102 protein-coding genes, 1 tRNA gene, 3 rRNA genes, 4 pseudogenes and 1 riboswitch (2 of these 111 only partly in view) are annotated in these 115,343 nt (G+C 43.7%); of the genes and pseudogenes, 21 read left to right on the forward strand and 89 right to left on the reverse strand.

All coding sequences use genetic code 11. The features are described 5' to 3' along the window. The 11 genes from V9W66_RS08200 to V9W66_RS08250 form a co-directional block, all read right to left on the reverse strand. Window positions 1–1,416, reverse strand: partial view of a thiamine pyrophosphate-binding protein gene (locus V9W66_RS08200; RefSeq protein ID WP_144095643.1) — the 5' portion only. 402 nt of this gene lie to the left of the window's left edge; 1,416 of the gene's 1,818 nt are visible here — the first part of the coding sequence; the start codon lies at window positions 1,414–1,416; its stop codon lies off the left edge, out of view. Continuing rightward, a complete protein-coding gene (locus V9W66_RS08205; protein WP_144095641.1) occupies window positions 1,409–2,563 on the reverse strand; it encodes a LicD family protein in 1,155 nt (384 codons plus the stop codon). The genes V9W66_RS08200 and V9W66_RS08205 overlap by 8 nt, the downstream gene beginning before the upstream one ends. Window positions 2,564–2,594: 31 nt before the next feature. Further along, window positions 2,595–4,874, reverse strand: coding sequence for a LicD family protein (locus tag V9W66_RS08210; RefSeq protein ID WP_144095639.1), 2,280 nt, complete (start codon window positions 4,872–4,874; stop codon window positions 2,595–2,597). Window positions 4,875–4,877: 3 nt separating this feature from the next. Further along, on the reverse strand, window positions 4,878–6,179 hold the full coding sequence (locus V9W66_RS08215; protein ID WP_144095637.1) for an adenylyltransferase/cytidyltransferase family protein: 1,302 nt from the start codon (window positions 6,177–6,179) through the stop codon (window positions 4,878–4,880). Window positions 6,180–6,186: 7 nt separating this feature from the next. After that, complete coding sequence (locus V9W66_RS08220; protein ID WP_144095635.1) at window positions 6,187–7,551, reverse strand: acyltransferase family protein; 1,365 nt, start codon at window positions 7,549–7,551, stop codon at window positions 6,187–6,189. 114 nt (window positions 7,552–7,665) lie between these two features. Beyond that, window positions 7,666–8,409: a glycosyltransferase family 2 protein gene (locus V9W66_RS08225; protein ID WP_144095633.1), complete on the reverse strand. Its 744-nt coding sequence runs from the start codon at window positions 8,407–8,409 to the stop codon at window positions 7,666–7,668. A gap of 82 nt (window positions 8,410–8,491) precedes the next feature. Next, window positions 8,492–9,868, reverse strand: coding sequence for a sugar transferase (locus tag V9W66_RS08230; protein ID WP_144095631.1), 1,377 nt, complete (start codon window positions 9,866–9,868; stop codon window positions 8,492–8,494). A gap of 211 nt (window positions 9,869–10,079) precedes the next feature. After that, a complete protein-coding gene (locus tag V9W66_RS08235; protein WP_144095629.1) occupies window positions 10,080–11,441 on the reverse strand; it encodes an ABC transporter substrate-binding protein in 1,362 nt (453 codons plus the stop codon). 143 nt (window positions 11,442–11,584) lie between these two features. Beyond that, window positions 11,585–12,502: a carbohydrate ABC transporter permease gene (locus V9W66_RS08240; RefSeq protein WP_144095628.1), complete on the reverse strand. Its 918-nt coding sequence runs from the start codon at window positions 12,500–12,502 to the stop codon at window positions 11,585–11,587. Further along, a complete protein-coding gene (locus tag V9W66_RS08245) occupies window positions 12,502–13,365 on the reverse strand; it encodes a carbohydrate ABC transporter permease (RefSeq protein ID WP_144095626.1) in 864 nt (287 codons plus the stop codon). The genes V9W66_RS08240 and V9W66_RS08245 overlap by 1 nt, the downstream gene beginning before the upstream one ends. 79 nt (window positions 13,366–13,444) lie before the next feature. Then, window positions 13,445–14,581 carry an ABC transporter ATP-binding protein gene (locus V9W66_RS08250; RefSeq protein WP_144095624.1) on the reverse strand — a complete coding sequence of 379 codons (1,137 nt, stop codon included), beginning with the start codon at window positions 14,579–14,581 and terminating at the stop codon, window positions 13,445–13,447. Window positions 14,582–15,229: 648 nt separating this feature from the next. On the opposite strand from V9W66_RS08250, the gene V9W66_RS08255 reads away from it, so the two are divergent. Next, window positions 15,230–15,823: a 50S ribosomal protein L25 gene (locus V9W66_RS08255; RefSeq protein ID WP_144095623.1), complete on the forward strand. Its 594-nt coding sequence runs from the start codon at window positions 15,230–15,232 to the stop codon at window positions 15,821–15,823. A gap of 753 nt (window positions 15,824–16,576) precedes the next feature. Here V9W66_RS08255 and V9W66_RS08260 read toward each other — a convergent pair. The 16 genes from V9W66_RS08260 to V9W66_RS08335 all read right to left on the reverse strand — a co-directional run bounded on the left by V9W66_RS08260 (window position 16,577) and on the right by V9W66_RS08335 (window position 38,887). Next, window positions 16,577–16,647: transfer RNA gene (locus V9W66_RS08260), tRNA-Trp, on the reverse strand. Between the two features lie 257 nt (window positions 16,648–16,904). Further along, window positions 16,905–19,791: ribosomal RNA gene (locus V9W66_RS08265) — 23S ribosomal RNA — on the reverse strand. A 371-nt stretch (window positions 19,792–20,162) separates the two neighbouring features. After that, window positions 20,163–20,280 (reverse strand): 5S ribosomal RNA (gene rrf, locus V9W66_RS08270). A 61-nt stretch (window positions 20,281–20,341) separates the two neighbouring features. Beyond that, window positions 20,342–21,871, reverse strand: a 16S ribosomal RNA gene (locus V9W66_RS08275). The 16S, 23S and 5S rRNA genes sit together here with 1 tRNA gene alongside, the layout of an rRNA operon. Window positions 21,872–22,427: 556 nt before the next feature. Further along, window positions 22,428–23,834 carry an APC family permease gene (locus V9W66_RS08280; protein ID WP_186290022.1) on the reverse strand — a complete coding sequence of 469 codons (1,407 nt, stop codon included), beginning with the start codon at window positions 23,832–23,834 and terminating at the stop codon, window positions 22,428–22,430. 187 nt (window positions 23,835–24,021) lie between these two features. Then, the gene (locus V9W66_RS08285; protein WP_144093605.1) at window positions 24,022–24,366 is read right to left on the reverse strand and encodes a P-II family nitrogen regulator; all 345 of its coding nucleotides are present in this window, start codon (window positions 24,364–24,366) and stop codon (window positions 24,022–24,024) included. Between the two features lie 39 nt (window positions 24,367–24,405). Then, window positions 24,406–25,776, reverse strand: coding sequence for a putrescine aminotransferase (locus V9W66_RS08290; RefSeq protein WP_144093604.1), 1,371 nt, complete (start codon window positions 25,774–25,776; stop codon window positions 24,406–24,408). 238 nt (window positions 25,777–26,014) lie between these two features. Continuing rightward, window positions 26,015–26,764, reverse strand: coding sequence for an alpha/beta hydrolase family protein (locus V9W66_RS08295; protein ID WP_015526622.1), 750 nt, complete (start codon window positions 26,762–26,764; stop codon window positions 26,015–26,017). A 138-nt stretch (window positions 26,765–26,902) separates the two neighbouring features. Next, entirely contained in the window at window positions 26,903–28,159 is a 1,257-nt protein-coding gene (locus V9W66_RS08300; protein ID WP_144093603.1) for a sugar ABC transporter substrate-binding protein, read from the reverse strand. 83 nt (window positions 28,160–28,242) lie between these two features. Next, window positions 28,243–29,268 carry an ABC transporter permease gene (locus tag V9W66_RS08305; protein ID WP_059086396.1) on the reverse strand — a complete coding sequence of 342 codons (1,026 nt, stop codon included), beginning with the start codon at window positions 29,266–29,268 and terminating at the stop codon, window positions 28,243–28,245. Beyond that, window positions 29,265–30,305, reverse strand: coding sequence for an ABC transporter permease (locus V9W66_RS08310; RefSeq protein ID WP_144093602.1), 1,041 nt, complete (start codon window positions 30,303–30,305; stop codon window positions 29,265–29,267). Before V9W66_RS08310 ends, V9W66_RS08305 begins: the two co-directional genes overlap by 4 nt. Then, window positions 30,293–31,849: a sugar ABC transporter ATP-binding protein gene (locus V9W66_RS08315; protein ID WP_144093601.1), complete on the reverse strand. Its 1,557-nt coding sequence runs from the start codon at window positions 31,847–31,849 to the stop codon at window positions 30,293–30,295. Before V9W66_RS08315 ends, V9W66_RS08310 begins: the two co-directional genes overlap by 13 nt. Window positions 31,850–32,004: 155 nt before the next feature. Beyond that, complete coding sequence (locus V9W66_RS08320; RefSeq protein ID WP_144093600.1) at window positions 32,005–33,012, reverse strand: sugar ABC transporter substrate-binding protein; 1,008 nt, start codon at window positions 33,010–33,012, stop codon at window positions 32,005–32,007. Next, entirely contained in the window at window positions 33,009–34,817 is a 1,809-nt protein-coding gene (locus V9W66_RS08325) for a cache domain-containing sensor histidine kinase (RefSeq protein WP_144093599.1), read from the reverse strand. The genes V9W66_RS08320 and V9W66_RS08325 overlap by 4 nt, the downstream gene beginning before the upstream one ends. A 3-nt stretch (window positions 34,818–34,820) precedes the next feature. Then, window positions 34,821–36,413 carry a response regulator gene (locus V9W66_RS08330; protein WP_186290021.1) on the reverse strand — a complete coding sequence of 531 codons (1,593 nt, stop codon included), beginning with the start codon at window positions 36,411–36,413 and terminating at the stop codon, window positions 34,821–34,823. Between the two features lie 170 nt (window positions 36,414–36,583). After that, entirely contained in the window at window positions 36,584–38,887 is a 2,304-nt protein-coding gene (locus V9W66_RS08335) for an extracellular solute-binding protein (RefSeq protein WP_144093597.1), read from the reverse strand. Window positions 38,888–39,106: 219 nt separating this feature from the next. On the opposite strand from V9W66_RS08335, the gene V9W66_RS08340 reads away from it, so the two are divergent. After that, window positions 39,107–40,354 carry a uroporphyrinogen decarboxylase family protein gene (locus V9W66_RS08340; RefSeq protein ID WP_144093596.1) on the forward strand — a complete coding sequence of 416 codons (1,248 nt, stop codon included), beginning with the start codon at window positions 39,107–39,109 and terminating at the stop codon, window positions 40,352–40,354. Between the two features lie 120 nt (window positions 40,355–40,474). On the opposite strand, the gene V9W66_RS08345 is transcribed toward V9W66_RS08340, so the two are convergent. From V9W66_RS08345 to V9W66_RS08360, 4 genes are all read right to left on the reverse strand, one after another. Further along, a complete protein-coding gene (locus tag V9W66_RS08345) occupies window positions 40,475–41,113 on the reverse strand; it encodes a corrinoid protein (RefSeq protein ID WP_015526633.1) in 639 nt (212 codons plus the stop codon). 146 nt (window positions 41,114–41,259) lie between these two features. Further along, on the reverse strand, window positions 41,260–42,075 hold the full coding sequence (locus V9W66_RS08350; RefSeq protein WP_144093595.1) for a methyltetrahydrofolate cobalamin methyltransferase: 816 nt from the start codon (window positions 42,073–42,075) through the stop codon (window positions 41,260–41,262). A gap of 14 nt (window positions 42,076–42,089) precedes the next feature. Further along, window positions 42,090–43,139, reverse strand: coding sequence for a uroporphyrinogen decarboxylase family protein (locus tag V9W66_RS08355; RefSeq protein WP_015526635.1), 1,050 nt, complete (start codon window positions 43,137–43,139; stop codon window positions 42,090–42,092). A gap of 34 nt (window positions 43,140–43,173) precedes the next feature. Then, window positions 43,174–43,500, reverse strand: coding sequence for an L-rhamnose mutarotase (locus V9W66_RS08360; RefSeq protein WP_243121633.1), 327 nt, complete (start codon window positions 43,498–43,500; stop codon window positions 43,174–43,176). 334 nt (window positions 43,501–43,834) lie between these two features. On the opposite strand from V9W66_RS08360, the gene V9W66_RS08365 reads away from it, so the two are divergent. Both V9W66_RS08365 and V9W66_RS08370 read left to right on the forward strand, forming a co-directional pair. Then, entirely contained in the window at window positions 43,835–44,254 is a 420-nt protein-coding gene (locus tag V9W66_RS08365; protein WP_144093594.1) for a PPC domain-containing DNA-binding protein, read from the forward strand. 268 nt (window positions 44,255–44,522) lie between these two features. Continuing rightward, window positions 44,523–45,602: an NAD(P)H-dependent flavin oxidoreductase gene (locus V9W66_RS08370; protein WP_144093593.1), complete on the forward strand. Its 1,080-nt coding sequence runs from the start codon at window positions 44,523–44,525 to the stop codon at window positions 45,600–45,602. 87 nt (window positions 45,603–45,689) lie between these two features. Here the strand turns inward: V9W66_RS08370 and queF are convergent, their stop codons facing one another. From queF to V9W66_RS08400, 6 genes are all read right to left on the reverse strand, one after another. After that, window positions 45,690–46,184 carry a preQ(1) synthase gene (queF, locus tag V9W66_RS08375; RefSeq protein ID WP_015526640.1) on the reverse strand — a complete coding sequence of 165 codons (495 nt, stop codon included), beginning with the start codon at window positions 46,182–46,184 and terminating at the stop codon, window positions 45,690–45,692. A gap of 43 nt (window positions 46,185–46,227) precedes the next feature. Continuing rightward, a complete protein-coding gene (queC, locus tag V9W66_RS08380; protein ID WP_279231311.1) occupies window positions 46,228–46,944 on the reverse strand; it encodes a 7-cyano-7-deazaguanine synthase QueC in 717 nt (238 codons plus the stop codon). 19 nt (window positions 46,945–46,963) lie between these two features. Next, complete coding sequence (gene queE, locus V9W66_RS08385) at window positions 46,964–47,632, reverse strand: putative 7-carboxy-7-deazaguanine synthase QueE (protein ID WP_144093590.1); 669 nt, start codon at window positions 47,630–47,632, stop codon at window positions 46,964–46,966. Continuing rightward, window positions 47,629–48,078, reverse strand: a complete 450-nt coding sequence (gene queD, locus V9W66_RS08390; protein WP_144093588.1) for a 6-carboxytetrahydropterin synthase QueD — start codon at window positions 48,076–48,078, stop codon at window positions 47,629–47,631. The genes queE and queD overlap by 4 nt, the downstream gene beginning before the upstream one ends. Window positions 48,079–48,416: 338 nt before the next feature. Then, window positions 48,417–50,072 carry a YecA family protein gene (locus V9W66_RS08395; protein ID WP_144093586.1) on the reverse strand — a complete coding sequence of 552 codons (1,656 nt, stop codon included), beginning with the start codon at window positions 50,070–50,072 and terminating at the stop codon, window positions 48,417–48,419. Between the two features lie 122 nt (window positions 50,073–50,194). Further along, window positions 50,195–51,718 carry a glycoside hydrolase family 32 protein gene (locus V9W66_RS08400; RefSeq protein WP_144100506.1) on the reverse strand — a complete coding sequence of 508 codons (1,524 nt, stop codon included), beginning with the start codon at window positions 51,716–51,718 and terminating at the stop codon, window positions 50,195–50,197. 291 nt (window positions 51,719–52,009) lie between these two features. On the opposite strand from V9W66_RS08400, the gene V9W66_RS08405 reads away from it, so the two are divergent. Beyond that, the gene (locus V9W66_RS08405) at window positions 52,010–53,038 is read left to right on the forward strand and encodes a LacI family DNA-binding transcriptional regulator (RefSeq protein WP_144094109.1); all 1,029 of its coding nucleotides are present in this window, start codon (window positions 52,010–52,012) and stop codon (window positions 53,036–53,038) included. A 161-nt stretch (window positions 53,039–53,199) separates the two neighbouring features. Continuing rightward, window positions 53,200–55,035, forward strand: a complete 1,836-nt coding sequence (locus tag V9W66_RS08410; RefSeq protein WP_186292811.1) for an amylosucrase — start codon at window positions 53,200–53,202, stop codon at window positions 55,033–55,035. Window positions 55,036–55,190: 155 nt separating this feature from the next. On the opposite strand, the pseudogene V9W66_RS08415 reads toward V9W66_RS08410, so the two are convergent. Next, window positions 55,191–56,345, reverse strand: a pseudogene (locus tag V9W66_RS08415) (FprA family A-type flavoprotein); the annotation flags it as partial. Window positions 56,346–56,582: 237 nt separating this feature from the next. Between V9W66_RS08415 and V9W66_RS08420 the strand changes: the two are divergent. Both V9W66_RS08420 and sstT read left to right on the forward strand, forming a co-directional pair. Then, a complete protein-coding gene (locus tag V9W66_RS08420) occupies window positions 56,583–57,938 on the forward strand; it encodes an MATE family efflux transporter (protein WP_144094416.1) in 1,356 nt (451 codons plus the stop codon). A gap of 185 nt (window positions 57,939–58,123) precedes the next feature. Then, a complete protein-coding gene (gene sstT / locus V9W66_RS08425) occupies window positions 58,124–59,332 on the forward strand; it encodes a serine/threonine transporter SstT (protein WP_144094418.1) in 1,209 nt (402 codons plus the stop codon). A 187-nt stretch (window positions 59,333–59,519) separates the two neighbouring features. Here sstT and V9W66_RS08430 read toward each other — a convergent pair whose 3' ends face one another. The 3 genes from V9W66_RS08430 to malQ all read right to left on the reverse strand — a co-directional run bounded on the left by V9W66_RS08430 (window position 59,520) and on the right by malQ (window position 63,670). After that, a complete protein-coding gene (locus tag V9W66_RS08430) occupies window positions 59,520–61,094 on the reverse strand; it encodes an IS1182 family transposase (protein WP_144094053.1) in 1,575 nt (524 codons plus the stop codon). A 161-nt stretch (window positions 61,095–61,255) separates the two neighbouring features. Continuing rightward, window positions 61,256–61,885, reverse strand: a complete 630-nt coding sequence (locus V9W66_RS08435; protein ID WP_144093958.1) for a metal-dependent hydrolase — start codon at window positions 61,883–61,885, stop codon at window positions 61,256–61,258. Window positions 61,886–62,161: 276 nt separating this feature from the next. Continuing rightward, on the reverse strand, window positions 62,162–63,670 hold the full coding sequence (malQ, locus tag V9W66_RS08440; protein ID WP_144093957.1) for a 4-alpha-glucanotransferase: 1,509 nt from the start codon (window positions 63,668–63,670) through the stop codon (window positions 62,162–62,164). 394 nt (window positions 63,671–64,064) lie between these two features. Between malQ and V9W66_RS08445 the strand changes: the two genes are divergently transcribed. Continuing rightward, window positions 64,065–65,084 (forward strand): LacI family DNA-binding transcriptional regulator, encoded by a 1,020-nt coding sequence (locus V9W66_RS08445; RefSeq protein WP_144093956.1) that lies wholly within the window; start codon window positions 64,065–64,067, stop codon window positions 65,082–65,084. 118 nt (window positions 65,085–65,202) lie between these two features. On the opposite strand, the gene V9W66_RS08450 is transcribed toward V9W66_RS08445, so the two are convergent. From V9W66_RS08450 to V9W66_RS08515, 14 genes are all read right to left on the reverse strand, one after another. Then, window positions 65,203–65,685 carry a GNAT family N-acetyltransferase gene (locus V9W66_RS08450; RefSeq protein ID WP_021650238.1) on the reverse strand — a complete coding sequence of 161 codons (483 nt, stop codon included), beginning with the start codon at window positions 65,683–65,685 and terminating at the stop codon, window positions 65,203–65,205. Between the two features lies 1 nt (window position 65,686). Then, window positions 65,687–66,997: an MATE family efflux transporter gene (locus V9W66_RS08455; RefSeq protein ID WP_144093955.1), complete on the reverse strand. Its 1,311-nt coding sequence runs from the start codon at window positions 66,995–66,997 to the stop codon at window positions 65,687–65,689. Between the two features lie 79 nt (window positions 66,998–67,076). Further along, window positions 67,077–68,093, reverse strand: coding sequence for a U32 family peptidase (locus V9W66_RS08460; RefSeq protein WP_243121683.1), 1,017 nt, complete (start codon window positions 68,091–68,093; stop codon window positions 67,077–67,079). 78 nt (window positions 68,094–68,171) lie between these two features. Beyond that, window positions 68,172–69,617, reverse strand: a complete 1,446-nt coding sequence (locus V9W66_RS08465) for a hypothetical protein (RefSeq protein ID WP_144093954.1) — start codon at window positions 69,615–69,617, stop codon at window positions 68,172–68,174. Between the two features lie 23 nt (window positions 69,618–69,640). Further along, window positions 69,641–70,516: a NifB/NifX family molybdenum-iron cluster-binding protein gene (locus V9W66_RS08470; RefSeq protein WP_118516071.1), complete on the reverse strand. Its 876-nt coding sequence runs from the start codon at window positions 70,514–70,516 to the stop codon at window positions 69,641–69,643. 72 nt (window positions 70,517–70,588) lie between these two features. After that, complete coding sequence (locus tag V9W66_RS08475) at window positions 70,589–70,744, reverse strand: hypothetical protein (RefSeq protein WP_186290051.1); 156 nt, start codon at window positions 70,742–70,744, stop codon at window positions 70,589–70,591. Between the two features lie 188 nt (window positions 70,745–70,932). Then, the gene (locus V9W66_RS08480) at window positions 70,933–71,079 is read right to left on the reverse strand and encodes a metallophosphoesterase (RefSeq protein ID WP_186290050.1); all 147 of its coding nucleotides are present in this window, start codon (window positions 71,077–71,079) and stop codon (window positions 70,933–70,935) included. Window positions 71,080–71,106: 27 nt separating this feature from the next. Next, complete coding sequence (locus V9W66_RS08485; protein WP_243121682.1) at window positions 71,107–71,556, reverse strand: Ig-like domain-containing protein; 450 nt, start codon at window positions 71,554–71,556, stop codon at window positions 71,107–71,109. 141 nt (window positions 71,557–71,697) lie between these two features. Continuing rightward, complete coding sequence (locus tag V9W66_RS08490) at window positions 71,698–72,417, reverse strand: aspartate/glutamate racemase family protein (protein ID WP_144093952.1); 720 nt, start codon at window positions 72,415–72,417, stop codon at window positions 71,698–71,700. A 3-nt stretch (window positions 72,418–72,420) separates the two neighbouring features. Continuing rightward, window positions 72,421–73,974, reverse strand: a complete 1,554-nt coding sequence (locus V9W66_RS08495; protein WP_243125571.1) for an alanine/glycine:cation symporter family protein — start codon at window positions 73,972–73,974, stop codon at window positions 72,421–72,423. Window positions 73,975–74,013: 39 nt separating this feature from the next. Next, entirely contained in the window at window positions 74,014–74,853 is an 840-nt protein-coding gene (locus V9W66_RS08500) for a polysaccharide deacetylase family protein (protein WP_144094947.1), read from the reverse strand. 2 nt (window positions 74,854–74,855) lie between these two features. Continuing rightward, entirely contained in the window at window positions 74,856–75,713 is an 858-nt protein-coding gene (locus V9W66_RS08505) for a polysaccharide deacetylase family protein (RefSeq protein WP_144094945.1), read from the reverse strand. A 188-nt stretch (window positions 75,714–75,901) separates the two neighbouring features. Then, window positions 75,902–76,621 carry a FadR/GntR family transcriptional regulator gene (locus V9W66_RS08510; protein ID WP_144094943.1) on the reverse strand — a complete coding sequence of 240 codons (720 nt, stop codon included), beginning with the start codon at window positions 76,619–76,621 and terminating at the stop codon, window positions 75,902–75,904. A 234-nt stretch (window positions 76,622–76,855) separates the two neighbouring features. Beyond that, complete coding sequence (locus tag V9W66_RS08515) at window positions 76,856–76,993, reverse strand: hypothetical protein (protein WP_186290097.1); 138 nt, start codon at window positions 76,991–76,993, stop codon at window positions 76,856–76,858. A gap of 127 nt (window positions 76,994–77,120) precedes the next feature. Here V9W66_RS08515 and V9W66_RS08520 point away from each other — a divergent pair, with 127 nt between their 5' ends. Then, window positions 77,121–77,894 carry an alpha/beta hydrolase gene (locus V9W66_RS08520; protein ID WP_144094941.1) on the forward strand — a complete coding sequence of 258 codons (774 nt, stop codon included), beginning with the start codon at window positions 77,121–77,123 and terminating at the stop codon, window positions 77,892–77,894. Between the two features lie 11 nt (window positions 77,895–77,905). Here V9W66_RS08520 and V9W66_RS08525 read toward each other — a convergent pair whose 3' ends face one another. From V9W66_RS08525 to V9W66_RS08575, 11 genes are all read right to left on the reverse strand, one after another. Beyond that, window positions 77,906–78,652: a class I SAM-dependent methyltransferase gene (locus V9W66_RS08525; RefSeq protein ID WP_059086419.1), complete on the reverse strand. Its 747-nt coding sequence runs from the start codon at window positions 78,650–78,652 to the stop codon at window positions 77,906–77,908. A 1-nt stretch (window position 78,653) separates the two neighbouring features. Continuing rightward, window positions 78,654–79,406, reverse strand: coding sequence for a class I SAM-dependent methyltransferase (locus V9W66_RS08530; protein WP_144094011.1), 753 nt, complete (start codon window positions 79,404–79,406; stop codon window positions 78,654–78,656). A gap of 4 nt (window positions 79,407–79,410) precedes the next feature. Beyond that, window positions 79,411–80,979, reverse strand: coding sequence for a nickel ABC transporter substrate-binding protein (locus V9W66_RS08535; protein ID WP_243121696.1), 1,569 nt, complete (start codon window positions 80,977–80,979; stop codon window positions 79,411–79,413). 29 nt (window positions 80,980–81,008) lie between these two features. Beyond that, entirely contained in the window at window positions 81,009–81,947 is a 939-nt protein-coding gene (locus V9W66_RS08540; protein ID WP_059086421.1) for an oligopeptide/dipeptide ABC transporter ATP-binding protein, read from the reverse strand. 9 nt (window positions 81,948–81,956) lie between these two features. Next, the gene (locus V9W66_RS08545; protein WP_144094013.1) at window positions 81,957–82,748 is read right to left on the reverse strand and encodes an ABC transporter ATP-binding protein; all 792 of its coding nucleotides are present in this window, start codon (window positions 82,746–82,748) and stop codon (window positions 81,957–81,959) included. Further along, window positions 82,729–83,592: a nickel transporter permease gene (gene nikC / locus V9W66_RS08550; protein ID WP_243121697.1), complete on the reverse strand. Its 864-nt coding sequence runs from the start codon at window positions 83,590–83,592 to the stop codon at window positions 82,729–82,731. The genes V9W66_RS08545 and nikC overlap by 20 nt, the downstream gene beginning before the upstream one ends. Before the next feature lie 15 nt (window positions 83,593–83,607). Then, window positions 83,608–84,537, reverse strand: a complete 930-nt coding sequence (locus tag V9W66_RS08555) for an ABC transporter permease (protein ID WP_144094014.1) — start codon at window positions 84,535–84,537, stop codon at window positions 83,608–83,610. A gap of 136 nt (window positions 84,538–84,673) precedes the next feature. Continuing rightward, window positions 84,674–84,847: riboswitch (cobalamin riboswitch) on the reverse strand. Window positions 84,848–84,994: 147 nt separating this feature from the next. Further along, a complete protein-coding gene (locus V9W66_RS08560; RefSeq protein WP_144094015.1) occupies window positions 84,995–86,353 on the reverse strand; it encodes an MATE family efflux transporter in 1,359 nt (452 codons plus the stop codon). 154 nt (window positions 86,354–86,507) lie between these two features. Beyond that, entirely contained in the window at window positions 86,508–87,182 is a 675-nt protein-coding gene (locus V9W66_RS08565) for an ABC-2 transporter permease (protein WP_144094016.1), read from the reverse strand. Further along, window positions 87,179–88,027 carry an ATP-binding cassette domain-containing protein gene (locus V9W66_RS08570; protein WP_144094017.1) on the reverse strand — a complete coding sequence of 283 codons (849 nt, stop codon included), beginning with the start codon at window positions 88,025–88,027 and terminating at the stop codon, window positions 87,179–87,181. Before V9W66_RS08570 ends, V9W66_RS08565 begins: the two co-directional genes overlap by 4 nt. Before the next feature lie 2 nt (window positions 88,028–88,029). After that, window positions 88,030–88,404 (reverse strand): GntR family transcriptional regulator, encoded by a 375-nt coding sequence (locus tag V9W66_RS08575; RefSeq protein WP_015526677.1) that lies wholly within the window; start codon window positions 88,402–88,404, stop codon window positions 88,030–88,032. 238 nt (window positions 88,405–88,642) lie between these two features. On the opposite strand from V9W66_RS08575, the gene V9W66_RS08580 reads away from it, so the two are divergent. Both V9W66_RS08580 and V9W66_RS08585 read left to right on the forward strand, forming a co-directional pair. Next, complete coding sequence (locus tag V9W66_RS08580; RefSeq protein ID WP_144094018.1) at window positions 88,643–89,281, forward strand: DUF3786 domain-containing protein; 639 nt, start codon at window positions 88,643–88,645, stop codon at window positions 89,279–89,281. Further along, the gene (locus V9W66_RS08585) at window positions 89,268–89,849 is read left to right on the forward strand and encodes a TetR/AcrR family transcriptional regulator (protein ID WP_144094019.1); all 582 of its coding nucleotides are present in this window, start codon (window positions 89,268–89,270) and stop codon (window positions 89,847–89,849) included. The genes V9W66_RS08580 and V9W66_RS08585 overlap by 14 nt, the downstream gene beginning before the upstream one ends. A 60-nt stretch (window positions 89,850–89,909) precedes the next feature. Here V9W66_RS08585 and V9W66_RS08590 read toward each other — a convergent pair whose 3' ends face one another. The 9 genes from V9W66_RS08590 to V9W66_RS08630 all read right to left on the reverse strand — a co-directional run bounded on the left by V9W66_RS08590 (window position 89,910) and on the right by V9W66_RS08630 (window position 95,773). Continuing rightward, window positions 89,910–90,029, reverse strand: coding sequence for a DUF6462 family protein (locus V9W66_RS08590; RefSeq protein ID WP_226844454.1), 120 nt, complete (start codon window positions 90,027–90,029; stop codon window positions 89,910–89,912). A gap of 86 nt (window positions 90,030–90,115) precedes the next feature. Then, entirely contained in the window at window positions 90,116–90,454 is a 339-nt protein-coding gene (locus V9W66_RS08595; RefSeq protein ID WP_144094020.1) for a type II toxin-antitoxin system RelE/ParE family toxin, read from the reverse strand. Next, window positions 90,451–90,759: a type II toxin-antitoxin system RelB/DinJ family antitoxin gene (locus V9W66_RS08600; protein ID WP_144094021.1), complete on the reverse strand. Its 309-nt coding sequence runs from the start codon at window positions 90,757–90,759 to the stop codon at window positions 90,451–90,453. Before V9W66_RS08600 ends, V9W66_RS08595 begins: the two co-directional genes overlap by 4 nt. A gap of 526 nt (window positions 90,760–91,285) precedes the next feature. After that, entirely contained in the window at window positions 91,286–92,662 is a 1,377-nt protein-coding gene (locus tag V9W66_RS08605; RefSeq protein WP_144094022.1) for a sensor histidine kinase, read from the reverse strand. Continuing rightward, window positions 92,650–93,312 carry a response regulator transcription factor gene (locus tag V9W66_RS08610; protein ID WP_144094023.1) on the reverse strand — a complete coding sequence of 221 codons (663 nt, stop codon included), beginning with the start codon at window positions 93,310–93,312 and terminating at the stop codon, window positions 92,650–92,652. Before V9W66_RS08610 ends, V9W66_RS08605 begins: the two co-directional genes overlap by 13 nt. Window positions 93,313–93,326: 14 nt before the next feature. Continuing rightward, window positions 93,327–94,067, reverse strand: coding sequence for a lantibiotic immunity ABC transporter MutG family permease subunit (locus tag V9W66_RS08615; protein WP_005330844.1), 741 nt, complete (start codon window positions 94,065–94,067; stop codon window positions 93,327–93,329). A 1-nt stretch (window position 94,068) separates the two neighbouring features. After that, the gene (locus tag V9W66_RS08620) at window positions 94,069–94,800 is read right to left on the reverse strand and encodes a lantibiotic immunity ABC transporter MutE/EpiE family permease subunit (RefSeq protein ID WP_144094024.1); all 732 of its coding nucleotides are present in this window, start codon (window positions 94,798–94,800) and stop codon (window positions 94,069–94,071) included. Beyond that, window positions 94,793–95,506, reverse strand: a complete 714-nt coding sequence (locus tag V9W66_RS08625; protein ID WP_005609481.1) for a lantibiotic protection ABC transporter ATP-binding protein — start codon at window positions 95,504–95,506, stop codon at window positions 94,793–94,795. Before V9W66_RS08625 ends, V9W66_RS08620 begins: the two co-directional genes overlap by 8 nt. 78 nt (window positions 95,507–95,584) lie before the next feature. Beyond that, window positions 95,585–95,773 (reverse strand): hypothetical protein, encoded by a 189-nt coding sequence (locus V9W66_RS08630; RefSeq protein ID WP_005330841.1) that lies wholly within the window; start codon window positions 95,771–95,773, stop codon window positions 95,585–95,587. Between the two features lie 265 nt (window positions 95,774–96,038). Between V9W66_RS08630 and V9W66_RS08635 the strand changes: the two genes are divergently transcribed. From V9W66_RS08635 to V9W66_RS08645, 3 genes and pseudogenes are all read left to right on the forward strand, one after another. Continuing rightward, window positions 96,039–96,224, forward strand: a complete 186-nt coding sequence (locus V9W66_RS08635) for a hypothetical protein (protein ID WP_186290056.1) — start codon at window positions 96,039–96,041, stop codon at window positions 96,222–96,224. Next, on the forward strand, window positions 96,145–96,387 hold the full coding sequence (locus V9W66_RS08640) for a hypothetical protein (protein ID WP_186290057.1): 243 nt from the start codon (window positions 96,145–96,147) through the stop codon (window positions 96,385–96,387). Before V9W66_RS08635 ends, V9W66_RS08640 begins: the two co-directional genes overlap by 80 nt. Further along, window positions 96,305–96,634 (forward strand): annotated as a pseudogene (locus tag V9W66_RS08645) (class I SAM-dependent methyltransferase); the annotation flags it as partial. The gene V9W66_RS08640 and the pseudogene V9W66_RS08645, both read left to right, overlap by 83 nt. Before the next feature lie 86 nt (window positions 96,635–96,720). Here the strand turns inward: V9W66_RS08645 and V9W66_RS08650 are convergent. Beyond that, window positions 96,721–97,197 (reverse strand): annotated as a pseudogene (locus V9W66_RS08650) (VirB4-like conjugal transfer ATPase, CD1110 family); the annotation flags it as partial. A gap of 297 nt (window positions 97,198–97,494) precedes the next feature. Here V9W66_RS08650 and V9W66_RS08655 point away from each other — a divergent pair. The 3 genes from V9W66_RS08655 (at window position 97,495) to V9W66_RS08665 (ending at window position 100,300) form a co-directional block, all read left to right on the forward strand. Beyond that, window positions 97,495–97,995 carry a DUF6431 domain-containing protein gene (locus V9W66_RS08655; RefSeq protein ID WP_186290064.1) on the forward strand — a complete coding sequence of 167 codons (501 nt, stop codon included), beginning with the start codon at window positions 97,495–97,497 and terminating at the stop codon, window positions 97,993–97,995. A gap of 74 nt (window positions 97,996–98,069) precedes the next feature. After that, a complete protein-coding gene (locus V9W66_RS08660; RefSeq protein WP_439362990.1) occupies window positions 98,070–99,482 on the forward strand; it encodes a DDE-type integrase/transposase/recombinase in 1,413 nt (470 codons plus the stop codon). Then, the gene (locus tag V9W66_RS08665) at window positions 99,482–100,300 is read left to right on the forward strand and encodes an ExeA family protein (protein WP_144094101.1); all 819 of its coding nucleotides are present in this window, start codon (window positions 99,482–99,484) and stop codon (window positions 100,298–100,300) included. Before V9W66_RS08660 ends, V9W66_RS08665 begins: the two co-directional genes overlap by 1 nt. 140 nt (window positions 100,301–100,440) lie before the next feature. Here V9W66_RS08665 and V9W66_RS08670 read toward each other — a convergent pair whose 3' ends face one another. From V9W66_RS08670 to V9W66_RS08725, 12 genes and pseudogenes are all read right to left on the reverse strand, one after another. Continuing rightward, window positions 100,441–101,346 (reverse strand): carbohydrate kinase family protein, encoded by a 906-nt coding sequence (locus V9W66_RS08670; protein ID WP_144092915.1) that lies wholly within the window; start codon window positions 101,344–101,346, stop codon window positions 100,441–100,443. Further along, window positions 101,343–102,719: a family 4 glycosyl hydrolase gene (locus tag V9W66_RS08675; protein WP_144092913.1), complete on the reverse strand. Its 1,377-nt coding sequence runs from the start codon at window positions 102,717–102,719 to the stop codon at window positions 101,343–101,345. Before V9W66_RS08675 ends, V9W66_RS08670 begins: the two co-directional genes overlap by 4 nt. A 13-nt stretch (window positions 102,720–102,732) precedes the next feature. After that, the gene (locus tag V9W66_RS08680; protein WP_138276796.1) at window positions 102,733–104,082 is read right to left on the reverse strand and encodes an L-cysteine desulfidase family protein; all 1,350 of its coding nucleotides are present in this window, start codon (window positions 104,080–104,082) and stop codon (window positions 102,733–102,735) included. Continuing rightward, window positions 104,069–105,271 (reverse strand): M20 metallopeptidase family protein, encoded by a 1,203-nt coding sequence (locus tag V9W66_RS08685; protein WP_158293308.1) that lies wholly within the window; start codon window positions 105,269–105,271, stop codon window positions 104,069–104,071. The genes V9W66_RS08680 and V9W66_RS08685 overlap by 14 nt, the downstream gene beginning before the upstream one ends. A 26-nt stretch (window positions 105,272–105,297) precedes the next feature. Then, entirely contained in the window at window positions 105,298–105,975 is a 678-nt protein-coding gene (locus V9W66_RS08690; protein WP_138276798.1) for a PIG-L family deacetylase, read from the reverse strand. 15 nt (window positions 105,976–105,990) lie between these two features. Then, entirely contained in the window at window positions 105,991–106,806 is an 816-nt protein-coding gene (locus tag V9W66_RS08695; protein ID WP_138276799.1) for a carbohydrate ABC transporter permease, read from the reverse strand. A gap of 32 nt (window positions 106,807–106,838) precedes the next feature. Next, the gene (locus V9W66_RS08700) at window positions 106,839–107,741 is read right to left on the reverse strand and encodes a carbohydrate ABC transporter permease (protein ID WP_138276800.1); all 903 of its coding nucleotides are present in this window, start codon (window positions 107,739–107,741) and stop codon (window positions 106,839–106,841) included. A 144-nt stretch (window positions 107,742–107,885) separates the two neighbouring features. Next, window positions 107,886–109,151 (reverse strand): ABC transporter substrate-binding protein, encoded by a 1,266-nt coding sequence (locus V9W66_RS08705; protein ID WP_144092911.1) that lies wholly within the window; start codon window positions 109,149–109,151, stop codon window positions 107,886–107,888. Window positions 109,152–109,195: 44 nt separating this feature from the next. Next, a complete protein-coding gene (locus V9W66_RS08710) occupies window positions 109,196–110,173 on the reverse strand; it encodes a LacI family DNA-binding transcriptional regulator (RefSeq protein ID WP_144092908.1) in 978 nt (325 codons plus the stop codon). 287 nt (window positions 110,174–110,460) lie between these two features. After that, a complete protein-coding gene (locus V9W66_RS08715) occupies window positions 110,461–110,718 on the reverse strand; it encodes a DUF6462 family protein (protein WP_243121599.1) in 258 nt (85 codons plus the stop codon). A gap of 289 nt (window positions 110,719–111,007) precedes the next feature. Continuing rightward, window positions 111,008–111,472: pseudogene (locus V9W66_RS08720) on the reverse strand (lysine--tRNA ligase); the annotation flags it as partial. 281 nt (window positions 111,473–111,753) lie between these two features. Continuing rightward, window positions 111,754–112,260, reverse strand: coding sequence for a tyrosine-type recombinase/integrase (locus tag V9W66_RS08725; protein ID WP_330575230.1), 507 nt, complete (start codon window positions 112,258–112,260; stop codon window positions 111,754–111,756). A 136-nt stretch (window positions 112,261–112,396) separates the two neighbouring features. On the opposite strand from V9W66_RS08725, the gene V9W66_RS08730 reads away from it, so the two are divergent. Genes V9W66_RS08730 through V9W66_RS08740 form a run of 3 tightly spaced genes read left to right on the forward strand, consistent with a single transcriptional unit; the run spans window position 112,397 to window position 115,030 of the window. Further along, window positions 112,397–112,918: a hypothetical protein gene (locus V9W66_RS08730; RefSeq protein ID WP_242828381.1), complete on the forward strand. Its 522-nt coding sequence runs from the start codon at window positions 112,397–112,399 to the stop codon at window positions 112,916–112,918. A gap of 52 nt (window positions 112,919–112,970) precedes the next feature. Then, the gene (locus V9W66_RS08735; RefSeq protein WP_243121639.1) at window positions 112,971–114,224 is read left to right on the forward strand and encodes a DDE-type integrase/transposase/recombinase; all 1,254 of its coding nucleotides are present in this window, start codon (window positions 112,971–112,973) and stop codon (window positions 114,222–114,224) included. A gap of 2 nt (window positions 114,225–114,226) precedes the next feature. After that, window positions 114,227–115,030 (forward strand): ExeA family protein, encoded by an 804-nt coding sequence (locus V9W66_RS08740; RefSeq protein ID WP_243125600.1) that lies wholly within the window; start codon window positions 114,227–114,229, stop codon window positions 115,028–115,030. A gap of 142 nt (window positions 115,031–115,172) precedes the next feature. On the opposite strand, the gene V9W66_RS08745 is transcribed toward V9W66_RS08740, so the two are convergent. Further along, window positions 115,173–115,343: the end of an integrase DNA-binding domain-containing protein gene (locus tag V9W66_RS08745; protein WP_207705775.1), read on the reverse strand. Its footprint extends 669 nt past the window's final position; only the last 171 of its 840 coding nucleotides appear in the window; the start codon falls outside the window, past its right edge; its stop codon occupies window positions 115,173–115,175.

Here is a 115,343-nt window from a genome sequence, read left to right on the forward strand (position 1 = left end):
TCCACAGATACATGCCACCGGCTTGCCGGTAGCATAATAAGCTCCGATAGCCGCCGGAAGTGCATATCCCATAGCACCATGTCCGCCGGAAAAAAGTGTCTTCTGCCCCTGCTGATTGTGGAAGGACTGATAGCTCCAGACCATATGCTGTCCCACATCCACAGCAACCGCTCCGGTATCGGAAAGCTGATCACTCAAATATGCGATCATGCGGTTCGGATAACGCTGCGGTGTCTCATCGTCCACTTTCCAGAGTTCCTTACGGATCTTCTGGCAGACAGCAAGCCATTCCTCATAGGAACCGATCTGTGCCTGCTGCTCTGTCAGCTTACGCACCACAGTCTCTGCGCTGACGCAAAAGCATTTCTCACCTTCTCTTCCCTCATGGATCTCTCTTTGAAGATTATAAGGATCAATATCCACACGGATGATTTCGGCATTCTTCGCAAACTCATGAACCTTAGTACCAATCTGACGGGTACACAGGGAAATTCCAAAGCAGAGCAGAAGGTCGCTTTTTACATTGGCGATCATATTTGCATACCGGTGTCCGTAGGCACCGCCGATGCACCCGAAGTTCAGAGGATCATCAAAGCTCAGTGCGGACCGGGCAAGTACGCTTGTGATCACCGGAATGTGATGGGCACGCGCCAGATCTGTGAGCATTTTTTCTGCTTCTCCGGAAGCTCCGTGACCAATCATAAATACCGGCCGTTTTGCAGTCCTGATCTTATCCAGAATATATTCTGCCGCCTCTGCTCCATCAGAAGAATCCGCCTTTGCAACTGCATCCCTGTAAAAGGCTGCCCCGTTTTCCGGATCATTTTTTCCATATACAGCTGTCTCGATCTCTTCCTCGGAAAATTCCATATCATAAGCCGGATCTTCCACCTCGCCTCTCTGCACATTCATAGGAAGATCGATAAGAACCGGCCCCTTCCGTCCTGTATTGGCGATCTGCCATGCAAGATTCAGTTCACGAACAATATTTTTCGGATCACGGACCTGCACCGCGTACTTGGTTACCGGCTTTGCCATGGAAACCATATTGATCTCCTGAAAGCCCTGCTGACGAAGGCCTGTAATACCGGAATATTCATAGGTATTCAGCTGTCCGGTGATAAAGATCACCGGAAGAGAATCGAAATACGCATCTGCCACACCGGAAAGCAGATTGGCAGCTCCCGGACCACTGGTGGCATAGGCACAGCCGCAGGCATTCTTTGCCTGAGCATAACCGCAGGCGGCAAAAGCAGCTCCCTGCTCATGATAGCTGGAATGACTTCTTGCATGGGGATTCTTCTCAATGGAATCTACCAGATGTGCGATCATGGTTCCCTGATATCCGAAGAAATCATGGATCCCTTTTTTCTGCAAAAATTCCACAACATAATCTGTAAGCTTGACCTTAGACATATTTTTTTACCTTCTCCATATACGAGACCCTTCCTGTTTTTTCCAGATACTTAAGATACAGGTCAAAAACCTCCGGATCTGTTTCAAATGCTTCTTCATATTTCAGACAGCGCTCATTCATCCTGGTATATCCTGCAAATGCTTTTTCCAGTTCCACATAATCTTCATTTTTGAAGAGATTCCGGATATAGCTGAGCTTTTTGCGATAAGCCAGTGCACAGGTATATTTTTCCCCGCAGAATTTTGCATAATCCCAGCACTGTGCAAGATATTCCCGGTAATTCATTCCAAACTGCCTGCACTTTTCCCTTTTCTTCCTGACAGAAGCAAATTTCTTCAGTTCCTTTGACTGCTGCAGAAATTCCTCGCATGGAATCAGTGTGCTGCACACCACCAGCGAGCCAGGAACATAGTTTTCCATTGACTTATTTCGATAATTTTTGCCGTAGGCCCGGGTGAGATAGCTGTCTGTGTTTCCCGGGACCATAAAGGATTCTCCTCCAAGCATTGCCTCCCCGGGATTTTCAAAAATATGCACAGGGAAATAAAGATTATGGTCAAAATACCGGAGTACATATGTTTTTGCGCCATCCTGCGGCTGCCGGAGCAGATCCCGGAATATGCTCTTTGCCAGCCAGCCTCGTCCGCAAAGGGAAAGGACTCGCACCATCCAGATACATCCCAGCTCACGCCGGTTTCGCCACTCGCCTTTTTTTCCGTAGATTCTCTTCCATCCATCTTCGCGCATACGGTTCCAGAGATATTTTCCCTTTGGGCCATATTCACACTGCAGCGGAAGGATATTGATCCCCAGTCCCGGATGTTTGTATTTTCCATACTCGTCCAGCTTATAAAACAACGTATCTTTATCTGTATAACGCAGAAAAAATCCGGGGAAACGGCTGTTATTTTCCATTGATTCCAGAGCTCTGCGCAGCTCCGGTTCTTCCTCAAAGATATTTTTAAACCGGGCCATATCACCGGTCTTCATATAAATATCATTGCTTGCCGGATTCATGGGAAAAGGGCGCTCCGTTACCGCACAGAGGGTAAGATACGGAGAAAGATAATATGTGATCTTATTTTTTCTGCATATGGTATCTATTTCTTTTAGAAGCTCCAGTACTTTCTGCTGTTCTCTGTTCAATACACTCTGCCTCGTTTCTGTTGATCTGTCATTACAGGATCCGCTTCAGAAGCTCCTGAAGCTCCTCCTGACTTTTATACTTATCCAGCCAGCTGTTCAGAAATTCTGTCACGTCTGCCTTCTTTGCGAAAAATCCGGTACACCGGCTTCCATCGTAAAGATCCTCCAGGAAGATCCTGGAAAGCTCATTTTTTATATAGGGATGCGGCTCATGATCCAATGCCAGGAAATAATTTTCGAAGGCTTCCCGGGTACGCCCCTGTTTCTTCCGGATATCTCCCAGAAGCTTGTATACCTCTCCCTGCCATTCCTTATGGACCAGAAAGCTGCGGATCTCCTCTGCCAGATATTCCATCTCGCCCTCTTCCTCACTGCACAGGATCCTGGTACGGCCCTCTGCCAGTGCTTTGGGATAGCCGAATCTCTGCCATGCACAGGTAAGTGCCTCTTTGTACACCGGCTCCTCAAGGGTTCCCTCCCTTGGAGAATTACCGATGATCCCCAGTTCTTTGCAAAGCTCTCTCACCAGCTCTTCCAGCCCCCCTTTTGTACGGACGGAAGATACCTTCGCAAGATAAAGAGCGCCTCTGATCTCCTCATCCTCCGGCATCAGTCTGCTCCAGAATTCCATCAGAGAGAGCGCTTCTGATCTTCTCTGGCTTCCGAGCAGATCCCGACAATCCCGGATTGCCTGAGACTTCTGTTTTTTCAGGAATTTATCCAGTTCCAGCTGCACAATGCCGTTACTGGTGCATTCTCTGGCTTTCAGATACTCTGCCATTGCTTCGTTCCGGAGGCCCTTTTTCCAGAGAAGATCCCCCTTATATTTCATAAAATATCCATCCTGGGGAAATATTTTCAGGCAGTAAGACAGAAATTTCTCCGCTTCCAAAGCATTCTGCGGTCCTTCCAGGCGCTCCATCACAAACCGGCATTTAAATTTCAGGAATCCCGGAGCATCCGGATATTTTCTGAGAAGATCATCCACGATCACCTCTGCTTCCTGCATTTCTTTAAATTCATAGTGGCTGGCTGCTTTTCGGAAACGTCGGATATCCTCCACTGTCTGCTCCATTTCCGGAGTAAGATGATCCATTTTTTTACGTACCTCGTACATACGGTATGCCTTGGAAACACGCTCCTGATAGATCAGTGTCAGCATGGCCACCTGAAAAGCCTCATCCTCCAGCGGGATCAGGATCGGATGATAGAACGGACGGATCCCGTTAAAATCCTCACGCCCGATAAACTCCATGCTGAGCTGTACACGGTAATACTCCTCAAAGATCTCACCAAGCACATCATATCTTCTCTCTTTCAGCAGGGTCTCCGCTGTTTTTTCGGATCTCATCAGTCGGGCAGACACATCCCGGGCTACAACACCGGCTTTGATCCTTCTTCGTCTGTCATCCTGTTTATGGTCTCCCTTTGCCATAAGAAGGCAGTAGAATTTGCGGAAAAGCATCTGTCTGCGGATACGTTTTTTGTCGATCCTTGGCGTATATTCATCCCGCACCTCCTGATAGCTGGCGCCCGGAACATCAACAGACTCATGAGATTCTCTTTCCCCATGAGGCGGTATATAGGACCATTCGTCCCCGTAATGCCAGATCAGATAATCACTGGTCCTGTGAGGGATCATAACCTTTTCGCCCTCGAAGTCCATATATTTTACAGGGAACATCATATCCTTGTCAAAAAGAAACGGGCAGCCTCCCCATCGCATGGCATAGCGGCTGCACTCCTCTTCTTTATAGGAAAACATGATCTTCTCCAGTTTCTTTAAGGTTCTGTCCTTTCCGCAGAAGGTATAACGGAAAAGCCAGTACAGATATCGCCAGGGGGAAATTTCCCATCTGGTTCCTACGACCATGCTGATATTCAGAAGTTCCGTATAGATCATCATATGATCCCGGTATTTCTCATACTCACGGTCATCATCCGGAATGGGATCCAGAGTCAGTACGTCAATGATCTCACCAGCCTTGTCGTCTCCTATGATCTGATGCTTGTGGATCGCACAGGTATCCGTACTTCCGTAGCGCGGAAAACCGTTGGTATAATTACGGTCCACTTCTGTACAATAAACCGCCCGGTTCGGCGGCATCTCGTTCTGACATATTTCTACAAATTTATCCCAGTCACTTTTGGGCATGTAAATGTCCACATCATCGTCCCATGGGATAAAGCCTTCATTTCGAAGAACACCGATCAGAGTACCTCCGGCCATTACATATCTAAGATCATGCTTTTTGCAGATCGCGTCAACCTCCCGGAAGAGCTGCAAAAGAAGCTTCTGTTTTTCTGTCATCTGTCAACCTCTTTGATTAATTATTTTCAAAAGCTCAGCCAGAGTTTCTGATTCTTCATAAAAAAATCTCGTACATTCTGTCCGTCTGTCACGGATCATGATGACCAGCTCCTGAAGCAGATAGCGAAGACCATTTCCCTCAAAATTAAAGCTGTAGCGTTTCAGGAATTCCTGACCTTCTATTTTGGCTTCAAAATATCCGGTATTCCACCAGTCACCGGGTACGGTGATACGGCCCCTGGTTCCGATGATCGAAAGCTCATTTTCCACATCCACCGTTGTTCCGATCTCAATGGTCGCCAGTGCCCGGAGATACTTCATCGTGATTATATCATAAATAAAGCAGCCGTCACTGCTCTTCACCGCATTGGTCTTCACCTCCAGGTAATCTTTACCGAGAAGCTTGATGCATGCACAAAGCGCCTGGCTGACTGTTTCGCTGAAATTTTTTCCGCCCTCAAAATCATCCTGGGAAATCGCGCATTTTACAGCTACCACATCTCCCACAAGCGCTCCATGTGTCAGCCAGACGAGCTGTGTAAACGCGCGCAGATAGACCATGGTAAGCTTCTCTACCAGAACAACCTGATGTGCCTTTGCCAGTGCAAACAGCTCTCTTATCTCTTCCGGCTCCAGAGCCATAGGCGTGTCACTGATCACATATTTATCTCGTTCCAGTGCCTTTCTGATATAATCTGCCCTGTTTTTCAGACCGGATCGGATATAAATGATATCCAGTCCTTCCAGAAACTGTTCATAATCTGTACCATAAGAGTCAAGTTCATATCTGTCACAGAATTCTCTCGCAACAAAAACGTCCTCAGAATACACACTTTCTACATGCAGTCCGCTGACATACTTGGACTCCAGCACCATTTCGTTGTCCTCTGCATCATCCGTAACAATGCCCACTCTGTAGATCATACCCTCACTTCTGAGCTTGGTACTGGAAATATTTTTGGTACGTTCCAGATAAACAACCTCACAGTAATTCTTCAGATAATCAAATTTGCCACGCCAGTCCGAACCGACTACCAGAAGGTCGATATTGTATTTTGTAATGTCATTTAGCTTCTGCCCCTGATATTCCTCTACAATGATCTCATCCGCAAAACCGGTCTTGCGGACATTTTCGATACGCTTCAGAAGGCTGTCCTGTACATTCAGCTTGCCGCGTTCGATATCATAGCTTTCACTGGTGACACCCACAACAAGATAATCCCCCAGCTCTCTGGCTCTTTTCAGAATATTGTAATGTCCCTGGTGGAACAGATCAAAGGTACCGTAAGTAATGACTTTTTTCATTATTAATTTAATCCTGCGCTTTCTCTTCTTTATTTTTCAAAAGCACTTCCATTTCCCCCTGCGGTTCTGTGATCTCTAATATGTCATCCAGGTCCTGGAGCTGCTCAAATTTCTGTGGAGCTCCGGCATCATCCATGCCGTCCTCCATCTCAAGATTCTCATCTACAAAGAAATCCTCGTCACGGATCTCTTCCTGCTCTTCTGTCTCATGTTCCAGTACAGCCGCCACATCGTCCTTCACCTTACGTGCATCCTCCTCGTCCAGAGTTGCCGCAAGCTCCTCAATGGCTTTCTTTCTTTTCAGTATGATCTCATAACGGTCATCTTCATCATATTCATCCTCAAGTCCTTCATCCTGCACCTGCTTCTCACGTTTGAACAGAATAAATGTAAGCAGGTTCAGTACCCCTCCGTAGAGGAAAGATACCGGCTTGCTTCCAAGGATCAGCACAAGCACCCAGGATACTCCGAAAAGCACCCAGACATTCAGCATCTGCGGGATGCTGAGAAGAAGCAGGCCGTTGAGTACGATCATGATCGGATAATGGAAAAAATAAATCCCCATGGTATTTCTTCCAACAAAGGTAACCGGCAGCTTCACATCCGGGATCAGTGCCAGAAGCGTCAGCACCAGCATAAAAGATACCAGATACATCAGAAGGCGGATCAGCATTCCTGTGATATCATCCATTCCCGATAACTGATACGTATGATTCCCACGGAAAATATCTATCGGGATCTCATTGGCGATCATAAAATTCGGAACTGCATACAAAAGCAGGGCTGAAACCAGGAGCAGGATCCATTTACCCTTGAATTTACGGACCACGTCTGTGTAATCACTCTTCCACAGATAGCCTGCCACAAAAAACGGAAAAAATACAACGATCCTGGAGCTTGAAAGATAGGTCGTAAATTCCGGTCTTGTTCCTGCCCACAATGCAAAAATAATGCTCAGAGGCACGATAAAACGTATCTTGCCAAGTGCTTCGATAGTCAGCCTGTAGATAAACAGTGCCAGCACATACCACATAACTGTTCCGGACGGACGGAGCAGCTCATAATCCATGCTTCTGCCGGTCCAGATATACGCATACCAGGTCAGACTGTATCCAAGAATATAAGGGATCAGCAGATTCTTCACATTCTTCAGTACATCCTGTGGCTTCTTGGAAAGATATCCGGATATAAAAATAAAAGCAGGCATGTGAAAAATGGTGATCCCATACCATACATAACGCACCACTATGTCCACCTTGACCAGCTGAAATGCAATCAGATGATTAAATACGACAAGAAAGATCAGTACTACTTTAATGTTATCGACCAGGTAAGAATACGGCACTCCCTGGTTATCCGTTCTCTGTTTCATTTGTTTCCACCTTGTAATATTTGATAAAAGTATGAATAAATAATAACATATATTTATGAATTTGGAAATAAAGAATTAATATATGTCAGAATTATTCTCCTCTTCCAGAATTTTTCAACGGTATTTCCATATCCCGTGGAGCGCATAGGAAACAAAGAAAAACAGACTCTTCAGCGGACCATATCCCACATACCGATACACCTGATAAGTCATTGCCGCAGACTTCAGCTTATTTCTGGATTTTCCCCCTTCACTGAGCCGGTATTTCAGGTAAGGTCTGTTGATCCCTGCTGCAAATCCTCCCTTTCTCAGGATCCGGAGCCAGGTAATGTAATCTTCATGGCTGTCATCATGCCCCATCGGAAACGCAAGTGCATCTTCTCTGCGCAGCAATACGGAAGAACAGTTGATGCTGTTATGCTTCAGAAGCTCCCTGTATGTGATCCGTTCCTTTACCGGAATATATTTGCCGGTAGTGCGCCCATCCGGCGTCATCAGTTCTCTTCCGGTGGAGCAGATCGCACAGCCGGTCTGTTCCATAACCTCTGTCTGGGCTTTCAGCTTGCCCTTTTCCCACCAGTCATCCGCATCCAGAAATGCGATATATTTTCCCCGGGCTTCCTTTACGCCCCGGTTTCTGGAACGGGCAGCACCCATATTCTGTTCATTTCGGATATAACGGATCTTTCCGCTGTCCATATATTTCATTACAGCAAGCTCTGTGCCGTCTGCAGAACAGTCATCAATGACCAGCACTTCTACCGGAACCTCCTGTCCCAGTACTGATTCGATCGCTTTTCCAATATATCTTTCCCCGTTATATACGGGCATCACTACGGAAACCAACGGCTTTTCCATAAAAACAACCTCCGTCCTCTCTATCCACAAAATGCGCATCAGGATGATCTGCCGCAGCCTGACACGCATTTCGTTTCGTTACTTATTTTTTGTCTTCGGAATCCTTAAGAGCGTTCTTCTGATTATCATCCACGCCCTCGGAAACTTCTTTCTGGAAAAAGATCTTTACAGTCATAAACAGAAGCTTGATATCCAGAAGGAATGAATAATTTTCAATATAAAACAGATCCAGCTTCAGCTTATCATATGGTGTGGTGTTATATTTGCCATATACCTGAGCATAACCGGTCAGTCCGGCTTTTACCTTAAGGCGATAGTGGAATTCCGGGATTTCCTGCTCATATTCCTGCATGATTACATCTCGTTCCGGACGTGGACCTACAAGAGACATATCACCCATAAACACGTTAAACAGCTGGGGAAGCTCATCCAGATGCAGGTTACGCAGAACATGTCCTACCGGTGTGATACGGGAATCGTGCTTGGACGCAAGACGTGCCCCGTTCTTCTCGGAATCCACACACATGCTTCGGAATTTCCGGATGCGGAATTCCTTTCCCTGATAGGTAAGACGATCCTGGAGATAAAATACCGGACCGCCGTCATAAGCTTTCACCGCAAGGGCAATGATCAGCATGATGGGTGAGGATACGATGATCCCAAGTCCGGAAACAATGATATCCAGAACTCTCTTGGCTGCACGCTGCTCCATGGAAAGCCCCTGATTCCTGCACATCAGAAGCGGCGTATCAAACAGATGGATCCTGCCTGTTCCAAGCAGGATGATATCGGAAATCTTCGGGCTCATATAGCAGCGGATGGAATGAGAAAAACAGTATTTCAGATACCTGTTTCGGATCTGTGACGGAAGATCCCAGATGATCACGCCTTCATAATCTTCCATCATGGCATGGATCTTCTCTTCGCCCTCACGGATATGAACCTTACCGCTGATATCGTATTTATCCTTTCGGGTGTTCATTTTGTGGATCACATCACCGGGATCACGGTCTCCGTAGATCACCAGCAGCCTTCTGGCTCCGTACAGTCCGGAGTAAATATACCTGGAGCCCCAGATCCACAGTACCGTCACAACAAGCTGGACTCCGGTCATTTCGATCACCGGTCTGGCCGACATAAACCATCTGTTGATCAGTGTGATCTGAAAATACGTCACAACATTGGTACAGAGCGTTGCCAGCGTCAGTGAATAAAATACATCAATACGCTTCAGATAGCCTACCTTCAGACCTCCGTAAAGCTTGGCAAACATCAGATAGATCAGCGCATAGATCAGGATCATTACCCAGTTACCTTTTCTCCAGAATGGCTTCAGGATCAGGTCACTGTAAAAATCATACCATACATAAGCAAAGATCGCTGCCTGTGCGATCACGATCAGACTTGCCAGACAAAATACCACAAATCTCTTATAATCTTCTCTTTTACTTCTATTCACAGATTTTTCTTCCTTCCTGAGGAGTAGATATTAACTTCATCATTATAGCCAATATATACTCTTACGTCCAGAGATTCCTCTGATTTTTCTCCTGATATTTTCCTGTCAGGATGTTTTTTTCCGTGACTATAGCAAAAATCCCCAGGAGCTTACCCGGGGATTTTGGCTGTATATATTTATTTTTCTTTTTCAGTTTCCACACCTTTTCGAATTATTCATTCACCAGGTTATACTCTTCGATGGATTTGTTGATGGAATCTGCCATGTTTTTCACAGCTGTATCCACATCCTCTTTTCCGTTGAGCATGCTCTCAATCTCGGATTCCACGGTAGCTCTTGCCTCCGGGAATACACTTAACAGAGCGCCTACATAGTCGGCGGAAGAATCATGGAGCTGGTCGATCGCTGTCTGGAACTGCGGATATTTTGCAACATTATCCTTAAATACCTGCTCGTCCTGAGCCTTTACAGTTACAGGGAAATATCCGGTCTGTGCATTCCAGTAAGCCTGAGACTCCGGAGAGATCAGGAATTTTACGAACTCCCATGTTGCACGAAGCTTTTTCGGATCATTGTTGTTCAGTGCCCAGAGAGATGCACCACCGATGGAAACACCGCCCTTGTCACTGGATTTGATCTTCGGGAAGTATGCAGTACCAACCTCAAATTTTCCGTTTACATCCTGAAGGATCTGTTTCAGGGAAGCTGTGGAGCCAAGTGTGATCGCAGATTTTCCTGCAGAGAAATCTGCAAGACCAGCATCGCCGCCTTTTCCTACGACCGGTGCGAAGCCCTTGTCGTTAAGATCCTTCCATGCTGTAAGGATATTCTTTGCAGCACCATTCTCGTCAAAAGCAACAGCTGTAGCAGCCTCTTTACGTCCGTTTCCGTTGTTTGCATACTCAAGGCCCTGCTTTCCGATAAACTGCTCGAAGAACCATCCGTAGATTCCAAGAGACATTACCTCGCCTGCGCCACCTTTGTCCAGAAGATCCTGTCCGATCTCACCGATGCCCTCCAGGCTGTCCGGAATTTCTGTGATGCCTGCTTTGTCAAACATGTCCTTGTTGTAATACATGATCGGTGTGGAAGAGTTGAACGGCATGGAGTACAGCTCATTGTCGATGGTGTAGTATGCAGCCAGGTTCGGCTCGATCTCAGATACATCGTAGCTGTCTGCGTCAATCATCTGCTGCATAGGCACGATCCATCCGGAATCGATCATGAATCTTGTTCCGATCTCATATACCTGTACAAGATCCGCACCCATGTTTCCGATCTGTGCACTTTTCAGCTTGTTCAGGGAATCATCATATTCACCCTGATACTGAGCATCTACAGTAATTCCGTATTCATTCTCATCGTTGAATTTTTTTACCAGTGTATCGATCGCCTCACCATTGACACCACCCATGGAATGCCAGAAGGTAATGGTAGTTCCGTCTACATCGGAAGCATCTGCCATTTCCACTTTTTCATCTGTGCCGGCATCTGCGGCGAATACAGTTACTCCGGAAAGAGAACCGATAGTCATTGCTGTGGTAAGGAAAGCTGCGATGATTTTTTTCTTCATAACTTTTTTCTCCTCTTGAAAAATTTTCTCTTTTTTCATTTTTTTATATAAGATGAACTGCTTGTCTTACGACTTTGCAGTATCTTTTTGCATTATTTTTTCCCTTACAGCAGGATGCTGCAGGGTTGCTGCCTGCTCCGATATCAGCCTTTGACTGCACCCGAGAACATTCCTCTGATCAGCTGTTTCTGTCCAACGATAAAAATGGAAATGGACGGAATAATGATCATAACAACGCCTGCGATCATCAGGGTGATGGACTGTGAATCCACACTGTCCAGCATACTGATACCGATCTGAACGGTTCGCATATTGTTGGAGCCTGTTACAAGCAGCGGCCACATGTACATATTCCATGCGTTGATAAAGGTATACACTGCCATAGCGCCAATAGCGGATTTTGTCAGCGGAAGCAGGATCCTTACGATAAATTTCAGATTGCTGCAGCCGTCAAGCTTTGCCGATTCATACAGTGAGATCGGGAAAGTCATGTAAAACTGGCGGAACAGGAAAATTCCCATTGCGGATGTAAGGTAAGGCACGATCAGTACCTGATAAGTATCCAGCATTCCCCAGCCTGATACCGTCAGGTAGTTGGAAATGATCGTTGCCTCTCCCGGAACCATCATGGTTGCCATCACAACCATGAAGAGAATACCTTTTCCTTTGAATTCCAGGAAAGAAAACGCAAAAGCAGCAAGAGAACAGGTAATGATCTGTCCGATGGTAATGCATCCCGCCATGATAAAGGAATTCAATATGAATCGGAGAAGTGGAACGGTGCGGAATGCATTGATAAAGTTGGAAAAGGTCGGATTCTTGGGAAAGAGATTCAACTCTGTAGTAAACAGTTCACTGGAAGGCATCAGTGCAATACTGATGGCATAAAGCAATGGAAGCAGGATCAGAACTGCAAACACCACATTTGCCGTAATACGGAGTGCTGTTCTTGTCCTTCTCTTTGCAAGAGCTTTTGCATTCATGGCTTTTTTCAGCTCCAGAAGCTCCTCTTTTGACATATTTCCCACTGCCGGGACTGCCATATTTTCCATCTGGCTCATCAGTAATTCACTCCCTTCTTCTCAATACGGAACATGATCAGTGTGATGATCATGATGATCACAAACAGGATAACCGACTGGGCTGCCGCACTTCCGAAGCGGTAGTTAAAAAACGCATCCCTGTAAATGGAATAAACAATAACATTGGTAGACTCATCAGGACCACCCTCTGTCAGGATCTTGATCTGTCCAAAGGACTGAAAGGCCTGGATGATATTTACCACCAGTGTGTAAAACATGATCGGGGAAAGTCCCGGAAGCGTCAGGCTGAAAAACTGCTGCACACTGCTGGCTCCATCCACAGAAGCTCTCTCATAAATGGTCTCATCAATATTTCCGAGTCCTGCGGAAAAATACAGAAAATTGATCCCGCTGTTCAGCCACGCAGTAAGAATGGCTACGCAGATCAGAGCCGTGTTCGGATCGTTCAGCCAGTTGATATCCAGGCCGGTAAGCTTATTCACAATACCTACTGCCGGGTGGAGCATGATCTGGAAGATCATTGCTGCAGAGCTGGATGCGATAGCCATTGGCAGCGCATAGGAAGTACTGAACACCCGGATTCCCGGAAATGCCTTGTTACAAAGCACTGCTGCGATCAGACCAAGAAGCATGCCGCCGACCACAACGATCAGCACAAAGATCAGCGTTACCTTCAGACTGTTGATAAAGGATGCTGACTGAAACAGTTCTTTATAGTTTCCCAGACCAACGTACAACTTTGCCTGTCCCATCTTGTTGGTCTTGTAAAGACTTAAATAAATTGTTTTCACAAACGGATAAAACAGAAAAATTCCAAAAATAAGCATACAAGGCACCAGATATAAGTACGGTGTGATCTTGCTTTTGCTGTTATTTTCCATAACTATTTCTCCTCCTTGCATAATCAGATTCTATCTACAGGCTGATCTGCCTGTACTCAAGCTCTTCCGTGACATAAATTCATGACACAAAAATATTTTCTTCTGTCTCCGGATCAAACACATGGGCCTTCTCCATATCAAAATACAGAGAAACCTTCTCCCCTACCTGTGTCTGATTTTCCGGACTTAAGCGGACTGCCAGGGTTTTGCCCTGCTCATCAAAATAGAGGATCACTTCCGCTCCCAGCATCTCCCGGTTTACTACAGGCTCATCTACATCTGCGCTTTCATTTTCAATACCAAGCTTTTTCGCCTCATCAAGCTCGTAGATATCCTCCGGACGGATTCCAAGGATCACGTGTCTGCCGTTATATCTGTCTGCGATCTGTTTTCCTCTGGTTCCGTCCAGATAAACCTTTTTCACAGTTTTGGCATCATCCAGAAGAAGGGCCGTGCGATTATTTTCTTCTGCTTTTACCGTACACCGGAAAAAGTTCATGGACGGAGAACCAAGGAAGCCTGCCACGAAAAGATTTACCGGATTGTCATAAATACTCTGCGGTGCTCCCACCTGCTGGATCAGACCATCCTTCATGACCACGATCTTAGTCCCAAGAGTCATGGCCTCTGTCTGGTCGTGCGTTACATAAATAATGGTGGTGTCCAGCTGTTTATGTAATTTCACAAGTTCCACACGCATCTGAGCACGGAGCTTTGCATCCAGATTGGAAAGGGGCTCATCCATGAGAAAGGCTTTCGGTTTCCGGATAATTGCACTTCCGATGGCAACTCGCTGTTTCTGACCGCCGGAAAGAGCTGCCGGCCTCCGGTCAAGAAGCTGCTCGATCTCCAGGATCTTTGCCACCTCATGGACCTTTCTGTCGATCTCATCCTTCGGAAGCTTACGGATCTTCAGGGCATATGCCATATTTCCGTAGACCGTCATGTTCGGATATAAGGCATAGTTCTGGAACACCATGGACATTCCCCTCTCCTTCGGTTCCAGATAATTGGAAAGCTCACCGTCGATCCACAGCTCACCGTCTGTGATCTCCTCCAAGCCTGCGATGATACGCAAAGTGGTGGATTTTCCACATCCGGACGGACCTACAAAGATCACAAACTCTTTATCATGTATATCAAGATTAAAATCCTTCACACCGTAATGCTCCGAATCAAATTGCTTACATACATTTCTAAGTGCAATTTCTGACATTACTTATCTCCTTTCTCTTCTCTCGCTCACATAGTTTGTAGTATAGGATTTTTCCGGCTGTTCAGATATCGTGATTGAGATAAAGCTTTGTGAATTGTATGTAAAGTTATTTCAGAAATTATATGCAATTCCGTTAAATTCTTTCTCCAGAGTAAAATTCCGGCTGCGTTATGTTGCCACCTTATTTCGCCGTCATCTCTGTCCTGCATCATATCTTCCAATTTTTATTACATTGATCACAACAGCTCTCTCCAATATGTCAGCAATATGGATATTTCCCGTCTCCTCTCATATCTGAATCAAATAAAAATAGAATATTCATATTTAATACTTGCCTCTCTTCCAGATAAATGCCAACTTTCAGGCTTTTATGATCACTTGATTTGTGCAATTTTTTATGTTGTTTTAATTTTTTCTGTAAAATCTCAAATATATGTTTTGTTTTTGTCTAATTTTACCCTTGAAGTTTTGTACATAAGTTAAACAATACAAAATATTGTTCTTAAATTTTCTAACTTTTTGTTAGCCACCTCGTCCGAGAAGTGCTATAATAATCCCAGTCAGAAAAGAAATGCAGAATTCGTGTTACTGCGAACAGCGCGAACAGCAACATTACCGGAATCCATGCATCAGGAGGAGGAATTTGACATGATCACATTGAAAGCAGAGAAAAGAAACCCGAATGTAAAAGCTAAAAAATTAAGACGTAAGGGTTACGTCACAGGAATTCTTAGTGGAAAAGAAATGAAAGAGCCTGTAGCACTTCAGTTTGACGGTGCCGAGGCAGCCAAATTCATTAAAGCAAATAAAGAAGGTACACAGGTTTACCTGGACATCGAAGGCGAGAAAGTTGATGCCCTGGTAAAGAACATTGACTATAATCCAATTGAAAAACAGCTGATGGCTCTGGATTTCCAGGCACTGGTAGCCGGTGAGAAGGTTTCCACAACAGTCGCTGTCAAACTGGAGCACACTGACATGGTTCAAGGTATCGTTGAGCAGGAAATGGAAGAGATCCACTACAAAGCAGATCCGGCCAACCTTCTTGATACCATCGTCATCGACTTCAACGGCTATCCTGCAGACGTCCGTGATATCCATGTAAAAGACCTCCCGATCCCGGAAGGCAAACAGGTTCACTTTATCACACCTGAGGATGCAGTTGTTGTTCACATTGGTGAGTATGAGGCAGCTTCGGAAGAGGATGAGGACGCTGAAGGCGCTGAAGCTGAGGCGAAGTAATTTTATAATTTTTCATATGAAATATTTCAGGGGATTGCCTGGTGGCAATCCCCTGGTTTTATTTACATAATTCTAAGAATGTTATTTCATTTGTAATTTCTTTATCTCATCCAGCGGCAACCCGGAAAAATTAGAGATATCTTCCAGTGTAAATCTGCTGTCTTTGAGCATTTTCTATGCTGTAAGCAGCGCCTGTTTCTGAAGCCCAATACTTTCACCCTCTGTAAACCCCTGTGTTCTGCCTTCTGCTCTTGCATCATCACACATTTCCTGTACAGCCTGACACATATCAACACTCCATTCTGTTTCTGGAAATCGTAGGTTTAATCCGGTTATGGAGTTGATAACTCGAGCTGCTTTGAGTTCGAGTGACTGAAAACCTGGATTTTCCAACGTAAGCTGTTGTAGCTTCCTTAGCCATTCTGTGAGATTTAGCAGATTTTTCTACCTGCCCTGCATGTTCTAATGAGTCATAGACCATATTCTTAACCGGCATTGCAAAGTTCTGTTCTGACTGATTCTCAATCCCGAGAAGAAGATAAACATTAGATTCATCTTGCATCTATGTAATCAGATATTTTATTTTCTGATTCATGTTAAGAGTAGCATGATTTTTGTGGTTTGAAAAAAATTTTATAAAAATATTAAAATATCCTCTTGCTGTTTTGATACCCTCAATGATATCTTTAGAAATTTACAAACAAAAAACGCCAAAAAGTCTTGATTTATAAGACCTTTCAGCGTTCCTAATAGCAGGGGATGAGAGAATCGAACTCCCACCAAAGGTTTTGGAGACCCCTATCATACCATTTGACCAATCCCCTATATACAAGAAAAAGTGGCTGTTGGCCACAAATTCTTTTACATTGTACTCTCAAAACTACATACATGCTTGTTGATGGTTAATCGTTTTTTGAATCAATTTTAACCTGCGTACCGATACTCCAGCGGTGGTCACTTCGCAACTATGTTGCTCAGTGTCATTTGCTTCGCAAATGTTCAGGAATCATCATGAATGCCTCTCCACAAGCAAGCTTGTTCCGATCCATTCCTGCTGTTTCCTGCTCGCTTCCTCGGCTTTTTGGTCAAGCCCTCACCCGATTAGTAACAGTCAGCTCCATGTGTTACCACACTTCCACCCCTGCCCTATCTACCTCGTCGTCTTCAAGGGGGTTTACTTCATAAGAATGGGATATCTCATCTTGAGGGGGGCTTCACGCTTAGATGCCTTCAGCGTTTATCCCTTCCGGACTTGGCTACCCGGCCATGGCTTTGGCAAGCCAACCGGTCCACCAGCGGTCCGTCCATCCCGGTCCTCTCGTACTAAGGACAGCTCCTCTCAGATATCCTGCGCCCACGCCGGATAGGGACCGAACTGTCTCACGACGTTCTGAACCCAGCTCGCGTACCGCTTTAATGGGCGAACAGCCCAACCCTTGGGACCTACTACAGCCCCAGGATGCGATGAGCCGACATCGAGGTGCCAAACCACTCCGTCGATGTGAACTCTTGGGAGTGATAAGCCTGTTATCCCCAGGGTAGCTTTTATCCGTTGAGCGATGGCATTCCCACTTAATACCACCGGATCACTAAGCCCTACTTTCGTACCTGCTCCACCCGTCGGTGTCGCAGTCAAGCTCCCTTCTGCCTTTGCACTCTTCGAATGGTTTCCGTCCATTCTGAGGGAACCTTTGGGCGCCTCCGATACCCTTTCGGAGGCGACCGCCCCAGTCAAACTCCCCGCCTGGCATTGTCCCACCGCCGGGTCACGGCGGCTGGTTAGAAGCCCAATATCACAAGGGTGGTATCCCAACAGCGGCTCCGCGGCAACTGACGTTACCGTTTCTCAGCCTCCCACCTATCCTGTACATGCAACACCGGACCCCAGTGCCAAACTGGAGTAAAGCTCCATGGGGTCTTTCCGTCCTGGCGCGGGTAGCCAGCATCTTCACTGGCACTTCAATTTCACCGGATGTATTGCCGAGACAGCGCTCAAATCATTACGCCTTTCGTGCGGGTCGGAACTTACCCGACAAGGAATTTCGCTACCTTAGGACCGTTATAGTTACGGCCGCCGTTTACTGGGGCTTAAATTCAAAGCTTCGCGTTACCGCTAACCTCTCCTCTTAACCTTCCAGCACCGGGCAGGCGTCAGCCCATATACCTCACCTTTCGGTTTCGCATAGACCTGTGTTTTTGCTAAACAGTTGCTTGAGCCTATTCTCTGCGGCCTGCTCTCGCAGGCACCCCTTCTCCCTAAGTTACGGGGCCATTTTGCCGAGTTCCTTGGCAATACTTCTTCCGCCGGCCTTAGGATTCTCTCCTCATCCACCTGTGTCGGTTTACGGTACGGGTACAATATGAACGATAGCGGCTTTTCTTGACGCATGGCTCACGGGCTTCGTTACTAAAATTCACTCCACATCACGTCTTCCCATTGCATGGCGGATTTTCCTACCATACTGGTACCTCGCTTGTACCGGGCTTTCCATTCCCGGCTCCCGCTCTCCTTACGTGTCCCCACAGTTCTGTCATACTGCAGTACAGGAATATCAACCTGTTGTCCATCGGCTACGGCTCCCGCCCTCACCTTAGGTCCCGACTCACCCAGGGCAGATCAGCTTTACCCTGGAAACCTTGGATATTCGGCCTAGAGGATTCCCACCTCTATCTCGCTACTCATTCCGGCATTCTCTCTTCCATGCAGTCCACAGCTCCTTCCGGTACTGCTTCTTCCCGCATGCAATGCTCCTCTACCAATCTTTTCAGATTCCTTAGTTTCGGTGGCGCGTTTCAGCCCCGGACATTTTCGGCGCAGGACCTCTCGACCAGTGAGCTATTACGCACTCTTTGAATGTATGGCTGCTTCTGAGCCAACATCCTGGTTGTCTTCGAAATCCCACATCCTTTTCCACTTAACGCGCACTTTGGGACCTTAACTGTAGGTCTGGGCTCTTTCCCTTTTGACCGCCCAACTTATCTCGTGCAGTCTGACTCCCGGTGATATCTACACGGCATTCGGAGTTTGATATTCTTCGGTAGGCTTTGACGCCCCCTAGGAAATTCAGTGCTCTACCTCCGCAAGACTCACACCGAGGCTAGCCCTAAAGCTATTTCGAGGAGAACCAGCTATCTCCGGGTTCGATTGGAATTTCTCCCCTATCCACACCTCATCCCCACCCTTTTCAACGGATGTGGGTTCGGTCCTCCACTACCTCTTACGGCAGCTTCAACCTGGACATGGATAGATCACCCGGTTTCGGGTCTACTCCTACTGACTCTGGCCCTCTTAAGACTTGGTTTCCCTACGGCTCCACACCTGAAGTGCTTAACCTTGCCAGTAAGCGTAACTCGCCGGACCGTTCTACAAAAAGTACGCGGTCGTGCTCATATGGCACTCCCACAGCTTGTAGACACAGGGTTTCAGGTTCTCTTTCACTCCCCTCCCGGGGTCCTTTTCACCTTTCCTTCACAGTACTATGCGCTATCGGTCACTAAGTAGTATTTAGCCTTAGGGGGTGGTCCCCCTTACTTCCCACAAGGTTCCTCGTGTCTCGTGGTACTCCGGATCCTGCTCAGTCAGCTCTGCTTTCACGTACGGGGCTTTCACCCTCTCCGGCCGGCTTTCCCAAAACCGTTCTGTTAACTTCGCTGAATCTTAAATGCAGTCCATGACCCCGGCATGCACGCACACCGGTTTAGGCTCCTCCGCGTTCGCTCGCCGCTACTTACGGAATCGATGTTTCTTTCTTTTCCTCCGGGTACTTAGATGTTTCAGTTCCCCGGGTTCCCTTCCATACGTTATGGATTGGCGTATGGATGCATGAGGTCTGCTCATGCGGGTTTCCCCATTCAGACATCTCCGGATCACGGGATATTTGCTCCTCCCCGAAGCTTTTCGCAGCTTATCACGTCTTTCATCGGCTCTTAGTGCCAAGGCATCCGCCCTGTGCCCTTATTGCTTGACCTTTTGCCTTAGCATGCAAGTGGATCTTCCTGTGGATGATCTGCTTGCCGCTTAACATCACCCTAGCGTAGGTGATGCGGTCTCTTGATTCTCGTGTCTTCCGATACTCTCGTATCTTCCGACATGTGTTTGATTACTCTGTTCAATAACAGATAAATCGATGTCTTCCTATCTTTGCGTTTGCATTAATTTCTTAATACTTTGCGTTTAAGGATATTTGATTAACTTAATCAAATTTCATGTATGCAGTTTTCAAGGTACAATGCTGACTGATGTTTTATCAGCCATTTAAAAAGAAAATATCTTTTCTTCTTAAATCACTGGTAAAACCAGCATCTATTCTCATCAGGTTTCCCTGTTCTTCTTTTTTTGATCTGGCGCCCACCTGCTCTCCCACACCGTCTCCAGTGCAGTACCATCGGCCGATTGGGTCTTAACCGTCGTGTTCGGGATGGGAACGGGTGTGTCCCCCAACCGCATCGGCACCAGAAATCTTTCAGCTTGATAGCTAAACAGTAAAACACATTTCAATTACTCTACTTTTTCCTTAGAAAGGAGGTGATCCAGCCGCACCTTCCGATACGGCTACCTTGTTACGACTTCACCCCAGTCATCGGTCCCGCCTTCGGCAGCTCCTCCCTTGCGGTTAGGTCACTGACTTCGGGCGTTACTGACTCCCATGGTGTGACGGGCGGTGTGTACAAGACCCGGGAACGTATTCACCGCGGCATTCTGATCCGCGATTACTAGCGATTCCAGCTTCGTGTAGTCGGGTTGCAGACTACAGTCCGAACTGGGACGTTATTTTTGGGATTTGCCCACCCTCGCGGGTTCGCTTCCCTTTGTTTACGCCATTGTAGCACGTGTGTAGCCCAAATCATAAGGGGCATGATGATTTGACGTCATCCCCGCCTTCCTCCAGGTTATCCCTGGCAGTCTCCCCAGAGTGCCCACCTTATATGCTGGCTACTGAGGATAGGGGTTGCGCTCGTTGCGGGACTTAACCCAACATCTCACGACACGAGCTGACGACAACCATGCACCACCTGTCTCCCCTGTCCCGAAGGAAAGGAACGGTTAAGTTCCGGTCAGGGGGATGTCAAGACTTGGTAAGGTTCTTCGCGTTGCTTCGAATTAAACCACATGCTCCACCGCTTGTGCGGGTCCCCGTCAATTCCTTTGAGTTTCATTCTTGCGAACGTACTCCCCAGGTGGAATGCTTAATGCGTTTGCGGCGGCACCGAATGACTTCGTCACCCGACACCTAGCATTCATCGTTTACCGCGTGGACTACCAGGGTATCTAATCCTGTTTGCTCCCCACGCTTTCGAGCCTCAACGTCAGTTACCGTCCAGTAAGCCGCCTTCGCCACTGGTGTTCCTCCTAATATCTACGCATTTCACCGCTACACTAGGAATTCCGCTTACCTCTCCGGCACTCAAGACGGGCAGTTTCCAATGCAGTCCCGGGGTTGAGCCCCAGCCTTTCACATCAGACTTGTCCATCCGTCTACGCTCCCTTTACACCCAGTAAATCCGGATAACGCTTGCCCCCTACGTATTACCGCGGCTGCTGGCACGTAGTTAGCCGGGGCTTCTTAGTCAGGTACCGTCAATCTCTTCCCTGCTGATAGAAGTTTACATACCGAGATACTTCTTCCTTCACGCGGCGTCGCTGCATCAGGGTTTCCCCCATTGTGCAATATTCCCCACTGCTGCCTCCCGTAGGAGTCTGGGCCGTGTCTCAGTCCCAATGTGGCCGTTCACCCTCTCAGGCCGGCTATGGATCGTCGCCTTGGTAGGCCGTTACCCTGCCAACAAGCTAATCCAACGCGGGTCCATCTTATACCACCGGAGTTTTTCACACCGAGCCATGCAGCTCTGTGCGCTTATGCGGTATTAGCAGTCATTTCTGACTGTTATCCCCCTGTATAAGGCAGGTTACCCACGCGTTACTCACCCGTCCGCCACTAGAAACCAGCTAGATCTGCCGAAGCTTCAATAAAAGGTTTCCCGTTCGACTTGCATGTGTTAAGCACGCCGCCAGCGTTCATCCTGAGCCAGGATCAAACTCTCTGATAAAATGTGTTAGCAATTCAGTGATGCTCGCATCAACTTAATTGCGACTCACACTGATTAAGCCAAAGGCTTAAGAAGTGTTTGATTCATTTACCCAAGACAACCGTTTGGCTATCTCTCGTTTTTACTGCTTTTGGTTTGTTTAAACCGTTCTTTAAATGTAAAGAAATTTTCGAGAATCGTATGTGTTTCACTGTTTAGTTATCAAGGTTTGTTGTATCTGTCTCTCAGACAGCTCGTTTATTTTATCTCATCTCTTTTTGTTTGTCAAGCACTTTTTTGAGTTTTTTCAAACATTTTTGAGTTAAGATTTTGTTGCCGCTTTGCTGACGACTTGGATACTTTATCATATCTTCTGTCTTTTGTCAACTATAATTTTTATTTTTCTGAAATCCTTTTTAATTGTTTGTTTTTTGTAAACAATTATTTGCGACAGCTCAGTTATAATACCACTGGGAGTTATGCTTGTCAACCATAAAATTCAAATTTTTTAAAATATTTCGTTTATCCCGTTTATTAAGAAAGACGCTGCCAATAAAAGCAGCGTCCTTCCACCACACTATCTCCAAATCCCCTTTCTCTTCCGAATCGTATAAAACAACTCATTCTCCATCGCCATAACCTTCTGGATCGGCACACTCTTAAACACCGGCATCTTCATCCTAGTCCTGATCCACCAGAAAGAATAAACCGCCAGAACCACAAAAGTGATCACCACAACCAGCCAGATCATATTCCGCTCCACCGGATCAGAAGAAATATTCAGGATCATATAACACGTCCCCGCAATACCAACAAGCGGAAACACCGGCCCACCAGGAACCCTGAAACTCCTCGGCACTTTCGGCATCCGCTTTCTCAGAATCAGCACATCCACATGCGCCAGCACATAAGAAATCATCCAGAACACTGAACCCACCAGGATCAGGAACGAAATAATAGAAGAAGAATCATTACTGATCAGTGCAAAAATAAAAATCGTCACACTGACAAATACAACACCAAACCAGGGAACCCCCTGCTTATTCGTCTTCGCAAAAATCCTCGGCATCATATTCATCTTCGCCATACCCTGGCAGATACTCGCCAGACCATTCACCGTAGAATTCTGCGTACTCACAACTGCAAGCGCAGCCACCAAAGTCATCCAGATCTTACCTGCACTGCCAAGAAGATTTTCTCCGTAAAGCAGATGCGGAGCCGGGGAATCCATAAGCTCCTGCCATGGCGTATAATTATGAAAACCAAACACCATGATCGACTGCACACCACAGATCAGAGCAAGACCTATGATCATACCAAGAGGAACATTCCTCTTCGCATTCTTAACACTCTTGGAAACCGGGATCACATACTCCGCCCCGATAAACAGCCAGAACGCCGTAGCTGTAGCAGAAAACAGCTTCGAAGGCTTTGTGGCCATTGTATACGGCTGCGAAACCACCTGTCCTGTCCCCAGCTTAAGCATACCGATCAGTCCCATGATGATCATGGAACCAACCAGAAGAAACGCGACCAGATCCTGGATCTTTGCAAACATATCCACACCACGAAGATTTGCGATCATGATCACAATGGTCATGATCAACGTATACGCAATACTGAGAACCGGCAACTTGATCGTCTGCGCCATCGCATAGGAAAAAATCGAAGCCTCCACACCAGAGGACAGAATATTACAGAGCAGATAACCGCCCACCATGGAGATCAACGTGGGAAAAGGCCCCAGACATGCCAGTGTATACTGCGCCAGGCCACCCGTCGTATTCGGCATAATGGCATTCAGCTCCGAAAGCGAAGCCACCGTAGTCATATTCAAAAGACACGCAATAATCATGGAAAAAATAAACACAACACCAACCGTACCTGCACCCTGCCCCAGTGAGACCAGACAGCTGGTGGCAATGACCAGCCCTACTGATATAGATACAACACTTCCCAGCCCTAATTTCTTATCTTCACTCATAATCCTAGTCACCTCCCAATAAGTCAGATGGATATTCGCGATCCGCATTCGTTTAAACGGACATCTGTATTATGTAAACTGTGAGTTATTTCAGAACAGCCATTTCAAAACAGGCAACACAGAAACAGGCGAGGTTCCGCTTTATCTGCGGACACCTCGCCTGCCATCACGATCCTCTGCTTACCCTTTACAGAGCATCTACACCTTCATCACCCGTTCTTACACGGATCACATTATCAATATCGTAGATAAAAATTTTGCCATCGCCAATATGCCCGGTATAAAGCTCATGCTTGATCACATCCACGATCTTATCAACCTGATCTTTTTTTACCACAACACTGATCTGCTGCTTCGGAAGGAGCTCCATCTCATAATTTTCATCCACCTCATACTCACGGGTACCTTTTTCAACACCACATCCAAGCACCTGCATAACAGTCATACCTCTGACACCGGCTTTACTAAGTGCAGATTTCAGGCTGGAAAATTTTGCAAGGCTTGTGATGACTTCTATTCTGCATAAACTCATCTTATAATATCATCCCTTTCGGAAAAACTCTGTTATCTTTTATACATTAAGTTCTTTCTTTGTATCAGCAAGAGCCTCGTCCATTCTGGAGATAACATCCTTGATATCCTGTTCGGAGATAACAGCTGTAGGCTCGAAACGGATGGTTTTCGCATTAACAAGAGTACCGGCTGTCATGACGCGTCTTGCAAACAGACCCTTTGCAGTCTCATAACCAAGCTCACATGTATGGAACTCAACTGCAAGCATAAGACCTGTACCACGAACCTCCTGGATAATCTCAGGATATTTTTCCGCAAGACTCTGAAGTCCGGCTTTCAGGATCTCACCTTTACTTTTGCAGACACCCGGGATATCATTTTCAAGCATATATTTGATAGTTGCGATAGCTGCTGCACAGCATACCGGGTTTCCGCCAAATGTAGGAGAGCCAAGAAGCCATGGGTTGTCGATCAGATCCTGAACCCACATCTTCGGTTTACAGATGATACCTGTGATCGGCATGATACCGCCGCCGAAAGCTTTACCATATGTCATGATATCCGGTGTAACGCCCTCTGCCTCACATCTCCACATTGTGCCGGTACGTCCCATACCTGTCTGGATTTCATCAAAGATCAGTGCCACACCTGTCTCATCACAGATTTCACGAACCTCCTGAAGATATCCTGCCGGAGGAACGATAACACCAGCCTCACCCTGGATCGGCTCAAGGATCACACCGGCAACCTTCTCTCCAACTGCCTGAAGGTTCTTGATCGCTTTTCTTACATCATCTGCAATACCATACTGCACATGCTGTACCTGCTGTACCATCGGAATATAAGGAGTACGGTATGTACTCTTACCACCCATGGAGATTGCACCCATGCTCTTGCCATGGAAAGCACCTACTGTGGAAATGAACCATCTTCCGCCGGTTGCGATACGTGCAAGCTTCAGAGCCATCTCAACGGCCTCTGCACCGCCGTTTGTGAAAAAGCAGTACTGCAGGTCGCCAGGTGTGATATCTGCAAGTGCTTTTGCAAGATATCCACGAAGCGGATCAAGAAGCTCCTGAGAATGAAGTGCCTGATGATCAAGCTGTGCTTTTACGGTTTTCAGAATCTCTGGATTTCTGTGGCCACAGGTGTAAATACCGAAGCCGCCAAGACAGTCGATAAATTTTTCTCCGTTCAGTCCATAGCAGTAAGCTCCTTCATCCTGCCACTCAAGAACTGCACCCTGCTCAGAGTCAGAAGAAACAGATTTACGGTATTTCAGCCAACCCGGGCTTACATAGTTGTCAAAATGATCGATGGTATCTGCCACCATCTGTTTTTTCTCCTCTGCCGGAATATCTTTCATATCTGTGTTGATCAGTTCGATCACTCTGTCAAGATCTTTGATTACCTGTTCGCTCTTTGCCATAATACATTCCCTCTCTTTCTGAAAATCATCCCACGATCTGCCTCTGCATCCTGCGTTCATTCTGGTAAAAAAAGGCGCATTCGCTGTCTTCCTACAACAAATGCGCCTTTGCATTTCGTTTAATTGTTTTTTGAATTGCCTATATTGTACCCTGGTCAGCCAATGTGTACAATTCTTAATTTCTGGCTGTTTATGATTAGTTTCTGGTAGACATACTTGTTTTTAAGTATATCTCTTCTCAGTTTCTCTCGAAATTATCTGCAATATACTCTACGATCGGTGCAGGATCTTCCAGACTGTGCGGATGATGGTCACAGTCCGGTTTTACGATCACTTTGATCTGGCCGCCGTTTTCCTCATAATATCTGGCCAGATTGGCACCGTTTTCCTGATAAGGCACAACACTGTCAACCGCACCCGCTACCAGCATGATTCTGATCCCCGCTTTAAGAAGCTGAGGCATTTTGTCCAGAGGATTCCCCCTGAATTCCAGGGCATTCTCATCTGTGAGATGATAAACTGCCTTACACTCTTCCCATTCTTTCGAATAACGCTCACTTGCTCCATATCCTCCCGGCCAGCTCGTCACATTCATAACCGGCGCATCCAGATACAGTGTGGAGATCGTTTCAGGATTTTTCACCGTATAATTGACAGAATAAAGACCGCCCCGGCTGAAGCCGAAAAGATCTGCTTTTTTATTAAGGCCTTCTTCCTCTGTGATATACTGATAAAACATTTCCATAAGGCTTATGGATTCCGGGCATCCGTACATGTCACTGATCATCATATATGCAATATGCCAGCCTTTCTCAAGAAGTGCTCTGTCTGCATAATCAAAAGCTCCGAAAAACTCTGCGCGCCATACCCATGGTTTTCCCGGATGCACTTCTTTCGGCATGACCAGGATACACTCATGGCCATCCAGTTTAAAATCCTTTCTCTGATATCCTTCCCATTCGGAGATCCTAACTTCTTCTGCTTTCATCCCATTACCTCCATTATTCATGCCCACACAATCCACTGCTGCATAAGCTCTTCACAATCCACAGTTTGAAAATGCCGCCTCCCACAAAGGAGACGGCATCCAGACATCCGCATCAGCAGACATGTTTATTCTTTTTTATTACCACTGGCACGGCTCAAAGTCTGCTGTGTTCTCAGAAGTAACAACGTCTGTTCTCAGATAATTTACACGGTTTACATCAATGCCGCAGAACCACTCGGAGATTGTACGAACTGCAAGACCGGCATCACCCTGGCAGGTCTGATAGGACATACCATAAAGTTTTCCGTCTTTTACAAGGTCAAGACCCTGTTTGGAGATACCAGCGGCAACGATTACGATATCGTCACGTCCTGCTGCCTCGCAAGCCTCAGCTGCACCGATAGCCTGATCAGAATCATCTGCAAGAACGATCGCATTTAATTTATCGCCATATTTTGTGATCCAGTCGGATACGACCTGTTTAACTTTGGAAGCCTCGAATCCAGGAGACTGGATATCAAGTGTCTCGATGTCCGGATATTTCTCAGCAAGCTCTGTCATAGGTCCATAGCAGCGTGCATAGTAAGGAGATCCACCTACGTTATGTGTAATATAAGCAACTCCTCCTTTGCCTTCCATCTTCTCGCCAAGCATATCGGCAAGTGTTCTCATCTGGTACCAGTCATTCGGGCCAGTGTAGGAAATGATGTAGTTCATAGCTTCTGCTTCCGGTGTTGTATTTACACAGAATGCCGGGATTCCAGCGTCTGTGATCTTCTTGAACTGCTGTGTTGCATGGTCAGCGGAAAGCGGAATCAATGCGATTGCATCCGGATGCTCGTTGATCGCCTGGTCAATGTAGCTGTCCTGATTTCCCTGATCCCAGTTTGGATCATAAACAGTTACTTCCATTCCGACTGCATCACATGCTTTCTGGAAAGCCTCTGTGTAGCAGGTTGTCCAGGCATGTGCACCATGAACGATCAGGATAATTTTTTTGCCTTCCTGTCCATCTGCCGGTGACTCCGGGAATTTTGCATCATTTGCCTCGTCCCAGTCAAGATACTCTTTGTAATGCCAGTGATTGGCATCTGTCTCTTCGTAATTGTCTTCACAGTATGCAGCATCTCCGTCTACTTCCGGAACATCGAAGCTAAGCGGCGCTTCCATCATGAGATGGTCATCTGTTGTTTTTAATGTTTTCTCTGCTTCCTGCAGTTTGTCGTAAGAATCTTTTGCAGCGTCCGGAACTTCTACTGCTTCCTCTTCTGCACTCTCATCACTTGCCTCTGCCTCAGTTGCCTGAGCGTCTGTGTTCTCCTCTGCAAATGCTACAGACCCCGTACCTAACAACATAGCACCACATAACAGAACCGCCAGTCTCTTTTTCATCATGTTTTCTTCCTCCTATACCTTATATAGTTTTTATTTTATTAAAAGCTCCCTCCGCTTTTAATTTCCCCTGTTAGTTTCGTTACTTATTTTGCACCTTTCATCTCTTTGAGATGTTCCAGATGAAGATTCGGACGACGTCCAAGGATCTTATCTTTATTGTATTTTGCAACTGTCTCATAGATCAGGCAAAGCACAAGTGCTGCACCGATAACCAGTACCTGAAGCTCTGTGGATTTACAGAGAGATTTCAGGAACGCGATCATCAGAAGAGAAATGTAGGTCCAGCCTACGCTTCCTTTACCGCCGTAGATATCTGTTCCGCCGATAACAGTTGCTGTAAATGCCATATAGAAAGGTGAGATTCCTTTTTCACCCATGGTTACATTGGCTGCGCCGGAATAGATTCCGTTCAATGCTCCGCCAAGTCCTGCTGCAAGTCCGGAAATGATAAATGCTGCTATTACAACACGGTCACTGTGGATACCTGCAAGCCATGCTGTCTCTGCATTGCCACCTACCATATGGATATTTCTTCCAAGTCTTGTGTAACGAAGAATTACAATTACCAGGATTACAAAAAGTGTTGTGATAATAAAATACGTTGAGAATGGAAGAAATGGGAGCAGCTGATTATTCAGCTTCTCATTCAGATCATAATCTCTTCCGATACTCAGCTCACTTCCGTTACAGTACACATACATGATTCCCTTGAGAACCAGCTGCATACCGATACTTGCGATAAATGCGTGGATCTTCAGCTTTGTAACAAGCAGTCCCATGATCAGGCCGTTTACAACACCCATCAGAGCACCGATGAGAATGCAGATTGCCCACGGAAGCTTCTGGTTGCTGTGAAGCCCAAGTGTAAGAAGTGCTGCAAAGGTTGACATGTACATAACTGTCATATCCATATGCCCTGCAATGAGGACGATAGTAAATCCAAGTCCCAGCCAGATAACAAGACTTCCGTTACCTGTTACTGCCCGGATATTGTAGGCTGTATAGAAATTGTCCACAAACAGTCCACAGAAAAGTACGATCGCAAGTAATAAAAATGCGCGGTTTTTGTTGATCATTGCTGCATTCAGCTTAAATTTCTTCTCCATCATGCTTTACCCAACTTTCTGTTTGAATGTGTGTTTAACCATACGATGAACAGGAATACGATACCCTGGACAAGATACTTGGTGTATGTTCCAAGACCGATCCAGGAAAGAATATTGTTAAGGATACCGTAAGCAAGAACACCACCGAAGGTTCCAACAATACTTCCTTTTCCACCGTTCAGGGAAACGCCACCCAGAAGGATCGCAGTCAGAGCATCAAAATCATAACCGGTTCCGTTTTCGTAGGAAGCACATTTTCTGAGAGCTGCATAAAAGATACCAGCTGTTGCGCTGCAGAGACCATTGATCACATATGCGATAATGATCTGTTTTGTACAGTTGATTCCTGAAAATTTCGCTACTTCATAATTGGTACCGATAATCTTCAGTTTCTGTCCGAATGCTGTTTTTGTGTGAATCACCCATGAGATCACAAACATAACCAGCATAACGATTGCCATCAGGGAGATTGCTCCGCCGATATAGGTTCTGGAAATCGCGTAAAACTTCTCAGCAGATGACTGCATGCCCTCTTTCGCGATATCCTCTGCGTAGAGCATTTTCCCCTGCCATACTACTCGTATGACACCGGATATCAAAAGATTTACCGCCAGTGTCCAGATGATGGCGTTGGCTCTCATCTTACCGATCATGAAACCATTGATCAGACCGATCAGGGCACCTGCAAGAAGTCCTGCAATAATAGATCCCACAAAGCCGAAGTTAATGCACTGTACTGCCATAACTCCGCCGAATGCCATTGTGATCGGCACAGACATATCTGTCATGTTTCCTGAATATGTAACGTAGAACAGTCCTGCACAGACCATACCGGTCAGGGCTACTGCTTCCAGAATAGACTGGATATTACTTTTTCCGAAGAACTGTCCTTTCGAAATGATCATTCCCAGAATGATAAGTCCTGCAACAATGATCCAGATGCCAAGCTGATTGAAGATCAGGCTGGCTTTGTTGATCTCTGTTTTTCTTGTATCTACCTTTGGAGCGGCAGTATTTCCATTTTTATTTACTTCTGACATGATACGAACTCTCCCTCCCCATTAGCTGCAATCAGTATTGAATTTTCCGTCATATCTTTTTTCCGGATCATTCCGATCGTATGTCCTTCACGTAAGATCACTGCTCTGTCTGCAAGTCCCACAACTTCCGGAAGGTCAGAAGAAAGAAGAATTACGGAATTGCCTTTTGATACATAATCCTTAACTACATTATGGATAACCTGCTTGGCATTAACATCAACACCTCGTGTAGGTTCATCCAGGATCAGGATATCAACACCAGCTGCCAGCCATTTGGCCATCAGCACCTTCTGCTGATTTCCACCGGAGAAGCTGTTTACCAGACGGTCTCTGTCTGCCGGATAAACGCTCATCTCATTGATCTTCTCATCAATCAGTCCGTTCAGTTTCTTCTGATTGTAGAAAATACCGTTGGAATTCCGATCAATAATACAGGAGGTCACATTATCACCAACTGTCTGGTTCAGTGCCAGACCTACAACTTTTCGATCCTCTGTCAGATATCCAAGTCCTCCGGCGATAGCTTCTCCGAAGTTCCTGAAATGTGTCTCTTTTCCATGTATATAGACTTTTCCACCATCGGCCTTATCCACACCGATCAGTGCTCTTGCGATTTCTGTTCTTCCTGCCCCGGCCAGTCCGCAGATAGCAAGTACTTCACCCTTATGAAGCTCGAAGTTTACATGATGGAAAAATCCCCAGTGTGTATAATCTTCAACCTTCAGTACAACTTCATCCTGTACCATGGATTTATGGTTCTCATAGAAATTCTTTACAGGAGTTCCTACCATCATCTCAACCAGCTTATCCGGATTCGTATCAGCTACTGCACAGGAGCCTACCAGCTTACCATCTCGCATAACTGTAACATTGTCTGCGATCTCAAAGATCTCTGCCAGGTGATGGGAAATATAAACCACTGCAAGCCCCTCTGCCTTCAGCTGACGGATGATCTTGTAAAGGCGTTCAACCTCGTCGCTGGAAAGAGCGGATGTGGGCTCATCCATAACAATAATGGATGGATTAAAGCCAAGAGTTTTCGCAATCTCGACAAGCTGTGCTTCGCACTGGCTGATCTCAGAAACATCCATAGTCGGATCAATATAATCCAGTCCTACTCTTGCAAGAAGTTTCTTTGACTCCTCAATTGCTTTCTTCTTATCTACAAAAATACCTTTCTTCGGAAGTCTTCCCACCAGAAGATTCTCATAAATGGAAATTCTTCTTGCAAGAGAAAGCTCCTGATATACCATTCCGATCCCTGCTTCCTTGGCCATTGTCGGGGAATAGAGAAGTTTCTTCTCTCCGTTAATGTAGATATCTCCTGTATAGTCATTAAACAAACCGTTCAGCATTTTCATCAGAGTTGATTTTCCCGCACCATTCTCTCCCATCAGAGCATGCACTTCACCTTTTTTCACACGGAAATCTACCTTATCAACAGCCAGTGTACCTGGAAAACGTTTTGAAACCTTCTGCATATCCAGAGCGTATGTCTGTCCCGTGCTGTTTACTCCACTGCTCATATTTATCTCCTTTCCCATGAATGACACCTCCGCCAATGTCAGTTCATCTTTCTGAGTAACAAATCCGATCATTACGAAGTATTTATTAGTATAATAAGAAAAACCGATGAAAATTGAAATTCAATTTTTTCATCGGTTTAGTCTTATTTTTCACATCAGTGACAGTCCTTTTTTTAATCCAGTGACGGTCTAAAATAAGTGTCTATATTATCTTTTGTAAGGCTTACTACCAGGTTCTTATACCACAGTCTCAGGATTTCTCCCGAAGCGGCTCTTTTTGCACAGCTCCATGCATATTCCGCTTCATATTCCGGCGGCTGGGTTACAATACCATAAAGCTTTCCACGCTTTACCGCTTCCATATGCTCTGTTTCATTTCCAATTCCTATCACCTGGATATTGTCCTGTATTCCTCTGGCCTTCAGCATATCATAAACTCCCAGTGCCATATTGCTGTCATGGCAGTAAAATACATTGATATCCGGATTCTGGGAAAGAAGTCTGGATGCTGCCAGACCTGCTTTTGCCCGGGACCAGTTGGCTTCTTCAATCCCCACAACTTCAACGTCCGGATAACTGGACAGATATTCCAGAAATGTCTGTGTTCTGTAAATCTGGGGATCTGTTCCCTGAGAACCTTCGATGATTCCCACTTTTCCTTTTTTTCCATTAAGACATTCCACCACCAGCTGACCTGCCAGATCAGCCTCTTCCGACATACTTGCCCCTACATAAGTTGTAATATATTCCGCAGATACAGTATCCACTTTCATATTCAGATTGATCACAGGGATTCCGGCGTTCTTTGCCTCGCGAAGTACATTCAGATAAGATTTCGCATTAACCGGACAAAAAATGATGGCATCAACTTTTCTCCGGATAAAATCCCTCATCTGCTCTTCCTGTTTTTTTACATTCCATTCTGCATACTGGATTTCCAGCTTATAATCCGGATCTTTCTCTGCTTCTGCAACAAGAAGATTTCCAATAGCATACTGATAACTGGCCTGACTGGATGCAAGGGTGACACCGATTATTTTTTTCTTTGTTTCCTGCTGCGTTTTTACACCGGCTGCCTCAGATCTGACTTCTGTTTTACAATGAACAGTTACTGTCGTTATTATCATCAAAATTGCCGCCGCAAAAATCAGGAGCCTTTTTTTCATATGTTTCTTATTCATATACTGCCTCCCTCATTATATGGAAGAACATAAGTCACTGTCGTTCCAACGCCTTCTTCTGATGAATAGCTCAGACCGTATTTCTTTCCAAAACGGAGCTGGATGCGTTCATTTACATTTTTGACTCCGATTCCGGAACCGCTGATATTCTCAGATTCGATCTCATCAGACAGGATTTTCCTGCATATTTCTTCCGGCATTCCGCATCCGTCATCGCTGACTTCTATGATCAGATTCTGTTCCCGCCTGTACGCCCGGATAGTGATCTTTCCTGTTCCTCGTTTCTTTTTGATGCCATGATAAATACAGTTTTCCACTATCGGCTGCAGGATCAGCTTTATCGTCCTGCACCGTTCCACACCAGGCTCTGCTGAAATTTCATATGTAAATTTATCTGCATAACGCATACTCTGAATGATCAGATAATTTTTCACATGCTCCAGCTCCCTTTCCAGAGAGATTTCTTCATTTCCCTTGTTCAGGGATATCCGGAACAGTTTTGCCAGTGCTTCTGTCATTGCCACGATATTTGAGTCATTTGTCTCTGCCATCCATATAATGGAATCCAGCGTATTGTACAGAAAATGCGGATTGATCTGTGCCTGCAGAGCCTGAAGCTCGTACTTTCGCTTATCTTCCTGTTCTTCGATCACCTGCTCTTTCAGATTCCGGATACGATCCATCATCTGATTAAATTTCATTGACAAATGTCCGATCTCATCGTCTGTAAGAATTTCCATACGCTGATCCATATTATCCGGATTAACCTGAACCATATATTTTTCCAGTTTTTTCAGAGGCTTTACCACTCCTGTAAGAATCCGGTTAAGCAGAAGCAAAGTTACTATAAGAGTAATGACCACAGCCAGGATCATTACCCCACTGATTGCCATTGTTTCTGCCATCACAGACTTGTACGGAACCATACTTACCAGAATCCATCCTGTTGTTTTCATACCGGTTCTGGTTACCAGATATTTCTCTCCTCTGTAGTTCAGCCTGAAACAGCTCTCCTTCGTTTTCCCAAGTTCTGTATTCAGCTTCTGACGGTTTTCCTTCTCATCAAAAGCGAAGCGTTCTCTTCCATTTTGCTGCTCATAAACCAGCTCGCCCTTATCATTTATAATACATATAAAATTCTCCTGTTTTTCCTGAAAAGAATTACAGATCTCCGTGATCTTATTCATATTCAGATTGATCAGGATCACACCTCGGAAGGTTCCGTTTTCATAGCTCTGGACTTCCCTGCTCAGTGAGATCACCTCATCATCTGTGTCAAAAAATGAATGTCTGTTAGGTCCTGTGATAATTGCATCCTGCGGCTTTGCCACTGCCTTCGCATACCAGTCCAGCTTGGAATAATCCAATGCGACCTTCTGATAGGTATACATAGATCTGTTCAGGAGCATTTTTTTCTTTCCAAAAATCATAATGGAGGAAATATCTGCCCTGGAAAGTAAGGTGTCACTGAATGCCTGTGAGCTCATCTCATAAGAACGCATATTTTTTCCGATTCCGCTATCCACATAATCATCTTCTTCTTTGATCACAGTTTCCAGATAATCCTGAAGATAATAATTATAATTTACATTTTTTGCAATGGAATCCACTTCCTCCAAGTAGCTGTTCAGATAGGCTTCCATATTTACCAGATTTTCTTCTTCGTACTTTCCCCGTTCATTAAATGCCCTTGAGTGAAAGACCATATAAAAAACAGTAACCATAATACACATGGTAACAATAATCAGCACCGCGGTCTGACTCAGGGCCCGGTTTTTCAGACTGCTTTTCTGTTTTTTCTTCATGGCTTACTCCTTTGCCCTGAACTCGGAAGGAGACATTCCTGTATATTTTTTGAAAGAAACACTGAAATAATGAGGATTGGAAAATCCTGTTTCATAAGCAATCTCATAGGTTTTCATATCTGTTGATCGAAGCAGCTGCATGGATTTTTCCATGCGGACATCTGTAAGATATTTTACAAAATTCGTTCCCGCTTCTTTCTTGAAGAGTCCGCTTAAATATCCTGTGCTGACAGATGCAAATTCCGCTGCTGATGTAAGGGAAATCTCCGGATTTTTATAATTTCTCATTACATAATCCTTCACCTTGTCAATAACCTGCATTCCACTGTTTGTCTGAGCAGAATTCATTTCGTCACGGATACTGCATGCAAACCGGATCAGCTCATCCTCCATCTCTCTCAGGGAACTGTATGTTTCAAATTTCTGGTATAATACAAATCCTCTGTTCCACATTTCATCCGGGATATCCTTAAGCCCGGCAAGTTCTCTCAAAAGTGCATTCATTGCCTCCATATAAATAACCTTGACATTTTTTCCGGAAAGGGAACCGTCCTTTTCATTGTCATGAAATACAGAACGTACTGCTCGTTCGATTTCTTTCGTATTGCCGATCATGATACTCTTAGTAAGATGGTGAAGTTCCTGCTGCGGATAATAGAAGGAACGCTCCAGATAATTCAGGTCTTCAATATCATAAACATTATTGCTTCCCAGTGAATATTTACACTCCAGTGCTTTCTTTGCATTGCGGTAGGCCTGGTTCAGTTCATCCAGGGTGGCTGCTGTTGTCCCCAGTGCACAGGTGGTTCTCAGCCGGATCGTGTTATAGATAGACTTCTGGATAATACAGAGGACATCATAAATAAGATCATGCGATTCTGCTTCAAGCGTACCGCAGCGAAACAAAATTACCACTCTGTCTTTTCCATCTTCAAAAACATAATGCTCTTTTCCCAGACATTCTTTCACAATATTCCGGGATGCAAAAAGATAAAGATCATAATCTGCCCCTGAAATATTTTCCATATCAAGATCCATGACTCCAATCTCATATGGTGCCTGGCTCATATCCAGCTGAAGGCTTTTTGCCCTCTCCAGATACAGCCTGAGATTACGGTCTGCAGAACAGACGATCTTGTTCAGTGTCTGTTCCTGAAGTACAGGCAGGCTCTGGCGAAGCTGATTCTTCATTGACTGGATATACTGTCTCTGGCTATTCTCTATATGAAGCTTCTCGCAGATTTCCTTCATTTCCTTATAAAGGCTTTCGGCACCGATAGGCTTCAGGATATAGTTCTTCACTCCAAGTCCAACCGATTTCTGTGCATACTGAAAATCCTCATGTCCAGTGAGGATCACAACATGGATCTGCGGAAATTCCCTTGAAAGGATCTCCGTCAGCTCCAGACCATCCATAAACGGCATCACAATATCTGTCAGCACAAGATCCACATGATTTTTCCGTATGATATCCAGTGCCTCCTGTCCATCCTCCGCAAGAAAAATCTCCGAAAATCCCAGAGATTCCCAGTCTATGATCTTTTTCACCCCATTGCGGATAAGAGGTTCATCATCAGCAATCAGAAGTGTATACATTTTCTTCCCCTCCCATCTGTACATCGATCCGTGATTATGTATAATTTCTGTCTGTTTTCGCGCTCTTTTTTTTGTTGATTATACTATATTTTCACAATAATTACAAATTTTCCCGCAATTATTCTTGTGTATATTGCATATTACAAAAAATTATTAAACGTGGTTTTTTGTCATCTTCTGAATATTTCGTGGATCGTTGGATATCCATACATGCTGAACAGGTGATCCGCCTCTTCCTGTGCTGCTTTCAGCGCCTCTTCAACAGAGGTATCTCCCTGATATGTTTTTCGCAGAGCCTGACACATGATCTTCTCAATCTGCTCTACAGGAATAATCAGGCGATTCTTTCGATACGGACTGTTTCGTCTTTTTGCATACTGAAGGCTCTCCTCAGTGCTGACCAGCCAGGGATGCAGCTTCAGAAGCTCACTGTTGCGGTACGGTGTCACAACTGTTGACGCACCATTCAGTATAGTCAGATACAGACTCGTATCACTGTTGCACAGCCAGGAAAAAAATCGGCAGACAGCTTCTCTGTGTGAGGAAAAAGGATTCAGTCCCAGATTCCATCCTACACTGGCAGGTGCTTTTCCCGGAACCATACCGGAAGCGATCCGACCGGATACATTCTCTTTCACCCGCCGGTTTATTCCATGAGCAAACTCTGAATATGTGATCAGCATAGCTGTCCTGCCTGTACAGAAATCATCTACTGTCTGAGTGATAGATCTGTTCATATCTTTCTCCGGTATGTAATCCAGCGTATGGAGAATACTCTCAAAAGCCATTCTGTTCTCCTTCGTATGAAAGGTTGGCCTATGATAATTATCCCATAGCTTTCCGCCGCAGGCCCAGAGCCTGATCAGGATCTCCGGTGCCAGTTCTTCATCGATCGCTCCCGCAAAAGAAGCTCCGTATTCTGTAGGTGACGCAGGATTCTCCTTCCTTGTAAAAAAGGCAGCCACATCATTAAATTCCTTCCATGTTCTCGGTGTCCGAAGTGATATCAGACTTCTTTTCTGGTATTCAGCCTGAAGCTCCCTGTTTTCAAACAGGTCTTTTCTGTAGAAAAGAAGCTGTGTTCCTCCGCTCACCGGGATTCCGAAATACCGTCCGTTCAACTGGCAGTTCCGGAAGCCTGACTGAAAAAACTGATCCTTTCTGAAGCTGTCACTTTCAATAAAGGAAGAAATATCTGCAAGACACATATTCTGAACCATATATTCCAGCCACGGAACATCATAGGTATAAAAGTCATAGGTCTGCGTCAGCGTAGCACAGGACTCTGAAATCATGGAAAGCAGCTGGTTCTGAGGTACACAGTGAAACTCTACCTGAATCCCGGTTTCCGCTTCAAAATGTCCGGTAAGCAGCTGTAGTGCCTGGATAGTCGGATTGTCCACTGCCAGAAAGCGGATTTTCTCTTTGCAGGATATCCGGAAACTCTGTTTCTGCTGCTTTTCTTTTTCCGGCAGACTCACAAGCCGGATATCCTTTTCCGAAAAATCAATCTCCTGTATAGTCTGCTCATACAGCCTTGGGTTATGGATATTCTGCAAAAGTATCCTGGCTGCCTGCTCCCCCAGAACAGTACTGTTTCTGGAGATTTTGATCACACCATCATTCTGATTGATGTTGATCCAGGATTCCTCAGAACAGCTGATCAGAACAATATCCTCCGGGGTTCGCAATCCGCAGTATTCCATGGCAGTCTGAATTCCATATGTGATCTCACGATTTGTTGACAGCAAAACCTCCGGCGGCTTCCTGGAAAAAATTTTCATAAAACTGCTGAATGCATCTTCTCTGGTAAAATTCGTCGCACATATCTTCTCCGGCGCCAAATCTTCTCCCTGTGTTTCCATGGCATCTCTGAATGCCCGGACATAATTCCGCTCAGAAGAAAACTCAAGAGGACCACAGACAATACTGATATCCCGGTATCCCTGTTTCAGAACCTGTTTTGTTATACTGTAAAAGGTATCGTAATGACGAAACCCTACATAATTACAGAACACGGAATCCGGTTCACGCTCAACAAAAACCGCCGGAATCTGATAATCCATAATATGGTTCTGAAAAAAAGCTGTATTACCTGGCTGTGTCGTCACGATAATAAGCCCTGCTGAATTCTGGGTAATAAATTCATCGATCTTCGTACATTCCACATCTACGGAATCATTGGAAAACGCAATATTAATGGAATATCCATGGGACTGAAGATAAGAAGATATTCCGTCAAAGAGCCCTGAGTAAAACTGGCTTCTCATTCCCGGAAGCAGCACGCTTACCATATTGCTGGCTTTTTTTTTCAGATTTCTGGCAGAATAATTCGGAATATATTTCAGCTTCTCCACAGCGTCCATTATCTTTGTATAGGTTTCCGGACGGACTGCTTTCTTTCCGCTCAGTGCGCAGGAAACGGTTGCTATGGATACACCTGCTTCCCTTGCAACGTCTTTTAATGTTATCATTTTTATGTCCCTTCAAATGCTTCTGTTTCGTCGTTTTTCTCTCTGTTTTTATCTGTTTTTCATTATATGTCCTATGAGATCCGCTTCATTCAACATAGTAAAATTCGTAGTAAAACGTTTAGATTTTTATTCCGGCAATCGTATTGAAACACACACTTTTTTTTCACATAATGTAGTTATAAGTTGAAGCAGATGAAAAACTACAGGAGGTAAATATATATGAAAATGACACCCAGAGAACGTGTAATGGCGTCTGTCAATCATCAGAATCCCGATTCCCTTCCAATGGATCTGGGAAGCAACGTAAGTGCCGGAATCAGTGGTATGGCTTACGGAAAATTAAAAGAATATCTTGGAATCACAACAGGCCACAACCGTATTTACGATGTGGTACAGCAGGTAGCTCAGCCTGAGATCCAGGTTCTTGATATCATCGGAGCTGACGTCCTTGATGTTGGCCGTGTATTTAACACAGAAGACTCCGACTGGTACGATGTAGCCTTATCAAACGGCGTTGCCGCACAGTGGCCAGACTGGTTCAGGCCGAGACATAACAAAGATGGCTCTTATGAATATTTTGACTGCGAGGGCACACTCATTGCCAAGATGCCAAACGGCGGAATGTGTTTTGACCAGCAGTACTTCCCATATAAAGAAGATTATCCGGAAAACTACAATGATCTGGATAAAGAGATGGGAAAGGTTATCTGGAGTGCTATGGTTCACAGTCCATGGGATCATTCCAACGAAAAATATTTCTGGGAAACACTTCGTGAGAGATGTCTTGTACTGAAGAACAGCACAGACCGTGCCCTGATGATCACCTGCGGATGTAACTTCTTCGAATGGGGAACTTTCCTTCGCAGAATGGAAAATTATCTCATGGATATTTATGAGGAACCGGAGCAGGTTCTTGCACTTAATGACCAGCTTCTGGAACGCCACCTGAAAAACCTGGAAAACACATGTAAGTACCTTGACGGAATCGTAGATATCGTCCGTTTCGGTGATGACCTCGGAATGAACAACAACATGTTCATGTCCCTGGAAAAATACCATACCTTATTCAAACCGTATCATACAAATATTAATGAGTATGTACATAAACACAGCAGCATGAAGACATTCCTCCACTCCTGCGGTTCCATCTTCCCGGTCATCGGAGATCTGGCAGAAGCAGGCTTCGATATCCTTAATCCGGTTCAGACATCAGCAGCCAATATGGATCCTGCCAAACTGAAACAGGAATACGGCAAAGATATCACCTTCTGGGGCGGCGGATGCAACACCAGGAAAATTCTGAACATGGGAACTGAAAAAGAGGTTTACGATTATTGCAGACGCATGATCGATATCTTCTTCCAGGATGGCGGATTCGTATTCAACCAGGAGCACAACATCCTCGGTGATGTTCCTCCTCAGAATATCATGGCTATGTATAAAGCTGTTGAGGATGCCAGAAGATAAAGTACAGACAATATGTTTCTGAAACCCCAAAAGGGATGCCGCATGAACAGAATCTCTGAATTCTGTTCCATACGGTATCCCTGATGGCATAGGTTTATCATAAGCGGTTGGATTATTCAGTTATGCTCCGATCAGCTGATTTGCCAGTGTTGCAGCACTTGCAGCATCCTCGGAATATCCGTCTGCGCCAATCTCGTCTGCGAATTCCTGAGTGATCGGTGCTCCGCCGACCATAACCTTGATATTGCTTCTGAAATCAGATTTGTTCAGTGCATCTACAGCATCACGAAGTGCAGGCATTGTTGTTGTAAGAAGAGCGGAAAGAGCGATGATCTTTGTATCCGGGTTCTCTCTGTAGCACTCGATGATCTTGTCATTGGAAACGTCAACACCAAGGTCGATAACCTCGAAGCCTGCACTCTCGATCATCATGGCAACAAGGTTTTTACCGATATCATGAAGGTCTCCTGCTACTGTTGCAATGATAAGTTTACCCTTTACGCCTGTAGCTCCGGATGCAAGATGCGGTTTCAGAACCTCAACACCTTTTTTCATGGCTCTTGCTGCTACCAGCATCTCAGGTACGAAGATCTCATTATTTTTGAACTTCTCACCTACAACAGCCATGGCATCGATCATACCTTTATTTAAGATCTCCTGTGGATCGCAGCCTTCATCAAGAGCTTCCTGCACTGCTTTTCCTACCAGTTTCGCTTTACCGATTTCTACTAATTTTGCAACTTCTTCGATTTTTGACATTGTTCTACCTCCAAATATTATGTATGTTCATTATTTGCTACGGACAGGCTGATAATTTTTCGCACTCATCTCAGCTTTTGTCGTATTTTTTATGGGATTCGTTTGCAGAGTCCTCCGCAGGCTCTGCAAACCTAAAGGGATCCTGATTATTTTTTTACAGGTCCGATAAGACCCTCTCTGTATGCCCCGATGTACTCCATACAGTAGTCATCTTCTCCAAGAAGAGCTTCTGTTGCATAGATAAGACCAAGCATGTCTCTGTTTGTCGGGTCAAGGATTCCACTGTCCAGACCGGCATTCATAGCCAGTACCATAAATCCAAGGTTGATCAGCTTACGAACCGGCAGATTGAAAGAAATATTGCTGATCGCTGCTGTAATATGAATGGACGGATACTGCTCACGAACAGAAGTGATAACTTCGATATTTGTCTCAATTCCATTCTCAGATGTACAAAGCATCTCTACCAGCGGATCAATGTGAATTCTGGATGGAGCGATTCCGTATTCTTTGGCTTTTGCCATGATCTTATCAAATACGCGAAGTCTGTCTGCTGCATTTTTCGGGATTCCGGTATCATCACTGAGAAGAGCGATAACTTCCCAGCCTTTATTTTCTTCCTGTGCCATAACAGGGAAAATCTTGTCGATCTTGTCGCCCTCGCTGGATACAGAATTGAAAAGTCCCGGACGTTTACAGAATTTATAAGCCTGGATCAGTACATCAGCACTTGGACTGTCCACAGAAATCGGAAGGTCTGTTACTTCCTGAATACAGTCGATCATCCATTTCAGTGTTTCAACTTCCTCTTCCTCCGGAACAGATGCACAGCAATCGATAAATGTTGCTCCGGCTTCTGCCTGTTTTCTTGCACGGTCCTTGATAAACTCCGCATCTCTTTTTGCAATAGCCTCTGCAACAGAAGGAATGGAACCGTTGATTTTTTCTCCGATAATGATCATATTTTTCTTCCTCCCTATTCGTAGATCTTGGTTGCTTCGTCAAACAGCGCCTTGATATTGCTTGGCGGAACGTCCGGCTGTAATCCCTCATGGCTTGGTGATACGATAAGTCCTGTCGGGAAGTAGGTACGAAGCTCTTTAACCTTTGCAGCTACCTGCTCCGGTGTTCCGTTCGGAAGAAGATCCTGTGTATCAACACCGCCGCAGAAAGAAATCTTTCCGTCGAATTTATCTTTCAGGTTTGCAGGATCCATACCTGCTGCAAGTGCCTGGATCGGATGGATAACATCAACGCCAGCCTCAATGAGAAGCGGGATAGCTTCAACAATAGATCCGCAGGAATGATATACAACCTTTACGCCATAGCTGTGTGCCAGATCAATAAGTTTCTTTGCTCCGGGAATAACGAACTCGCTGATAAGAGCCGGGCTGATCATCAGGCCTCTCTGACTTCCTACATCATCACCGATGAGGATTGCCTGTACTTTACCTTTTGTTGCCTCAAGGAAAATCTTAAGGGCTTTCAGATAAAAATCTACAATATGATCATCTACATAATGTACCATCTCAGGCTCTGCAACCATGTTCATAAGGCATGTCTGCATTCCGAATGCAGCACAGGTATCCTGGAAGTGGCAGGCCCAGAGCATACCCATAACTACTTTATCATCCGGTGCCTCATCAACAAGACGGCGGCACTCTTCCGGATCGATATAAAGCTCCGGATCCGGCCATGGGAAATTCACTGCCTCCACATCTTCAAGATCCTCACACTGTGCAAAGCATCCGTCTGCTGTCAGTGTTCTGTGCTCTGTATCTACATTGCTTCCGTTCATATACCAGTCAAATGCCGCGAAAATTGCGGAGCATGTCGGGGATTTGTACGGGATCTCTACTGCGTAGAAGTCATCTCCGCATACTTTTTTCAGTTCTTTGATATTGTCTACATGGTAGTAATCACAAAGTGCAGGAACTGCCTCCGGTGTCGGATCACCAAGCCAGCAGGCCGGTCTGTCTACCGGTTTTCTTTCTACAGTTGCGATAAATCTTTCTCTACTGTTCATGTTTCTTTTCCTCCATATCTATTGCTTTTGCTTATTAGTCAAGGTGATAAATTTCTTCCATATCTGACCAGAATTCGCCTTCTGCTCTGTCAGGAAGGGGTGACATCAGCGGTTTTACAACATCCCACCATCTTTGTGTTGCCGGATCTGCTGCCATCTTTGCCATATCTGCATCGAAATCTTCGCCTTCGTACTCAAAATATGTAAAAAGATATTCTCCTCTGCTGTAGATAGAATAATTTTTCAGACCGCATTCTTTGATCATTTCATTTACGCCCGGCATTGGATTTGCATGCCATTTTTTATATTCGGCAAGCTTTTCCGGTTTTACCTTGATCATCTGACCAAATCTTTTTTTCATACTTTCACCCTTTCCCTGCTGCTTCCAGTTTACAGTTCTTACATTCCGTTCTTTATGAAAATCATTATAAAAAAAGCCGGTAAAAATATAAATTCAATATTTTCATCGGTTTAGTCCTTTTTTTCATGTAAAAAATCTGAACATGTAAAAAATACACCTATAGCAATTCCAGAAATTAATACATTAAAAAGAAGTTGGACAGAGCATGATGCAGTAATTTCCGGAAGTGCTGTAATCTGATTAATGTAACTATTGAATAAAAACAGGAATGTATTATACTGGAATCATGTTCAGACAATGGAAAAATCAAAAAATTTACAGGGAGGTTTTTATCATGGAATACAGACGTTTTGGAAACACGATTTATCTTCGACTTGATCCGAAGGAAGAGATCCTGGAGGAGATCGGCAAGGTTGCAGAGAAAGAAAACATCCGCCTTGCACAGGTCACAGGTCTTGGCGCCATCCATGATTTCACTGCAGGCGTATACAACACAGTGACAAAGGAATACCACTCTATTCAGTTCCATGGAGCGTTTGAGATCGTATCACTTACCGGTACCGTTACCCGCAAAGACGGTGACGTTTATCTTCATCTCCATATCGCAGCCGGTGACGAGGAAGGCCATGTACACGGCGGTCATCTGAACCGTGCCATCATCAGTGCTACTGCCGAGATCCAGATTCAGGTGATCGACGGAGAAATCGGTCGTGAGTTCAGCGAAGAGATCGGACTGAATCTGTTTAAATTCTGATTTTGCCAAACGGAGTTCAGCTACAGTTTACTGCTTTACAGTTTAAGATTTCATCACACATAAAAAGGGTGAGACTACACAGCGTAATGCTGTCAGCTCACCCTTTTCTTATTCCGAAAAGCTATACTGACAACTCACCACATCTCCCTGAGCCAACCTTCCTACATATACATTGACAAATTTCTCCGTTATGATATACTTTGATAATAAAACTATTTTATACTAAAATTATTTAATGAAAGCAAATGAATGTGAGGATCTGATCGTTATGAAGAATTTTAAAATCGGTGATAAACTTACGAAATTTCCCCTGATCCAGGGTGGAATGGGCGTTGGCATCAGCCTTGGCCGTCTGGCAGGCACCGTTGCAAAGGAAGGTGGGATCGGAATCATTTCCACCGCTCAGATCGGCTACCGGGAAAAGGATTTCGACCGGAATACCGAAGAAGCCAACCAGCGGGCCATCCTGTCCGAGATGAAAAAAGCACGCAGGATTTCTCCTGACGGTATCATCGGCTACAACATCATGGTTGCGCTGAAGGAGTACGCATCTCATGTAAAAGCCGCTGTCCATGCCGGCGCTGACCTGATCATCTCCGGTGCAGGACTTCCTACAGAGCTCCCTGCTCTTGTCAGCGGAAGCAAAACAAAGATCGCCCCCATTGTCTCAACGGACAAATCTGCAAAGGTTATCCTGAAATACTGGGAAAGAAAGTACAAGCGCACTGCAGACCTTGTGGTGATCGAGGGTCCCCAGGCAGGCGGTCATCTGGGCTTCCACAGGGAAGAGCTGGAATCCTATACACCGGAAGCCTACGACAATGAGATCCGAAAGATTGTCCAGACTGTAAAAAGCTATGCCGCAAAATTCAGCACGGAAATCCCTGTAGTAGCTGCCGGCGGCATCGCCACGCACGAGGATGTAAAGCATGTCCTTGATCTTGGTGTGGACGGCGTTCAGGTCGCCACCCGTTTTATCCCAACGGAAGAATGTGACGCAGACATCCGGCTGAAAGAATCCCTGATCCACGCCGCAAAGGACGACATTGCCATTGTAAAAAGTCCGGTAGGTATGCCGGGACGTGCCATTATGAACTCCTTCATGCAGCACGTCATGGCCGGTAAAAAAATCCCGCACAGTCCCTGCCACCGCTGCCTTGCCAAATGTTCCCCCGGCGAGATCCCTTACTGCATTACAGACAAGCTGATCGCCGCCGTAAAGGGCGACGTGGAAAACGGCCTGCTGTTCTGCGGAGCAAAGGCCTATATGGCAGATAAGATCGAAACCGTGCACGATGTGATTGCTGATCTGTTTGGCACAGAATCGGAGTGCATCCGGCTGGCATAAAGATAAACCTGCGCCGCCAGGCGCACCTGAACAAAAAGCCCCTGCTTTCATTGCTTTTCGCAGTGAAAACAGGGACTTTTAGTTTTTCTACCGGTTATCGATCTTTTCCGGGTACATGTCATGCTCTGTCAGACGTTTCCAGGCAATCTCCTCCCATCTGGTTCCGGCCTTTCCGTAATTGCAGTATGGATCAATGGAAATGCCGCCTCTCGGCGTAAATTTTCCCCAGACCTCAATGTATTTCGGATCCATAAGACGGATCAGATCCTTCATAATGATGTTCACGCAATCCTCATGAAAATCTCCGTGATTGCGGAAGCTGAAAAGATACAGCTTCAGAGATTTGCTCTCCACCATTTTTTCACCGGGTACGTAGGATATCGTGATCGTCGCGAAATCCGGCTGTCCGGTAATGGGACAAAGGCTTGTAAATTCCGGGCAGTTAAATTTTACAAAGTAATCGTTGTCCGGGTGCTTGTTCAAAAATGTTTCCAGTACTTCCGGAGCATAATTGTCCGGATATTTTACTTTCTGATTTCCGAGAAGGGTGATCCCTTCTTTTTCCAGGTTTTCTCTGCTCATATTTTTTTCCTTTCTACGGTCAGACGGATATTTATGATCCGATCTATCTGTCAAGTGCCGGGTCCTTCACTCCATTGAGACGGAATGCCTCTGCTCTGTCAATACAGGTTCCGCACACACCGCAGGGCTTTTCGCCGCCTTCGTAACAGCTCCAGGTCAGTTCATAAGGAACTTTCAGCTCCAGGCCGGTTTTTACGACCTCTGCCTTTGTGCAGCTGACAAAAGGCGCCTCAACCTTCAGCTGGCCGCCGCTTCCCTGATAGATCGCCTCGTTGATCGCATTGTGAAACGCACTGCTGCAGTCCGGATATGCATTTCCGGCTGCATCATCCGCATGTGCTCCGTAATAGATCACACTGCAGTTTTTTGACAGCGCAATACTTGCTGCCGAGGAAAGAAACAATCCGTTCCGGAACGGCACATAGGTTGAAACCGGTGAGCCATCGGTTTCCTTCAGCTGCTCTGCATAGCTTTCGTGCGGGATCTCTCTGTCTGAATGCTTCAGAAGCGAACAGTCACTGTACCGGAAGATCGGCTCAAGATCCAGATAAAGATGCTCCACTCCGTAATATTCTGCTGTTTTTCTGGCAGCCTCAATTTCTTTTGTGTGCTTCTGTCCGTAAGCTACTGTTAATGCAATTACATTCTCTTTTCCATATTTGTTTACGGCAAGCCCCAGGCAGGTGGTGGAATCCACACCGCCGCTTGCAAGTACAAGTGCTTTCATAGCGTTCTCCTTTTCTGCGGTATTTCTTGTTATATTGTGATATGTTTTCCTATCATACTCCCCGTTTCTGCGGGTCCCAGATCACCTTATGAAGCTGGATCTGAAGCTTTACATCGTTGAGTTTTTTTTCCATAAGGAAATCCACGATCTCCACCGGCTGGATCCTGCCGAAAACAGGGCTGAAATAAACTGCCGTTTTTCCGACCAGCCTGTACTTTTCCAGGATTTCCAGGGCTTTTTCCATATCTCTGCGGCTGCTGACCACGAATTTCAGCGTATCCTCACTGCCCAGAAGCTCCAGATTGGAAAGGAGCATCTCTTTTTCCATGCCGCTGTCCGGTGCTTTATAATCCATGGTAAAGAACGGACGTTTTTTTAATATATGATAAGGCTTCAGATCCACACTTCCATTGGTCTCAATCTCCACCCGCCGGGATGGATCCTCCAGGATTGCCTCGATCAGCTCCTCCATGCCTTTCCGCAAAAGTGGTTCCCCTCCTGTAAGTGTCACATTTTTTACGCCTGTTTCACGGATCCAGGAAAGGATCTCTTCTTCTGTCAGCCTTTCACTCTCACACCCCGGCTCATTTGCCCAGCTGGTATCACAATAGCTGCACTGAAGATTGCAGCCCTTAAACCGGATAAAAGCGGCAAGCTCTCCTGCCCGTCTGCCCTCTCCGTTGATGCTGACAAATTTCTCTACAACCTGATAGGTACTCATAGCCATACCACCTCCGTTTCTTCTTCCGTTTCCCGGTAAGCTGCACAGTTATTTGGTGTTTCGTAAACAACAGCTCTTTTTACAGGATAGCCCTTTTCTTCCATTTTTCTGAAAAAATACTCTGAAAAATTCTCTGCTGTAGGGCGAAAGGGAACCTTCACCAGATGAAAGCCTTCTTCATCCAGTGCTTCCAGGGTTTTCGGACGTAATGTATTTTCTTCATAGATCAGCGTGTGATCCATGGAATCTGCCAGCTCCCGAAGATCCTTTTTCAGATCTCCGAAATCTACCAGCATCCCTCGCTCCTGGCCGTTTTTCTCCAGCTTCCGGCTTTCGATCTCAATCTCCACATGCCAGCGATGGCCATGGATGTTGGAACATTTGCCGGTGTAACCGGACAGAAAGTGTGCAGAATCGAAATCTGCTTCTGTTTTTAACTGATACATAAATTTTTCCTCCTTCTGGATCTGTCACACCACCCGGATATTTCCATAAATAAAAAAAGCCGGGATTCCCGGCCTTGATCCAGTTAAAGTAAAAAAGGGCAGACCCGCCACGAGTCTGCCCGGATTCTCACATCTTCTTCAGCCCTGGTTTTATTTATAGACAGGATGGTACAAACGAACTGTCTTAATATTAATTTGTATGGTATTTCCGGAGATACTGCATCAAACGATAAATCGGACCAGATCATCCGCGTTCGCTGCTCACTCATGAGCGCAGTCGCTCCGCAACGATCTATGGGAACTTTCAGCTCCGGAATTACGGTAAATTTTCTGCAGAATTATCTTCTTCCGCAGCACTTCTTATATTTCTTACCGCTTCCGCACGGACACGGATCGTTCGGGTAGATTTTTCTTGCAGATGCCGGCTGCATCGGCATTGCTGTCGGCACAAAGCTGTTCGGCATTGCAGTGTGCGGCTTGCCTGTGGCAAACGGCCATACTGCTCCTGAGATCTCATTCGGTGTGTAACCGCGGAATTCCAGCATTCTTGTGTTATTGTTTGCCTCCATGATCAGCTTTGTAAATTTCTCAAGCTGCTCATCGTTAAACTGGATCCCCTTCTGGTTCAGGTTTTCCATGATCGCTGACATTCTGCCATCCATGGAGCATTCTTTGTAAATAAAGAACAGTACCTGATCCTTCACCGCCTCGGAAACATTCATCTCATCCATCAGGAATCTGCCCAGTTTCTGATAAGAAGTAGATTTTGTCGGATACCCGTTTTCGGAATAATCCAGGATCTCATCTACAGACGGAATATAGAATTTCCGTCCGCCCTGACGTCTCTCGATATCCTTGTAGATGTTATTGACCAGTGCGGATTTCAGGATCAGCTGATCCTCCGCAAGCTCACAGATGCAGGCCTTCTCCGGAATGGTATGATACAGCTCGATGAAGCTGTCATATCCGATGTCAAAGCCTTTTCTCTGCTTAAACATCTCATATACGGTCTTTGCCGGTGCAGATACATACAGATAGCTTACCATAATAAGACAATCCTTCAGCCAGTTTACCTGGCTGCGAAGTGTCCGGAACTCCGGTGTATTGATCTGATCGTAAACAGCTGCAACCTCTGCCGGAACTTCTGCGTAATCATCACTGTAGGAAACAATGTAGCCCATATCGTTCAGCCATTCTAACGTATTCCACTCGTCATCTGCAACATGGAAGCATTTTCTCTGAACAGCTGCCTCAAAAGCCAGTACCTCCTGATCGTCTGCTACGAGGAAGCTTGCTTTCATAACCTCCGGTTTAAGAACCTCTGCGGCAACCTTTGCGGCGATCTCTTCCTGATTCATTCCCTTGCAGTGAAGTCCAAGCTCACCTGCAATGCTGAGAAGGTCTTCTTTACGATAGGACATGAGGAAATCTTTTACTGTAGGATTTCTTCTGCTGCCTGTGGCTGCCTCAGATGCTTTTGCAGCTCTGGCTGCTGCCTCTACTGCCGCTACTGTTGCAGCAATGTCTTCCGATGCTTTGGCTGTTTCCGCCTCTGTCTCAACTGCTGCAGTGCATCCCAGCTCCGGTGCCTCTGTCCAGTACGGATCATCCTCACCCTTTACTTCTTTTACAATAGAAGGAGCTTCTGCTGTTCCCTCGTCTTTCTTCTCAATGTCAACTCTGTATTCCGGAGCTTCCTTATCCGCACCATACTGACGGAAGGTAAACCATTTCTCGGAATCCATAAGCTCTGCAGTCTCTGTCTTGCCTGCATTTAATAATGTGAAATTATTCTTCGCTTCTCCGTCACCGTTCTCACGGATCTGTACTTTTTTCTGAAAAAATTCAATCTCATATAGGCTGCCTGACGGATACTGAACCAGTTTTTCAAGCATGGCTGCCATATTTGCAAATGTAACGTCAGCCGCAACAGTACAACGTCTCCATACCGGCGGTTTCGTTCCTTTTCTTGTGATTTTTAACTGATAAAACATTCCTGTGTTCCTCTCCTGTAAATATATGCCGGATCAGGAGATACGAATAACTCCTGATCCGGCGTAAGCAACTTCCCCTATGTTATACAAAAATAGAGAAATTGTCAATATTTGAGAGACTTCTACAACACAATATCATATTTCTCAACCTGGATCACAGCATTTCCGTCACTGTGAAACAGGATCTCATCTGCGTCCACTGGTGTTGGGATCACGGTAGTCGCAGTTTTACTTCCATCATTGATAAAAAGCTCTATGGAGCTTCGATCCAGGATAAAACGCAGCTTCAGATTTTGTCTGCCATCTGTGACCTGGAGCTTTCTTGTACATACAACATCACGCTGCACCCCGCTCCAGGTTCTGTCGATCTCCAGTATCTGTCCTTTTCGATCATAGGTAAAGACCGTTGTATATTCTTCATTGCGTGCAAGCTCGATCTGGAACTCATTGTACACATCCAAAACTTCCTGATTTGGATTTCCGGAGTTCCTGCTTCCATCCATGATGCCATCTGCGTTCTGCAGTTCCACAGTCAGATCGATCATTCGGCCACGGACGCCTTCAAGGCTTAAGCTCTCACCCACTTTTACATTCTCATAACAGCAACGGTTTTTCCGATAATTCTCAATTTCCCGGACCGGCTTCTGCCAGATCTTTCCGTCACGATATTCCAGTTCTCTCGGAAGAGTCATCATTCCCTGCCATCTCTGCTTTTCCTTGATCACACAGCTATCCCAGGATTTCATCCAGGCGATCATCACTCTTCTTCCATCCGGAAGAAGGGTTGTCTGCGGCGCATAAAAATCAAGTCCATAGTCCAGGCTAACCGGTGCGTCTTTTTCAAATGTATGTTTTTCGCTGTCATAATCTCCCGTAAAATACAGGGAATTATGTCCATTATGAAACTCATACCCTTTTGCCCGCATATGCTGCGGAGAACAGATCAGCACATGTTTATCCCCGAGCGGAAAGAAATCGGGGCATTCCCACATAACACCGATTTCTCCTGTGGAGTTCTCCGCAAGAATTGTTTCAAATTTCCATTCTTTCAGATCTTTACTGGAAAACAGAACTACCTGTCCAGGAATTTCTTCGCTGCGGCATCCTACGAGCATATGGTATGTTCCGTTATCTTCCCATATTTTCGGATCACGGAAATCAACTCTGCTGCATTTCTCCGGAAGCATATCCCCGGTGACTACCGGATTTTTCTCTGCCTTTACATAATCTTTTCCGTCACCCCAGGCAATGCACTGATTCTGCCGGACTTCTTCTTTTCCATCCGGCAGCTTTACTGTTGTAACTCCTGTGTAGATCAAAGCCTGTTTTCCATCCGCTTCAATAGCACTTCCGGAAAAGCATCCCTCTCGATCATATTCCTGATCCGGTGCAAGCGCTGCAGGAAGCTGCTCCCATCTGATCATATCCTCCGTCACACTATGGCCCCAGTGCATAGGACCCCAGTCACGGCTGTAAGGATGATACTGATAAAAAAGATGTACCTTTCCTTTAAAAACTGAAAATCCATTGGGATCATTGATCCAGCCCACCGGTGCAGATACATGAAAGGCCGGTTTCTCTTCCTGCGGGATATTTTTTGCTTCCTCTATTTCATAAAGACGTGCTTTTTCAAGTTTTTCACTCATACTCTGCTCTCTCTTTCTTTCGTCTTTATTTAGCAACCGGTAAAGTAACCGGTTACTTTATAATTTGATACTACTATATGACATATCTTCTGTCAACCTTTTTTGTTAATTTATTCAAGAAAAGTTACCGGTAACTTAACTGGTTATTTTTTTTATTGCTATTTAACGTCTGTATTGTTATACTTAATTACATCAATCCAATTATCCTGTACGGTCTGCAGATTTCTCTTATATGATCACATCTGCATTCCGTATCATAACTTTCTGCTGTTAAAAGGAGAATATTTTTTTATGGCTAAAAAACAGGTAACATTTGCCGATATTGCAGAATACACGGGGTTTTCCAAGACCACGATCTCCAGATATTTCAATCATCCGGATTCTCTGACTCTGGAAAATCAGGAAAAGATCGCAAAAGCCCTTGATGAGCTCGGCTACAGAAAAAACAAGCTTGCCAGAGTTCTTGCCAATGGAAAAAGCGAATTTGTAGGGATCATTGTCCCGAACCTTTATCTTCATTATTATTCCGAAATGCTGACACAGCTTCTTCGAAGTTACTCCGACTATCATTACAAATTTCTGGTTTTTGTCAGTGATGGCGGCCCGGAGAAAGAAATGCAGTATCTGGACGAGCTGATGGCTTATAAGATTGAAGGACTTATTGTTCTCAGCCATACTCTTTCCTCTGAAAAACTGGCTTCCTATAATATTCCTGTGATCGCCATTGAACGTGAAGCGGAACATATATGCAGCGTTACAACAGACAATTACATGGGCGGTATGCAGGCTACTTCTCTGCTGATACGTAATCAGTGTGATGTACTGATCCACATCAATGTCCATGTACCTGAGAATATTCCGGCTTATGACCGTATCCGTGCCTTTGAGGAAACATGCCGGGAATATCATGTTCCTTATGAACTGAACCTTAATGTTTCCGGTGATTCCTATCAGGAGCTTTTTGAACAGATGCGTGTGATCTTTCAGGATATTGACAGTAAATATTCCGGTCAGAAAAAAGGCATATTTTTATCCAATGATACTTACGCGAATATGTTTCTCAATCTGATCTTCCAGAAATATAACTGTCTGCCGGATGAATATCAGATCATCGGATTCGATGATTCACCCATTGCTGCGGAGTCCATCATTCCGATCACTACTGTTGGACAGCAGATTGATGTGATCGCACAGACTACCATGGAACTGCTTGTGGAACAGATGAACGAAATGAAGAAAAGAAAACCGGCACCGCTTCAAAAACCGATCCACAAAAAGATCACTCCGGTTCTGATACGGCGACAGACAACAGGAGACTGAAAATACTTACAACATTTTTCCATATTCCATAACAACCCGTATATTCATGTACCGGAAACTTCATGCTATAATTCTGTGGAAAAATGTCAGACAAACATTACCGCCGGGAAATATTTTACAGGTTTCCCGACATCTATAAATATCTATTCAGGGAGGAAATCATGAAAAAAGATCAGGAAATTTTTCAGGAACGTTTAAACCATCATCACGACGAGCTTCGATGGCTGTACACAGAGCTTTATCACAATGACGATATGTTTGCAGAGCTCTGCGACCAGATGTACCAGTATTTTACAGCACGCCGCCGCGCGCTCAAAAACCGCGACCTGGAAAGAGAAAAAAATCCGGACTGGTTCCGCCAGAAGGATATGCTTGGCATGATGCTCTATATTGACAATTTTGCCGGCAACATCAAGGGAGTTTCTGCCAAGCTTCCATATCTTAAGGAGTGTAATGTAAACTGTCTGCATCTGATGCCGTTCCTGGATACCCCGAAGGGCCGTTCCGACGGTGGTTACGCAGTAGCCGACTTCCGCAAAGTCCGCCCGGACCTTGGTTCCATGAAGGACCTGGCTGCCCTTGCAGATAAATGCCACAAAAACGGAATGAACCTGTGTATGGATTTTGTTATGAACCACACTTCCGAGGATCATGAGTGGGCCAAAAAAGCACGCCAGGGTGACGGCGAATATATGAGCCGTTACTTCTTCTACAACAACCGTGAGATCCCGGACGAGTACGAAAAGACCGTACCACAGGTATTCCCGACCACTGCTCCGGGGAACTTTACCTGGCTTCCGGATATCGGTCACTATGTCATGACTACCTTTTATCCGTACCAGTGGGATCTGAACTACGGCAATCCCCGTGTTTTCAATGAGATGATGTACAACTTCCTCTTCCTTGCAAACCAGGGAATGGACGTGATCCGTATCGATGCGGTTCCGTATATCTGGAAGGAACTGGGAACTCCCTGCCGTAACCTGAAGCAGGTGCATACGATCGTTCGTATGATGCGTATGATCGCCGAGATCGTCTGCCCAAGTGTTGTACTTCTGGGTGAGGTCGTTATGGAGCCGGAGAAGGTTGTTCCCTATTTCGGAACCGTAGAGAAGCCGGAATGCCATATGCTTTACAATGTAACAACCATGGCTACAACCTGGAACAGCATTGCTACTCGCGATATCCGTCTTCTGAAAAAACAGATGGACATTGTAAACAGCCTTCCGAAGCAGTACACCTTTCTGAATTATCTCCGCTGCCATGACGATATCGGCTGGGGACTTGATTTTGCCACCCTGAAAGAATGGGGCATGGATGAGCCATCTCATAAGCGTTACCTGAATGATTTCTTTACAGGAAAGCATCCGGGAAGCGACAGCCGCGGAGAGCTCTATAATGATGACCCGGTAACTCAGGATGCCCGCTTCTGCGGAACCACTGCTTCCATGTGCGGAATCGAGGCTGCTCTTTTTGAAAAAGATGACGAGAAGCTGAAAAGGGGTATCCGCGAGGATCTGATGCTTCACGCATATATGCTTACCCAGTCCGGAATCCCGATGCTTTACAGCTCCGATGAAATCGGACGTCTCAATGATTATTCCTATAAAGAGGATCCGGATAAGGCTGCAGATTCCCGCTATATCCACCGTGGTGCTTTCCAGTGGGAGCTTGCCGGAAAAAGGAACTCCAAATCCTCCGTTGAGGGACAGATCTTCCAGACTCTTAGCCGCATGGAGCAGATCCGCAGCCAGGAATCTGTTTTTGATAAGGACTGTGATGTATATACATACGATGTTCATGATGACAGCATTCTCTGCATCCTCCGCCAGAAAGGAAACGAACGTTTCATCGGAATCTTCAATTTCAGTGACAGCGAAAAAACTGCCTGGATGCAGGAGGAAGGAACCTTCCGCGATCTGATCACAGACCAGACTCTGGAGCTTAAGGACGTGGAGCTTCCGGCTTATGGATTTATGTGGTGTAAGAGGATGTAACTGTTGCTCGGTAAATAAAAAAGACGTGGACTTACGGATCAATATATTTCTTTCATTAACAACTCAGTAAATGAACGAACCTGTCGATCCGGATCCACGTCTTTTTATTATGTTATATCTTTATTTTTATAAGCTGTTCTGACATTCAGAAATTACTTGCAGAGCTCCTCTGCCATTGCATCGATCTCTGCCACATTCTCATCGCTGAGGGAGGACATGATCTTTACATTGTTCTCAAGCCATGTGATATTTTTACTCTTCTCGAACATTCCTTTCATGACTTTAGCTGCAGTCGGTGCCCAGCTTCCGTTCTCAATGAGGCCGATGGTGCGGTTCTGGTAATTACGCTCTGTCAGGTTCTCGATGAATGTACGCATAAACGGGAATGCTTCTCCGTTGTATGTAATGCTGGCCAGTACCAGCTTGCCGTAGCGGAAAGCATCCCCCACTGCCTCTGCCATGTCTTCTCTTGCAAGATCGCAGACAACAACCTTCGGGCAGCCCTTTTCCTCCAGCTTCTGTGCAAGAAGCTCTGCTGCTTTCTTTGTATGTCCGTATACAGATGTGTAGGCGATCATTACTCCTTCACTCTCTACTTTATAAGAAGACCAGATATCATATTTCTCCAGATAATGTCCAAGATTCTCGGTAAGGACCGGTCCGTGGAGCGGGCAGATAGTCTGGATATCCAGAGTTGCTGCTGCCTTGAGAAGCTTCTGTACCTGCGGGCCATATTTTCCGACGATTCCGATGTAATAACGGCGTGCTTCGCAGTCCCAGTCCTCTTCTACATCAAGAGCTCCGAATTTGCCGAAGCCGTCTGCGGAAAACAGAACCTTGTCTGTGCTGTCATATGTAACCATAACCTCCGGCCAGTGAACCATCGGTGCAAATACGAAGGTAAGGACGTGTTTTCCAAGTGTCAGGGTGTCACCGTTAGCTACAATATGTTTCTTTCCTTCCAGATCCATTCCACGGAAGAAATTCTCCATCATGGTAAAGGTCTTTGTGTTGGCAACAACAGTTGTATCCGGGTATGCTTTCATGAAATTCTCAATGTTTGCTGCATGGTCCGGCTCCATATGCTGGACTACAAGATAATCCGGTTTCGCACCATCCAGAACCTCTGCAACTTTTCCCAGCCACTCTTCTGTGAAGCCGGCATCTACAGTGTCCATAACTGCGATCTTCTCATCTTTGATCACATAGGAGTTGTAGGACATTCCGTTTGGCACTACATACTGTCCCTCAAACAGGTCTACCTGATGATCGTTTACTCCTACATAATAAATATCATTTCCGATTTTCATTGTATTGAGCTCCTCCTTAGTCTGCTGTATTTTATATTTCCAATATTTCTGAAAATACTTTCTTATTGCTCTCATTTATTATATCATTGTTCGTACTAAAATCAATGTAGAATCTATAAATAAAAACAAACCTCTGCGCCTGGTAAAAGAGCTATTTTCCCCTCTTTACAAACCTATTCCAACATAGTATTGTATACCTTGGATGAAGGAATTTTTATAATTTTTATGAGGTAAACTATGTGTGAAAATGAAAAAAAGAAAACGTCTTCCATTGAGATGACCTCCGGCTCTCTCTGGAAAAATATCCTCCTCTTCAGCCTTCCCCTGATGGGGTCCCAGGTGTTGGAGGTTTTTTTTAATTTAAGTGATGTTGCGGTTGTGGGGCGATTTGCAGATTACATGGCACTTGGAGCTGTGGGTTCCACAACTCTGCTGGTCACTTTATTTACCGGAATCCTGATCGGCATGGGCGCCGGAGTCAATGTTCGTGTAGCACACGAGCTTGGTGCCGAAAACAGAAAAGGTACCGAAGAAACGATCCATACATCTCTTCTTCTCTGTGCCATCGCAGGACTTCTGGTCTGTGTCGTCTGTCTTCTGTTTTCCGGACAGATGCTGTCCATGATGAATACGAAACCGGAGCTGATGGACCAGGCTGTTTTATATATGAAGATTTATGCTCTGGGTATGCCGGCCATGGCTGTATACAATTTCGGTAACGGCGTATTAAGTGCCCGCGGCGATACGAAGCGACCGCTGATCTATCTTTCCATTGCCGGAGTGATCAACATTCTTCTGAACCTGTTTTTCGTTATCGTCTGTCATATGGCCGCCGCAGGTGTGGCAACTGCCAGCGCGATCGCACTGTATATCTCCGCAGTGCTGGTAATGATCCACCTCCTTCGGAGAAAAGACGAATGCAGGGTATCCCTGCGTAAGCTCCGTCTTCACCCGAAGGCCTGTAAAGCAGTACTGCTTCTTGGTATTCCCACAGGTCTGCAGAACGGGATTTTTGCCATTGCAAATCTGTTCGTACAGGCCGGTGTCAACTCCTTCGATGCAGTCACGGTTTCCGGAAATGCCGCTGCCGCAAATGCAGACTCTCTGATCTACAACATCATGTTTGCTTTCTATACTGCATGCGCGAGCTTCATCGGTCAGAACTGGGGTGCCGGAAATAAAAAACGTATGCTGAAGACTTATGGGATCAGCCTTACCTATGCCTTCATCGCAGGCGCGATCCTTGGTGGACTGCTTCTTGTTTTCGGTCCGCAGTTTCTGTCACTGTTTGCCACAGAACCGGCAGTCATCGATGCCGGCATGGAGAGGATCCGGATCATGGGCTTCAGCTATGCCTTCAGCTGTTTTATGGATTGCAGTATCGCCGCTTCCCGTGGCATCGGAAAAAGTATACCACCGACCATCATCATCATTCTGGGATCCTGTGTATTCCGTGTCATCTGGTTCTATACGGTGTTCGCACACTTCCAGACCATTTCCTCACTTTATCTCCTGTATATTTTCTCATGGGGAATTACAGGCTTTGCGGAGGTTCTGTTCTTTGCTGTAAGCTTCCGGAAAATACGAGTCTGAGTTTTCTCACGTTTTATGTACATTTGTCTTTACAAGGCGGACATAATTGTATATAATTGTCCTGTTGTGCTTTTACGCGATGCAGTAATACCGGCTTAGAACGATCCGCCCTTTACACTGGATTGTTGCTTTGCGGCTCAGCATTTTTTTAGCACACTCACACAATAGGAAAGAGGAAACTAGTTATGAAAAACCTGATTCAAAAATGGAACAGCATCAACCTGATCAAGCGTATCATCTGTGGTCTGATCGTTGGTATCATTCTCGGACTTGCGATCCCTCAGGCATCTGTGATCTCCATTCTCGGTGATCTGTTCGTCGGTGCTCTTCGTGGAATTGCTCCGCTTCTGGTGTTCTTCCTGGTAATGAGCTCTCTGTGCCACATGGGAAAAGGCCAGAAAACAAACATGAAATTCGTTGTTGTACTTTATCTTCTGGGAAATATACTCTCAGCACTGGCAGCTGTGATCTCCAGCCGCCTGTTCCCGATCATGCTGACTTTTTCCGAAAATACAAATACTTCCGACGTCACTCCGCCAAGCGGTGTTGCAGAGGTCCTCAAAAACCTTCTGATGAACATTGTTTCCAACCCGGTTGACGCACTTGTCAACGCCAACTATATCGGTGTCCTTGCATGGGCCATCATCTTCGGTATCGCACTGAAGGCCGCAAGTGAAACTACCAAGACTGTCATCGAAAACATTTCCGATGCAACCTCCACAGCCGTAAGATGGATCATCAGCCTTGCTCCATTTGGTATCATGGGCCTGATCTTCACAACCATCTCCGAGCAGGGACTTGGTGTACTGTTAAGCTATGGCCGTCTGATCTGTGTACTGGTGGGAACCATGCTCTTTGTCGCACTGGTGATCAACCCGATCATTACTTTCATCTGCACACGCCAGAATCCATATCCGCTGGTTCTGCGCTGCCTGAAGGACAGTGGTATCACAGCATTCTTCACAAGAAGCTCTGCCGCCAACATTCCGGTAAACATGGAGCTGTGCAAGGATCTCGGACTTGATGAGGATACCTACTCCATCTCCATCCCTCTTGGTGCGACCATCAACATGGGTGGTGCAGCGATCACCATTTCCATCATGGCTCTGGCAGCTGCACACACACTTGGTATCAGCGTAGACTTCCCGACCGCTCTGATCCTCTGCATCCTGGCTGCTGCAAGTGCAGCTGGTGCTTCCGGAGTTGCCGGCGGTTCTCTTCTTCTGATCCCGATGGCCTGCAGCCTTTTCGGAATCCCCAATGATGTTGCCATGCAGGTAGTTGGTGTCGGTTTCATCGTAGGCGTGATCCAGGATTCCTGTGAGACAGCACTGAACTCTTCCACAGACGTACTTTACACAGCATGCGCCTGCAGGATCAGAAAGAATAAATGATCACACTTATAAACCGTCAGGCGGATATTCGTAATTGAAACAGGGGACTCCCTTGATTCGGTTAAAAGGGCGTGTGAAAAAACGAGAGTTTTTTCATGCGTCCTTTTGCTTATGGTTATGATAATAGTTATATTGCATAAAAAAGGGTATAGTTCCCCTTACCCCATAAGAATGCTATTATGAACTCCTATGCGGCAGCTGCAACTTTTTTCTGTTTGTTGTGATATTTATAAAGATTGTGTCCGATAGAAACGAGAAATACTTCAAGCAATACAGATTTTATTCCTCTTCGGACAATTCTTTTGTACCACCGGTCGTTTTTCATGATACCAAAGGTACCTTCTGCCTGAATGGATCTGTTCATCCTTAGAAGCGCTCCCTGGATACTTTCGAGATTTTCTATCACTTCCTGATGCATCGCTGTAAGTTCGCGGTTGATCCGAACAGTACGGTTTTTGTCTGTCTTTTTACATTGTTCTGCGTATGGACAGCCGAAGCAGTCTTCACACTGATACACTTCTTCCTGTCGCCCATACTTGTTCCCTTTTACGTTTTTTCGATACTGAAGATTAAAGTTTTTCCCGTTTGGGCAACGCATGATTCCGTCTTCCCCGATTGGAAAATTTACTGCACGAAATGGATCTTCATGGTATTTCTTGTCAGTAGTCTCTTTCTTGAACATGGGAAACTTCATATATTTTTCCATTCCTTGCTGCTCACAGAAGATGTAATTGTTGTAAGAACCATATCCGGCATCTGCTACTGGGTACTTTGGATAGAAGCCATATGTAGTATAAAACTTGTTCATTAATGGAATAAAACAATCCATATCTGAGCGATACTGATTTACATCAACAACAGCAATATATTCATCTGCAACACCGACCTGTACATTATAAGCTGGAAGCAACTGGTCATTTCCCATGTAGTCTGTCTTGATTCGCATAAAAGTGGCTGAATGATCTGTTTTCGAGTAGCTGTTGCGATCTTCTCCACAGATTTTGATTTTTTCCACGTATTCTTCCAACTTAGCAGCATACTCTTTGAGTTTCTCATAATGACGTTGTTGTGTAGTTTTACGATGTCCCCTGCCATGAACAAACATTGCTTCATTAATCTGCCAGACTTCTGCATACTGTTCAGCAGCTTCCTTCAGATACTCTGGTGCGTACTCACTATTGATACAAAGTTTCATACCTGTACATGAAAGTTCCTCATTGATTTCTTCAAAGAGTGTAGTGATCTTACCAAAGAGACGGTATCTGGATTTTTCGGTTGCTTTTTTCCATACCCAGGAGTATTTATTCGCATTTGCTTCAAACTTGGATCCATCAATGTATAGATGTTGAAGATCCACATGCTCTGTCTCGAAGATTTTTTTGTTTATATCTTGAAATATTTCTTCAATGGAATCAGCAAGTACTTCGTTGATGAAGTAGCCGAAAGTACGGTAAGAAGGTGCTTGATGATCCATAAGATACATGAAACGGAGATTGATTTTACACTGATCCTCCAGTTCACGCAATGATATATAGCCATTCGCCATAAATCCAAACAAAACTGTTTTCAGCATGCTGACCGGGTCATACCTGAGTCTTCCTGTATCATGTTGAGGAATATTTTTCAGATATTTCTCCAGTTCGATTTCTCCCATAAATCTATCAAAAGTCAGCACTGGATCACAGATGTCCAAATAATCTTGAATTAGCATTGGCAAAACTGCCTGTTTTGGGTTAGAATAGATTATGTTATTAATTTTCATTGCAAGTTAATTATAACAGAAAGAAAGACCTTGAGTTCATTATAAACTCTTGGTCTTTCTTTTTTGGGGGACTATTCTTTTTTCACAGCTCCTTTTTTGGCTTAATTCCTGCAATATCTGCCCCATATAAAATTATCCGTAATCGGTAAATAAAACATCCTCTACATTCGAAAAAGCTTCCAGTTCTCTCCCATCTGCACAGCCAGATATACGATCTCAAAGATCACAGCTACAGATCCAAGCTTAAAAAGCAGGGAATCCACAAAGCCTCCTGCCTTACAGAAATCCAGCGCAATGCCTCCCGGCAGCGGATACAGGATCCGTACCCGTTTCCGGTTAAAGCAGTCCAGCACCAGATGTGATACGAATCCAACCACAAAATAAAGAACCAGCTTCACGGACACCATGGATATGGCTGCACTTAAAATGGCCATAGCCATGATCGAATGCATAAATGACCGGTGCGGCTGATTTTTTCCAAAGGCGCAGACTGCAATAAAAATAATAACTCCCATGGCAACCGGCGCCATAGACTGGTTATTGCGGATCTTTTCCCAGATGGAAAAATCATAAAAATAATTCAATGCGATCTCTGCTGCCACAAGCAGTACCGCGATCAGTGTGATCCGGTCCGCATCCTTATGGGATTTGGAGGTTCCCACATCAATGTCGCTGATCAATGCTCCAAGCATTCCTGTTCCTGCCGCAAGTACCAGACCGGAAACCGTAGAGGGCTGTGTAACTGCCAGCACTGTTCCGAGTCCAACTGCCGCGTGTGTTTTTCCTGTCATAATTCTCCCCTTATTGTAAAAAATCTTCCGTTATTCAGGATTATCCACTGCTACAGATCAGACACTCTCTTCTGATCTTCTGCATATATAAATGTATCACTTTATCATTTACCGCAGATCTGAAAATACAATAAGGCAGCTGTCAGCCTTACCTTTTACTGACAGCTGCCTCCACGAAACAGCATTATATCACATAAAAAATCACGATTCTATCTAAAATCTTTCTACTTTCTTTCACGTCCCGTTTAAATGGAATATGTCTCTTGGATCTCTCTTTTAATCAGACCAGTTCATACGTCCGTAGCGAAGTGCAATACCATGGATCTCTTTCTGAAGCTTCACAGTCAGCTCCCTTTTGCGGATCCTCCACTTCCAGTTCTTTCCTACTGTGGATGGCTGGTTCATTCTGCCGCTGTTATCCAGGCCCATATAATCCTGCATAGGGATCACACAGAGCTTTGCACTGCTTCTCATAACCAGGCTGATAAAGCATTTATGCAGTTCTTTATCCGGTGTACAGTTATCACAGAGATAATCCCTGGCAAGCTTACGCTCTTTTGCCATAATGCTCTTCCACCATCCGGCGATGGTCTCATTATCATGGGTTCCTGTGTATGCCACACTGTTCTCCGGATAGTTGTGTGGAAGATAATCGTTGGCACAGCCGGAATCTCTGGAATCAAACGCAAACTCCAGGACCTTCATTCCCGGGAATCCACTGTCATGGACAAGCTGACGCACAGAATCTGTCACATAGCCAAGATCCTCCGCAATGACCTGCTTCCAGCCAAGGGCCTGCTCCACTTTGCGGAACAGATCGATCCCGGGACCTTTTTCCCAGTGACCGCCAATGGCATTTTCTGCACCGTACGGAATGGAAAAATACTCGTCAAAGCCACGGAAATGGTCGATCCTTACCACGTCATAAAGGCGGAATACGTAGCTCAGTCTGGAGATCCACCACTGATATCCTGTATTTCTGTGGTAATCCCAGCGGTACAGTGGATTTCCCCAAAGCTGTCCTGTTGCGGAAAAACCGTCCGGCGGGCATCCGGCTACCGCCACCGGCACATTCTCCTCATCCAGCTGGAAAAGTTCCGGATGAGCCCAGGTATCTGCACTGTCCATAGCTACATAGATCGGGATATCTCCGATGATCTGAATGCCTTTTTCGTTGGCATATTTTTTCAGTTTCATCCACTGCTCATAGAATTTGAACTGCATATACTGCTGGAATTCAATATCAAAATATAATTCTCTGCGATAGTAGTCCATGGCATTTGCCCAGCGAAGGCGGATATCCTCTGCCCATTTTGTCCACTCAACACCGCCGAACTGATCCTTTACTGCCATAAAAAGTGCATAGTCGGAAAGCCACCAGCTGTTTTCTGCAACAAATTTCTGATAATCCGGATTCTCGCTGATGTTGCTGTTTTCGTAAGCTTTGCGGAGAAGCTTGTAACGGCCTTTGTAGATTTTTTCATAGTCTACGCTGTCTGCTCTTCTTCCCCAGCTGACCTTATCACAGTCCTCCTTTGTAAGGACGCCTTCCTCCACCAGTGCCTTCAGGCTGATAAAATACGGATTTCCCGCAAAAGTGGAGAAGGACTGGTACGGAGAATCTCCGTAACTGGTAGGTCCCAGCGGGAGGATCTGCCAGTAGCTCTGTCCCGCTTCCTTCAGCCAGTCCACAAAATCATAGGCACTCTTTGAAAAACATCCGATGCCGTACTCTGACGGCAGGCTTGTGATCGGCATCAGAATGCCGGCTGCTCTTTTATCCATATCTTTTCTCTCCTTATGTTGAGCCCTGCATCTCAGAGCATCTTATCTATTATCCTCTCACGGATGCATATTCATATAATTTACGCAACCGTTTGCGTAAATTATACGTCCATTTTGCATGAAGTGCAATGCATTTTTGTCTTTTCTACCCTTCTTACAATTTTTACATCCTGATTTTGTGCAGTTTTTCATCATGCCAAGCAGAAATCTGTCTGCATCTCACTACCGGATTCTCTGTGCATCTGTTTTTACGCAATTTCATGCAATTTTACGTGCAATATGTTTGACAGTATCCTTGTTATGAACTACAATATCTCTATCAGACTGAGATAAAAAAGCCGGATCAGAGGCATACTTCCGCTTTGATCCGGCATATCCGTGAGGAGGCAAATTTATGGCAGTAACCATCAAAGATGTGGCAGCTCTGGCCGGGGTGTCCCCGTCCACCGTTTCCAGAACCTGCAAAAATAATCCATCTATCAGTGAAGAAACCAAGGAACGTGTACGCAGAGCCATGGCGGAGCTTGGCTATGAGCCGAATTTCCAGGCCAGCAACCTGGCAGCACAGATTTCCCGCTCCATCGGTATCATCCTGCCTCCATCCCCAAAGGAGACATACGAGAATTCCTTTTACCTTGAGACGATCCGGGGGATCAGCCACTACTGTAACGCACATCAGTATATCAGCACCATTGTTACCGGTCAGAATGAAGAAGAGATCCTTAACGCAGTACGTTCCATGTCCAGAAGCGGTAAGGTTGACGGATTTATTGTTCTTTATTCCCGTGTGAATGATCCTGTTATTGATTTTCTTTTCAGTGAAGGACTTCTCTATATCCTGATCGGAAAACCGGCACAACACACCAATCATACGATCTATATCGATAATGACAACCTTCTGGCCGGACAGGAGGCAACGGAGTATCTTTATGCTCTGGGCCACCGGAAGATCGCTTATCTGGGTGTAGATAATTCCCTGGTCTTTTCCGCAGACCGCAAAACCGGCTACATGACTGCGCTGATCAGCCACGGATTAACCGTACAGTCCGAATACTGTATAGAGGTTCCTGCCGCTTCCCAGAATGAGTTTCAGGAGCTTCGAAAGCTGCTTTTAAGTGAAGAGCGCCCTACAGCTGTGCTTGTCAGTGATGATATTCTGGCACTTTCCCTGGAGCGGATCTGTATAGAAGCAGATATCTCCATACCGGAGGATCTGTCCATTCTTTCCTTTAACAACTCACTTTTTGCCAGACTGACTTCACCACAGCTGACCTCCATTGATATTAACTCCGGGCAGCTTGGAATGGAAGCAGCCACGCAGATGATCAGTCATATCGAAAATCCGAGCCTTCCGGCCACAAAGATCATTGTACCTCATCAGCTGATCGAGAGGGACAGCTGCCGGAGGATCTGATCTGCTTTCAAACAAAAAACAGGTATCTTCTCCGCTGACTGTGTATTGACCACCACTTATCGATCTGACATTGGTGGTCGATCTACCGCCCGGCAAAAAGATACCTGTTTTTCATTTTTTATAATGCTTTCTCATAACACCAGTACATATGTCCCCAGAGTTCACACTCTCCCACGTTCTCAAAATTCAGCTTATCATAAGAACGGAGTGCTTTTACATTGTCCTTCGCAACAAGAAGATGTACAGCTTTATAGCCCCGCTTCTTCAGTTCTTCCATCACACCCTTAAGAAGTTTCCCGGCAATCCCCTGATTCTGGAATTCCTGACATACTCCCACCCGGGAGACCTCCGCTGACGGCACCATGGTTTCTGACCAGCATGTGAGACATTCCACATTTGGATCATCATCAATGGAGATCACACCTGCGATATTTCCCGCATCGTCCCGCATACAGAACAGCGCATCTCTGGAAAGATCAAATTCCACTTCTTTTTCTGAAGGATACTCCTCTGTCCACACACAATAGGGCGTCCCCAGCAATGAACGGTACAGCTTCAGAACTGTATCTGCTTCTTCTCTTTTTACACGCTCGAAATTCATTTTATATCCTTTCTCCTGAAAATATATTCTTTTTCCGCCCGGATCCCGCCAGTATCAGGATCACAGCAAATGTAATGATCTCTGAACTCAGAAAGGAACTCCACACGCCATTGATCCCAAATAATCCGGACAAGATCACCGCACTTGCAGCAATAGCGATCACACCACGCATAAGCGATCCCACGATCGCCGGAACTGCACGATCCACTGCCGAAAAATACGCCACCAGCATAATATTGATCCCCGCAAACAGGAATCCCAGGAAGTAGATCCGCAGGCCCACATGTGCATAATCCAGAAGCTGCTGGTTATTTTCACTGTTAAAAACAGCGACCAGATTGTCTGTAAAGCCCCACACCACCAGGATCGTCACCGCTTCCAGCACTGCGCAGGAAACCAGACTCCAGCGAAGCAGGCTTTTTACATGGTCACGCTGTCCTTCTCCGTAGCTTTTGCTGATAAGTGGCTGTGCACCCTGCGCCAGTCCGTTAAAAATAGACATTGCCACAAGGGAAAGATTAGCCACTACTCCGTAGGCCGCCACGCTTACATTTCCTGCGATCCCAAGAAGAAGCATGTTAAAAATGATCGTAATGATCGCTGAGGAAAGCTCTCCGACAAAGGCCGAAATCCCAAGCTGACAGCATGAGATCAGATGGCGGATGGAAGGCCGTACCCACCGGAAACCTACGTGGTTCTTTTTTCCAAGATAATGGGTTGTGCAGATCGCCATTGTGATGGCAGGGCTGATGGCTGTTGCCAGCGCCGCTCCGGCAAGCCCAAGCTTCATTGGGAACATAAAAATATAGTCAAACACAATATTGAAAAGACTTGCGGAAATCGCCCCTGCCATGGCAGTGGAGGTTCCCTGGTCATTTCTTGCAAAAGCAGTAAACGTATAATTAGCCATAAACAGCGGCGTAGTGATCAGCATGATCCTGAGATAGCTTTTTCCAAGGGCAGTCAGACCTGCATCTGCGCCAAGAAAGTGAAGAAATTTCTCCGGTGCAAGAATACCTGTGATAATAAAAGGCACACTGCACAGAACACTCCAGAAAACAGACTGCAGAAAATAGTGATCCGTATTCTCACCCTTGGCTCTGTTAATCCCGAATCGGGTGGCAGAACCGATACCGATCATTGCCCCGATAGCATATACCAATCCATACACCGGAAGGATCAGATTCAGAACTGCCAGGCCATCTGAGCCTGAATAAACTGATATAAAAAATGTATCCGCCAGAATATAAACCGATATTCCGATCATACCTGCAATGCTTTGAAAAATATATTTAAAAAACTGCCTCAGCATATATGCACCATATCCTTTCCTGATTCTGGTTTTCATCCCATTTATCATTTGATCTAACTCAAAAAAGCTTCCCTTTTTGTTACTGATAATAACATCTTCCGCTACACCCCGCCGGAAACACTGTCCGTTTTAACGTATATTTAAATTCCCTCTCATTTTCTGCAGCGTCCAGAATTTCCAACGCTTTTCGCAAATTCCGGATATCTTTTTCCATGTGATCCACATAGTTTCCCCGGCCAACCAGCTTCAGATGCGTGATCCCTGCCTGCTTCAGCTGATACAGTGCACACAGTCCACAGCCTGTCTCACCACAAAGATATCCGGATTCATCATATGCTTTCAGATCCGGTTCCTGATCCCACGCCTGCTCCTGAAGAGCCATTATTTTTTCCGGAACAGCATCACCATTCCGTACAGTTCCAAGCCAATAGGACACCCTGCAAAGATATCCCATCTCATCACAGTGAAGAGAATTACAGAATGCTCCCGTAAACTGGCACATCTCATTCAGCACAAAGGCCTCCAACTCCATTCCCGCCTCCGGTCGGATCCCGGCCTGTTTTTCCACTTCTCTCTGAGATGCAATAACAGACTGCATATCCCGGAATGTGTTTTTCCGATGAAAGATCAATCTCTTCAGAGGAAAGCGCCGGAACATCTTCAGCATTTCGCTGTTCACTTCCCCTGTCTCTCCGCTGAGATGGATCTCACAGGAAATCCCCCTGTTTTTCAGATAAACAAGAAGCGCCGGATCTGCAATGATATAGCTTCGAAATCCAATTCCCATGCACTTTTCTATGATATCTCCGATCTCCGGATACTGTTCCGGAAGATAATACAGGGAATTGAAGGTGAGATGCACCGGCTTTTTATATTTTTTCACCATCCGGGAAAGAATTTCCAGCTCACTGTATGCTCCAAGCTGAACATTACAGCAGAGAACCTCCCTGCGATTTAACGGCATTACTGTGCCGTATTTTTCCGCCCAGGAAAATGGTACATAGCCACAGAAAAATTCATCTGCTCCTGCCTGCACAAAACGTTCATATTCATCTATGGAGCCTAACCCGGCGGTTATTTTCATACCGTTATCCATGTCCTGTTCCTTTTTTCCGCAATGTATTCTTGTCAAACGGATATTCGCGATTCACCTTCGAAGCCTGCTCATCACCTGTCATATATTAACAACAATGCGATCCGGCTTTGTGCCTTTTATATTTTTCCACATTTCCGTTGACTCCGGAAGTGTTTTATCCACACCAAACAGGGAGTTATACCGCCCTGCCATGTGTAAATGTTCCGGATAAAGCAGTGCGTATTTTTCACAGAATTTCGGACAGTGCTCCACAAGCTGCTGTGTACCGCGATCTCCGGTGGTGCACAAAGCATACAATGGACAGTACTGCGAAGTGTTTGTCTGATAAAAAGGCAAATGCAGACTGTTTTTTCCCGGCGGAAGCTCCTGTGGATATCCGCAGGACTCCCATTCGTATCTGTGGATATGAAATTCTTCAGCCAGAAAATCCCGATAAAACCCCGCATTCAGGCTGTTTTGCTGAAATAATAAGGTATCACCGGATTTATATTTCATTCGCGGATCCTTTTTTCGTTTATTGAGCAATGTGCCCAGAACAGGACGCAGGCGAGATGTTTTTCCACAGAGCATTTCCACCATGGCCCAGTCATTGACTACGATTTCCACATTCACCCCATGAATACAGCACCAGTTATCCACATTTTCCAGAAGCTTTCCCACAGACGAAAGCATAAATTCCCGGATATAAGAAAATACCAGTGTGATCTCCGATCCCTCCGAATACATTTTATCCATGATAGAAAAAAGCTGCTCTTCTGTCGGAAACAGATTATGGCAGAACTGATTTCCAATATAAAATCTGTCCGGTATCCGGCCTGCAAAATAACTGTGAGTGAGATAATTCTTCTGCCAGTAAGACGCCAGAAAAGCCTGCAGCGGCTGGCACAGATATTCTTCATACAGGGAAGTGCAGTTTAATTCCAGGGCAAACTCTGCATTATCCAAAAGCCTTAATTCTTCTGCACCCATTGTATCCTGTGGATTTCCGGAAACCTTTTCATTTTCTCTGAAAAACCACCGCTTCTTCTGTTCCTCCAGACTCCTGCAGTGCATCTCATCCAGCTCCGCAGGATAACCGGTCAGTGATTTCGCCAGCTCTCCATCGTCTCCATCCAGCTTCAGACGGATATATCGGTTGTACTCTCCGGCCAGACGCCGAACCTCCTGTACATAATCCTTCTGTTCCACTCTCACAGAATATTCCCTGTAAAAATATTTTCCGGTTTTCTTTTCAACTGGCTGTTGCTCCTGCAGGCATTGCTCCTCTGCTGCACTCATCCCAAACCTCCGGATCTCCACTCTCCTGTACCCGGCTTTTTTCATATCATAAAAACAGATCAGAAACTGCTCCGGTTCCGGGCATTCCTCTGCCAGCCGAAATCGAAATCCATCTTCACCCAGCTCTGTGATCCGGATTTCTTTACTGTCCATAAAGCCGGACAGTAATCCAAATGGTATCATAGAGATTCTCATCAGGAAAGTTTCCTCCCTTCCGACAAAAAAGGAGATGCCATATGCTCCCATACAGCACCTCCCACTGCTCCTGCTTATTTCACTTCTACTAATTCAATTCTGAAATTCAGCTCTTTACCTGCCATCTCATGATTAGCATCGAAAGTAATGGTTTTTTCATCTTTTGCGTTAACTTTAACCGGGAACGGCTGACCATACTGATTGGAGAGGTATACCTGCTGTCCTACAGTAAGATCCTCTGCACCCGGAAGCTGTTCGATCTCAAGTGTAAAAATCGCATCCGGATTCGGCATACCGTAAGCTTCCTCAGGCATCAGATGAACATCTACCACCTGACCAACCTCCATGTTTGCAACTGCAGCATCAAAGCCTTTGATCATCTGGCCTGCTCCGCAGATGAATTCCAGTGGCTCGCCACGGTCATAGGAAGAATCGAACTGTGTTCCGTCGTTAAAGGTTCCTCTGTAATGTGTACGGCAGGTTTTTCCGACATTAGGACCTGTGATAGATGGCTGGGAACCGCATCCGCCGCCACAGCCTCCGCAGGAATGTCCGTCTTCATGACCGCCGCAGGAGTGTCCATCCTCATGGCTTCCGCAGGAATGTCCATCCTCATGATGGTGATGATCACAGTTCACACCTGTGGATACCAGCTCGCCCTTCAGATAAGCATCCACAGCCGCATCTACGTCACCCTGTGCTCCGGAACATAACTCAACACCAGCCTCAGCAAGTGCTGCCTGAGCGCCGCCACCGATTCCGCCACAGATCAGAACGCTGATTCCCTGATCTGCAAGAAGTCCGGCAAGTGCACCATGTCCGGTGCCATTGGAGCTGATCACTTCACTGGAAACAACCTTGTTATCTTCCACCTCGTACACCTTGAAAAACTCCGTTTTTCCAAAATGCTGGAAAATATTTCCGTTGTCGTATGTTGCTGCAATTTTCATTTGTAAAACCCTCCATTAATCAGATATATGTCTCATTAGTATAGCCCGATACCAGTATAAAAGCAAGGATAATCACCAGATCTTTTTTCCCGTTTCCATATCTACAAGATCCAGATAGATCACCCGGAACTTTTCGCCAAATTCCTGATCTCTGTGCCAGTGCCCAAAGTACCAACGGGTCAGTGAATCATATACCGTCTCATTTACATACTGCAGATAATTCTGCAATTGCCGTTCTTCCATCGCCGAGTGATATCCGCCAAGTGAAGGTATAAGATTTAACGGACAGGTATGTGTAATTACATAATCTACCTTATAGTCACAGGCCTTAAGATTTTTATTTCCGTTCTCATAATCTTCCTCAGAAGGAACCTCTTCCTTCCAGTAACTTTTGTTCAGGGTACGATATGCCCTGTCTATGGAAAAAGCTCCTCCAAAACAAAATCTCCGGCAACAAATAATGCATCTCCCTCTCGAAGCTGTCTGCTAATCATCGTTAATGCCGCAGTGTTACCATGTAGATCTCCGGTAATAAGCAATCTTCCTGACATTTCTGTTTCCATACCGTTTCACCTCCTTCCTGATGCGTCTTACATCATTCTCTCACAGGTAAGATAATCTGCGCCCCAGTTTTTATAGCAGTCTGCAATACTGGAATCCGTAAACAGCCACAACGCAACTTTAATATTTTTCGAATGTGCTTTGGCTATTATATTTCTGTAGGTACATCCATACTGGGCACTTATGTCAAATTTATATCTGGCACATTCATTCAGCGCTGCACTGGTAATCTGATCCCGGAGTATCCACTGTATGCTTACAGTTCCTGTTGTTTTTGGTGTTACAACACCACTGGATGAAACGGTTGCGATTTTCGTATTCGAAGATTTATAAAATACTGTACTTCCATGTTTTTCCGGCTTCAGCTGTGCTGTTCTTCCCTTTTTTGTTTTTATCGGGGTTGTTTTATATCCGGTAAAATCTGTGTATATGAGCTGATTATATGTATACACTTTACAGGAAATTTTTTTTTCCACCATAAACAGCAGAAATCTGAACATTCCATAAATTTATTATGCCGTAAAGATCGGTCATTTACAAGTTTCATATCTCTGTTTTATATGCAAAAAACACCTTCCGGGTCTAAGCCGGAAAGTGTTTCTGACCTGTTATTTTTCTGTTTATAATTCTACGTTACTGCTGTTTGTAAAAACCGGATAAACCGCCGGGATGTGTCTCATTCCAACTCTTACGCACAATTCCGCATATGCAACAGCCAGAAATGCCGGATCGATGATCTTCACCGGAAGTTCTTTTTCCAGTTTTTCTCCGTATCCTGCCATTCCAAGACAGCCCAGGATGATCCCGTCGGAATGATCTTCCTCCACCGCTTTTTTGCAGACCGCTTTCAGATATTTTTCCGTTACTTCCGGATTGGAGCGCAGCTCTCCGATTGGAATGTCCAGCGCCCGGACCGCTGCCATTTTTTCCCTGGCAATGCCGTTTCGCATCAGACGGCGGTAGGTTCTCGGAATATTGATACTCTCCGAAGTCAGCACCGTAAAACGGTTACAGATCATACTTGCCGCAGCCAGGCTGGTTTCTCCGGGGCCGATCACCGGAATTCTTACATTTTCACGGATGGCGTCAATCCCCACATCACTGAAACAGTAGATCACAATAGCGTCGTATCCTTCTTTTTCCGCACGGATACTCTCCTTCACCATTTCCGCTGCCGCAAAAGCTTCGTCTGTATTACAGTCCAGTTCGTCCGGACCTTTTTTGATACAGTCCACAGAAACCTCCGCATCGGAAGAAAGTGCCGCTTTCAGCATACGCTCCCTTGCATCCATGGTTTCCCGGCTCATGGCCTTGTCCGACATGATCACTTTTATTTTCATTTTTTACCTGCTTTCTTTTGCTGCTTCAACAGTCCATACATCCGATTCTACACCAATCTCGAACGCAATAAAACGCTTGCCTGGATTTTTCTTGTAATTTTCGTATGCTTTGGTAACCAGTTTTCTTCCAACCAGAAGTGTAGGGATGTTCACGAAGATCAAAATTACATTGATCAGGTCAGATACATACCACAGGTTATCCAGCTGAAGTCCGGACAGTACAGTCAGAGTTCCAAGAGGAACAAAGATCAGCGCGCCAAGGCATCTTGTAAAGTAGATAAATTTCTTATTCTTGGAAATCTTGTTTGCCGCAATCTCTGTGTAAGTCAGGTCACAGAGAAGTGTTGTAAACGCAAACAATCCAAATGCAACAACCACGATGATAAATACGATCACATCCAGGATTCCGTCACCTGGTGCCAGTTCCTTGACAGATGTCAGGAAAGTTCCGATCTTGTTGGCTTTCATCACATCCCAGTCAATGGACGGATTGTTCCAGATCGCACCTGCAGTTACCACAAAACCAGCCAGGGAACAGATCACGATCGTATCTACAAATACACCGATGGACTGAATAAATCCCTGCTCGCATGGATGATTGGCATCCGCAATAGAGGAAGCCTGTGTCGCGGTACCCATACCAGCCTCATTGGATAAAAGTCCTCGTTTCAGTCCCTGCGCCATAGCTACACCAAATGCTCCGCCGAAAATAGCGCTTGGTTTAAATGCTCCCACAAATACAGCTGCAAAAAATCCCGGTACTTTTCCAATATTCAGAACAATCAGTACCAGCACGATTAAAACATATAAACCTGCCATAACCGGTACAACCGCATCGGAAAATTTTGTTACGCTTTTAATTCCACCAAATGTGATAACTGCGATGACCACGATGATGGCAGCTGCGATCACATAATACAGCGGATCTGTTACCTGCGTTGTTTTTCCCGTTACTTCATCTGCAATGGAACTTACTGCTGTAAATACATGGAACGTATGTACCGGAATACTCAGCATGTTGTAGATCAGATACATGATACACATTGTTGCTCCGATCCATGCTTTGTTTTTCCAGATCTTCTGGATATAGAAGGTAAAACCTCCTACGTATTCGTTGCCTTTTCTCTCTTTGAAAATCTGTGCCAGTGTTGCCTCACAGAAAGAGGTTGCCATTCCCAGAAATGCGGAAACCCACATCCAGAAGATTGCTCCCGGTCCTCCAATGGTTACCGCTCCGGTTACACCGACAATATTTCCGGCTCCCACACGGCCGCCCATACTGACCAGAAAGGCCGCCAGCTGGGAAGTTCCAACTTTTGCCTGCTGTTTGGAAGTCAGAAGACGGATTCCTGTTTTAAATTCTTTTACCTGTACAAATCCAAACCGTAAAGTAAAATACAAACTTCCGCCAAGAAGAAGCAGAAATGCAATGGACAGCTGCCCTAAGATCGGAATGTTTGCGTACGCATCAATGTTTGTCGGAAAGTCCCAGAGAAAATCCGCCACCGGAACTACCTGTGCAAAAAGCTGATTTACCAGTTCAAATATATGAGCCATGAATGCTCTCCCTTCTTTTCCCGTTATATGTATGCCCTCTTACCGATCCTGACTGCTTTTCAGACAGTATTCATACATTTCCTCACCGGTTGTCCACCATACACCATCAAAAGTTTCAATATAATCCAGAAGTTCTTCCAGAAGTCCGATCCTGCCCGGTGCACCGATGGCTGCCGGATCCAGCTGCAGAACATAGCAGAGGCCATATTCATGACATCCGAAAAATTCATCTTTCCAGTTATTCAGAACTCCTGTATAATTCGCGATCCTGCCCTGTCCTGCCGGAAATGCCGGATGATAGTTGAATGCAAAATACGGAAGATCATAATTAACCCAGTGAATAGGAATCTCCAGGATCTTATCCTCTCCCAGGTCTTTCCAGTATGGTCTGTCGTCATCGCAGAGATTGCTGGAATACACCAGCCCGTTTTTCTTTGCGATCCGTAAAGTATCCAGTGTCAGCTCGCCTTCCGGGGAACGGAATCCCTTCGGTGTAACGCCACATACTTTTTCGATGGCCTGGATTCCTTTTTTGATGGCGCTTTCCTGCTCTTCTTCGGATAACAGTGCCATATGTTCATGGTGATATCCCAGCGCCGCAATTTCGTGGCCTTTTTCAACAATGGCTTTCAGCTTATCCGGATACTGCTCCGCTACCCATCCCGGAGTAAAAAATGTTGCGCGGATTCCACGTTCTTCCAGAATTTTTAAGATACGGTCCACACCTCTTGTCATTCCATACTGGCCAAGAGAAAGAGTCTTTGGCATATCTTTGCAGGTCGGATCTAACTGCAGCCAGAACAGTTCCGCATTCAGGTTGATGGTGATCATGGCGCTGCATTTTTTGTTTTCCGGCCACTTTGGTCTTTCCAGTTTCATCCTTATTTTTCCTCCTGTTCTTCTGAATGGCTTCGATACCAGTCTGAAACTTCTGTTCCGGTTGCTACCCAGACATCCTCTTTGGATGTGATCTGCTCCAGCATATGTTTCAGGATCTGGATCCTTCCAGGAGATCCGATCACCTGCGGATGGCTCATGTAGGAAATACAAAGTCCTTCTTTGTAGTGCCCGCGGAATTCTCTCATGAAATTATCTTCTACCAGACGATAACTGGAAATTCGATCCTGGCCTGCCGGCTCTGCCGGATACATATTATAGGCCATGGCCACGTAATCATCTACTTCCCATTTCGTCGGGATTTCGATAAAATCAGTTTTTTCACCGTTTATCACAGTCCGGTATGGTCTGTCATCCCCACGCATGGAGCTTGAATAGCGAAAACCTCTCTCGTACAGAAGCTGTGGTGTGATCTTTGCCCAGTCACCGGATGGTGTCCGGAATCCTGTTACTTCATGGCCAATGAGATCTTTAAAAATCCTCTGTGTTTTCTCAATGATCTCAATCTGTTCTTCTGTTGTTTTTCCCGCAAATCTCTCATGTGCGTATCCATGATGTCCGATCTCATGTCCTGCCTCTGCGATCCTCATGATCACTTCCGGATAACGCTCTGCTGTTAATCCCGGTACAAAAAATGTAGCTTTTACACCGTAACTCTCCAGCATATCCAGGATACGGTCCACGCAGCGCTTCGGTCCGTACTGGCCTACGGATAAGGATTTGATGTATTTCTCACCATTTGGAAGTCCACGGTTTCCGTTTTCCCAGGTGGTATCTCCGTCTACGTCGAAGGTAAACATTACCGCACATTTTTTACCTTCCGGCCATTTCAAATTTCCCATTGTGTATTCCTTTCTGTTCTTTCTGGATTGTGAATTATCGTCTGAATACATATTCATTCTTTTTGAATTAATATTTGTTCACTTGGTCACCCACTTGTTTATAAAGAATAGCACCCGAAGGTGCTTTTCGTCAATATTTTTTTAATTTTTGATGTTTTTTATATCTGGTTAAATGCATATTTAATCAATTATTTTTCAAAACAGATCGTATCTTCCTTCAGCATATCCATCGTAACCTGAAGATGCTCATGCATCAGCCTCTGTGCTGCCTCGGTATCCCGCCTACGGATCGCGTCGATGATCTGTCGGTGAGATTCCAGCTCCTGCTTCTCCGATGTGGCTTCCAGCACATCATAAAACTGACCGTACATCATATCCAGAATGGCATTCAGTACCAGCTCCAGGGTCTGGGTCATAAACATGCTGCCTGTTTTTTCTGCATAGAGTTTGTGCAGTTCAAATTCTCCGGTTGTAGTTCCGGTTGTTTCGTAGGTATGTTCCACTTTTTTGTAGGCTTTTTCCAGGTCATCAATATCCTCCTCAGAGGCGTTGCGGATGATAAGCTCTACGCCTTTTACTTCCAGAACCTGACGTACTTCATAAGCTTCCAGCATGGAATAGCGTTCCAGATTTTTGCTGAGACTTTCTGTGCGTTTCTCTGAACCATGGCCTGGCTGTTCTCTTAAGAATCTTCCTTTTCCCTGATAGGAAACGATCACGCCTCTGGTTTCCAGAACATGAAAAGCTTCTCGCAGAACATTCCGGCTGACTTTCAGCTGTTCGATCAGTTCTCTCTCCGGCGGAAGCTTTCCTCCTGGCTGGATATGCTTCTCGTCGATCAGCCTGTAAAGTTCTTCTACTACTTCTTCGTATAATAAAGTCCGTGCGGATTGACTTCTTAATTTCATATATTTCTCCAATCTGTTGATCTTTATGGTTTGGGAAACCTGCGGTATATTTTGCTGCCCTATAAGATTTTATTATAATTGTATTTCTTATGGTTGTGCAACAGGATTTTTGTCCCAAAAGCATCCATTTTTTCATAAAAAAACAGCTAACCCGTTTTTACAGGTTAACTGCTTTTACGCCGAAGCAAAATAATTTTCCAAAAACTCCAAACATACATATCATAAATATCAACGTCAACGTAATTTCTCTTTTTCTCCAGTCATACTTACTGGTATAAACTCTGATCTGTTTTCTATTCCAAGCTTTTCACTGAATTTCGGATCGTTTTCCATTTTTTCCAGGATCCGTATCAGCTGCAATCTTCTTGTCACATCCACACCGCCACCTCTTTCTCTCTGCCGGCCCTTGCTGTCACTCGATGAATCCAGTATAATAGAGCCATCTGTAAAAATAAACGATTTATATGTTGAAAAAACTTCATATAAGGAGAAAAATAAAATGAAATCATACGAAGAATTACTTTCCGATATTGAAGAAGATATGGAACTCATGGGTTCCTCACATATGGTTTATGCCATGGAAGAAGACAGTATTATCACCGATTACGATTACCTTCCATCTGACTCCTGCACAATCTCTATTACTTTAAGAGAACTTCAGGAAAAAATCCATCTGCAGATGCTCTATGCAAAAACCTCCGCACATATACCTGAAGCAGATAAAAATGCCCCGAAATTAGCTGTTGTTTTTCCGGGCATCGGATATACTGCCGACAAGCCGCTTCTGTACTATACCAGCCGCCTTGCCGGCAAACACGGCTACAAAATCCGCACGGTATCCTATGGCATCCTCCCGGAAAATGTCAAAGGAGATCCTGAAAAAATGAAACAGGCCTTTGACCTTGCCCTGGAACAGACAGAACGCTCCTTAGGCAGCATCGACTGGAATTCCTATGGCAGCATTCTGTTTATTTCCAAAAGCATTGGTACAGTCATCTCCTCTGCCTATGCTTCCCGACACGATCTGACTGTAAAAAGCATCCTGTTCACTCCTCTTGCAGAAACCTTTTCCTTCCCACTTGCCGGAAGCATCGCCTTCCACGGCACCGCAGATCCCTGGGCCGAAACCAATTCCATCCGGGAACTGGCAGCGCAGAAAGATGTCCCTCTCTTTCTCACCCAAAACGCCAACCATTCTCTGGAAACCGGTGATGTACTGACGGATATCTTTATTCTAAAAACCACAATGGAGCGGGTCCAGCGTTTTATTTAACGCCGGCCCGCTTATTTTTCTCCACCCACTAAAAACTGAGGTGTCAGCTTATTCAGCTCACGTTCCATGGAAGTTCTGGAAATATCACTGATGTCCTTCAGGGCAAACACTTTGGAAAAGCCGATCTCCATCATGTAATCCAGATCCCATGCCGGACGCTTTTTATCACTCATAAACAGCTTACTGCTGAGTTCTTTCCCTGTTTCCGCATCTTCATGAGCATGGATACCTCTTCCATATTTTTCCCACATGGCAGCATCATGTGCCTCGTAAATCTTTTTCTTTTCTTCATCATAAAGATGCAGATACCAGCAGGCGTCCGATACCAAAAGACGTCCGCCTTTTTTCAGTACACGCAGCCACTCCTTGTAAGCCTTCTGTGGATCGTCCAGCGTCCAGGTGATATTTCTGCAGATAACCATATCAAATGTCTCATCCGGGAAATTCAGATTGTGGCAGTCCATAGTCATCAGATCTGCGGATAAACCTGCTGCCTTTACATTTTCCTTTGCTTCATGGATCATATTTTCAGTAATATCGATCCCGGTCACATGATGTCCCTCTTTTCCCAGCATAATTTCAAAAAATCCCGGCCCGCAGCCTACGTCCAGTACTTCCAGATGTTCTTTTTCCGGCGCATACTCCAGAATCAGATTCTTCCAGTTTTCTGCTGTTTCACTTTTCAATTCTGCCTTGATCCCTTCGCTGTAAATGCCAGCTTCTCCTTCCCAGTACTCTTTGATCTTATCGTTTTGCATGTCACTTCTCCTTCTTTGTGGCTACTACAATAAATTTTTTTCCCTGATATCCGTATTTCCAGAAATCCATCGTCCATGGTCTGTTCAGCCAGCGGTTCTCTCTGATCTGGATCCTGGCAAAGCGTACCTTCTTTAATATCTGAAAGTCCGCTTCCGGACGCTTCTGCGATGTAAATGGCAGCTTTTCATAAATTCCGCTGTTTTCCTTCACGTCAGATCGATATATTTTTCTTTCTGTAACATAAATAAGAAAATCAGCAATTTTCATATAGATCTTATTTTTTAATGTGGGTTCGATGGTCCGATAGTCCCCATCAAAATAAATGATCCTTCCACCTGGTTTTAATACAGCCTTCCAGCGTCTGAAAGCTTTTTCCGGATCATATAATGTCCACACCGCATCTCTGGAAAGTATCACATCATAGCTTTGTTCCTGTTCCAATGGCAAAGTTACACCATCTTCCTCACAGATTTCCACCTGCTGATGATACTGCCGCATATTCCTTCTGGCTTTTTCTACCATTCCTGATGAACCATCAATCGCTTTTACATCATGTCCCAGACGCGCTGCTATGATGCTCATAAAACCCGGGCCGCAGCCCACTTCTAAAATACGAAGGGGCTCAGGTCCAAGAAGTCTTTTCAATTCTTTTGTCCAGTAAGATACCGTTCTTTTGTTACTCAATTGTTTTTGGATCATATCATCATAATCACCGGAATCTTCTGTCCATTTATTCTCGATCTTTTCAAACATTTTTTTACTCCACTACATCCAGTGTTGCCCAGTTAATGCCTTCATAGGCAGTCGGTGCAAGCTCTACATTGGTCAGTCTGGTATTGTTATAGATATAATCACGGTTCGGATAATACAGCGGTACTGTTACTGCCTGATCATTGATACGTGTGAGGATCTTATCGTATAATTCCGTCCGCTTTTCTTCATCCTGTGTCTTTAATACTTCTCCGAGATCTTTGTTCAGCTCCTCATCGTACCAGTTTACTGCCTTTGCTCCATCTTCCGCATAGAACATTGATTTCAGGAATCCATGAGGCATCCAGGAATCTTCATAGCTGCGGTAAATACACAGATCGTAATCTCTGGTGTTCCAGATCTCATCATAGTAAGCTGCGGATTCTTTTTCTACCAGTTCAATACCTACACCAACCTTCTCATATTCAGATTTCAGGAATTCACAAAGAGATTTCCATGAAGCATATTCTTCAGTCTGGAATACCAGTCTGAGGCTCAGTGGTTCTCCGTCTTTTTCTACAATACCATCTCCATCTGTATCCTCATATCCTGCTTCCTTTAACAGTTCCTTTGCTTTATCCGGATCATATGGATAGCCCTTGCTGTTTTCTTCTGTTACATAAGGAACTGTCGGAGACATAAGTCCGGTTGCAGGATTGCCGTAACCATCCAGCAGATCATTTACAATGCTTTCTTTATTTGTTGCATAATTCAGTGCCTGACGTACGTTTACATCCTGAAGCGCCGGTGTATCATAATTTTCGATCAGATAGTAAGAAAGTGTGGAAACCTGCTGTTCTGTCGATAAATTTTTATCTGCCTGGATAATACTGAAGCTTTCGGGTGGAATATCCTGAAGATTCAGATCTGCCTCTCCACTCTGAAGTGCCATCACTCTGGCATCACCGTCTACCACCTGTTTCAGAACTACTTTATCAATATTTGGTTTCTCACCGTAATAATTAGGATTTGGTACCAGGACAACCTCCTGACCGCTTTCATAACTGTCGATCATCCACATTCCGGTACCCACTTCCTGACAAAATTCTCCGTCTTCATCCAGTGCACTTTCACAGGTGAAACGGAATGGTCTTGGATAGCTGAATTCGATCAGCAGTGTATAGCATGGTTCTGCGAACTTAAATTCTACAGTATAATCATCTACCTTTGTAACATTTTCCAGTTTGGCTGAAAAGTTACCGGTCACATCCTGTTTCACCCATCTGTTATAATTCCACATCACATTGTCTGCATTAAACACTGTACCGTCTGAGAATTTCACATCTTTTCTTAAATGAAACGTATAGGTTGTGCCATCTTTGCTGATATCCCAGGATTCTGCCAATGCCGGTTTAATTTCTCCATTTTCTCCATAACGCACCAGTGGATCATAGATCATTTCATAAAGACGAAAGTCCGGACCACTTTTTATAGGGTCACAAAGTTCAGGAGTCAGATCAATGGATGTCATTGCCGTAACTACTTTTTCCTCTTTTGCCTGTACATTGACACCTGTCAGTAAAGTTGCCGCCACCATGCTCAATGCTATCAATTTTGCTACACGTCTTTTCTTCATTTCTTCCTCTCCTTTGTTTGTTTTATATTTTACAGCATATGACATGCCGCAAAATGTCCTGTTTCAATTTCTGTCAATTCCGGTATATGCTCTCTGCATATATTTGTACATCTTCTGCACCGGTTCTGATATGGGCAGCCCTGTTCCGGAATGGTATCTGAAAATATTTTCTTTTCCTGCGATCCGATTCTTCGCATTTTCGGTTCTTTTACCGGAATAGAATCAAACAGATCTTTTGTATAAGGATGTACGGCAGTCTCCTTTAAGCTGTCCGTATGATCGATAAACTCGACCACGCGTCCCTGATACATAATAGCCACCTCTTTGCAGAGATATGGAACGTTGGACAGATCGTGAGTGATCAGTAAATAGGTCATCTCATATTTTTCCTGCAGCTCATTTAACAGATGCAGGATCTGCTTTCGTATGGAATAATCCAGACTGGATACCGGTTCATCACAGATCACAAGCTCCGGTCTTAATACCAATGCTCTCGCAATATTAGCTCTCTGACACTGACCTCCTGAAATCTGTCCAACATAACGGTTGCGGATATCCGGATCAAGCCCCGTCTGGATCAAAGCCTCCTTTACTCGCTCTTCATACTCACCCTCTTGCAGTTTTTCATGTAATTTCAAAATTTCCAAAATATTTTCTCCAATGGTATAACCGGGATCAAATACCCCGCTGCTGCTTTGAAAGACCATCTGAAGATTCTTGCGATATGGACGAAACTGCTTTTCAGACAAATCCTGCATTTCCTGTCCCTGAAACCAGAATTTTCCATCTGTAGGTTTCTCCAGGCCGGCGATCAGCTTTCCGAATGTAGTTTTACCACTTCCACTTTCACCGATCAGAGCCATGGATGATCCTGCATGGATTTCCAGACTTACATCATCCACTGCCTTCACAATTTTTTTCTTACCATAATATTTTTTTAAATGTTCTGTCTTTAACAACGTACTCATACTTTTCCCCTATAAAACTGCATCCAGCAGTTTTTTTGTATATGAATGCTGCGGATGATAAAAGATCTCTTCGACGGTTCCGTTTTCCACTATTTCGCCGTCTTTCATGATTGAAACATCATCTGCGATCTCTGCCACCACACCCAGATCATGCGTAATAAATAACACGCCCAGATTTTCTTTCCTGGATAGCTGATAGATTTCTTCCAGGATCTGCTTCTGTACGGTTACATCCAAGGCTGTCGTCGGCTCATCTGCGATCAGATAATCCGGTTTCATGGACATGGCAATGGCGATCATAACACGTTGGCACATACCACCAGACAGTTCGTAAGGTTTTTTCTTCATCAGTTCTTCCGGATCACGCAGATTCATCATCCGCAGACTTTCCAACGCTGCTTCCCTTGCCTGTTTTTTGCTCATTCTGCGATGTTTTCTCAGTCCTTCCAGAAGCAGTTGTTCAACTGTAAAGAGCGGATCAAGAGCAGCGGTCGGATCCTGAAAGATCATTCCGATCCTGTCTCCGTATAACTGTCGCTTTTCTTTTTCTGATAACTTCAGAAGACTCTTTTCGTTCAGTGTCACATCTCCGGATATCACCTTTCCATTTCCTGCAAGCAGATTCATGATCGTCAGAGAGGTAACTGACTTGCCGCTTCCGCTTTCTCCCACCAGAGCATGGATCCTTCCGCGCTTTACTTCCAGGCTGACATCTTTTACTGCATGAACCATTCCGTGAGAGGTCTGAAACTCCACATGTAATCTTTTTACCTTTAGAACATCATTTTTGGGCTGTTCCATTCTGTATTCCCTCCCCCAGATAATTAAATGCCAGAACAATGATCATGATCAGTATGCCAGGATAAAACATCAGTCTTGGATAAGTCTGGATATAACTTTTACTGTCACTGAGCATGATCCCCCATTCCGGTGTCGGTGCCTGCACTCCAAGGCCGATAAAGGAAAAACCGGCAATTGACAGAATGATCGAACCGATTTCCATTGTTGCCAGTGCGATCACAGATGGCAGGATATTTCTCAATACATGCCGGAATATGATCCTTGCGTGGCCGCAGCCGCCGGCTTTTAGTGCGGTCATATAATTTTTATTTTTTTCCTGAAGTGTCAATGCCCGGGCAAGCCTTGCATATTCTGCCCAGGATACGACCGATAAGGACAGAATCAGATGAGCGCCGCTGGCTCCTACGGTTCCTGCAATGGCAAGTGCCACAATAAAGACCGGCATAGCCATAAATACATCAATGATCCTCATAATTATGGAATCGATTTTTCCACCTACATATCCGGCAAACAGTCCGATCGGCACCCCGACACATACGGTGATCAGAAGCACCGCAAAGCTATAGCTCAGTGAATACCGGCTGCCCCAGAGAAGTCTTGATAAAATACATCGTCCCAGCTGATCAGTACCTAAAGGATATGCCGCCGACGGATTCTTTAATTTTATCGAAACATTCACAAGCAGTGGATCATGCGGCGCCAGTACAGGTGCAAAAATAGCTGCCAATGCAAAAATTATGACCACCATCAATCCTATTTTTGTTTTCGGTGACTGGAATACCTGTTTCCAGTACAGATTCTGGATCATGCTTTTTTCTGTTTTCTGCTTTCTTCTGCTTCCCATTCTATGACTTCTCCTTTACTTTAACTGAATTCGCCGGTCAATCGCAGAATAGGCGATATCCACAAGAAAATTTAATACTACAATGCCCACAGCCAGAATAAAGATAAAGCATTGCAGCACCGGAGTGTCTTTTGAGATCACGGATTTCAATGCCAGATTTCCGATTCCCTGAATTGAAAAAATACTTTCTATCACAGCTGAGCCACAGAAAAAACCGATCACAATTGATACCAGACGTGTAAGCACAGGAATCAGAATATTTTTCAGACCATGACGCAAAATTACATTTACAGATGACAATCCCTTAGCTCTGCTGGCACGTATGTAATCCTGCTTCAGCACCTGTATCATATTGGTACGGATCAATCTCGTCATAATTCCAAAGAAACTGATATCCATGGCAAATGCCGCAAGAATCGGGATGCCTCCGGCATCTCCTCCGATCACGGAAATCACTTTTAGCTTTACTCCAAATATATAGAGCAGCATCAGACCGATCCAGAAAGACGGCATAGATACACTGAGGGACGACAAAATGCGAATGACTTTATCCAGAACTCTGTTTTCATAAATTGCCGACAAAATCCCGAGAGGGACTGATACGATCATCAACAATAAAAACGAAGTAACTGCCAGTTTAAATGTCTGTGGAAAATATCTTTTTAATTCTTCAAAAGCCGGTTTTCTTGTAGAATATGATTTTCCAAAATCGCCATGAAGTGCTTGCTCCAGCCATTTCCCGTATTGTACCAGCACCGGCTGATCCAGTCCTTCCTCATGCCGTACTTCTTCTATCTGCTCCGGTGACGGATGCTCGTATTTTTTCTCCGCCAGAGCTCTAGCCGCATCACCTGCCGATATAAAACTCAGCATGAAAATAATAAATGTAACCGCCAGCACTACCGGAATCATAAATATAAAACGCTTTGCAATTACTTTTCCCATTTTCATTTCTCCTCATTTTTCATCTGTTTATTCGGTTAAAATAAAAAAAGCTGATATGATCCAGCATCATATCAGCACAAAAAACAAACCTCTACCTCAGGCAGAGCTTATTCCTTCTGTATCCCATCCGAATCAGAATTCTTCTGTCAAAAAGGCAAGTCTCCTGACTCCAGTTCTTCCTACTTACCATCTTCCCGGATCTCTCCAGTGATATTTTGGTTTTCGTCCCTGTCACAGTAGCGGTGGCTGTTCTGGCATTTCACCAGATTCCTTATTAAGTACTTTGTACACCATTCTGACTATTCAATTTTCATAGTTGCAATGAATAAGTATCATAATATCATACTTTTCTTTTTATATAAATAGTTTTTTGTCAAATATAAAATATCTGAACATTTCATAGTGAAACCCGGATATTTTCTGCCTGTATTATTATAGATCCCTTAAGTAAATAACATTATGTATGAACGGTGACTTCTTTATATTTCCGTATAATGATCATATAACTTACGAATAATAAAACAGCTGCGCTGCTCCATGCACAGATCTCTGCATAGTATATCCCATCTTCGCCGATCAGTTTTGGCAGCAGCAGCGCAACACTGACACGCATTATAAATTCTGCAATGCCGCTGGCAAGCGGAATCAAAGTATTACCCAGGCCCTGGATAGCGGAACGATACACATACAGCAGATACAGCACCCACAAAAAGACAGCCATAATAAACAAATACTTATATGCTATATCCAATACCTGTCGGGTCTGATCCGGTTCACCGGATACAAACAGGGACAGTACATTACGTCCAAACAGTACCATCATGCCGGAAATGAAAGCCGAAGTGAGCACTGCCATATAAGTGCCGCTGCGCACGCCTTTTCGAATCCTCTGGTATTTCTTTGCACCAAGATTCTGGCCTACATAGGTTGTAATAGCATATCCATATGAAACGGCAGCCATCTCCAAAACCCCATACAGCTTGTTCGATGCCGTAAATCCCGCCACAAACAGAAAACCAAATCCATTGATCACATACTGTACCACAAGTCCTCCCACGGAGATGATCACATTCTGTACCGCAAGAGGAACCGCCAGTTCCAAAAGCCGCAAACTCATAGAGGGCTGCCTGTAAAAGTCCTTCTTTTCCAGGCGGATATCCGGGATTTTACGTAATACGATCAAACAGTACAAGGCTGAAAATCCCTGTGCGATAACGGTTGCCACTGCTGCTCCGGCTATACCCCAGCCAAAAACCGCCACAAATAACAGATCCAGTCCCACATTGATCACTGCTGCCACTGTCATTGCGATCAACGGAGATCTGCTGTTTCCAAGTGCCCGAAGGATCGCTGCAAATATATTATAAGCAGCTATGATCGGGATTCCTGCAAAGATCAGCCGCAAATATAGCATTGTCAGATCAATGACATTATCAGGTGTCTGTAAAAATAAAAGAACATAATAAACTGTACCTTCACTTACTGCGAGTACGACCACAGACAGTAATGCTGTCATGATATAGCTTTTCGCTACTGCACATTTCAGATTTTCCTTTTCCCTTGCTCCATAATACTGAGATACAAGAATAGAAAAACCCTGTGTGATACCTGTCATGATCCCCAACACCAGCCATACCAGCCAATCTCCGGCGCCTACTGCCGCCAGTGCTTCAACTCCTACCACTTGTCCGACAATCATGGTGTCTGCCATTGTATAAAACTGCTGAAAAATATTTCCAAGCATCATTGGTATGGCAAAAGTTATGATCAGTTTTCCGGGAGATCCGGCAGTCATATCTTTTTCATTGGTTCCCATAAGTGTCTCCTTTTCTTTTCATCCTTGTCCGCTATTTTACAGGGGACTCTTACGAAACACAATCCTATTTTTTCACAAAGTTTTATAATATTTTTGGTAGCTATTACATCTTTATAATCATTATTTTTAATGGATCATTTTTGCCACGCCTATCTTAAAACTCTTTCTTCTTCATAGCGCTCATACTATACTTATACGAAGCAAACCATATAAGCAGACTTAGCACAATAAGGGCAATCGCAATTTCAAAATCCCCTATTCCCCATATCATATGCAGAATAATTTCTTTTAATCCCAAGTTAGTCTTCACAAAAGATCTAATTGTATAACAAATCGCAAAAATAATTAAAATTGCGATTGGCAGCACAATTCGCCCTTTCTCTCCTTCGAACCTTATCCTGATCGCGATCATAATTCCTGCAATTGCCTGAAACACAAAAAATGTGATCAACTCCATTGCCAACATTTCCAGATCAAACACCTCTTCAGGATTTATGAGTACCATAATTCCTGCACAGATCATTCCAATGCACCATCCACATGCTGTCATGATAAAGGAAAAAATATATTTTTCTCTGACATATATTTTTTTATTTACGGGTAAAGAAAATAAATATGTGTAGCCATGGCCATTTTCATCATAACTGATCGTATTACCTGAATATATCGCCAGAACAGATGGGATATACACTGCAATGAAAGTAGCTCCCGTTTTTCCCGTAAGTATAAAAAACAATGCTACAAACACTAACACAAAAAAAAGATTACCACCTTGCCGAAAAAACAATCGAAAATCCTTTTCCAAAAGCCCTCTGATTCCTTTCATCATCTTTCGCCCCCTGTCAACATCAGGATCACCTGATCGAGTGATCCGCTCTCTACTACGATTTCCGGATAATTTTCTATATAATACTGCTTCTCGTTCGTCAGACAGGCAACTCCAAAAAACTCTTTTTTCTCTTTCAAAAGATACCTTTTATCCACTGCCTGATATTGTTCCTCACTGACCTTCAACACTGCATATTTTTCAAGAATCGTATCCATCTCTTCATGAAGTATGATCTTTCCTTTATGTATCACATAAATGTCATCACACAGATGTTCTAGGTCCGAAGAAATATGTGAGCTGATCAGGATACTTCTCTCCGGCTCTTCTTCCATATACTCTCTTAAAATATCCAGCATCCTTTCCCTCGCTCCGACATCAAGCCCTGCTGTCGGCTCATCCAGCATCAGAAATTCTGCCTGATGTGTCAATGCAATGATCAGATTCAGTTTTGCTTTCATTCCTGTTGAGTACTCTTTTATAAATTTATCCAACGGAATCTGATATTCTTCACACATCTGATGAAATTTTTCTGCTTCAAACTTTGGATATAATTTGGCAAGGACTGCCTCAACATCTTTCCCTTTCAAGTATCCACTGAATCCGGCTTCTGCCAGGACAACTCCCAGCTCTTCTTTCTCTTTTTCACTTAACTCTTCCGGTATTTTTCCCAGGATCTTTATCTCACCGGCATCATAAGAAATGAGTCCGAGCACTGCCTTGAACAAAGTACTCTTACCGGCTCCGTTCTCTCCAACCAGACCGATGATCCTTCCTTTTTCTACATTTAACGAACAGTCTAACTGAAATTCACCGTAGCTTTTCTTTACTCCTTTGATCTCCAACATAATCATTCATCCTCCATGATAAGTTCAAACAACGAACGGATCTCTTCCTCCTTCATTCCGCAGCGCCTTCCCTTCTGAATTGCTGCTTCCAGATCCGCCTCAACCTCTTTCCTGCGCTCTTCTTCCATCAGCTGTGTATTCGAAGCCGCTACATACGTTCCTTTCCCATGAACTGTGACTGTCATGCCCTCTGCTTCCAGATTGTCATATGCTTTCTTCACAGTAAGTGCACTGATCTTCAGTTCCTTTGCCATTGTTCTCACGGACGGCAATATATCATTTTCTTTTAACTCTCCGGAAATGATCTGCGCCTTGATCTGCTCCATGATCTGTTCATAAATTGGTACCATCGATGTATTATTGATTATAATCTTCATATGTTTCCTCCTGTTGTAAACAGTATATAACAGTGTAGTACTGTTGTCAACTGTTATATACTGTTTTGCAGTAGTTGACTGCCGGGATTCTGTCATCTGCCATCAGAAGGTATGGGAAGTCTTAGTCATTTACTTTTCATGATCATTAATTTTTATTTGTTACGCAAAATGTATTGACTTTATAGACCACTAGTCTATTTTGTAAATAACTACAACAAAAATATTCTTGGAGAAATATATGACGAAAGCTATCAATAATTATGATAAAACAAAAATTTCAATGGCACATGTTTTCCTGCAATATGATCAGGCTACAATGATACATAAATATTCATTAGATTACAATTCTGACTGGTTATATATTACTTTTATTAACCGTACCTATCGTATTGACCGAAAAACGGGAAGTGTTCAGTGGTCAGATAATGATTTTGAAATAGTTCATGAAGCCAATCATAATGAAGCAATGACTATTTATGATGTTTTATGTTATTCAAAGGATAGATGCCATCTGTCACATGAATTTGTAAATATAAACAGCCTTTCCTCTGTCCGAACAGGAAATCTCTCGCCGAACAGAGGATTTTTTCAGAATACCGCTGACTTTTTTAACGGAAAAACCGTTGCATTGCGTAATGCCTGTATATCACTTTCCGGAAAGGAACTGGAAAAAGGAGATGTTTCTTTTAAATTAAATCTTTTTCCTTTTTTGCCGATTATCATCCGTTTCTGGGAAGCTGATGACGAGTTCCCGGCAAGTCTTCAAATTCTTGCAGATAGGAGTACTTTAGATTACATGCATTATGAAACGCTTATGTTTGCACTTACACATCTGTTTTCCAGACTGAAGGAGGAAATGCGAATTGAAAAAGGGTGAAGAATCCAGACAACGCCTGATCGAGTGTGCTGCTGAATTATTTTGGAAAAATGGGTATTCTGCTACGGGAATCAGCGAAATTCTCAAACAAACAGACCTTCCAAAAGGATCTTTTTATTTTTATTTCAAAAGCAAGGATGACCTGGCAACAGCGGTAACGGAATACTATCAAAAAATCTTACTGGAACAATTTCAAAATAGTTCTCAGGGAAATGACTGGGAAAGTTTTATTGAAGAAATCTTTGATTTTTTATCTGAAAGGACAAATGGACAAACATTTGCAGGCTGCCCGTATGCGGTGATGGGCATGGAAACAGCACTTAGCAAGCCTGCAGTTGCATCTGTATTTATGGAAGGACTGAAAAAATTTGAGCAGATTTTTCAGGAAGTATTGTTATGCTCCGGATTGTCTCCAGATCATGCAAAAATTCTTTCTCAGCGCATGCTTTCTATCTATCAGGGATATTTTCTTCTTGGACGAATCAGCGATGATACTTCTTATTTGAAAAATGCAAAAAAAAATATGATTGAAATGTACCGGGAATACCGGGCATTTCATGGAATCTGAGAGGAACTTACATGAGTACGGTAATCCGGGCTTGTAACTGCCCAGTCGTAGTAACGGCTTTCACTCCGTATTATTCAATTTCGTCAGTCCAATGCTATAAAGCTCTGCACCCTCTTGATAACGCACAAATTTCTTTGCTATTTTCTTTGTTTTCTCTACATCTTTACGTGCATATCCCATACACCGCACCTCCCTTTTTGCATAAAAAAAGCAGCTAACCTATTTTTCATAGACTAACTGCTCGTGTTTTTGTTCCATATTCTGTTTTAATTTACTGAAACGTCTTCTGTTTGGCTTAACTGTTTATGAATATCACGTCCACCATACATAATTCGCACTACATATACTATTTCAGTTTCATCATCTGTTTTGTAAAATACCAGATAATTATCCACCGGAAAGAATCGAAGTCCTCTGCTGTACCACGGTTCTTCCTCATAGAGCCGGTTTCTGTTCGGCATAGTATCCAGCTTCCGAATTGCGGTCATAATCCGCTCTGCCTGTCCTGCAGCATTCTCCGGAGCTAACAGTTCCTCTGAAATATATCTGAAAATATTTCGCAGATCTTTCTTTGCTCCTGCTGTATACATCACTTTATATTTCATATACCAAATTCCTGTTTCATTTCTGCTTCAACTTCATCTGCTGAATACACTCTGCCAGCCTTAATATCTTCCATGCCTTTTTCTATTTCTGCATTGAACTGTTTCTTTGTCAGAGAGCCATATGCCACAGGCTCCTCATAAGCTGGAAGTTTCATCTCAAAAGGAATTCCTCTCTGGAGTACAATCTGTCTCAGAAACATTCCTACTGCATTGGACATTGGAATTCCAAGTCGATCAAGCACCTGCTCTGCCTGTTCTTTCACTTCAGGCTCAACACGTGCAAATACATTTGCTGTTCTTGCCATAGATATCGCCTCCTTTTTTTCTTCATTATATTTCATTTGATTGCAAATTGCAAGCAGTTCGCAATCTTATTTATCATTCATACGCTGGCAGGTGGCAGACGGCAGATAGGTTATCTATAAAATCTGTATTTGCTTCAATGACTCTGCCACCCATTATTCTTTTAATCGAATACTTTTTTCATGCTTTTCATTTATTTGATATCCCTGCATTATCTCAAACAAGCAACTCGCAGTTGCTGTCCTTATTATTCGCCTTTTTCGTTCACGGCTAAATGAAAAAATCATTTGATATCATAACAAAAGTTATATTATTCTCTTCTTATATGTGCATATAATCCCAACTATAATGATAGTTATGTAATAAAGAATAGTACGAGCATTTTTAATTTTATCAGCTATCATAATTCTGTATGCCTCCTTCTTCCATGAGATTACAGCAAACGTAGTAGTAATGTCTATCAAAAGGCTTTTACATATTAGATAAAAGCATGTAAAATTTCTTTTACATAGCTTAATTGCGGTCTATTTAGCTTGTTTCTTGACTACTCAGGAAAAATGTTTCTACCCTCGCCCCACCTGTATTTTCAGAATTTGAAAGTTTAATACCTCCACCATATTTTTCAGCCACAGTTTTTGCAAAAAATAGTCCCATCCCATAATGGGCTTCGCCATTTCTACTTGTGTCATCCATAAAAAACTGCTCTGTGCCATGCAATAATGCTTCTTTTGTAAATCCTGATCCGCTATCCTCCACAATGAATGTCAGCCGGCCATCCTGCTCCTTTGCGTCAATATAAATGATTCCATTTTCTTTTGTATGCTCCACTGCATTCTGAATCATATTCATTACGGCCCGGAACATTGGATCATAAGCAATCGTTACCTTTTTATCACTTTGCTGTGCCTTCCAGTTTATTTTCTGATGGCAGATTTCTGCCAGCCCAAGTGCCTGTTCCTTTATATCTGCGAAAAAATCTTCTAACCTCACCGTTGTATAGGTAACATCACTGCAATTCCATGATTTTGTGACATCTATCAACTGTTTTACATAACTTTGTATCTGAGTTGTTCCGTTTAAGACATAAGTAACATTATTTTTCTGTTCCGGTGTCAGCTCCGTTTCTGAAAGCAGCTCCGCATTTCCCCGTACAATGGTAAGGGGTGTTTTAATATCATGTGCCAAAGCGGACATCTGCCGGTTCTTTTCCTGTTCTGTTTTCCACTGCTTTTCTAAAGATTCTCGCAATGCATCTCGCATATCATCGATTGCCGATAAACAGTCATCAAACTCTTTGATACCGGAACAGGATGTCTCATATTCCAGATTTTGATCCTTTATTTGTCTGATTGCGTCTAATACAGGCTGCATCTGCTTTTTGATTCTTTTTCCAAAACGTATGGACGGAATGATGATAATCGCTACCGCTCCAATCACTGACATAATACTCATCACATTCTGTGGTCCTATAAAATGCTCCCTCAAAAAAGCTGAATGATATTGAGGCGTCAGGCGATATTGCAATACAACATATTCATTTTCCCTTACAATTACTTTATAAAAATATTTCCCGGATGCGTTTCCGTACTTTGCAACATTCCATGCTATCTGTTCGTATTGTTCTGACAGATCTCCACCTATTTTCTCTCCATTCTCTGAAAAGATTACATAATCACAAAGTGCAGGAATCATCTCAGCAGTTACTTTATCCGCACGTAAAATCGTATCATATGCTTCATTAATCTTTTGCTCTGCATAATTCGCCGGATAGATACAGCCCACACTAATCAAAAGGTACAGCAGCAGCCAAGCAACAATCACCAAACCTACTAATGATCCAAGCATGACCAGTACATATCTCATAAAAATCCAGCTGAGTGCATTGCTTCTCTTTACTCTTCCCATTTATATCCAATCCCCCAGACTGTTTTTATCGGTGTATAATCATAATCCGCAAATTTTGCTCTTATATTTTTGATATGCGTGATAATGGTACTGTCATTACTCTCACTGTCAAAACCAAAGACCTCTTCTAAAATCTGTTCTTTCGAGAAAACCTGTCCCCTGTTTTTAGCCAGGAATTCACAAATTTCGTACTCCGCTTTCGTAAGAGGAAGTTCCTTATCATCAACCAATAGTTTCTTTTGAGATATTTGAATACAGACCCTCCCCAAAACCATCCGGACAGAATGTTCCCTGTGCTCTCTTCTAAGATGTGCATGAATCCTTGCCCGAAGTTCCATCACTCCAAATGGCTTTGAAATATAATCATCTGCTCCCAACGAAAGTCCGTTCACCAGACTTTTTTCCTCCGTTTTTGCGGTAAGAAACAAAATCGGACAATCCACAAGTGCCCTGATTCTTTTGCATAATTCAAAGCCGTCAATTCCAGGCATCATAATGTCCAGTAAAATCAGGTCATAACGATGTAATTCTTCCATATTAATTTTTAGTGGATCACTTACTTTGGTAACCAGATGTCCATCCTTATTCAAAATGCTTTCTATCATTTCCAAAATTGCCGGTTCATCATCAACTGCCAGTATTTTTGCCATAGTTTCCCTCGATTCTATTCCGATATTCTGTTTCCTTCCCAGTGGTTTACCCACCAAAAATAGTATACCATACTAATCCCTGTAAATATTAAGCAACCTGGTATGAATGACAACCATTCACCTACACTAGTTTCTCCCAATACAGATTGCAGATAAGTATATGGTACTCTACCCGTCCAGCAGACAAATACATATTTCCACACATAATCTCCAAGTCCGGTAAGCATCAATGCACTAATTAGTCCTGATATAATCCCTGCTCCAATGGATACCCCTTTTCCAAACTGAAAAGCCAGAATCAGCTGCCACAGATAAAGTGGAACACTGCTTCCCCACAGCAGCAATGCTGCAAATATACATCCTTTCATGATTTCGATATCGCTTGATGCGATTCTTCCAAATCCAATTCCGAATATGATTGCTGTCAATAGGATAGAGCACAGACACAAAACCAGTAGCATCAACAGTTTCGATAAAAATGCTGCAGGTTTATCCGGTAAAGACAACAGATTTTGAAAATCACCTGCATTTTGTTCCTGTTCCATCACACTTGCTGTAAAAATTCCAATAAGTACCGGAAGTCCTGCTCCTATTGCCTGATAAAATGCAATCACTTTCATATTTTCATTCCATGGTGAAAAAAAGTAATATATTAAAAATATAACGCTGGTTATAATCGGAATCAGTAAGTGTGCCAGAATCACAGATGTTCCTTTCATCTTTCGCAAGTCTGCATTAAGAGATCTTCCAATCATCTTATTTCACCTCTCTTCTCTCAAACCATTTCAAAAACAGAACCGTTACAAAAACAAACCAGATGATTGAGAGACACATTCCCGGAACAATGACTCCCGTATCCAAAAGAGGATTCCCTGCTTCTGCGGCAAGTCCATTTGGTAAAACATGAAGCAACGGGCACATCATTCGCATAGGGATTGCAGAAACAAGTACATACCAGATTCTGGTTTGTGATATTACCACACCGCTGACGGTAATAAATAGGCAGACGAACAGGTTTACAATCATTCCAAATCGTTCACTTAAAAATAAAGCTACCGGAATCTCCCATAACTCAGAAACCGTCAGAAACAATACTGCAATCAACGCTCCTCCAACTGGAACATGTGTCGTTAGAAGAAAGCCTCCAAGCGTTGCTCCTGCAAACACAATCACATTAGAAAACAAAATCATGTACCCAATATAAATAATTTTCCCCAGCAACAATTTTCTTCTGCCTGTGGGAATAGTCATTAAATGATAGTATTTTATCTTTTTCTCCTGCGCCACAGAAAGATAACAAAATAGAGCAATCATCCCCGGCAGCAAAAGTGTATACCACCAGTTCCAAACACTTTCTGCATAAGCATTTGTCATCCCAAGAGTAAATATAAATGCCATGACAAATGTAAGAAGAGGAAATCCCCAGATAAACTTTTTTCGCATGGTTCTTTTGGCTTTTTGATGTTCTGCTTTTATAATATTAACCATGGATTTCACCTGCTTTCTGGTTTTTTCTTACCACATTCATAAACAAATCTTCAAGATTATCTCCCTGCTTTAATGCTCCTTCGTATCCTAAGATTCCACCCGAAATAATCCCGACTTTATCTGCAAGTAACTGTACCTCTGAGAGAATATGACTGGAGAGAATTACAGTGATTCCCTGTTCCGGAAAAGACCGGATCAGCTCTCGTAATTCCTCGATGCCTATTGGATCTAATCCATTCGTAGGTTCATCCAATATCAAAAGTTCCGGTTCTCCAAGCAATGCCATTGCAATGCCTAGTCTTTGCTTCATCCCCAAAGAAAACTGTCCTGCTTTCTTCTTTCCGGTGTTTGTAAGTGATACAATCTGCAAGACCTCATCAATTCTGTTTTCATCTGTACCAAGCAATAATTGTCTTACCTTCAAATTCTCTCTGGCGGAAAGATTTTCATAAATAGGCGGATTTTCAATTAACGCTCCTATTTTTGATAAATCTTTCCTATCCAAAAGTTTTCCATCAAAGTAAATCTTTCCTGCAGTTGGTTTCATCATACCGGTCAGCATTTTCAATGTGGTAGATTTACCAGCGCCATTCGGTCCAAGCAGTCCATAAATCTGTCCCTTTTCGATATTAAGTGAAACATTATTTACCGCTTTCTGTTTTCTAAAATATTTACATAGATTTTGTGTCTGTAACATCATTTCCATCTTTACTATCCTTCCTTCTATATTTCATTTCTTACTGAAATATAACCTAACAGAAAAAAATAAAGATTTGATGAAGATTTATTCCCGTATGGAATAAACCATCAATTGAATATCATTATCAGAACTCGGCTTTCCACTGAAATCAGCAAAGCTGTTACAAATACGAAGTCCTAATTTACAGAATATCTCCGTGATTTCATCCAAACTATATAACCTTATAGGATTTCCTTCTTTCATTTCAGGCTTATAAAGTGCTTCTCCATACATATAGTCTACCTGCCCATATATCAGCGTTTTTCTATCCTTCTCCCATTCAAAAGCAGATAATGTAAGTCCCTTTTCTCCTGCATCCCATAACTTGCAAGGCTGTGATTGCAGCCGATGATGGCAGAAGTATTCCGATTATGACCATGGGACCGATCTGTATTGCACCGGAGCTTAAAAGGAAGGGGTATGGAAAGATTTTACTGGATTATTCTCTGGAAAAAGCGGATTTAAACAGGCAAGCGAGTTTGGCATCCGCTATCATGGATTGCCGGAAGGCGAGGATACATCTTTCTTTCTGTGCAAAGAACTGATACCGGGATATCTTAATGGAATTACAGGAGAGTATGCACCTCCGGCAGGGTATCTGGTAAATGAAAAGGAAGCAGAGGTATTTGATAGAGAGTTCCCGTATATGGAGAAGAAAAAACTTCTGGGACAGATTTTTGAATGATGAAAAGCAGGAGGTAAATCTAGATGAAAGCAATGGAAAAAGACTAGTATCAGAAAAATTGGACGCTGGATATTCAGAATATGTCATGGGTAGAAGACACCAACAGACAAGTAGATTTTCTAATCAAGCAGTTACATTTAAAAGGAACGGAAAAAATACTTGATCTTGCATGTGGATTTGGTCGGCACTCACTGGAGTTTGCCAGACGTGGGTATGATGTTACCGGTATTGATATTACACCGGCGTACATAGATTATGCAAACGAGCAGGCAAAAAAAGAAAATTTGAATGCAAAGTTCATTTGTCAGGACATTCGCACGATCACATTTGATAAGGAATTTGATGTTGTGCTGAATATGGCGGATGGAGCAATAGGATATCTTGAAGACGATGGGGAAAATCATAAGATTTTTTCTGTCATTGCGAAAGCATTAAAAAATGGTGGAAAGCACTTTATGGATATCATGAATGGAAGCTATGCCCAAACACATTTCCCTTCCAGTGTGGCAAACTGTGCCTTTGCCTCCTCGAAATTCTTTCTCTCGATTGTGATTGTCAGGTATCTCTCCTGTTCAATCCCCTGTCTGCCCTCAATAATCTTCTCCTCGATGATGTCATTGTAGATTCTGCGGTAATTATTGAAGCCATCCTCTCTTTCTGTGATAAGAACCTTGTCACGGAGATCATCCAGGTTTTTGTTCTTATTATTAATCGTAATCTTATAGTTACAGTCCAGCGAATTTAAGAACTTGCAGTATCGCTCAAATATGCCAATCTGCTCATCCTCCGTTGCTGTCGTGTAATTGATATCCTGAAAGCGGTAGCACTTGGAATACTTATTCCTGCTTACTTCAAAAATACCGTTTTCAGCCACCGCCATAATCTCTATGGTTTCCTGAATGGATTTAGGTGTCTTATACAAAGGCTCACTCGCCTTCTTTAATAACTTAAATCCGTCTGTAAATAAGCCCATTGTCTCTAACCTCGCTTTCTTATAATGAAAGCCCGCCGGGAACTTCACCCTGCGGGCTGTGTTCCCGACCTTTCGGTCAGATTCTCTTTATCTAGTGCATTGCCTTACTTGTTGTTGACTTCTTAAATTAGCATAATGCTGATCTACTTGCTCTGGAATGATCTGTATACTGTCATTAGTTTACAGAAAGAAAAAGGTCCCAGAGCACCCTACCTGGAAAGTTGTGTACTCTGAGACCATGGTCAAAAACCATGATTATTATATCAGATTACACACTGGTCCTCAAGGAGGATATTGGTGTTTTTTGTTGAGAGCAGTGAGAACTCCCATTTATGCCCTGTCTGTCAGGGAATGCTCCGTTACAGGGATTCCCGTCCCCGCATCCGCAAAAAGGAGGGCGGAACGAAGGAACGTCTGATGATCCGCAGGTTTCGATGTCAGGACTGTCATAGCTACCACAATGAACTTCCTGACTGTCTTGTTCCCTATAAACACTACGAAGCAGAGGTGATTGCCGGTGTTCTGGATGAAGTTATCCGTCCGGATGACTTGGATTCTGAGGATTATCCGTCCTTCAACACCATGCTCCGCTGGCTTCAATGGTTTCATGAAAACCTGCAACGCATAGAGGGATACCTACGGACAGTCGGATATCAGATATTGAATCTGGGAGAGGAACTCCTGTTTACTTCCGACTTGCTGCTCAACAAGATCAGAAACAGATATCAAAACTGGCTGGAACTTATCCTCCGGCTCATTTATAACAGCGGTGGATTTTTAACGTCAATCCTCTGGTAGATCTATGCACCTGCTTTGGTTCGTTTGTCATGCGTGCAGATAGTATAGTGATCTCAAAAGGAGGTATCTATACTATGAGTACAAGTGATACATTTACAAAACAACAGTGGCAGGATCAGGAAGCACTTCACCGTTTCCAGCTGATCTCACCGCTTCTTCAGACAGGTTTGGATGATGCCAAACGCTTACAGCTGCGCAGAACGATTGCTGATGAGAATCACATTTCTGTCCGTACTCTTTACCGGTATGAAAAAGCATTCGCAGAAAAACAGTTCTCAGGTCTTAAACCAGCTGATCGTGAAAAACACCGTTCACAGAATCTTCCGAAAAATTTTGCGTTTCTTCTGGAACAGGCGATTCAGCTCCGTAAGGAAGTCCCGGAACGGTCAGTTGCTAAGATCATTTACATTCTGGAAGCGGAAGGTCTTGTAGCACCGGGTATTCTGAAAAGATCGACCCTTGAGCGGCACATATACAGGGCTGGTTATGGTCAGAAACAGATGCAGATGTACAAGGAGGCCAGAAACAGTTCTTCCAAACGTTTCTGCAAGCCCCACCGCATGATGCTGATCCAGGGTGATATTAAGTATGGTCCAAAACTTCCCATTGGGAAACATGGTGCAAAGGTACAGACCTATCTGTCCTCTGCTATTGATGACCATTCCAGATATCTGCTTTCTTCACGGTTTTACGATAATCAGGAAGAATCCATCATTGAGGATACCTTCCACCAGGCCATTTCCCGCTATGGCGCCTTTGATGCCTGTTACTTTGATAATGGAAGTCAGTACATCGCAAAACAGATCCGGTTCTCACTTGCCAGACTGGGAATCCATGTCATGCATGCCAAACCACGTTCAGGGAAAAGCAAGGGCAAGATTGAAAAGTTCCATCAGGTGGTAGATGACTTCATCCGTGAATCAAAGTTCAAAAATATCAGGACACTGGAAGAACTGAACCGTCTCTGGACAGTCTATCTGGATGAATACTATCATAAGCAAAAGCATACTGGTATCGCAGAATACTACGAAAGCCTTGGAGCTACTGTTCCGGAAGAAGGGATATCACCGCTTCAGGAATGGAACCGGGACAGCCGCCCACTGACATTCCTTGATGCAGCCGTGGTATCTGAAGCCTTTCTCCATCATGAACAGAGGAAAGTCGACAAGGGAGCCTGCATCAGTTTCCGTGGGAAGCGTTACGAAACAAAACCATCTTTGATTGGTCACACTGTAGAGATTTCTTATGATCCTGCAGCACCGGAACAGATCACCATTTCTTATCAGGGAACGGAGCCTTTTACCGCAGCTCCGCTAAAAATCGGTTCGTATTGTGACAAAAGACCGACTCTTCCTGCTTCCATGCAGGAACAGACCCCTACGACCTCCCGCTTTCTTGATGCACTGGAGGTACGTTATAAACAGAACCAACAGCAGATGGCAGATGCCATTTCCTTTGCTTCCTACCGGAAGGAGGCGGATGACTGATGTATGAAACCTTCTTTGGTATGGAACATACTCCGTTTGTACGTGATGTTCCGCCAGAAAAACTGTATGAATCCAATGCATTTCGCGAGACCCTTGGACGGTTGTCCTATGTGGCAGACCGTCAGATGTTTGCTGTCGTAACGGCTGACCCTGGATGTGGTAAATCAACATTGATCCGCAGATTCTACTCGGAACTTCCGAAAGAGGATTACATCGTTCTTTATCTGTCGGATTCAAAGCTGACACCACGATGGTTTTATAAGGGTCTGCTGGATCAGTTGGGACTTGAAGCCCGGTTTTACCGCGGTGATTCCAAACGTCAGCTTCAACAGGAGATCGAGATCATCCGGGGAGTGCAGCATAAGAAAGTCGTCTGTATCCTTGATGAAGCACATCTGATTGAGAAGGAGACTCTGGAAGAATTCCGCTTCCTGCTTAACTACAGATTTGATTCCATGAGTCCCATGGCTGTTGTGCTGGTCGGGCAGACAGAACTCTGGGAAAACAAACTAAAACTACAGCGGTATGCTGCTATCCGCCAGCGTATCGATATGTACTGTATCCTGCCACATCTGGACAGGTCTGAAACAGAACAGTATATCGCAAGCCATATGGATTACTCTGGGTGTGCCCAGGAAGTATTTACAACCAAGGCATTGGATGAAATCCATAAAGCATCGGCCGGAATTCCGCGCATGATCAATCGGATCTGTGAAAAGGCTCTTATGTATGCATTTCAAAACCAGAAACGTCTGATTGATGATTATATGATTAAGTATGTCGTGGAACATGAAATGCTCGGAACCATGACTACATAAACCTTATCGCCGCCTGTATTCAGGCGGCAGCCCTATAAGGGCTGGTGACAGAAAGTTAAGCAATCTGATGACAATTCATGTGGGCAAGTCGGTGACATCTCATGAGGTCAGTAACATTTATTTAAAAATTCTTCTCTCCATTATCTCCTATAAATATTATGAAAATAATTTAAAAGTTTCTGTTCATCTATTTCTGCAGTTAAACATCCCATTTTTGTTACCGCATACCCGCCGGTAATATTTCCAAACCGTATACAATCATCCAAACTATAACCATAATATAATCCATACATAAATCCAGCTGCAAATGCATCACCTGCACCCGTTGAATCTACATGTTTTACTGGAAGCGGTTCAACAGTATGAATCTCTCCATCCTCTTTATAAAGACATCCTTTATTTCCATTTTTTACAATTGGATATTTTAAATACTGACCCAATTTTTCCAATGCCTTTTCCGGATTTTCTTCGTCTGTTATTTTTATCGCCTCCATGGAATTCGGAATAAAATAATCCACATACGGAAAAACATCATAATACCATTCCAAACTTAACATATCATTCCATGCAGAATCCAACACGATAATACATCCTGCTTCTTTCAAAGATTTACAAAACTCTTTCTGTTCAAGAGAAAGAAAAGCAATTTTACAATCCTTATAAAATTCATAAATTTTTTTACTGTCCACCCTAAACGCTTCTTCTTTAGGTTTATAGGAAACAATACCTCTGTCCTGTTCACAGGAAACAATACAACTGAGAGTAACTGGATCTTCTTCATCCGTTGATAACATGTTAATGTACTCTATTTTTTCCTTTTCCAATTTTTTTACAAGATATTTACTAAGAGAACCATTTCCTATATAAGTTGCAAGTTTCACCGGAACACCCAACCTTGAAAGCTGAATCAGTGTTGCAACTACGCCTCCGCCAAGTTGCTTAAAGCAGCTTGGCGTATAAATCTCTTCTCCAAGCTTTGGAATTCTGTCAGCATTTCCAAAAATGATATCCACATTGGCAATTCCAAATCCACCTACGCTATTCATAATGTCCATCCTCCTGTATACTCCTTATAGACCTCCAGATATTCCCCTAACAGTTTTACTGCCAAAGAATATGAGTTTACCAGTGGATTTATCATCAATGCGTCAATAGCCTTTTCTGTATTCCGTTCCACAATCGCCTCTGCGGCCAGTCTCTCATAACATTTCACAGTACGAATCAGCTGTTTTGCACATTCTGGTAATTCATATAGACCTTTCTTTGGTGTGGCCCCATTCTTTGAAATATTACAGGATACCTCTATTATATCTGAATCTTCTAACCAATCCACAGTTCCATGATTGGGGACGCACAAAATCATCTCTCCTTTTGTACCAGTAATCTTTGCTTTCATAAATGCCAGTGCAACCCCTGCATATCCACCTTCATCTTTTGTATAAAGTTCAAATCGTGGAATGCAAGCCTCATCTCTTGCCACAGAAGTTTCCCCCTGCATATAATTACTTTCTCTCATATAAATATGTTCACTGTAGATTTCTAACATTTTATCAAAATCTCTTGCTGCATCATACTGTCCAAGTTCCTTCAACATATGATCATTGATTTTCTTAATTCTTTCTCCTCGTGTTTCCCCTATTTTCTGAATATTCCGAAGAGCTTTCTCTCTATAATAAAAATAATACAGATATTCATTCAGCATACAACCAATATGTTGTGCAAGCTTTGGTTCAAAATAACGCATATCTGTATGTTCATAAAGCCGTGAATCTTTCAAAATTTCCGAAAGTATTTCCCGTCCATCCTTCTTTACACTGGTAAAATAAGATAAATGGTTCAATCCTATAAGCTGCACCTTTAAATCAAAATATTCCAAGTCATACAAAGCTGCTACCTGTCTTAAAAATCCAGACGGTGCATCACAAATACCATACACAAACGAATATCCCTGATTTCTTAATGCCTGCGTTACAAGACCAGCTGGATTTGTAAAATTAAATACCATAACGTTTGGATTAGAATACTCACCAATCAACCTACAATAATAAATTAATGTTGGAATAGAACGAAGTGCCATAGCAAAGCCACCAACGCCTGTCGTTTCCTGCCCTATTACCCCATTCTTTAATGCTACCCGTTCATCAATAATACGGCTTTCTTCTTTTCCCGCACGAATAGTTGTAATAACAAAATCTGCCTCCATTACAGCCTCTTTCTCATTTGTTGTACAGAGATACTGAACATAAGGTGCAATTCTGGAAAATACCTCTCTCACCATAGAGCCAAACACCCGGACTCTTTCTTTATCTATATCCATAAATACAACATCTGTAATGTCAAGGTCTTCCGCATGCTGTGCCAAACATTTTGCCAACATCAAGCTTCGTGAACCACATCCACCAATAACTGTTAATTTCATAACATCATCTCCTTTAATTTCCCATCATAATTTCCAGAATTTTACTATCCATCTCTTTCATGCCATCTTTCCCAATTATGCCAACAGATTCAATAGTTTTATCCGCATTTTTTCCAACAATTCCTTCCCCACTTATAAAACGGCATTGATTTTTTGCCATTTCATAGGATAAAAGACCTGTCTCAATTGACATAGCTATTTTTGCAGCACAAGATGGCTTTGCTCCGTCACATAACATTCCTGATATCGTTGCCAATGTATTTGTGATAATGTCTTCAATTACTGATAATGGCTGTTGATCCAAATATGCAATTCCACAAACCGCAGCACATCCCGCATTAACTGCACCACAATATGCCGACAACTTTCCTATACCTCTTTTAATATAAATTGAAACCAAATTTGCAAATATCAATGCTCTATACAGCATCTCGTTACTTTTATTTTCTTTCTGGGCATAAATAGCTATAGGCACCGCAATAGTAATTCCCTGATTTCCACTGCCGCTGTTAGCAACTACCGGAAGAATACTTCCTCCCATTCTGGCATCACTTCCTGCTGCTGCGTATGCCGCTAATACGGCTGTTTTTTCTTTCTCATGCAATTTCAGGTAATTCTTCCCTACCTTCGCTCCATAATCATTTTTCATTCCTTCTTCTGCTATTCTCCCATTGTGGGTGATCTGCAATTTCATGAGATTCTCCAAATCGCCAATTTCTGTTTCATATGCAAAATTGTAAATATCTTTCAATTTCAGCTTATATTCACTGCCATTAACCTCTCCAACACATTCTCTGTATTGATATTGCCTTGTAATATCTTTCCCATCTTTTTGTACCTTTGTTATATTAAGATGATTTTTCTGAATTTCCACCAGAGAGGTATGCTCTCCTCTAATCAATTCAACTCGTACATATAGGGGCTCTTGTACTCTCGAAAGATGCACATCGTACATATTTTCTTCCGCTACAAGCTTTCGTACCATTTCAACGTCTGCCATAGTCAAAGTATTCAAAACTTCCAACTTTCGTTTCGGATTGCCTCCTACAATTCCGCAAAAAGCAGCTTCCGCTATCCCTTTAAGATTTTGAGTGTTTGGAATAACTACACTTTTCACATTTTTCAAAATATTACCACTCACATAAATCTCCATATGATTCGGAATCGCACCTAAAATCTCCTTCGCACACGCCGCTGCATAAGCAATCGTTCCCGGTTCTGTACATCCAAGGGCTACGATAATTTCATTTTTTAACAACTCTCGACAGATTTTTTCTATTCTCTCTCTACCATCCTTTAAATCTTCAAACGTTTTTTGACAATTTTTGCTGCTACCCCTATACATCCTTTCAGTATTTTTCATTTATCCTCTCAAACCCCTTTTCCGAAAATGCAGATGCCAGAATACAAAAGGCTGCAATTCCATCCAACAATATTGATTCTTCAATCTCAAAACAACTACTATGTAGTGGAAAATGCCGTTTTTCATCCTCTTTCCAACAGCCTAGTCTCAGAAACAGAGATGGACATACTGTTCCATAACATGAAAAATCTTCTCCTAGCATAGATGGTTCTCCTTCTGTTAAAATCTCCACTTCCGGAATCTCCTTTTTCAAAATCTCAGCTGCCCAGCAAGCTGCCGTTTTATTATTGATCGTTGCCGGATATCCTGAATCCATATAATAGGATCCCTCTATTTCCCAGGCATCTGCAATAGATGTGGTCAGTTTTTTCAGACGTCGAATAATCTCTTCCCGCACTTTTGTATCATAAGTTCGAATTGTTCCTTCCAGATATCCTTTTTCTGCAATAATATTATATTTTTCGCCACATCGAATCCGGCAAATGTTTACAACTGCTGTTTCCTGCGCTGATATATCATTTGCTGTAATATTTCCGATTGCATTGATCAACGCCGCCATTGCTGGAATCGGATTCCTACAAATGTGAGGGGTTGCTCCATGTCCACCTTTCCCTATTAGTTCAATAGAAAACGCATCCGGTTGTGCCATTACAGGTCCTGACATGCAGGTAATAGTACCTGCTCTTTGTGGCCATACATGAAAAGCAACTATCAAATCCGGCTTCGGAGTTTTCATTGCTCCATCTACAATCATACGGGCAGCACCACCCTGATGTTCCTCAGACGGCTGGAATAAAAATACTATATTTCCATATAGCTGCTCCCGATTTTCATGTAAAATCCGAATACAGCCAAGCAGCACTGTCATATGCGCATCATGTCCACACGCATGCATAACACCATTTTCTTCCGAGCTCCATGAAAGTCCTGTCTGTTCTTGAATTGGAAGTGCGTCCATATCTGCACGAAAAGCAATCGTATAACCAGGTTTTCCGCTTCGAATTATTGCATATACACCCGTATCAGCACATGTCCTGCATTCCACTCCCCATTGTTTCAATTGACTAAGAATCCATTCCTGTGTCTGATATTCCTGCCCGGACAACTCCGGGTGCTTATGGAGATGGGTATAATATCTTTTAATTTCTTCCTCCGCCTCTTTGGCTTTTTGGTAAAAATCAACTTTCACTCTTAATCCCTCCCCCAAAATCTTATTTACATCTTTTTGCAGTCTCTCAAAAGATCTGCAATACTATCAATGGTGATGCTATGTCCTAAATAAATTCCCTCAGCAAACTCTGTTTTTGCATCTCTTCCATATTCCTCTGATAAACTCATTGCATATGGAAGAATATTCTGAGATGTATGTGCCAGGCAAGCATTTTTCTTTATTTCTATTACGTCTGAAATGTCTACGTAGATATCTGGTCTGCGACGATTGCTTCTATTATCTGCGCCAAAATAGATCAGCGCATCATAATGCCAGTCAGTATCATCATCTGAATACTTTTTCAATCCAGCCGTAAAACAAGCCGCCCTTGTAATTCTTGATACAGCTGTATGATCCGGATGATAATCATCCTCCAAAAGTGTTAAAACAAATTTTGGAGAACACTTTCGCAAATGTGGAATCAAAGCATCCACTGCTTCCTTACAGAAATAGACGCCTGCATCCGGAAAATTTAGCATTTCAAAATAATCTAGCTTTAAAATTTCTGCAGCTTTTTTTGCCTCTGCTTCTCTTTCCCTCTGCTCCGCATAACCTCCCGCTTCCCCTCTGGTAAAAATTACAAGCCCTGTTTTTAATCCTTCTTTTTTTGCTTTTGCAAACATTCCTGCAGCACAGACTTCCAAATCATCTGGATGTGCACAAACTGCTAAAATATCAACCATAATCTATTCCCCTTACTACTGTTTTACTCCTGTGGTTGCAATTCCTTCTACGAACTGTTTCTGGAAAAAGAAAAATAGTACTATCATCGGAAGAATCGCAATAATGCCTCCCGCCATGACCTGCGGATAATAGGTTGTATGCTCTCCGATAAGCATTGCAAGACCAGCAGATAATGTCATTTTCTCCATAGAATTATTTACAATTAACGGCCACATCAAATCTTTAAATGTAGATATTGCTGTCAAAATTGCTAAAGAAGACAATGCAGGTTTTAATAACGGCAATAAAATCTTATAATAAATCTGAAAAAATCCACATCCATCTAACATAGCTGCTTCATCTAAACTTTTCGGAAGTCCTTTAAAAAATTCACATAACATAAATGTACCAAAAGCACTGAATATTTTAGGAATCCATAATGCTGTTACCGTATCTGCCAAATGTAGCTTTACCATGATCTCATAATTGGGAACTAGGAAAATCTGTCCTGGAACCATCAGTAATGCCAAAAGGACGATAAAAATTACATCCCTTCCCGGAAAATTCAATCTGGCAAACGCATATGCAGCCATAGAACATATCAGTAACTCAATCACAATTGTAAAAATCAAGACCAAAAATGTATTGATGTAAAAACTAAGAAACGGAAACTTGGCTACAATCTCCTGGTAGCTTTCCACTGTAAAAATTTTCGGAAAAATTGTTGGTGGTATCTGAATACTTTCTTCATAGGATTTGAAAGATGTCAAAATCATCCATATAAATGGACATACTGTCACAGCAGCACATAGAACAAGTAACAGATATACCTGCCACTTTCTTTTTTTCATTATATAATCTCCTTTCTACGTCCTGATCCTCATTAATCATCATAAAATACCAATTTCTTCTGACAGATCATCTGAATTGCTGTAATCACTAAAATCAGAAAAAACAGCACCAGACTGATTGCTGCACCATATCCCTTATGAAATTTTACAAAAGATTGTTCAAAAAAATATGTAACCAGCGATCTGGATGCTGCAGTTCCACTGCTTCCCTGTGGAATCATCAGATAAATAAAATCAAAAATCTGGAATACATTAATAACAGTTGTTACACATACAAAAAATATAGATGGCGATAACAGCGGTAATGTAATCTTAAAAAAACGCTGAATCCCATTCGCTCCATCAATTTCAGCAGCCTCCTTGTAACACACCGGAATCCCCTGTAATCCGGCTAACAATACAATTACTTGATATGCAACACTTGCCCAGATAAATACAATAGAAATAGAAAACAACACTATTCTAGGATCAGAAAGCCATGCAATTGGATTCACTCCAAACTTTCCAAGAATTTCATTGAAAATACCAAATTTATAATTCATCAACCATTTCCACAAAAGTCCAATTGCGGCCGGTAAAGTAACTGCCGGAAGAAAGATGCATACTCTGAAAAAACCAATTCCCTTTACCTTAGAATTCAATAATACAGCCAGCAAAATCGCCAGAATCACAACTGCCGGTACACAAATAACTACATATAATATCGTATTAATAAATGCCTGATAAAACGCTTCATCATGAAAAAGCTTTACATAGTTCTCAAGTCCAACAAATTTGGGAATACCAAAGCTTGACTTATTTGTAAAACTATAATAAACATTCTGAAAAAATGCCCAGATAAAAAATACGATGACTCCTGACATCAATGGCGCAATCATTAGATAACCTGTCCTTATTTCCCGATGCCTTAGTGAATCCACTTTATTTTTTTTCATCAAATATTCTCTCCTGTCAATTAAGCATAGATTCGAAATCTGCCTTCGCTATTTTATTCATAATTGAACAGCTTTTTTGCAGCTTATTCGTTGGAAAAAAGGAAGTGTTGCTCATTTCATTATTAGCAACACTTCCAATCCATCTTATGATTCGCTGTCCAAAGCACTCTGTGTTACTTCCTGCATCTGTGAACATCCCTCTTCCGGAGTTAATTCTTTTGCAAATATCTTTGCTGAAATCTCAGTTACAGCAGGAAGCCATTCTGCAACGCTTGTAGATGTTGGAAATGGAAATCCAGTTTCTGCTGCTTCGAAAATTACACTTACATCTATGTGATCTGCTTTATAATACTGCTGGGCACTAATCAGTGCCGGAACATCTACCTTCGCTTCTGCCTGCATTTTATTAGCCTCTTCCCCTGAAAGATATTTTACAAGTTTCCACGACGCATCCTTGTTTTCACTGTTAGCATTGATTGCATAGCCCAATCCGCCAATAACGCTCTGATTTCCTGCTTCTTTTGCGGGCATAGCAATAGTTCCTATCTGATCAGCGAAACTCGCTTCATCAATAACAGATGTTTTCCAGGATCCCATGAAAAGAATGGCTCCCTTCTGAGACAGAAACAAATCTGTTCCCTTTGTATCCGAAAGCACTTCGCTTCCTGGCATCAGACCTTCATCCATAAGTGATACCATATCACTAAACGCTTTCACCGTTCCTTTCTGATCAAAACCTGCTGTTTTCATATCTTCACTGAGCACAAAGCCTCCTGATTGATTGATAAAGTTGAAAAAAGAAGGCTGGGCATCCAGTTCCATTAGTATCGGATATTCATCAGATCCTGCTTCTGTAATTTTAGTCTTTAACTGTTTTGCAATATCTGTCATATCCTCCCATGTCCATCCGGTCTGAGGCTCTTCTACCCCATATTTTTCAAAAATAGCTTTATTGAAAAATACCTGTACCGTGTCCATTCCCTTTGGTATACAGTATTGAACATCCTTATAATTATAAGAGTCTTTCAAAACACTTACGTAATCATCCATATTAATTTCATCTTTTTCAATATATTCATCAAGCGGTTCCAAAACACCAGCCTCTGCATATTTAGGAAGATATGTATTCATCCAAAATACATCTGCCGCACTATTTGATCCCATTGCAGCATCCAACTTTGTCCAATACTGTGACCAAGGAGTTAACTGTAAATCTACATCAATATCAGGATTCTCTGTTTCAAATTTCTCAATAATCTCATCAAATACCGGCTTCTGAACCTCATCCCAAATTGCAAAAGAAATTTTAGTAACATCATCTTTTTTCTCTGCATACACCGGTGAAGTTACTCCTAAGACCATTGAACCAGTCATTACAAGTGTCAGCATTTTACAAATTCTTTTTTTCATGTTTTCCCTCCAAATTTGTACTTTTTTATCATTATTAACTGTTTCTATTCTTTTAATATTTTCTGATTGAGAATGCAGGTTTCTCCTTCTTCCAGTTTGTAGGGTAATGTAATTTCTATGTTTTCTTCCCTTTTCTGGTTCTGAAAAGTATCCAATGTCTGCTCTATCATTTTTTTGATAGGCTGACGGATAGTTGTTAGCTTGGGAGTTACCTGCCTAGATAAACTAATCCCGTCAAATCCCATAATGGAAACATCCTCCGGAACTCTTAACCCTCTCTCAGCCAGAGCACTGATAACCCCCAATGCGGCTTCATCACTGAATGCAAATACTGCTGTAAAAGAAATTCCCTGTTGAAGTGCCTGCGTGGTTATACGATACCCACTATTATATGTCAACTCACCATATTTCACTCGATCTGCATCGAATTCCAATCCATATTCCTCGAAAGCTCTTTTGCATCCTGCAATACGCTGAAATCCGGAGCTGATACTCTTAGGATAATCCGATATAATCAAGATTCTCTCATGCTTAAGTTCAAGAAGATATCTTGCGCCTTCATGTGCTGCTGCCAAATCATTGATATGAATCATTTTGCATCGCTGATCCTCACTGATTGCACCAAACATCACCATTTTAATATTCTTAGCCGCTATATAATTGAGCATATCCTGATTTGTATTTTCCTCCAGATAAATTACGCCCGTGATATCCAGTTCTTTAAAATATTGTTTATAAGACTCATCTTGACCCACAACAGGAATAAATATCATTCTGCAACCATATTTCGGAACCGCATCTAGGAAATTCTTTAGAACCTCACTGAAATATGCCAGCTTAAGATTTGGAATTAAAACAGCAATTACACCGGGATTCTTTTGTTTATATACAGGTTTATATGAAAGTTCTCGGACTGCTTTTTCAATTCTCTTGGAGGTTTCCGTTGTTACAACATTTTTCCCATGAAAATATCTTGAAACCGTAGCTGGTGATACTCCTGCCCTTTTTGCAACATCTCTTATTGTTGCCCCATATCATCACCTCCTTTTTTCAACGTATTTCACATTCTTTTTTGCTGTTCTCGCATTGTTTGTTGTATCTTTTTACCAATTTTATATTTGAAATTATAAGAATCAATGTATAAAATGTCAACCCCGTTTCATTTGTTTCATTTTTATTTCATGTATTTCACCGAAACATCATTTTTCACCACGTGTTTTCTTTTCTCTCCATTTATTTAGATCCAGAAACTTATAAATAAGATCCTCATGATGTAACACGTTTTATCAAATGTACTTCTTACACAAAGTCAGCACGCCCTGTTTTCCAGAAGAAACGTGAACGTATCATTGCTCATTTTATGATCCACTACACTGCATTGCTTGATCAATACGGTTCCATCTATTCTGTAAATCGCACCTGCATCACTGGCGAGTTTAAAAAGTTTTTTATGAGAAATACTGTAAATAATCTCTGCCTGTTGATAACGTAGATACTGTCGGCGTAATTTTCTAAGCTGCTCTGGTACTTCCTTCATACTTGTGATTGGTTTATAATTTTTATCCATGATGCTTTCCTCCAAAATTAGATTCACTGTTTTACAGAAGTTGACTGCCGGGATATATTTTTGAGTACGAAAAAAAGCACCTCTCAGATTAAACTCTAAGAAGTGCTCTTGTTGTCATGCATATCAATCATTGATCCAGTGAATCAATTTTGATTTCATTCTCAAACCTGTGTCCTTTCACCTGAAATTCGTCATGCTTCATAACGATTCATTATTATCCCAAATTTTGTTGTCAAATTGTTGTCAACTATGGTCTGACATCATGGTTTTAGAGATTTTATATTTAATTTTAGTACAGCTTTGCGCCAGCCGGAATATGGTCATCAACCATCAGAAGATGAAGTTTTTCTTCGCCCTCTTCCTCATGGATTGCACTAAGTAACATTCCACAAGAATCAATTCCCATCATGGCTCTTGGTGGCAGATTTGTGATTGCAATCAGTGTCTTTCCAACTAACTCTTCTGGCTCATAATAAGCGTGAATACCGCTTAAAATGGTTTTGTCTGTGCCTGTTCCGTCATCAAGAGTAAACTGTAACAGCTTCTTTGACTTCTTAACAGCTTCACACGCTTTAACCTTTACAGCTCTGAAATCTGACTTGCTGAAAGTATCGAAATCAACAAATTCCTCAAATAAAGGCTCTACCTTTACCTTGGAGAAGTCGATAACTTCTTCTTTCTCCGGTGCTGCTGTGGAAGTGCTGTTTTCTGACTTCGCAGATTTCTTATCAGCGTCCAGGGACTTCATTGTCGGGACGAAATCGTCCACTCACGACTTAATTCCATTTTGTAAGTTTTATCGCCTATAAATGGGCTTTTATTCAACCTCTTTACACCATTCCCACTTGTTTCGTGAAGGTAAAAATGAGGTTTGGTGTAAAAATTGGTGTAAATGGTGTATATCCTTATTTAGTTTTGGGGTTTATAGCATTGCTATCAGTCCTGTGTTTCATTCTACCACTTTCTCGTCATAAAGTAAAGAAAGCACACCCCGCATCTCTACGGCATATGCTCTCTTTCTGATTCTCTGACTATTTACTGATTAAATTGTAATTCCAATCCCTCAAACTCTGACTTTCTTAATTCCTTTGTTACATCTGTATAGATGTTCAATGTAGTAGATACATCTTTGTGTCCGAGTGCGTCCTGAATGACTTTCACATTCACTCCGGCTTCACACATTCTTGTGGTAAATGTATGTCTGAGAGAATGACAGCTAAAGTGTGGAAGTAAAACCTCTGGATTTTCACTTTCCAGAAACTGCTTATCATTACAGTTTCGTATAATGCGACGAATTGCTTTATTGAGCGTTGCTTGGTGCTGTGGCTGACCAAAACGGTTTACAAAAATGAAATCCGTATATCCATCAACCGTAGCTTCACAATGCAGTCCAAGAAGTTCCTGCCTTTCTTTTTCCATTAAAAATGCTTCTTTCACAAATTCAAGCATTGTATTATCAGCCACACTATAACAAACCGATTTTTTACTTTTCATGCAAAATAAAAGAGATCCTGGCATAAAGGAATCTGACGTATTTTCCATCAGATTATTTTATCCTGAGACCTCTTGTGTTATCATATGGTTTTGTAACCACGAAATAAAAAGCAGAAACCTCCCCGACCAAAGTTCGATTTCTGCTTTCACCCAAACATAGCTTACGCTACATTCATGCATACCTATGATAACAGTTAATACAGAAAACTACAACCTTATTTCTCAGGATTTTTACAATAAAACAATGGATTCTCTCGATCTGAACCTTATTTCATGTACCTGCGGTCACTCCGGCTGTCTCATCCGCCATGGCTCTTATAAACGCAGTGTCCAGCTTGCTGACAGAATCATCTCCCTTTCTGTTGTTCGTGTGTACTGCAAAGCATGTGGGCATACCCATGCGCTGTTACTTTCATCCATGATCCCGTATTCCCAGATCCCTCTGGTTCTGCACGTCCGTCTGATCCATGCTTATGAGCATGAGACCGGATTCCAAAACATACTGGCAGAACAGTACCTCGTGGATGAAAACAACCTGAAATCCATCATCCGGAACTACCGTTTACATTGGAAGCAACGGTTGCTCTCCATGAGGCTTCACCTCCCCGATATCCCCAGCCTGATTTCAGGATGTTTTTCCCTCTTTTCCAGACAGTTCATGCAGATTAAATCAACCTCCAATAAACTTTTTATCCTGCCAACATAACCTTACACGACAGGTCTGGTTTTATCCCTTATCCTTTAGAAAAAGGAGGCAGATGAAATCTATGAAACAAGAAAAACAACAGGAAATCGCACTGATGCGCTATGGCACCATCGCACCGATTATTGCAGGACTTGATGAACGTTATCCAAGCAAGACCGCTTTTTACACGGAAATTTCTGCAAAAGGACTCATGGGACCCGACGGGAAGCTCCATCATTATGCTCCCGCCACCATTGAAAAATGGTATCTGGACTATCAGAACCATGGTTTTGAAGGTCTCGTCCCGAAAGGGCGCTCAGATGCCGGCATGAGCCGCAAGCTTGACGAAGAACTTCAGGAGAGAATCCGGTATTTCAAGACCAACTATCCACGCATGTCTGCGGCCGCTATTTACAGGCAGCTGAAATCCGATGGCTCTGTAATAAACGGACAGGTATCCGAATCCACCGTCAGCCGCTTTGTGAAACGGCTTCAGTCGGAACTGCGGCAGACACCGAACAAGGATATGCGCCGATATGAACGCCCCCATATCAACGAAGTCTGGTGCGGGGACAGCAGTGTCGGTCCCCGCCTTACAGATTCGGACGGAAAAAAACACCGGGTCTATATCATTGCCCTGATCGATGATGCCAGCCGGTTCATTACCGGGATCGATGTGTTCTACAATGATAACTTTATCAATCTGATGTCCGTTATGAGATCAGCCATAGCAAAGTACGGGCGCCCCAAAGTTTTCAACTTTGACAATGGGAAATCTTATAAGAACAAACAAATGGAACTCCTGGCTGCAAGGATCGGTACAACACTCAGTTACTGCCAGCCATACACTCCTACCGGAAAAGCCAAGATCGAGCGATGGTTCCGGACCATGAAGGATCAGTGGATGGCAGCCCTTGATATGCGGGATTTCCATTCACTGGAAGAACTGAGGGGAAGCCTGCATGCTTTTGTCCAGAGATACAACCAATCCCCCCATTCTTCCCTCCACGGGCTGTCCCCACAGGACCGCTTCTTTTCGGAACCGGAACAGATCCGCAGGCTTTCTGAGGAAGACATCACCCAAAACTTCCTTCTGGAGATTGAACGCCGGGTATCTGCTGACAGTGTGATCGTCATCGACCAGATTGAATACGAAGTTGATTACCGTTTTGCACGGCAGCGCATCCGTCTGCGCTATTCTCCGGATATGAAAGAGATCTTCATCGTGGAATCGGATGGAACACTAACCCCGATCCGACTTCTGAACAAAACGGAAAACGCATTGATAAAAAGAGAAAAAGTACACTTATGTAAAGGAGACGAATGAGCATGGATTATACTGCAAGATACGGATTGGAATTCAATCCTTTCCTGAAAAACTCAAAGGAAGTCCTCGTAGAAACACAGGAGTACAAGGAGGTTCTGTTCCGGCTGGACTACCTGCTTACCACAAAAGGTTTCGGGCTCCTCACCGGAAGCGCCGGAAGGGGAAAGACCACCGCAGTCAGGAACTGGGCTTCGGGACTGAACACTTCCCTTTATAAAGTGATGTATTCCAGTCTTTCCACCCTGACCGTAAATGATTTTTACCGGAACCTTGCCACTGAGCTCGGAGCCCAGCCTGCATTCCGCAAGACCGATAACTTCAAGATCATCCAGGATGAGATCAACCGTCTCGTACTTGAAAAACGACAGACGCCTGTCATTATCATAGATGAAGCGAACTATATCGGAAACGCAGTGCTCAATGACTTAAAAATGCTGTTCAACTTTGAAATGGATTCCAAAGACCGGGCAGTTGTTCTTCTTTCTGGTCTGCCACAGCTCAACAGCACCCTGCGCCTGAGCATCCACGAACCTTTCCGCCAAAGGATTGTCATGAATTATAACCTGGAAGGTATGACAAAAGCAGAAGGACATTCCTATGTTACTGCCAAGCTGAATGGCGCAGGATGCACACAAACGGTATTCGAAGACAATGCACTGGAAGCAATCCTCAATGCAGCGAATGGGACCCCACGTATGATCAACAAACTGTGTAATGCAAGTCTGTTGGTTGGAAACAGCTCAAATTTAAATATCATAACCGCCGATGCCGTCATGCAGGCAATCAATGACTGTGAACTCGGATAGCTTTAGAAACCATCATGTAAGATAATCTGCATGATGGTTTTTTCTCATAAAATAACGTGCCTGAAGCGTCCAAAAATATATGCTTCATCCCATCGTTAGGTGCTCTGAAAGACCCGTTTTAATCTGATGGAAACGGCAGCGTTTAATTTGCCGAATAACACATTGGAACTTGTCGCATACCTGCCGGTGTCTTGGTTGTATTCACATTGAAATAGCAACCTTTCTTGCTTCCTTCGGTTCTGTGGTCATAATAAACAAGCGTATGATTCACATCTATAATGCTTTCCTCTAAATCTATGTCACACCACCTGAG

Source organism: Blautia massiliensis (ex Durand et al. 2017), from assembly GCF_051861785.1.
GTDB classification, from domain to species: Bacteria; Bacillota; Clostridia; order Lachnospirales; family Lachnospiraceae; genus Blautia_A; species Blautia_A luti_A.

What these genes read in the sequence shown, in the direction of transcription:
- V9W66_RS08295 (WP_015526622.1), bottom strand. Translation starts at nt 26,764, where the DNA reads ATGAAAGCAGAAGAAGTTAGGATCTCCGAATGGGAAGGATATCAGAGA.
- V9W66_RS08715 (WP_243121599.1), bottom strand. Translation starts at nt 110,718, where the DNA reads ATGGATAAAAATTATAAACCAATCACAAGTATGAAGGAAGTACCAGAG.
- V9W66_RS08310 (WP_144093602.1), bottom strand. Translation starts at nt 30,305, where the DNA reads ATGTCAGAAGTAAATAAAAATGGAAATACTGCCGCTCCAAAGGTAGAT.
- V9W66_RS08695 (WP_138276799.1), bottom strand. Translation starts at nt 106,806, where the DNA reads ATGAAAAAAAGAAAGTGGCAGGTATATCTGTTACTTGTTCTATGTGCT.
- V9W66_RS08255 (WP_144095623.1), top strand. Translation starts at nt 15,230, where the DNA reads ATGATCACATTGAAAGCAGAGAAAAGAAACCCGAATGTAAAAGCTAAA.
- V9W66_RS08605 (WP_144094022.1), bottom strand. Translation starts at nt 92,662, where the DNA reads ATGGGAAGAGTAAAGAGAAGCAATGCACTCAGCTGGATTTTTATGAGA.
- queE (WP_144093590.1), bottom strand. Translation starts at nt 47,632, where the DNA reads ATGAGTACCTATCAGGTTGTAGAGAAATTTGTCAGCATCAACGGAGAG.
- V9W66_RS08510 (WP_144094943.1), bottom strand. Translation starts at nt 76,621, where the DNA reads ATGAAATTAAGAAGTCAATCCGCACGGACTTTATTATACGAAGAAGTA.
- V9W66_RS08420 (WP_144094416.1), top strand. Translation starts at nt 56,583, where the DNA reads ATGTGTGAAAATGAAAAAAAGAAAACGTCTTCCATTGAGATGACCTCC.
- V9W66_RS08325 (WP_144093599.1), bottom strand. Translation starts at nt 34,817, where the DNA reads ATGAAGAAAAAACAGAAAAGCAGTCTGAAAAACCGGGCCCTGAGTCAG.
- V9W66_RS08725 (WP_330575230.1), bottom strand. Translation starts at nt 112,260, where the DNA reads ATGGAAAATACGTCAGATTCCTTTATGCCAGGATCTCTTTTATTTTGC.
- V9W66_RS08505 (WP_144094945.1), bottom strand. Translation starts at nt 75,713, where the DNA reads ATGGGAAATTTGAAATGGCCGGAAGGTAAAAAATGTGCGGTAATGTTT.
- V9W66_RS08615 (WP_005330844.1), bottom strand. Translation starts at nt 94,067, where the DNA reads ATGATTGGAAGATCTCTTAATGCAGACTTGCGAAAGATGAAAGGAACA.
- V9W66_RS08480 (WP_186290050.1), bottom strand. Translation starts at nt 71,079, where the DNA reads ATGGAAACAGAAATGTCAGGAAGATTGCTTATTACCGGAGATCTACAT.
- V9W66_RS08700 (WP_138276800.1), bottom strand. Translation starts at nt 107,741, where the DNA reads ATGAAAAAAAATAAAGTGGATTCACTAAGGCATCGGGAAATAAGGACA.
- V9W66_RS08465 (WP_144093954.1), bottom strand. Translation starts at nt 69,617, where the DNA reads ATGGGAGCATATGGCATCTCCTTTTTTGTCGGAAGGGAGGAAACTTTC.
- V9W66_RS08285 (WP_144093605.1), bottom strand. Translation starts at nt 24,366, where the DNA reads ATGAGTTTATGCAGAATAGAAGTCATCACAAGCCTTGCAAAATTTTCC.
- V9W66_RS08450 (WP_021650238.1), bottom strand. Translation starts at nt 65,685, where the DNA reads ATGAATTTCGAGCGTGTAAAAAGAGAAGAAGCAGATACAGTTCTGAAG.
- V9W66_RS08500 (WP_144094947.1), bottom strand. Translation starts at nt 74,853, where the DNA reads ATGAAACTGGAAAGACCAAAGTGGCCGGAAAACAAAAAATGCAGCGCC.
- V9W66_RS08620 (WP_144094024.1), bottom strand. Translation starts at nt 94,800, where the DNA reads ATGGTTAATATTATAAAAGCAGAACATCAAAAAGCCAAAAGAACCATG.
- V9W66_RS08250 (WP_144095624.1), bottom strand. Translation starts at nt 14,581, where the DNA reads ATGTCAGAAATTGCACTTAGAAATGTATGTAAGCAATTTGATTCGGAG.
- V9W66_RS08495 (WP_243125571.1), bottom strand. Translation starts at nt 73,974, where the DNA reads ATGGCTCATATATTTGAACTGGTAAATCAGCTTTTTGCACAGGTAGTT.
- V9W66_RS08360 (WP_243121633.1), bottom strand. Translation starts at nt 43,500, where the DNA reads ATGAAAAAAAGATTTGGTCAGATGATCAAGGTAAAACCGGAAAAGCTT.
- V9W66_RS08610 (WP_144094023.1), bottom strand. Translation starts at nt 93,312, where the DNA reads ATGGCAAAAATACTGGCAGTTGATGATGAACCGGCAATTTTGGAAATG.
- V9W66_RS08240 (WP_144095628.1), bottom strand. Translation starts at nt 12,502, where the DNA reads ATGAGCCAGATGGAAAATATGGCAGTCCCGGCAGTGGGAAATATGTCA.
- V9W66_RS08470 (WP_118516071.1), bottom strand. Translation starts at nt 70,516, where the DNA reads ATGAAAATTGCAGCAACATACGACAACGGAAATATTTTCCAGCATTTT.
- V9W66_RS08410 (WP_186292811.1), top strand. Translation starts at nt 53,200, where the DNA reads ATGAAAAAAGATCAGGAAATTTTTCAGGAACGTTTAAACCATCATCAC.
- V9W66_RS08245 (WP_144095626.1), bottom strand. Translation starts at nt 13,365, where the DNA reads ATGGAAAATAACAGCAAAAGCAAGATCACACCGTACTTATATCTGGTG.
- V9W66_RS08625 (WP_005609481.1), bottom strand. Translation starts at nt 95,506, where the DNA reads ATGGAAATGATGTTACAGACACAAAATCTATGTAAATATTTTAGAAAA.
- V9W66_RS08345 (WP_015526633.1), bottom strand. Translation starts at nt 41,113, where the DNA reads ATGTCAAAAATCGAAGAAGTTGCAAAATTAGTAGAAATCGGTAAAGCG.
- V9W66_RS08455 (WP_144093955.1), bottom strand. Translation starts at nt 66,997, where the DNA reads ATGCTGAGGCAGTTTTTTAAATATATTTTTCAAAGCATTGCAGGTATG.
- V9W66_RS08235 (WP_144095629.1), bottom strand. Translation starts at nt 11,441, where the DNA reads ATGAAGAAAAAAATCATCGCAGCTTTCCTTACCACAGCAATGACTATC.
- V9W66_RS08355 (WP_015526635.1), bottom strand. Translation starts at nt 43,139, where the DNA reads ATGAACAGTAGAGAAAGATTTATCGCAACTGTAGAAAGAAAACCGGTA.
- V9W66_RS08740 (WP_243125600.1), top strand. Translation starts at nt 114,227, where the DNA reads ATGGATTATACTGCAAGATACGGATTGGAATTCAATCCTTTCCTGAAA.
- V9W66_RS08490 (WP_144093952.1), bottom strand. Translation starts at nt 72,417, where the DNA reads ATGAAAATAAAAGTGATCATGTCGGACAAGGCCATGAGCCGGGAAACC.
- V9W66_RS08485 (WP_243121682.1), bottom strand. Translation starts at nt 71,556, where the DNA reads ATGGTGGAAAAAAAAATTTCCTGTAAAGTGTATACATATAATCAGCTC.
- V9W66_RS08595 (WP_144094020.1), bottom strand. Translation starts at nt 90,454, where the DNA reads ATGAAATATAAAGTGATGTATACAGCAGGAGCAAAGAAAGATCTGCGA.
- V9W66_RS08570 (WP_144094017.1), bottom strand. Translation starts at nt 88,027, where the DNA reads ATGTTGGAGATCAAAGGAGTAAAGAAAAGCTACGGTGAATTTCAGTTA.
- V9W66_RS08545 (WP_144094013.1), bottom strand. Translation starts at nt 82,748, where the DNA reads ATGGAACAGCCCAAAAATGATGTTCTAAAGGTAAAAAGATTACATGTG.
- V9W66_RS08300 (WP_144093603.1), bottom strand. Translation starts at nt 28,159, where the DNA reads ATGATGAAAAAGAGACTGGCGGTTCTGTTATGTGGTGCTATGTTGTTA.
- V9W66_RS08210 (WP_144095639.1), bottom strand. Translation starts at nt 4,874, where the DNA reads ATGACAGAAAAACAGAAGCTTCTTTTGCAGCTCTTCCGGGAGGTTGAC.
- V9W66_RS08565 (WP_144094016.1), bottom strand. Translation starts at nt 87,182, where the DNA reads ATGATGAAAGGAATCAGAGGGCTTTTGGAAAAGGATTTTCGATTGTTT.
- V9W66_RS08370 (WP_144093593.1), top strand. Translation starts at nt 44,523, where the DNA reads ATGAAGAATTTTAAAATCGGTGATAAACTTACGAAATTTCCCCTGATC.
- V9W66_RS08215 (WP_144095637.1), bottom strand. Translation starts at nt 6,179, where the DNA reads ATGAAAAAAGTCATTACTTACGGTACCTTTGATCTGTTCCACCAGGGA.
- V9W66_RS08670 (WP_144092915.1), bottom strand. Translation starts at nt 101,346, where the DNA reads ATGAATAGCGTAGGTGGATTTGGAATTGCCAATGTGGATATCATTTTT.
- V9W66_RS08225 (WP_144095633.1), bottom strand. Translation starts at nt 8,409, where the DNA reads ATGGAAAAGCCGTTGGTTTCCGTAGTGATGCCCGTATATAACGGGGAA.
- sstT (WP_144094418.1), top strand. Translation starts at nt 58,124, where the DNA reads ATGAAAAACCTGATTCAAAAATGGAACAGCATCAACCTGATCAAGCGT.
- V9W66_RS08675 (WP_144092913.1), bottom strand. Translation starts at nt 102,719, where the DNA reads ATGAAATTAACAGTTATTGGTGGATGTGGTTCACGAAGCTTGATGTTG.
- V9W66_RS08400 (WP_144100506.1), bottom strand. Translation starts at nt 51,718, where the DNA reads ATGAGTGAAAAACTTGAAAAAGCACGTCTTTATGAAATAGAGGAAGCA.
- V9W66_RS08460 (WP_243121683.1), bottom strand. Translation starts at nt 68,093, where the DNA reads ATGGATAACGGTATGAAAATAACCGCCGGGTTAGGCTCCATAGATGAA.
- queD (WP_144093588.1), bottom strand. Translation starts at nt 48,078, where the DNA reads ATGTATCAGTTAAAAACAGAAGCAGATTTCGATTCTGCACACTTTCTG.
- V9W66_RS08335 (WP_144093597.1), bottom strand. Translation starts at nt 38,887, where the DNA reads ATGATAACATTAAAAGACGTTGCAAGGGAAGCAGGTGTATCCATAGCA.
- V9W66_RS08680 (WP_138276796.1), bottom strand. Translation starts at nt 104,082, where the DNA reads ATGAAAAATACTGAAAGGATGTATAGGGGTAGCAGCAAAAATTGTCAA.
- V9W66_RS08535 (WP_243121696.1), bottom strand. Translation starts at nt 80,979, where the DNA reads ATGAAGAAAAGACGTGTAGCAAAATTGATAGCATTGAGCATGGTGGCG.
- V9W66_RS08320 (WP_144093600.1), bottom strand. Translation starts at nt 33,012, where the DNA reads ATGAATAAGAAACATATGAAAAAAAGGCTCCTGATTTTTGCGGCGGCA.
- V9W66_RS08520 (WP_144094941.1), top strand. Translation starts at nt 77,121, where the DNA reads ATGAAATCATACGAAGAATTACTTTCCGATATTGAAGAAGATATGGAA.
- V9W66_RS08305 (WP_059086396.1), bottom strand. Translation starts at nt 29,268, where the DNA reads ATGATGGAGAAGAAATTTAAGCTGAATGCAGCAATGATCAACAAAAAC.
- V9W66_RS08395 (WP_144093586.1), bottom strand. Translation starts at nt 50,072, where the DNA reads ATGTTTTATCAGTTAAAAATCACAAGAAAAGGAACGAAACCGCCGGTA.
- V9W66_RS08560 (WP_144094015.1), bottom strand. Translation starts at nt 86,353, where the DNA reads ATGGGAACCAATGAAAAAGATATGACTGCCGGATCTCCCGGAAAACTG.
- V9W66_RS08735 (WP_243121639.1), top strand. Translation starts at nt 112,971, where the DNA reads ATGAAATCTATGAAACAAGAAAAACAACAGGAAATCGCACTGATGCGC.
- V9W66_RS08350 (WP_144093595.1), bottom strand. Translation starts at nt 42,075, where the DNA reads ATGATCATTATCGGAGAAAAAATCAACGGTTCCATTCCTTCTGTTGCA.
- malQ (WP_144093957.1), bottom strand. Translation starts at nt 63,670, where the DNA reads ATGGATAAAAGAGCAGCCGGCATTCTGATGCCGATCACAAGCCTGCCG.
- V9W66_RS08530 (WP_144094011.1), bottom strand. Translation starts at nt 79,406, where the DNA reads ATGTTTGAAAAGATCGAGAATAAATGGACAGAAGATTCCGGTGATTAT.
- nikC (WP_243121697.1), bottom strand. Translation starts at nt 83,592, where the DNA reads ATGGGAAGCAGAAGAAAGCAGAAAACAGAAAAAAGCATGATCCAGAAT.
- V9W66_RS08290 (WP_144093604.1), bottom strand. Translation starts at nt 25,776, where the DNA reads ATGGCAAAGAGCGAACAGGTAATCAAAGATCTTGACAGAGTGATCGAA.
- V9W66_RS08445 (WP_144093956.1), top strand. Translation starts at nt 64,065, where the DNA reads ATGGCAGTAACCATCAAAGATGTGGCAGCTCTGGCCGGGGTGTCCCCG.
- V9W66_RS08660 (WP_439362990.1), top strand. Translation starts at nt 98,070, where the DNA reads ATGAGTACAAGTGATACATTTACAAAACAACAGTGGCAGGATCAGGAA.
- V9W66_RS08555 (WP_144094014.1), bottom strand. Translation starts at nt 84,537, where the DNA reads ATGGGAAAAGTAATTGCAAAGCGTTTTATATTTATGATTCCGGTAGTG.
- V9W66_RS08525 (WP_059086419.1), bottom strand. Translation starts at nt 78,652, where the DNA reads ATGCAAAACGATAAGATCAAAGAGTACTGGGAAGGAGAAGCTGGCATT.
- V9W66_RS08220 (WP_144095635.1), bottom strand. Translation starts at nt 7,551, where the DNA reads ATGAAACAGAGAACGGATAACCAGGGAGTGCCGTATTCTTACCTGGTC.
- queF (WP_015526640.1), bottom strand. Translation starts at nt 46,184, where the DNA reads ATGAGCAGAGAAAACCTGGAAAAAGAAGGGATCACCCTTCTCGGAAAT.
- V9W66_RS08315 (WP_144093601.1), bottom strand. Translation starts at nt 31,849, where the DNA reads ATGGGAAAGGAGATAAATATGAGCAGTGGAGTAAACAGCACGGGACAG.
- V9W66_RS08365 (WP_144093594.1), top strand. Translation starts at nt 43,835, where the DNA reads ATGGAATACAGACGTTTTGGAAACACGATTTATCTTCGACTTGATCCG.
- V9W66_RS08580 (WP_144094018.1), top strand. Translation starts at nt 88,643, where the DNA reads ATGACGAAAGCTATCAATAATTATGATAAAACAAAAATTTCAATGGCA.
- V9W66_RS08280 (WP_186290022.1), bottom strand. Translation starts at nt 23,834, where the DNA reads ATGAGTGAAGATAAGAAATTAGGGCTGGGAAGTGTTGTATCTATATCA.
- V9W66_RS08575 (WP_015526677.1), bottom strand. Translation starts at nt 88,404, where the DNA reads ATGAAGATTATAATCAATAATACATCGATGGTACCAATTTATGAACAG.
- V9W66_RS08330 (WP_186290021.1), bottom strand. Translation starts at nt 36,413, where the DNA reads ATGTATACACTTCTGATTGCTGATGATGAACCTCTTATCCGCAATGGG.
- V9W66_RS08590 (WP_226844454.1), bottom strand. Translation starts at nt 90,029, where the DNA reads ATGGGATATGCACGTAAAGATGTAGAGAAAACAAAGAAAATAGCAAAG.
- V9W66_RS08630 (WP_005330841.1), bottom strand. Translation starts at nt 95,773, where the DNA reads ATGTATGGAGAAGCACTTTATAAGCCTGAAATGAAAGAAGGAAATCCT.
- V9W66_RS08690 (WP_138276798.1), bottom strand. Translation starts at nt 105,975, where the DNA reads ATGGTTGATATTTTAGCAGTTTGTGCACATCCAGATGATTTGGAAGTC.
- V9W66_RS08730 (WP_242828381.1), top strand. Translation starts at nt 112,397, where the DNA reads ATGATAACAGTTAATACAGAAAACTACAACCTTATTTCTCAGGATTTT.
- V9W66_RS08705 (WP_144092911.1), bottom strand. Translation starts at nt 109,151, where the DNA reads ATGAAAAAAAGAATTTGTAAAATGCTGACACTTGTAATGACTGGTTCA.
- V9W66_RS08435 (WP_144093958.1), bottom strand. Translation starts at nt 61,885, where the DNA reads ATGACAGGAAAAACACACGCGGCAGTTGGACTCGGAACAGTGCTGGCA.
- V9W66_RS08600 (WP_144094021.1), bottom strand. Translation starts at nt 90,759, where the DNA reads ATGGCAAGAACAGCAAATGTATTTGCACGTGTTGAGCCTGAAGTGAAA.
- V9W66_RS08430 (WP_144094053.1), bottom strand. Translation starts at nt 61,094, where the DNA reads ATGAAAATTAATAACATAATCTATTCTAACCCAAAACAGGCAGTTTTG.
- V9W66_RS08340 (WP_144093596.1), top strand. Translation starts at nt 39,107, where the DNA reads ATGAAAATGACACCCAGAGAACGTGTAATGGCGTCTGTCAATCATCAG.
- V9W66_RS08665 (WP_144094101.1), top strand. Translation starts at nt 99,482, where the DNA reads ATGTATGAAACCTTCTTTGGTATGGAACATACTCCGTTTGTACGTGAT.
- V9W66_RS08405 (WP_144094109.1), top strand. Translation starts at nt 52,010, where the DNA reads ATGGCTAAAAAACAGGTAACATTTGCCGATATTGCAGAATACACGGGG.
- V9W66_RS08540 (WP_059086421.1), bottom strand. Translation starts at nt 81,947, where the DNA reads ATGAGTACGTTGTTAAAGACAGAACATTTAAAAAAATATTATGGTAAG.
- V9W66_RS08640 (WP_186290057.1), top strand. Translation starts at nt 96,145, where the DNA reads ATGAAAAGGAAGCAGAGGTATTTGATAGAGAGTTCCCGTATATGGAGA.